Source organism: Fibrobacter sp. UBA4309 (assembly GCF_002395745.1).
Classification (GTDB): Bacteria; Fibrobacterota; Fibrobacteria; order Fibrobacterales; family Fibrobacteraceae; genus Fibrobacter.
In genome coordinates this window covers 76,947-192,289 of record NZ_DGUN01000049.1, presented here as the reverse complement: position 1 = coordinate 192,289, position 115,343 = coordinate 76,947, and the positions used below count along the sequence as shown (strand labels likewise).

Below are 115,343 nucleotides of genomic sequence, written 5' to 3'. Positions count from 1 at the left end.
GACTACGCCCGATGGGCTTCGCTCAGGATGACGAAACCGCGGCTGCAATCAGGGGGAGGCTTCCCCCTTTTATAGACGAAAGAACGGGCCTATGGCCCTATAGACTGTAGACGAAAGAGAAAAAAGCCGTTTTGCATGGAAAAAACTTATAATCTTTCGTCTTTCGTCTACCAGCGAAGCGGTCTTTCGTCTAATTTACTATCTTTCCCCCCGGAAACATTCTAATTAACAGAGGTTCAAAAAATGAATTATTTCAATTCTATCCCTATGCGTCGCCAACTCGAAGAAATTGGCCACTGCCGTTTCATGGAACATTCTGAATTCAGCCGTGGTGTTGAAGCCCTCAAGGGCAAGAAGATCGTGTTCGTCGGTTGCGGTGCCCAGGGTCTCCATCAGGGTCTTGACCTGCGCGATAGCGGCCTCGACGTCTCTTACACGCTCCGCAAGGAAGCCATCGAACAGAAGCGCCAGTCCTGGAAGAACGCTACTGAAAACGGCTTCAAGGTCGGTACCTACGAAGAAATGATTCCGGATGCAGACCTCGTTTGCAACCTCACACCGGACAAGCAGCACCATAACGTGATCCCGGCCATCATGAAGCTCATGAAGAAGGGCGCAGCCCTCTCTTACAGCCACGGCTTCAACATCGTTGAAGAAGGCCAGGAAATCCGTAAGGACATCACCGTGATCATGGTCGCCCCGAAGGGCCCGGGTTCCGAAGTCCGTAGCGAATACGTTCGCGGTTTCGGTATGCCTTGCCTTATCGCTGTGCACCCGGAAAACGACCCCGAAGGTAAGGGTTGGGACTACGCCAAGGCTTACGCCGCTGGCCTCCATGCCGACCGTCCGGGCGTTCTCGAAAGCTCTTTCGTCGCCGAAGTGAAGTCCGACCTCATGGGCGAACAGACCATCCTTTGCGGTATGCTCCAGACCGGCACGATCCTCTGCTACGACAAGATGGTGAAGGATTTCGGCGTTGAACCGGCTTACGCGGTCAAGCTGCTCCAGTACGGCTGGGAAACCATTTCCGAAGCCCTGAAGCACGGCGGCATCACCAACATGATGGACCGTCTCTCCAACCCGGCCAAGATCCGCGCAACGGAACTCGCCGAGAAGATGAAGAAGATCATGAAGCCGCTCTACTGCGAACACCAGGACAACATCATCTCTGGCAAGTTCTCCAGCACCATGATGGTGGACTGGGAAGCCGGCGACAAGGATTTGCTCAAGTGGCGTGGCGAAACGGGCGAGCTCGAATTCGAAAAGGTCGAAGCTACCGACAAGGTCATCACCGAACAGGAATACTTCGACCGCGGCGTTCTCATGACCGCCATGATCAAGGCCGGTGTGGAACTCGCATTCGAAACCATGTGCTCCGTGGGCATCAAGCCGATGAGCGCCTACTACGAATCTCTCCACGAAACTCCGCTCATTGCCAACCTCATCGCTCGTAAGAAGTTGTATGAAATGAACCGCGTGATCAGCGACACCGCCGAATACGGTTGCTACCTGTTCGCCAACAAGTGCGTGCCTCTGCTCGCCGACTTCATGAAGAACGAAGTGAAGAAGGACGACATCGGCGCTATCTACGGCGAAGGCAAGACCACCGCTGTGGATAACGAAGAGCTCATCAAGGTGAACAAGAGCATCCGTCAGCATCCGGTGGAAGAAGTCGGTGCTTGGCTGCGTGAACGCATGAGCGGTATGACCAAGGTTGTGTAATCGCACCCTGTCATATTGACGATTTTCAAGAGCCTGTCGGGTACGCGCCCGGCGGGCTTTTTTGTTCTGCGCGCGCCTAAATTTTTTTATTTTTGTGTGGTTGATTTTAAGATTGTCTGAAGGCGAAAAGAAAGATGTTCAAAGTAGGTTTTGATAACGACGCGTACCTGAGGACGCAGTCCGAAAAAATTGCCGAGCGCATTGCGAAGTTCGGCGGAAAGCTTTACCTGGAATTTGGCGGAAAACTGTTCGATGACCATCACGCATCCCGCGTGTTGCCCGGCTTCGCGCCCGACAGCAAGATCCGCATGCTCGAGAAAATCAAGGACAAGGCCGAAGTCATTATCGCCATCAACGCGGGCGATATCGAGAAAAACAAGGTCCGCGGCGACCTCGGCATTACCTATGACCAGGACGTGCTCCGCCTGATTGACGCCTTCCGCGGTTACGGCCTGTACGTGAGCTCCGTGGTGCTGACCCGTTGGCAGGAACAGCCGAGCGCGATTGCCTACCAGAAGAAGCTGGAAGGACTTGGCCTCAAGGTTTACCGCCATTACCCGATTGCGGGTTACCCGAGCAACATTCCTTTGGTTGTAAGCGACGACGGTTACGGCAAGAACGAATTTGTCGAAACTACCCGCGAACTCGTGGTGGTGACCGCTCCGGGCCCGGGCAGTGGAAAGATGGCCGTGTGCCTTTCGCAGATTTACCACGAGAACAAGCGCGGCGTGAAGGCCGGCTACGCCAAGTTCGAGACGTTCCCCATCTGGAACATTCCACTCAAGCATCCGGTGAACCTTGCTTACGAGGCTGCCACCGCCGACTTGAACGACGTGAACATGATCGACCCGTTCCATCTGGAAGCTTACGGACAAACTACCATCAACTATAACCGCGACGTGGAAATTTTCCCGGTGCTGAACGCGCTGTTTACGCGTATTCTTGGTGAGTCCCCGTACAAGAGCCCCACGGATATGGGCGTGAACATGGCCGGCAATTGCATTGTCGATGACGACGCCGTTTGCGAGGCCGCACGCCAGGAAATCATACGCCGCTACTACAACACACTTTGCGACGTGCGCAAGGGCAATGCAGAAAAGGACCAGATTTACAAGCAGGAACTCATCATGGAGCAGGCGCAGATTAGCACTGCCGACCGCCCCGTGATTGCCGCTGCCGTGGAAAAGGCCGAACTGACCGGAGGCCCGGCGGTCGCCATCCAGCTGAACGACGGAGCCATCATCTCGGCGAAGACTTCTTCGCTGCTCGGCGCTTCTTCCGCCATGCTGCTCGACGCGCTCAAGCACCTCGCGAAGATTCCCGACGAAGTGCGCCTGCTTTCGCCGATGGTGATAGAACCGATTCAGAACTTGAAGACCAAGCAATTGGGCCACAAGAATCCGCGCTTGCACATGGACGAGGCCCTTGTGGCGCTCTCCGTCTGTGCCCTCACGGACTACAACGCGAAAATCGCACTAGAAAAGTTGCCGGAACTCCGTCACTGCGAAGTGCATTCCAGCGTCATCCTCTCGCAAGTGGATGTGGGTGTGTTCCGCCGCCTAGGCGTGAACCTCACGATGGAACCGAATTACCAATCCGGCAATCTCTACCACGGGTAAGAACGTTCGCTAATCGGCGTAATACTGCGTTGCTCGCCTCCTTACGTACGCTTTAGTACGCTACGGAGGCTCGCGCCTTGTCTTGCTTGATTATCCAACGTTCTGGATAACGCTTATCCAGTTTTTTAGTAAATAATTACTCGTTTGACATTTTTGCATTGCGGATGATGGGGTAGGAGCCTTCGTCTTCTTCTTTGATAAGGTCGAACTCGTCGCTGATGGTGATAGAAGCCCCTTCCTTCGGGAATTCATCAGGGAACTTGCGTTCCTTGGCAAGTTCGAAAGCTAGCCCCTGCGAGCAGGAGTACGGCAATGAATGCGATTGCAATTTTCTTGAAATGTTTGGACAAATTAGTTGCCGCCGTTTCGTGCAACACCTATCAGGTAGAATAGACCGAAAATTACGATATCCGCAGCCACGATGGTTGAACCCACGGGGGTGCCGGCGAGAATCGCGATGACGATGCCGATAAGCGAGCATAGGACCGATATGGTTGCGGCTGCCACGGTCACGGAGAAGAAACTCTTGAATACGCGCATGGCCGAAAGTGCCGGGAATACGACCAGTGCCGATACCAGGAGGGCGCCCACCAGGTTCATGGCGAGTACGATAATCGTTGCCACGATGACCGCAATCAGCAGGTTGAAGGCGGTGGTGTTGACGCCTGTGGCCCGCGCAAAGTTTTCGTCGAAGGTGATGGAAAAGATTTTGTTGTAAAAGAGGATGAAGGAAAAGAGGACGATTCCCGAAAGGACCACGCACAGGTAGACTTCTTCCTGTTTCAGCGTGAGGATGGACGTGGAGCCGAAAAGCGTGGTACACACGTCGCCAGAGATGTTCGCCGAGGTTGAGAAGATGTTCATCAGCAGGTAGCCGATGGCGAGCGCGCCGACCGATACCATGGCGACCGCGGCATCTCCCTTGATGCGGGAGTCTTTCCCGGTGCAGAGCAGGAGTATCGCTACGGCGATGGTCACGGGCAAGATGAGGAACATGTTGTTCGTGAGCTTCAATACCGATGCGATGGCGAGGGCGCCGAAGGCCACGTGCGAAAGGCCGTCGCCGATGTAGGAATAGCGCTTGAGTACGAGCGTCACGCCCAAAAGCGAAGAACAGAGAGAAACGAGTACGCCGACGATAATCGCATAGCGTACGAAGGGGAATTCCAGGTAGAACGAGAGTTTTTCGATGAGTTCGGGCATGGTTATTTCCCCTTCACAGAAATCTGGTCGAAGTTCATCACGCGGGTGGCATTGTCCAGCGCGGCGTCCACGTCGTGGGTCACCATGACGATGGTCATCCCTTTCTTGTGCAAGTCCTTGAAGGCGCGGTACATCGTTTCCGAAGATTCGGGGTCGAGGCCCGTCACCGGTTCATCGAGGAGCAGTAAGCGTTCGGCGGCGCAGAGGGCCCGGGCCAAAAGCACGCGCTGCTTTTGACCTCCCGAAAGCTCGCGGAAGCACGACTTGCGCAAGCTTTCGGTGCGGGTGAGCGCCATGCATTCCATGGCGCGCTCCCGCCGGGCCCGCCCGTAAAACGGGAGCAGGCGGTGCTTGCCCTGGAATGCAGAAAGAACGATTTCTTCCACCGATGCGGGGAAATCCCTCTGGACCAACGTCATCTGCGGAAGGTAACCGATTTCACTGCGCTTCAGTCCTTCGCAGAGCTCGATATCGCCCGATTTCGGCGAGAGAAGTCCGGAGAGTCCGCGGAGGAACGTCGTTTTTCCGGAGCCGTTGCGTCCGATGATGCAGAGGTAGTCACCCACGTTGACGTCGTAATCCAGGTCACGGACGATGTCCTTGTTCCCGTACCCGAGAGTCAGCTGGCGACATGTTATCAGGGGAATCAGTTCGTTCATACCGCTTACTTCAACCCTTTTTTCAGTGTTATAAGATTTGATTTCATTATGGAAAGGTAATCTATCCCGGATTGTATCTGCTCGTCGGTCACCGACTGCATGGAATTGAGTTCCAGCACCGGCGCATTCTTCGAGTTCTTGCTCGCATTGAGGATAGCCCGTGCGACTTTAGTATGGCTTCCGTCAATCGTGAAGATTACCGGCAGCGAAAGGGAGTCCATCATTCCCGCGAGGAACGCGACCGTCTCGAAACTCGCCTCGCTTTCGGCGGAACAGCCAACAAACGCGGCATAATACTTAATACCATAATCGTCCACCAGATAACGAAACGGGAATCGGTCACCGAATAGGACTGTCTTTTGCGAGGCGTACGAAACCGTGGAATCGTAAGCCCAGTCAAGGTCGTGAAGCTTGGAGGCGTAGAGAATTGCGTTTGCCCTGTACACGGGCGCATTCGCGGTATCGATCTTCGCGACGGATTCAGCGAGGCTCTTTACCAGGATTTGCGCATTTTTCAGCGAGAGCCAGATGTGTTCATCGTTTTCGGGCGCTTCGGCGTGCTCGTGATGCTCATGCTCGTGTTCCTCGGCATGCTCATGGTGCTCTTCTGCGTTTTCTTTCGTCTTTCGTCTTTCGTCTTTCGTCTCTTCCTCTACCTGCATGCCTTCCACGATTTCTTCTTCCTTGACGCGGTCGCCGAGGACATCCATCAGGTTGACCTGGATGCGGCCTGCCTTAGGGGTGGCTTCCAGCGCCTTTTTAATCCAGTCGTCGGATTCTCCGCCCACATATACGACCATGTCGGCTTTCGCGATAGCCGCGATATCCTGCGCCGAAGTCTTGTAGCTGTGCAAGTCCGTTCCGTTCTTGATAAGCAACTTCAGGTCCACCTTGTCGCTGTATTCGCCCAAGATGTTCTTGATCCAGTCGTATTGCGGATAGATGGTCGTTACGATAGACACCTTTCCTGTGGAGGAATCTTTTTTGCCGGATTCCGTTTCACATGCGGTCAGCATAAAGGTCATCAAAAAAATCAATGTCGCATAGAATGAAAACTTTTTCATGAAAGATCCTTGTCAAAAATGATAGACTGCAGTAGAGCCTTAGCCATGACGCATGCGCCTCCGTGAACAGCCGGCACAGCGCCCGAGTAGAACCGATTGCTGCTGGTCCAGTTCAAAGCCCTTGACGCGCATGACCGAGAGCTGGAGCATCTTGAGCGCGGGACCGTCGAGATGGAAAAACTTGCCGCAAATCTTGCAGACGAGGTGCATTTTTGCCTGGCACTTGCTCGGGCCGGTGTAGCGGTACTGGAGTTCCTTGTTCTCTTCGGCTCCTACAATCTGTACGATGCCTGCTTTTTCGAGGCGGGAGAGGTTCCTATAGATGGTACTCAACGAAACGGAGGGCAGATTTTGGGCGATGTCGGACGCCTTGAAAATGCGGTCGGGATTTTCGACCATGTAATCCATGATAATCTGTCGTGTTTGGGTTTTGTATTCCATATTGCCTCTATAATGCCCCGGACCGTCCCTGCCGGAACGAATTTGCAAATCATTCGCAAATTCAAATATAGTAAAAAATGGTAATCCGTCAATGCGAAACACCCGCGAAGCCTTTCGCGGGTGTTGTGTTTTTTTTAGGGGGTAAGATTTGTTTATTTGACGGATGCTGTCAACAACTTGGTAATTGCTGCAACATACTCAGCCGGGTTCGGGAGCGGAGAACCTTCGGCAAGCAATGCCTGACCGTAGAGGGCCTTCGGCCAGTCACCCAAATCTTCCTTGGCTTCGACCTTCTTCTTGAGCATTTCGCAAATCGGGTGCGTCGGGTTGATTTCCAGGATGCGCTTGCTCTTCGGCAAGTTCTTCTGGCCCATCGCCTTCATCATGCGTTCCATCTGGGCGCTCATGGCGTCTTCGCTCGTGACGAGGCAGCAGGGGCTATCCTTCAGGCGGCTAGACACGCGGACTTCCTTGATGTCTTCGTCCAAGACCTTCTGCAGGTTTTCGCAGAGTCCCTTGAAGATGCCCTTGTTGGCTTCTTCGGCCTTCTTTTCGTCTTCGGTCTTTTCGAAGTCCACGTCGCCGCGGGCGATGTCGTGGAACTTCTTGTCGCCGAATTCGGTGAGGCTAGACATCATGAACTCGTCGATGCCGTCGCTCATGAGCAACACCTCGTAGCCCTTGGCCTTGAAAGCTTCGAGCATCGGGTTAGACTTCACGGCATTCTTGTCGCCGATGAGGTAGTAGATTTCCTTCTGGCCTTCCGGCATGCGCTTCACGTATTCGTCGAGGCCCACGAGAGCGTCGCCTTCAGTCTTGGTGCTTTCGAAACGGAGCAACTTCTTGAGTTCGTCAAGATGTTCCCAGTTCATGTAGAAGCCTTCCTTCAGCACCATGCCGAGTTCGCGCCACCAGGCGTTGTACTTCGCGGCATCCTTGTCGGCCATGTTCTGCAAGGTGTCGAGCACCTTCTTGATGACGTGCTTACGAATGTTGGTGATAATCTTGTTGTTCTGCAAGATTTCACGGGACACGTTCAGCGGCAAGTCTTCGCTATCTACCACGCCGCGCACAAAGCGGAGCCAAGGCGGCAGCAGGTCCTTGCAGTCGTCCATGATAAAGACCTTCTTCACGTAGAGCTTGAGGCCGTGCAAAGCGTCGTTGTGCCAGATGTTGAACGGAGCCTTGCTCGGGATGTACACGAGGCTCCAGAATTCCTGGGAACCTTCGGCGTGGCTGTGGCTCCAGGCGGCCGGTTCGTCGGCTTCGTGGCTGATGACGTTGTAGAAGTCCTTGTACTGTTCTTCGGTGACTTCCTTTTCGCTCTGGCGCCACAATGCCTGCTTTTCGTTCAGGCGTTCTTCGGGCTTTTCTTCCAGTTCGCCCTTGTCGTTCTTGATCGGTTCCGGGTGGAAGTAGATGCCGTAGCTCACGAAGCCGCTGTACTTCTGGACGATGTCCTTGATCTTCCATTCGCTCGCGAAATCTTCAGCATCCTCGTCGTCCTTCAGGTACAAAGTGATCTTGGTGCCCACCTTGTCGCGCGGGGCTTCAGAAATTTCAAATTCACCCGTGCCTTCGGAAGACCACAGGTAACCCTGAGTTTCGCCAGCCTTCAAGGTCAACACTTCGACCTTCTTTGCGACCATGAACACGGAGTAGAAGCCCACGCCGAACTGGCCGATGAGATCGACACTGCCCTTGTCGCCTTCCTTCAAATTCTTGATGAAGTTCTTGGTGCCGCTACGGGCGATGGTTCCGAGGCAGTTGATCAAGTCTTCCTTGTTCATGCCGATACCGTTGTCTTCGACAACGATGCGCTTGCCTTCCTTGTTCACCGAGATATCGATGCGGAGCTGTGTGCCCTGCGGAAGCAGGTCGGCGTTAGAAAGCGAAAGGAAACGGCGCTTGTCCAGCGCGTCCGCCGCGTTCGAGACGAGTTCGCGGAGGAAGATTTCCTTGTTGCTGTAAAGGGAGTTGATCATCAAGTTCAGCATGTCGCGAACTTCGGTCTGGAATTCCATCTTCTCTGTTGCCATATAGATCTCCTATTTGGGTCGCACTTCGTGCTTTGAGGTCGCTGCGCTTTGGGGTCGGGGCTTTGCCCCTTTGAGGTTTGGGCAGCTTAAAGCTCTATTCGCGAAGGCTTGATGTTTTATTTTCAAGCAGCAAAGCCGTATGATGTTTCAAAATGAAACAAAAGATGCGTCTCCGCTATGTTTTCGCGGAGTATATCGCAAGAACCGTGCCAACAGGCTCTATTAGAGGAAAATCAGTCCGAGGATGCCGACGGCCCACACGTACCAGGCGAAGTGCTGGAACTTGCCCTTCTGCACGAAGTTCATGAGCCACTTGAGGGCGATGATGCCGAAGATGAAGGCGACAACCATGCCCACCAGGAGTTCCGGTGTGAAGGAACCTGCATCGGCGCACTTGGCCGCCTTCTCGGGGTTTTCCAAGGCCATCTGGGCGACTTTCTCGACGCTCTGGCATTTGGCCCACTTGATGCAGTCGAGGAGTGCGGCGCCGCCCACGGCGGGGATGCTCATGAGGAAACTGAATTCGCCCGCGTACTTGCGGTTCACGCCCATGAACATCATGGCGCTGATGGTAGAGCCGCTGCGGCTGATGCCCGGGATGCAGGCGATGCCCTGTACCGTACCGGTCACGAGGGCGCGCCACCAGTTCATCTTGACGCCTTCATTATCCGGATGCTTGGCTCCGGTAGCGCCCCACTGCGAGGTAAACAGGAGCAAGCCCGTAAAGAGTTCGGCGACGCACACGGCGCGCGGGTTTTCGAAAAGGCCTTCGAGTATATCCTTGAAACCGAGTCCAATCAAAGCCGTCGGAATGCTCGCCAGAATGATGTAGCCCGCTTCGCGGAGCTGGTCGCGGTCGCGGCGAATGCAGCCCACGATGATGTCGGTAATCTTCTTGTGGAACACCACGAAAATGGAAAGCAGTGTCCCGGCGTGGAGCATGATGTCGAAGAACATGCCCGCTTCGTTCATGCCTAAAAGTTCGTGCCCCAGAACGAGGTGTCCGGAGCTGGAGATGGGGAGAAATTCGGCGAGGCCCTGCAACAGGCCCAAGATGATGGATTCAATCATGACGGGAAAGATAGAATTTAGTTGAAAAAAAATAGTTCTTAGATTCCGGCTCGGAGGCCGGAATGACGTCATGGCGGGCTTGACCCGCCATCTAGGCTTTAATTTCTATTACTATATTAATCACATGGCTCGCAAATTCCTCCTCTGTTTTCACGATTTCAGTGTCTGGAACTTCCAGAAGGTGACTCCGGTCATTGAAAATCTCAAGGACCTGGTCGGTGCGCCTTTTAGCGTATTGATCATTCCGGATACGGAACAGGCCTCTCCCGAGGCGGTACAGGAATTCCGCGAAACGCTTGCCCGATTGCAGTCGGAAGGCTTCGAGCTTGCGCTCCACGGCTACAAGCACAAGGCGGAATTCAGCCAGGGTCGTAACTACATGGGGCTCATCGGCATGAACCTCACCCATGGGGAAGCCGAGTTTGCCGGACTCTGCCAGTACGAGTCGAGCCGCCTTCTGCAGCAGGGAATCTCTGCTTGGAAAAACCTGATTGACATCGACCCGGTCGCCTTTGTGCCGCCCACATGGTACAGCAACAAGTTCCTGCCCAGGCAGGTCCGCGCTCAGGGGCTACTCTACGAAGACCGTTTCTCTATCTTGACGGTGCGTGGCAGGCGCTATGCGTCCCCTGTCACGAGCTTTGCCGGTATCCCGGACTTCTTGATGAAACCCGCGTTCAAGTTCGGCGAGTTCATCTTGCAAATACCTTTTGGGCTTCCGCGCATTGCGCTCCATCCGGTCGATTTCCCTAATCGGGAAAAATCCGTACGCAATCTTTTGCGCTCCGCACTCGGGAGCGGGAGAAGGCTTTCCCTTTACAGGGAACTATAAAAGAAAATCACATCCCCGGGATGGTGACGTCGTAGCTGACCTTATGCTTGGCCTCGTCTACGATCTGGATCGTGATGTTCTCTCCGGATTCAGGCAGGTCTTCGCCGTACAGGATGATTTCTCGCGGTTCGGAATCGTATTCGGCGGCAATCCATTTCTTGCCGGCCTTCACGGTAATGGCGTTGCCGTCGGCGACACCGTCGTAGCGGAACATTACCGGAATCTTCAGGACAGGCTGGCTGAGGCCGTTGATGAATGCGTCTGACCAGTAGGGGAATCCGAGCGTGGGGCCTTCTTCGTTATTGATGTTGGCAATGTCGCGGAGCTCGTTCACGCTGGCGCAGCGCTTTTTACCGCCGGTCTGCTTGCTGAAGATGAACCAGTCGCGGCTCGTCTCGCCGAGCCAGTACAGCGGGGCGGGGTTCGCGGGATTCTCGATACATACGTTCCAGTTGCCGAAGAACTGCAGTCCCTTCGGGTGGAATTCAAGGTAGTCCAGGCTGTCGGTGCGGGTGCGCGTGACGGCGAGGACGCGGATAGCGGTGTCGATAGCGACCGGGATACCCGAAATCTTCTGGGAAAATCCGACATCGCCAATCTTGCTGTTCCAGTTGATGCTCTTCTGGTACTTGCCGTACGGGAACACGGCGATGGTTTCATCCACGGCCTTGCCGCTGCCGGTGGCTTCTGCGCTTGCGGAGTACTGGATGGCCCTGAGTTCCGGATAGGTTTCTACGATCTTGGCGAGCAACGTGGCCCTGTGCTTGAACACACTGCAGAGATCTTCGGAAATTTCTTCGTCCTTGGCGCCGAGTGCCTTGAACTTGTAGCCGGACCTGCAGCGGAACAGGTCGAGCATGGGGCGGGAGAGGAACGTGTAGACGGGGGATGTCTGGACCTTGGTCTGCTGTAACGGTTCGTTGCCTTTGCATTTCGGGTGCAGCGTGAACTTCTTGGTGGTCACGTTGCCGGCGAAATCCTCGATTTCGAGCCTATAGGTGGATAGCGGAGCCAGTTTGGCGTTGATATAATGCCAGTCTCCGGCGGTGTCCGCTTCTTCGGCCCACAGGAGCTCGTCGCGGATGTTGAGCATTTTCTTGAAGCTGAGCGTGTCCTGGATCTTGCTGTAGATCTTTTCGTCGTAGCGCCAGAGTTCGATACGGCGGATGGACATCGGATTGTCCTTGGGTTCGCGGCTGTAGTCGGCGATTTTCACGGCCATGTACAGGCCGAATTCGTTCTTTACCGGAGTGACGGCGCAGCCCTTGTTGAATGCGGTGGCGTTTGTGGTGGCAAATTCGTTACCTTGCCAGACGGCGACCCCGAAGACCTGGGGGGCGATGGTGTCGAGGCACATCACGCCTTCCTTGCATGGGTTCACGATACGGTCGTTGTCGAGGCGCACTTCCAGGTGCAGGTGCGGGTTTCCGATTCCCGAAGAGCCGGCGAATGTGAGCGTGTCGCCCTTCTTGTATGCCGTATTCGGTTTCAGGGTGACATCGTTCTTTTTGCTTGCATATTGCTTTTTGATGACCTGTTCGTCAAGCCTTCCGAAGCTGCTCTGGTGGGCGAACACCCATGTCTTGCCGCTGGCTCCCTTGAAGAACATCACCTTCCCGTAGCCGAACGGGCTCGTGCGGATTTCGGTGACGTTCCCGTCTTCAGGAGCGTAGACGACCCAACCTTCTTCCATGTTGGTGGAGTAATCCAGGCCGGCATGGTAGCGGGTGCCGCGGTTTTCGCCGAAGCTGGAGGTAAGGTAGGCATCGCGCTGGAACGGACTGTAAATCTGCTTTCCGGCATCGGGAGCCTGCTCGCTGTTCCCTTTGGCCGCCCGTTGTTCGGCAAGGCAGTCTTCGTACGCGAAAGCGTCCATCGTCTTTTCATTGCATTCTTCTGCAGAGGCGGGAATGGCAAGCCCTAGCAGGCAGGGCAAAAGGACTTTACCGGCAACGCGGGTTAACTTGGATGTAATTTTTTTCATGGCCCAAAAGATACAAAAATACTACGGCGCTGTAAAACTGGGGGATTGCCGGGGCATAGAAAAAGACCCGCTTTTTAGCGGGTCTTTTTTCGTGGAGCTAAGGAGAGTCGAACTCCTGACCTCCTGCATGCCATGCAGGCGCTCTACCAACTGAGCTATAACCCCGAAAGGTGAGCCAAATAGAGAAAATTATTTGGCCCTTGTCAAGGGGGCGGGGGACTTTTTTTTCAAAAAAGCGCCGCCGCCGTGAAAATTATGCCTTTTCGATGGTCACGGACTCGATAATCACGTCATCGTAGGGGGCGTCCCTGCGGTCGGTCTTGACGTTTGCGATATCGTCGAGCACGTCGAAGCCTTCGTAGAGCTGGCCGAAAACGGAGTAGCCGTCGGCCGGGCCGGGGCCCACCTGGTCGTGGTCGAGGAAGTGCACGTTGTCGCCGTGGACAATGAAGAACTGGCTGCCGATGGAGTTCGGCATGGCGGTCTTTGCCCAGCTGAGGGCGCCGCGCATGTGGGTGAGGCACGGGTCGTACTTGTCGCCGATCGTGGTGCCCGGGCCCTTGGCGGAATGGCCGCCGGTACCGTTCCTGTTGGTAAAGTCGCCGCCCTGGATCATGAACCCGCTGATAATGCGGTGGAAGGGGGCTCCGTCGTACTTGCCCTGCTTGGCGAGTTCGATGAAGTTTGTGGCGCATTCGTCCACGCGTTCTTCGAACAGGCGGAGCTTCATCGTACCGTGGTTGGTTTTCATGATGGCGATGGTTTCGCCTGCCTGCGGCTTGTCTAACTGATTAAAGGCCATTTAGTTACTCCTTAGGTATGGGGTATATGTGTCTACGCTACGCCTTGGAGGCGTAATAGGTTTTATTGCCTATATATATAAAAAATGGGGGTCATTTATTGTTTTTATAAGGTAAAATGGAGTAAAAAAATCTAATTTCTAGGTATATGAAAGACAACTGCAAACGTATACAGGAATTGCTTTCCGCGCAGGCCATGGAATTCGCCCTTGACGAAATGGCCGCCAAGATCGCGAAAATGCATCCTTCCGCCGAGAATCTGATTGTCCTCGGCATGGCTAGCCGCGGTATCCCGCTGGCGAAAAAATTGACGGAACGTCTCTCCCAGAAGTTTGGCAAGCAAATCGAGATGGGGAGTCTCGACGCGACGTTCTATCGCGACGACTTCCACTACCGCAAGCCTAGCGCTTCCACCGAAATGCGCTTTACCGAAATGCCCGCTTCCGTAGAAGGCAAGACGGTTATCCTTGTGGATGACGTCCTCTACACGGGCCGTTCCGTGCGTGCCGCCATGCAAGCTATTCTCGACCTCGGCCGCCCTGCCGCCATCCGTCTCTGCGTGCTGGTGGACCGCGGCCACCGCGAACTCCCCATCGCTCCCGATTGCGTTGGGCTCACGGTAGAAACTGCGCAGAACCAGGAAGTCCGCGTGATGATTGAACCTATCGACAATGAAAATTCTGTCTACCTTGTAGAAGTGGAGGCCTAGAGTGAGCGCTCTGGAGATTAAGCATTTGTTTGGACTGCGCGGGGTCTCGAAAAACGACATCCGCCTGATCTTGGATAACGCGAAGCAGTTCCGCGAAATCCTGGAAAGACCCGTGAAGAAGGTTCCTAGCCTTCGCGGCATGACGGTGGTGAACCTGTTCTTTGAGAACAGCACCCGCACCCGCACGAGCTTCGAACTCGCCGAGAAGCGCCTCTCCGCCGATACGGTGAACTTCACGAGCTCCAATTCCAGTGTAAAGAAGGGCGAGACCCTTGTCGATACGCTCCGTAACATCGAGGCGATGAAAATCGATATCGTGGTCGTCCGCCACAAGGGAACGGGAGTCCCGAAGTTCCTTGCCGACAACAGCAATGCGATTATCGTGAATGCCGGCGACGGCGCCCACGAACATCCGACGCAGGCTCTTCTCGACATGCTCACTATCGAAGAAAAACTTGGCACGCTCGAAGGAAAGAACGTGACTATCGTGGGCGATATCCGCCATAGCCGCGTGGCCCGCAGTAACCTCTGGGGCATGACGACGATGGGCGCCCACGTGACGCTCTGCGGACCGAGTACCCTGGTTCCCCGCAATACGGACCTCATGGACAAGATAACCCTGGAATCCGATGTCAAGAAGGCTGTCCAGAACGCAGATGCGGTGATTGCGCTCCGCCTGCAGAAAGAACGTATGGATGACGCCCTATTGCCGAGCATGCGCGAATACCGCAACACGTTCGGCATTACGCACGATGTCCTGGAATATGCGAAGGACAACGTGCTTATCATGCATCCGGGGCCGATCAACCGCGGCGTGGAACTCGACAGCGAAATCGCCGATGGCGACAATTCGGTAATTCTGAACCAGGTGACGAACGGCGTAGCCGTCCGTATGGCGGTGCTCTATCTTTTGGCAGGAGGTCGTGCCAATGCGTAATCTTATTGTAGACAACGTTCGTCCGTTTGTGAATGGAAAATTTGAGAAGCAGACAAGAATGTGCCTGGTCGACGGGGTGTGGTCCAAGGACGCTCCCGAAGGAACCGAGACCGTCGATGCGAAAGGAGCGCTTGCGCTCCCGGCACTGTTCGGCCTGGGCCTTGACTTCAAGGAACCTCTGCGTGACGACATCTACACGTTCAAGGACGGTGTAGAGGCGATGCGCCGTGGCGGGTTCTACGGCGGCCTGTATGAAAGCTGCGCCAACGCCATCGATGATTCCCTGAAGCTTGCGGCTATCCAGCAGATTAGTGCGAAGTTCGGGCTTTCGATTGCCTTCCTCGGGGCGTACAGCAACGGGTACCAGTGCAAGGACCTTTCCGAAATGGTTGAACTTGCAAATTCCGGTGTCGCCGGTTTTGGTGACGGCAATCAGGATTGCTCCCGCACGAGGTTCCTGCGCCTTGCCATGGAATACGGTTCCATGACGGGCAAGCGTTTCTTCTTTATGCCGCTCGACGATTCCCTCCGCCATCACGGCCTTGTACACGAAGGTAGCTATGCCGACACGCTTGGCATGAAGGGAATTCCCCGCGTGGCAGAAACGATCGCTGTGTTCAGGATTCTCGAAATGGCCCGCTTCCTGAAGGTCCCGGTACATTTTAAACAAGTTAGTTGCGGCGAGACTCTCCGCCTTATCGAGAACGCCCGCTCCCAGGGAGTGGATGTCACGTGCGACGTGGACATCTACCACTTGCTCTTCGACGACAGCTGCCTGTTCGACCTGAACAGCTTCTACAATGTCCCGATGCCCTTCCGTTCCGCGACTGACCGCGAGGCTTTGTGGCAGGGACTCGAATCCGGTACCGTGAACGCCATTAGTGTGAACCACGATCCGGTGCTTCGTCAAGACAAGGAAGTGAATTTCGAAGACGCAGTGCCGGGAGCGGTTTCCTTGGAAGTCGCCCTGCCGGCAATCTGGAAACCGCTCAGCGAGCGGCTTGGCGCCGCGCGCGCGGTGGAACTCCTTTCCACCGCACCGGCACAGCTGGCCGGAGTTGCCGCGTCGGAACTCGCCATGGGCAAGCCGGCGAACGTCGTCTTCTTGAACGAAGACAAGCCGCTCGATGTAGGTACGTCCTTGTTTGCCGGTCAGGTCTGCAATACGCCGTTCCTGGGCAAGCAGTTGCCTTCGTCCATTTTTGGAACCTATATTGGTGGTATGTGGAAAGAGGTATAGTCCGTGGTTGAACCGATTCAGCTCGTTTGGGTCTTTACGATTTTTGTGATGCTGTTGGTGCTGCTTGCGCTGACAGAAGTTAATCGCAGTAACAAAAGACGCGAAAACGAGGTGATGTTCGATACGGCCGCCTTCGACGAAAAAGTCAAGGAATACAACTTTGCCACAAAGGAAATCCATACGCTGGAGAAACTAGTTCGCGCCTCCAAGTTCGACAACAAGGATGCCGTCATGAATTCTTCGACGTTGTTCGAGACGGCAGTCCTGGATTTCTACGAGGCGCGTGATGTGAATTCCATCCGCGACGAGACGTTGGATTCCGTGGCGCTGCTGCGCGAAAAGCTGAACTTTACGGCCAAGAACCCGCTGGCCAAGATCAAGTCCACGCGCCAGTTCTCCGTCGGTGACCGTGTTGACGTGATTCTGGAAAACGGTTCGAAACTAAAACATTCCGAAATTCTTACAAAGAACGAGAAGGAGTGGTCTGTCCTGTACGATGGCAGCTTCGGCCCGGCGTCTTCCTTTATCGGTAAGCGCATCCGTATCCGCTGGACCAGGCCGGAGGATGCGGTTTATTCCGCCTGGCTGGTTGTCAAGTCCTATACTTCGGGCTCCTTCGTCATTGAACATACCTGTGCCCTGGAGAAGGTGCAGTTGCGCCGCTGGGTTCGTGAAATTGTCGATTTCCCGGTCCATGCGACGTTCGCGGATGGTTCGACCTGCGATGGCCGTCTATACGACCTTTCCGCCGGCGGTATTCTTATCGGGCTCCCCGTAGAGTGCGAAAACGGGAGGCATATCCGCATCCAGTTCGAGCTTCCCAGCTTTGGCGTCCAGGACGTGGAAATCGAGATTTTGCGCAGTTTGGGCCATAAAAACCCCGACTATCCGGAGTTTTTCTCCCTTACCGCATCCTTTACCGGGGCCTTCGGTTGGACCCAGGAAAGCGTGCTCCAGTACATTTTTGAGGTCCATAAGGTGAAAAAGGAACTCGAAAATGCCGATAAATAGCCCTAAGTAGTTAATTTTCAATGAGTTAGGCGCTTTTTTCGCTTGACATTCTGCATTTATAAAGGTAGAATTAGGATAGTATTGTTTCCGATTGGAGATTTATCTTGGCTTTAGGTTTAATCGCTAAAATTCGCGGAGAACGCGAAACTGTCGGTATAGATGTTGGTCATTACAGCATCAAATACGTGAAAGTTTACCATAACAGTCGCGGTGGTAAGGTCGTTGTCGACGCCGACCTTGAACCTGTGCCTGATGGTGCCATCATAAATGGTGAAATCCAACGCCGCGAAGGGGACGCTCCTACAGGCGAGGATGGCAAGAAGGAAAAAGACGGCTATGAAATGCTTAGCGAAGCCATTTCCAAGCTACTCATCAGACATCCGATAGACGATTCCGTCGATGTCGTCGCGTCGGTGAACTGCGGTGCCGGCGCCGGCGGCGTGCTGGTGGATCATCTGAGCGTGAAGGTGCCGAGAAACGGAAACGAAGCCGCAATTATTCTTCAGACCGCGCAGTCCCGTCCGCCCTTCGATGACCAGGATAACGTCATCGACTACGAGGTGGAGTCCCGTGAAGGGGACGAGGTGAAGGCGAACGTCGTGGCGGCGAAGAACGCCCTGCTCGACTCCTGGGCGCAGTTCTTTGCACTGAAGGGACTGAAGCTTTCCGCGATGGACGTGGATATATTCGGACTTGTCAATTCATACATGGCTACGGCCGCCGATGACGATGCCAAGCAGACAGCGGCAATCGTGAATATCGGTGAAAAGAAAATGAGCATTGCGTTTGTTCAAAATGGAAAGTTCCATTCCATGCGTGCCATGACCGGCGGTTCGCTGGACCTGGTGATCGCCAAGCTCGGGACCCATCTGGGAATTGACGCGGCGAAGTGCCATGAGATTTTTGAAAAGGGCGATCTGAGCATCGTGGATGGATTCTCGGAAGCCGAAGTCGAAGAAACCTTGAAGATAGCCTTCGAGGACCTGATGAGCCAAATCGAGTTCGGTATCCGTTACTTCTCTTCTTCCGAAGATTCCCTGGAACTCAATAAAATTTTGCTGGGCGGAGGCGGAGCCTCTATTCCTGGCCTTAAGGCTTATATTGCCGAACGCACTGGCGTAGATACGGATACGGTGAACCCGTTCCGCTATGTGGAGTGCGATGCCAAGGTCTTTGGCGAGGGCGGTATTTCCTTGAGTTTGTCTAACATTTATGCCCCTGCACTGGGACTCGCGATGAGGAAGTTCTAATGGCGGCAAAAAAGACATCTCCTGCAGTAAAGAAGGCTCTGTGCATTTCGATTAACCTGCTCCCGCCGGAATATCGAAAGAAACAGAAGGATTTCTCGTGGATTACCGATAGGCGTATCATTTGGCCGACGGTCGCCTTGATTGCGGCGATAGTTTGTGTGTATATGCTCAACGGTTTTATCAACGAATCCTTGCAAGACCTCCAGAACGAAGTTACTCGAGTCAAGGCCGAAGTGGAGCGCGAACGCCCGTTGCTTTCCAAGATTAGCGACTTGGAACAGAAACAGGGTGTCATCAATACCAAGATTAATGCCCTCAAGAGCATCCAGGTGAGCAAGAAGCGCTGGGTGGTCTTGTTCGAAAACATCTCGTCCGTGTTGCCGCCCAATATGTGGTTGACCAGCATCAACCAGACGGGCGAAGATAACATGGAAATGAAGGGCATGACGTATGATTTTTCTGAAGTTGCCGAATATATGGTCAAGCTTGAAAAACAGGCTAGCGTGGAGAACGTGACGCTTGTGACCATATCGACAACCAAGGTCAGTGGTGAAGAAGCTTACGACTTCACTATCAAGGTCGTCTTGAAGAAAGATCTTGGATCGGAGGGGTAGAATGGGCAATATAGACTTTAAAGACAAAAAGAATATATATGCGATCGCTGTCGTCCTCCTGATCCTCGCCGCAGCCTATTGCGTCTATACCTATATGTGGGATCCGTTTGTGCTGGAACGCGAACAGCTGGAACGCGATCTGCAGTCGGCACAGTCCGAACTCGACAAGATCAATGCGAAAAAGCACCGCATTGCCGAACTGGAACTCCAGTTGGTGCAGGCGGAAAAGGATTTCGAGAAGTTGAAGGAAATGTTCCCGGAAGAAGAAAAGGTGCCGCTGCGCTTGCAGGACCTCTATGCGGTGCTCCGCAGTTCCGGTGTGCAAATCCAGAGGTTCAACCCGGAAGGACGTAGCGAACGCGAACACTACATCGAAAACCGCTATTCCATCGCGGTGAATTCCGGTTACCACATGCTCGGCTACCTTTTCGCCGAGATTGCGAATTTCAATTACCCGACGGCCATCTCGAACTTGAGGCTGAACCGTTATAGCGGCATTACGGCCGAACTGCAGAAGGCCGAAACGCACGGGTGGACTCCGATTACGATGTCGGTGACCTTCAACCTGACAACCTATACATCCAAGAAGGCTCCAAAATGATGAAGAACAAATTAATTCTTTTGTTCCTGTTCGTCGCGGTAGCCGCGAATGCAGCACTGATTAAGGATGTTCGCTTTAATTGCGATTCCAAGAATTGCGCTGTTGCTTTCCAGTTTGCGTCTGACAAGGATTTGCCGACTTTCTTCCAGAAATTCGATGCTGCCAACAAGAAGTTGACCTTGGGATTTTCCGGTACGGATTTCGCCATGGGAGAAGGAACTTACGAAGTGGACGGTTCTTCTGAATGGGTGCGTTCTATGCGCGTGTTCAAGGAACAGTACCGCGGTATGGATTTCTTGAAGATCGAGATGGTCATTGGACCGTCTATCAATTCCGACAAGAACGAGATTGCCTTGAACAAGGCGGATTTCTTGCTGAAGCTCAAGGGAAACAAGGGTAAGGCCTGGACGCTGTCCAAGCTGTATGCCGAAAAGAAGAAGGCCGCCGAAAAGGCCGCCCTCGAAGAAAAGAAGCGCCTTGCCGAAGAGAAGAAGGCCGCCGAAAAGCAGGCCGCTCTGGACAAGAAGGCCGCGGAGAAGGCCGCCCTCGAAGAAAAGAAGCGCCTTGCCGAAGAGAAGAAGGCTGCCGAAAAGCAGGCCGCTCTGGACAAGAAGGCCGCGGAGAAGGCCGCTCTCGAAGAAAAGAAGCGCCTTGCCGAAGAGAAGAAGGCTGCCGAAAAGCAGGCCGCTCTGGACAAGAAGGCCGCGGAGAAGGCCGCTCTCGAAGAAAAGAAGCGTCTCGCCGAAGAGAAAAAGGCGGCCGAGAAGGCCGAACTCGAAGAGAAGAAACGCCTTGCCGAAGAAGAGAAGGCTTTGGAAAAGGCCCTGAAGGACGGCCCCAAGGCTTCTGCGCTGTTGCCGAACTTGAAAGAAATGACAGTGCTTATCGGTTCCGGCATGGAACAGTTCCGCCTGGTCGCCGACAGTCCTATCGAAATCAAGAATGTTTCGTCTATCGACAAGGCGTCGACAATTACGATTGGCCTTGCCGGTCCGAAAAAGTCGCCCGTATTCAAGGTCGGCTCCGGCTCCATTGTCCGTGCCGTCACCTGGGGTGCCAATGGCCTCAAGCTCCAGATCCAGCCTGGCGTGAATCCCATGATGATGGTGCAGGAAGGCGCCTTGATCATGCAGCTTCCCGAAAAGACTATTAAGAAGGACGGATTCCTTTTCTGGACGGCCCGTCCTGATGGAATCTATGTCCGTGACTGGATGAAGGGCAACGACGAAAAGCCGAATTTTGAAACGTTCGTGAACAAGTTCGAGAAGGACAGCAAGAAGATTGTTTCCGGCTCGCAGACTTTCCACCTCCGTCCTGTCGTTCGCGAACTGATTGTCGTGGCCGACGAAATTGAGCTCTTTGCAGCCCCCAACGAGAATTCCCAGGTTATGCAGCGCCTTTCGTTTGGCGACCGTCTGGTGAATATCGACTTGACCGGGCTCTATTACAAGGTGCAGTCCGGCAACCGCGTGGGCTTCGTGAACAAGCGCGCCGTGGGCTACATGGATGAACTTTCTGCTGTGCAGGCGGAACGTCTCAAGCAGGTCGACAAGGAACGCGGCGAACTGACCGAAGGCGAAAACGGACAGGGAAGCCAGTTGGACGGCCTGTACGAAGATCGCGTGACTTACAGTTCCTTCGGCCGTCGTGACCCGTTCGTCGAAATCAAGGGCCTTGTCGAAGAAGGTATCAACATTGACCAGGTCGAACTGGTTGGCATCATCTGGGAATCCGATGTGCCGGTGGCTATTCTCGTAGAATCCAAGAATCCTTCCATTTCGTATACGCTTAGGGAAGGCGACAAGATTCTCAACGGTAAAGTTCTTAAAATTACACAAACCGATGTGCTCTTCTTGATTCAAGAATTCGGGGTGAGCCGTCGTTACTCCATGAGTCTTCCAGATAAATTTGGGGGTCAAAAGTGAAAAAGCTGACAAAAATCCTGACCATACTTCTCTTGGCGGCTAGCTTTGCTACCGTGTGGGCTGCTCCTGCCGAAGGTTCTGTTGCCCCCAACAAGAAACTGTACGACTTCAACTTTGTCAACATGGACTACGATGCCGTGTTCCGTTCCGTGTCGGTCATTGCCGGCGTGGACATTCTTGTCGCTCCCGATGTAAAGGGCAAGATCAGCCTCAAGGTGACAAAGAAGACTTGGCAAGAAACCCTGGACATTATCTGCGAAATCAATGACCTGACCTGGGTTATCCAGGACAAGTACATTACTATCCAGCGCCAGAGCACTTACCAGGCCAAGCAGAAGAAAATTGCTGACGAAGAAAAACAGGTCGAAGAGAGCGCTCCGCTTGTCCGCAAGAACTTCCAGGTTCACCATGCGAAGGCCGAAGAACTTGTCAAGGTCCTCGAAAGCATGAAGAGCAGCCGTGGCCGTATCACTACGGTGGAACGCACCAACTCGATTATCGTGTACGATACCGAGAACAAGATTGAGCAGATGTCCAACGCGTTGACCGAGCTCGACGTGGAAACGCTGCAGATTATGATTACCGCGAAGCTTGTCGTGGTGAACAGCAACCTTGCCCGCGAGCTTGGCGTGGACTGGACCGCTACGATGGGCAATGCGGCTATTACTCCGGGTGTTGCCGGCGCGGCGACGGGTAGCCAGGCCGGTTCTACGAGGACAAGCGCCGCGGTCCGTTCGTTCCCGAACAACGGCGTGAGCCCCGCTGTTAGCGGTGCTTCGACTGCGATTACGGCTAGCGTTCTCGACAACAACCTCCAGATCGCCATTAGCAACCTGATGGGTGACGCTTCTACCGAAGTGCTCGCCAGCCCGCAGGTGTCCACTCTCGACAATACCGAAGCCCAGGTGTTCATGGGTGACAAGGTTTCTATCCGTGTTATCGACGACAGTGGCGAATCTTCGACCCAGCTCGTGGAGACGGGTATCAAGCTGACGGTCACGCCGCACGTTTCTGGCGACAATCGCATTTTGCTCGACCTGCATCCGGAAAACAACTCCTACGATTACGACACCAAGGGTGAAATCGTTATCAGTACGCAGGAAGCCAAGACGAAGGTCGTGGTGGCCGATGGCGAAACGGTCGTGATAGGCGGCCTTACCCGTAACGAAACCCAGGAATCCGAAAGCGGCATCCCGTTCCTCAAGGATATCCCGCTCCTGGGCAACCTCTTCAAGTATTCCCGCAAGGCTGTCATCAAGAAGGACCTCGTGATCTTCGTGACGCCGCGCATTATCCGCAACTATGTGGGTGACGTGCAGCTCTCCGAACCTTCCGAAGAAACTGAAGGCAGCTCCGCTCCGGAAGCTCAGAAGGTCAGTGCCGCTCCCGCTGCTCAGCCTGCCCCGGCCGCTCAGCCGGCTGCTGAACCGGCTCCGGAAGCTCCTGCAGAACCTGCTGTCGCTCCGGAAGCTCCCGCTCCGGAACAGTCTGAAGGCGGTGACTGGAACTAGTCTTTAGGAAAAGAAATTAAAAACGTCCGCTTCAGGCGGACGTTTTTGTTTTGCTCATTGTTTACGGCTCATCGCTATCGTACTACAAGGGTTGCGAGGGCCAGTTCCTGGGCGATGCGGGTGCTGCACAGTCCGCTTTTTATTTCGTAGTCTAGATCGGCTAGGCGGCGGATGACTCGGGCGAGCAGGGGCTTCCCCCAGCGGCGGGCGCATTCGGGAGCCTTGCCCTTCACGTTGAAGATGAAGTCGTTCTTGCCCAGTGCGGCGGCGGCTTCTTTAGCCTGCATTCCCTTGCCGAGAAGTGTCGAGAAGTTCATGAGGTCTACAGCGTAGCGGTAGAGCGAGCCCACGATTTGCACGGCGTTCACGCCGTTGTTGAGCATCTCGTTCAGCAAGCGCGTGTATGTCTTGGCGTCGCGCAGTCCGAATGAATCGTTGATTTCGTAGGCGACCATCTCGCGCTGCGGGACGACCATCTCGCGGACGAGATCGAGGGTGATTTTCTTGCAGTCCGGAGCAAAGAGCAGTACCTTTTCCATTTCTTCGCTGACGAGCTTGGTGTCGTTGCCGAGGGCGTCGGCGAGGTACTGGCAGGCGTCGCGGTCGATGGCCTTGTTGAAGTGGGTCGGTATGGCTGCGGCAATCCATTCGGCCATCTTGTACTGCTTGGGGACATCGTACTTTTCGACTTTGCCGACCTTGCTCAGAGTCTTGTAGAGTTCGCCGCGGGCATCGAGCTTCTCGAATTCCAGGAGGAGCTTGCATTGCGGACCGTGGCTCAGCCACTTGGCGAGGCTCTTGACATCGTCGGCCTTGAGCGCTTCGCCCTTGCGGACTACGACGACCTGTTCCGGCGTGAACATCGATACCGAGTCGCAGGCGGTAATCACCGCGTCGGCGATGGAGGGAATGTTCGTGTCCGTCGCGAAGAGGATCTGCTTCGCGAGAGGGTCGTCGCGCCTGTCACCGAGGGCGTCGCACAGGAACTTCTCTATGCACTTGTCCTTGGTGAAGTTGTCTTCGCCGATGAGGGTGACAATCATGGGAACCGGCTTAGTTGAAGTCGATGACCTGGAACTTGTTCACGCCCTTCGGGGTGGTCACTTCGATAGTGTCGCCCTTCTTTTTGCCCATGAGGGCGGCGCCGATGGGGCTCTTGAAGCTGATCTTGCCGTTGAGGGCGTCGGCTTCTTCGGGGCTCACCAGCTGGTAAACGACGTTCTTCTTGGTCTTCGCGTTCACGAGGGAGACCTTGGCGCCAAAACGGATGGAGTCGCAGTTCGGGTCGAACGCGACGACTTCGGCGCGGGCGAGCTGGTCTTGCAGCTTGGGCAGTTCGATGTTGTCGATGGAGGAAAGGCGTTCCTTCGCGGCATGGTATTCGGCGTTTTCACTCAAATCGCCCTGTGCACGGGCATCAACCAATTCCTGCAATACGCGCGGACGTTCCACATTTTTTAAATTTTCAAGGTCTTTGACGAGCTTGTCGTAAGCTTCTTGTGTAAACTTGATCTTTTCCATGCTCTACAAAGTACAAATTTTAACGAGGCTTCGCGGGCCCGTAATCGCGAAAGAACATCTTTTTAGGAGATAGTATGTACAATCTGCTGGATAAGGGCGGCGTATGTTCCCCCAAGGGGTTCACCGCTTCTGGAATTTGCGCTGGCATCAAGGCTAGCGGCAATGCCGACATGGCGCTCCTCAGGAGCGAGAAGGCTGCACGCTGCTTCGCCGTTTTTACCACCAACAAGGTGAAGGCCGCCCCGGTATTGTACGACAAGGCTGCGCTTGAACACGCCCACTTTGCGACTGCGGTCGTGGTGAATAGCGGTAACGCTAACGCCTGCACCGGCGAACAGGGCTACAAGGACGCCGAACGCATGGCTGTGATGACCGAAGAGGCTCTGGGCCTTGCCCCGAAGAGCGTGCTTGTTTGCAGCACGGGCGTGATTGGCCACCTGATGCCGATGGACAAGATCGAGGCCGGCATCCCGAAACTCGTCGAGAAACTTCACGCCGACGCTTCCGAGGAATTCGGCCGCGCCATCCTCACCACAGACCTTGCCCTCAAGAGCCATGCCGTCGAAATCCAGACCGAGAAGGGCGTGGTGACCATCGGTGGCGCCTGCAAGGGCTCGGGCATGATCCACCCGAACATGGCGACGATGCTTGCCTTCATCACGACGGACATCGCGCTCCCCATCGACTTCTTCGCCGAATTCCGTGCCGACATCGCCGACTCGTTCAACGCGATTACGGTGGACGGCGACACCAGCACGAACGACACGTGCATCTTGCTTGCGAACGGCATGAGCGGACTCCGTTACGAAGACCTGAGCCTGAGCGAACAGGGCGAGTTCCGTGCGGCACTCATGCTTATTATGCAGAGCCTCGCGAAAGACATCGTGCGTGACGGCGAAGGCGCTACCAAGCTTATCGAACTGCGCATCGAGAAGGCCGAAAGCCACGAGGAAGCGCTCCGCATGGCCCGCTTCATCGGTACGTCCAACCTCGCGAAGTGCGCCATGTTCGGCGAAGACCCGAACTGGGGACGTATCCTCAGCAGCGCGGGCTCCAGCGGCTGCAATATGGTGGCCGAACATACGGACCTGTACTTCGGCGACGTGAAGGTCCTGGAAGGCGGACGTCCCATCCAGCTCGACGAGGCACAGACTGCGGCCTTGCATGCCGTGGTGCGCCAGCGCGAATACAAGGTGACGCTCGTGCTCAACATCGGCCAGGCATCCGCAAGCGCGTTTACCTGCGACTTGAGCTACGGCTACGTGAAGATCAACGCGGAATACACGACGTAATTTAGACGAAAGAACGCAAGTCTCTGCGAGACTTGCTATAGACGAAAGAAGTTTCTCGTTGAAAAAAAATCGCTCCGGTTCGGCCGGGGCGATTTTTTCCTGTTTACTAACCACTATTTACTAATCCTTTAGGCAGCGCAAACTTGCGCCGAATTCAGGATTGAATTTCTCGAACTTGGCGGTGTTCTTGTCGGTGACGAACACGAGGACTTCGCCTTCGCTTGTCCAGAAGTAGGCCTTCTGGCCGGCTTCTTCGAGCTTGCGTTCCTTGAGCGGCACGTCGCTCTTGGCAAAGTGTGCACCGCCGGCCTTGGCACCGAATCCGAATTCATCCTTGCCGTTGCCGCGTTCGGCCTTGCCCTTGATGGGGTCCCAGCCGTAGCCGGCCTTGAGCTTCATGCCGGGTTCCTTGCCCGCAAAGTCGAGCAGCACCTGCCATTCTGCCTTGCTCGGCATGTGGAAACCGTCGAGGCATGCCTTCTGGGCGTTCTCGAAGTCGTACAGGCGGCCCCAATGATTGCACTGGTAGCAGAGCGAGCCCGCTGCAGTCGCGAAGTTGATGTTCTCGGCTGTCCAGACCTGTGTGCCGATGCGAACCCATTCGTAGGCGTAGCCGTCGCGCGGGTCCTTGTAACTGCCGCTGGAAGCCGGTTCACCGCTTTCGTCGAAGTATTCGCCGAATGCGATTTGCTTGTTCTGCTTGAACGGGGCCTTCGATGCGACCTTGCCGTTCTTGTGGTAACGCACGACATCGCCTTCGATGTAACCGTCTGCGTAGGGAATTTCGCTTTGGACGGATCCGTCCTCGTAGTACTCCTTGGTCAGGCCTTCGCGGCGGTCGTTCTTGTAGGTGGTTTCGCGCTTGAGAGTCCCGTCCTGGTAGTATTCCTTTTCGAGTCCCTCTTTCTTGTCCTTGACGTAAGTCGTCTCGAAACGCGTGTTGCCGTTCGGGTATTTCTCGATACGGACGTCTTCACAGGCCGTGAGCGCAATCGCAGCTGCTACGGCCAACCCAATGTATGCTTGTTTATAATGCATATATCCCTCCGTTATATGTAAAATAACATTTTGCCTAGAATTCGATCTTGCCTGCCGTGGCCAATAGGCCGATGATGTAGAGCATGCCGTCGTAGTAGCGCCAGAAGCGGTAGGGGACCGAAAGAGCCGCCAGGTCTTTCACAAAGGCTTTCATCAACGGGTTGTCGCTTTCAAGGACCTGTGTCGCGGCGGCATTCATCGCGATGATTCCCGGGGTGGCGTTCCTCCCTTGACGGGGATAGGGAGAGCCGTCTACGGCGTAGTCGGAAAGGTAGGGCCGGCGTTGTTCGAAGAAGTTGAGCAGGCGGGTGCAGATTTCCTTTTCGCATTCGTGTCCGCGGAACAGGGCGTAATCGACGCTCAGGTTCAGGGCGACACGCCAGGCATCTCCGCTGAAGCAGTTGCTTTCGGGGAACCAGGGCATGGCCTTGGGTGTTCCGTCGTATTCGGAATAGTCTCCGCAGAGTCCCGTTTCCGGATGGGCGGCTTTCTGGATATATTCGAGACTTCTGTCCAGTACCTGCAGCCATCTCTGGTCGCCTGTCGCCTCGGCGTAGGCACGGTAGAAGGCGAAGGTATGGTAGCTCGGGTCGGTAAAGTCGTTGCCCAACACGGGAGAGAACTTGATCAGCATGCGCTCGTGGTCGATCATCGGGCCTACCAGCTCATTGACGGGCTTGTCCATCATGCAGTTGATGAGCTCGATGGCCTCTTGCTTGTAGTCGTCGCGGTCGAATTTCTTTGCGGCTATAAGGAGGGCTGCCGCAATGTATTCTTCGCCGTCCGGGGCGGCCCCGGGGTCCATCATGGAAAAGTCGGTCGTGGAAACCTGCCAGGAGAAAAATCCCTTGTGGGGGCCGTCGTTGTTGCGCAGGAATTTCTTGGCGAAATTCCAAAGCTTTTGGAAAAGCTTGTCGTGCCCAGTCAAGGCGGCAATGAACATGCCGTAACTCATGCCTTCGGAGCGGATGTCGTCGTGCCCGATATCGACAATATACGCCATGTCGTCGGAGGCGTCGAAACAGACCCGTTCATCGATAGGATCCCCTTCAAAAAGCTTACTGAATGCGTTCTGAATGAGCTGGTCGGCAAAGTTGGGACCATAACCGACTTCAACAAAAAGATCTCTTGGCTTGAATTGCTGCATAGTTCAAAATCCTGTCAAGTTGACTCGTTAAAATAAATTAAATAATTTTATATCTACTGTAAGAGGTTTTTATGGCAGATATGCTTATTATCGGATATGGCCCGGCCGGAGTGTCGGCCAGCTTGTACGCACTGAGGTCCGGATTGGACGTCTTGATGGTTGGCAAGGATCCCGGGGCGCTCGAAAAGGCCCATATGATAGAAAATTATTACGGTCTGGAGAAACCGTTGTCCGGTACCGACCTCTTTGCCGTCGGAAAACGCCAGGCGGAAACCCTCGGTGCAAAGATTGTCGACGACGAGGTGACGGACCTGTTCTTTGACGGCAAGGAATTCGTGGCGACCGGACTCCAGGGCGAGTACCGCGGCCGTGCGTGCATCATGGCGACGGGTTCTGCCCGCAAGAAACAGCCGCTTCCGAGAATGGCGGAACTGGAAGGCCATGGCGTAAGCTACTGCGCTATTTGCGATGCGTTCTTTTATCGCGGCAAGGATGTCGCGGTGCTCGGTTCCGGTGAATACGCGCTGCACGAATGCAACGAACTGGTGAACGTGGTGGGGAGCGTGACGCTCCTTACGAACGGTGCCGAACCGACGGCGGCATTCCCCGAGAGCGTGAAGATTGACAAGCGTCCGCTCAAGGCTTTGCTTGGCGAAGGGCAGCTTACCGGTGTGGTATTCATGGACGAGTCGGAAGTAAAACTCGATGGCCTTTTTGTCGCGCTTGGCAGCGCCAGTGCCATGGACTTGGCCCGCAAGGCCGGTGCTGCATTCGATGGTGGTAACGTCGTTCTCGACAAGGGTTTCATGACGACGGTGCCTGGGCTGTTTGCCGCGGGTGACTGCACGGGCGGAACCTTGCAGGTGGCGGTTGCCGTGGGCGAGGGCGCGATTGCGGGCCTTGCCGCTATAAAGTACTTGCGGGAGACGCGGGCCTAGGGGAATGAAACGCCTCACGCTGCTCACGAATCCTGACCGGTGCAATCTGCGTTGCCCGCTGTGTTTCTTGAATCAGCGGAAACGTCCGTTCGGCATGGGCGAGATGCCTATCGAAGTGGCGCGTGCGGCCATTGAACGGTTCGCGGGTGCCGAAATTCCGGTACAGGAGAGGCTTCGCGAGGTCATCCCGAGTACGATGGGAGAACCCTTACTTTATACGTACTTTGACGAGTTGTTGGAATTTTGCCGCATGCGCCGTTTGCCGTTAAACTTGACGACGAACGGGACGTTCCCCGGTAAGTGGGGGACGGAGCAGGGCATGATGCGCCTGCTCGATGCCTGTAGCGACATCAAGGTGAGCTGCATGGCTTTTGATAGTGAAATCTTTGACGAAATGATGCCGGGATTTTCCTTTGAGCGATGGCGTGACAATGTTTGCCGGCTGGCCGGGCATGGCCGCGGTTCCGTGACGCTCCAGGTGACCTTGCACAAGAATCTCGTTGCGAAGGTGCCCGAGATTCTGGCGTGGGCGGAGTCCATCGGCATTGCCCGCATCAAGTGGAACTTGCCGGTGTTCATTACGGGCGGGCAGGCGTTGCGCGCACGCTATGGCGTTGACGCTACGACGGTACGGGAGCTGCGCGAATTTCTATTGCCGCGGGGGCGGTGCGAAGGGAGCCTGTTCTTCGATGGTTTTGGGGGAACTTCCTGTGAGTTCTTCAAGGACGAAATCTGGATTCTGCCCGATGGTTCGGAAGAACCTTGCCCGAATCCGGAAAGGCGATTCGGCAACAGGAATGCCGCGGGAGCCACGTGCGGCGCATGCGTGCTCCTGAAGCCTTTCGCTTGATTCTATATTGTATCCCATGAAGATTGTATTTATGGGAACGCCGGAATTTGCGGCTTGTTTTTTGAAGCATCTCAAGGAATCTGATTTTGCGGACGTGGTGGCTGTTGTGACGCAGCCCGACCGGCCCGCAGGGCGCGGGCGCGTGCTCACGCCCCCGCCAGTTAAGCAACTGGCGCTCGAATTCGGGCTCCCGGTGCTGCAACCTACGGATTTGAAGTCGCCCGAATTCGAGAGCGCCCTGCGCGCCTTTGACGCCGACCTCTTCGTGGTCGTAGCCTACTCGATTTTGCCGAAGAACATCCTCGCGGTCGCGAAGTTCGGCGCGGTGAACGTTCACGGGAGCCTCTTGCCCAAGTACCGCGGTGCCGCCCCAGTACAGCGTGCGATTGCCGACGGGCTCAAGGAAACGGGCGTGACGGTGTTCCGCCTTGACGAGAAGATGGACCATGGCCCGATTCTGGCGCAGAAGGTTGTCGCGATCGACCATCAGGATACGACGGCATCGCTCTTGGAAAAGATGGTGGCGCCCGGTTGCGAGGCGCTTGACGAAGCGATTAAGCAGCTGATGGAAGGCCGCGAGAAGGACCTGACGCAGGACCATGCGCAGGCGAGTGGAGCCCCGAAGCTGAAAAAGGAAGAAGGGCTGATTGACTTTAACCTTCCCGCACATGTGATTCACGACCGCATCCGCGCCTTCAATCCGTGGCCGGGCGGTTACGGAAAGCTTGGCGGCCGCATGGTGTACCTGCGCAAGACGGATACGCCCGAGGTCGGCCCGAAGCTTGTCCCGGGCGCGGTGGAATTCAAGGACAACCGCCTATACGTAGGGACGGGCGAGGGCGTGCTTGAAATTATCGAGATTCAGGCCGAAGGCAAGAAACCGATGCCTGTCGCCGACTTTATGCGCGGAATCCAGAAGCGCGAAGGACTTTGCTTTTGCTAGATGATTCCCTGAAAGAGCGCATGGATGCGTACCGCGTTTTGCTGCTGTGGCAACAAGACGGTTCGTTCATCAAGGAAAGCGGGCTTTCGCCTTTCGCGATGGAGCTTGCGCTCGGCGTGTGCCGCCGGCATCTCTACTTGCTGTATTTTATCAAGAGCCTCGTGAAGAAAAAGCCGTCGGTAGAAGTTTTGACGATTCTTGAAATCGGGCTTTTCCAGATGTTCTTTACCGAGGTGCCGGACCATGCCGCCGTCGCAACCTCGGTGGATTTGGCGAAGGCGGCGAACCTTCACGAAGGTTCCGCGCGGCTGGTGAACGCCGTGCTGCATGCCGCGCGCAGGTCCGGCCCGCCGGTGCTCCCGCCACAGCGCTTGCGCCGCGTGTCCATCGAGAACTCGGTGCCCGAGTGGCTGGTACGCCGCTGGTTCGACGTCTATGGCGGCGACCGCGCCGAGGCGCTCGCGAAGGCAACGCTCGAACGCCCCGTGGAATGGCTCCGCGTGAACCTGCAGAAGACTTCAATAGAAGAACTTGCCAAAAAATTAGGACTGGATTCTTCGATTCCGTCACTTCGTGACTCATCTCAGAATGACGAAAAAAATCTTTCGTCTCTCGTCCCTTCGGCAGGCTCAGGGCAGGCTTCTCGTCTTTCGTCTAAATATGACCGCTTTATCCAGGTTCCTGCCGATGCAAAGCTCAAGCCGATTCTAGAGTCGGATTCTTTCGCGAACGGCGAGTTCAGCCTGCAGAACCCCTCGGCGTACGAGGTGGTCAAGCTGCTGGAACTGAAGCCCGGCTTGAATGTGTGGGATGCCTGCGCCGCGCCGGGCGGGAAGTCCGCGCTGATGGCCGAGATGGAACCGTCGCTCGACATCCTTGCAAGCGATGTCTCGGAATTCCGCGTGCAGAAGATGCACGATGTCGTTGACCGCCTTGGCCTCAAGAATGTTCACCTCGAATGCATCGATGTTCTTGCCTGCAACGGGGACGTTGGGACTTTCGACAGAATCTTGCTCGACGTGCCGTGCAGCAACATGGGCGTCATCGCGAGGCGCCCGGAATCGGTGTACCGCCTCACTCCGGAATCCATCAAGGAACTTTCGGAGTTGCAGTACAAGTTGCTTGAATCCGCCGCGACAAGGCTTGCCGTGGGCGGCATTATCGTGTATGCCACGTGCAGTCCCGATCCGACCGAGACGACGCAGGTGGTGAACAGGTTCGTGAAGGAACATCCTGAGTTCGCAAGGCGCGGCGATGCCGTGTTGCCGGGCAATCTGGATGCGCGATTCGACGGCTTTTTTGCCCAGGCGCTGGAGTACAGAAAATGAAAAGATGGTTGCTGGCATTAGTCCTTTGCCTTTCGCCGGTGTTCGCGCAACATCCGGCCGATTCGGCGTTCTCGCACATTTACGTCTCCATCGAGGGCGGCGAACAATACCCCTTCGGTGACCTCATCGATGCGGTGGAGAATTCGTTCTACGGCGGTGTCGGCTTCAGGTATGCGTACCTGGAAAATATCGACGGGTTTATTTTGTTCGACTATTCGTACTTCAAGCCCGTTCCCGAGGGTGTCAAGATTTACGGGGCGCACCAGTTCAGCGGCAAGCTCGGTTTAGATTTCAAGTGGAAGGCGATTGCTCCGCTCGCCATTGGCGCCGGCTTCGTGTGCGACTGGGTGCGTGGCGATTACGACGAAGACAAACTTGACGAAATCAGTTTCAGCAACGATCTGGGCGGGACGCTTACGGACAACGAGACGGAATTCGGGTGGTTCGCACGCCTGAACTTGCCGCTGATTCGCAAGGAAACGTACAAGGTCGGCTTCAACGCCCTGTGGAAGGAACTCTGGACCTTACCCAAACGCTCGGAGACGCTCTCGGTGGGCGTCTACGTTGAAAGGAGGATTTGGTAATGAAGTCCTTCGGAAAGATTGTGAAGTCCCTTGTGGCGTTCTGCAGCCTTGCCTCGGTGGGCGCCTTTGCCGCGGTGGATGCCGAGATGGAAGGCATGGAGGTGGACCAGCGCGACGACGGTACCTTCTTGGTGGGTAGCCCGACGTTCTTCTACGACCGCATTCTCGGTGCAGGAGGCCTGCACTCCGAAAGCGAGATGTGGAGCCCCGAAAAATTGAGGCAGCGCATGTTGCTCGACCGCATGTCCATATTGCCGAGCTGGGATGTCATGGAACCTTCGGTGTGGATAAAGTCCGGCAACGAACTCGGCGATATGATTTACCGGGATTTCATTACGGCAGAAAACCGCCCTACGAACAGGACTCCCATTCTGGAAGGCGGTTTCCGTACGCCTTCGTTCAAGGGTTTCTGGGTGACGGGCCGCGCATTCCAGGACGACCATTTCACAACGTCGAATTTTTCGTACCGCAAGAGTTTCGTGGATGACGAATTTGCAATTTTTGGCGAAAACTATCCCATGTTCAGCACCATGTATGCGGGATTCGGTTACAGCGCGAATTCGATTGACGCTTCGTTCCTCGCGGGCGAGGAGTACATCTGGATTTTCTCGGAGAGTTCGCGCTGGATTCCAATCCATTACAAGCCCAGGCTGGAAGCGCGCATAGACGCTAGCAATATCGAAGCGACGGTGGCCTACGAAGACGCCGAATACCAGGACAAGCGGAAAAAGGAAAAGGGCGCGAGGAAGGAACTGAACGGCTCGGTGTACTACCGTTGTGGCGAAGCTTGCCGCAGGGGAATGCTCCAGCTGTCTGCGGGCCTTGCCTTCAGGGCGGTGGACGACTCCGGTATGGTCTATACGCACCTCGAAGAAGACCGCGCTTTCTTACCCTTCGTGAACCTGCGTTTCGAGCCTTTTAACAATCTTGCGATGGAAGCGATGTTCGCGGTCAACGAACGCGACTGGCTCGTGCAGGACAGCCTGGAATTCAGGCCTCCTGTGCCCAGGTACACGGGAGTTGTCGTCGGTGTCAAGAATATTTCGGGTACGCGCCTGAATCCGCTGGCCGACGGCGAGGAATACTTTGACGGCGATACCATTTCGCTCAAGGCCGACGGCCAGATGAACCTTGTGCAGGGATACACGGCCTTCTCGGATACCATGGGCAACGTGGGTATGGGCGGCAGGGTAAGTTTTTGGGCGGAACACGGGGCGGAAACATTCGACGTGGACCGCTACGTGGAAGACGACCAGATGGTGTACCGCCACGGCGATGTCGAACGCATCAACTCGTGGATTCGCGGCGTGACGGGCGAACTCTGGATTAGTGCCTGGTACCGCGAGATGTTCTCGTTCAAGGCGCTGGGCGGGTTCGAACGTGTTGACGGCAACAGCAGCCGCTTCGAGGTGACTCCTGTCGAGTTCTTCACGTCGTTTACGGCGGATTGGTTGCTACGCAAGAGTTTCCGCATTTCGCAGTCGTTGCGTTACAGGAGCGATGCGCAGTGGAACCTGCGTAGTGTCGACCCGCTCGTGGTCAAGGGCGACTGGTATTGGGACGCGACGTTCGAACAGCAGTTTCCCGCGCACGGGCTCTACCTGACGGGTACGCTGCTGCATATTATCGGTTCCGAGACCATCGAAACTCCGAATGCTGCGGAAAACCGCCTGCGCTTTATTTGCACCGTAAAGAAGACGTTCTAGGAAAGTGCCTGTTCCAACGCCTTGAGGCAGAAACTGCTTGCGAAGAATTCCGTGGCGCGTGAGCGCTCGACCCAGCGGGAATCCGCCCGTTCGCGCTTGGGGGCCTTTGTGCGGAGCTTTACGTAAAGCACGTCGCATTCCATCTTGTGCACGGTGATGCCGTGCCGGAACTTGCCTGCGATTTCAACGGATTGTACCGCGTCGGCGTCGACGTATTTCTCGGCCTGTGCGGGTAGACCCGCCGTCGCGTTCCGCGGCGATTCGAAATGCGGTAGCGTGAACTGGTTCTTGAAGAATTTCTGCCCGCCGTGGACTGCGAGAATCTTGTGGTCCATGCTTTCGATGACGAGGACGGTACCGTGCCAGTCTTTTTGCACGTGCTTTTTGGCGGGCGGGAATTCGGCGGTGCGGTTTTCCCGTGCGGCGCGGCAAGATGCCAGTAGCGGACAGGAGCCGCATTCGGGATTCCTGACCTTGCATACGGTGCGGCCCAGTTCCATCAGGGCTTCGTTGTGCATGTAGGCCTTGGACGAGTCGGCTATTTCGCGGGCGTAATTCCAATACGTCTCGGCAGCTTCCTTGGAGTCTGTCGGCAAAAATTCGAGTGCATACAGCCTGGAAAAGATTCGCACCAGGTTCCCGTCCAGGATGGCTTCACGCTGGTGGTAGGCGAGGCTCAGGATGGCTCCTGCCGTATAGGCGCCGATGCCTGGCAATGCTTCGAGATCCTTGCGGTTTTCCGGGAATTTCTGTGAGATGTTCCCGGCAACGATTTTAGCGGTCTTCAGGATGTTCCTGGCACGGCTGTAGTAGCCGAGTCCTTGCCAGTACTTGAAGACTTCTTCTTCGCTAGCCTTGGCGAGTGTCGCGACGTCGGGGAATCGCTTCATCCATTTTATGAAGTAGTCGCGTACGGTCGAGACCTGCGTCTGTTGCAGCATGGTCTCGCTGATCCATACCGCGTACGGGTCTCGCGGGGCGTCAAGGTTGCTGGGCCGCCAGGGGAGACTGGCGGCATTTTTCTTGAACCATTCGCGAAGGAGTCTTAATGATTTGGAGTTCATGCGCTACGGATCGTAGGGATCGGGTTCGAAATCGTAGCAGCTCTTGAGTCTTGGGTATTCTATCCAGGTGAATTCGTCTTTCTGTTTAGAATAATCGCAACCAAATATTGTTCCTGTCGATTCGCTATACACGGTGGCTCCGTATTCCGCCTTGTCGCAGATGTAATCATCGACATCCTTGTCGTAATACGTACAGCCTTCGGGTCCCTTGGTCTGGCTGCTACTGGAGTTTTGTGTCGAGGAAGAACTGTAGTTTTGCGGTGAATAATGGTAATCTCTGCAATCCGATATGTCGCGGTGGGCGACCCACAAAGCTACGCCTCCGGAATAGATTTCGCATCCGTAGACGAAACCTTCGTCAAAACTGTACATCGTCTTTCCGAGGTCGTCTATGTCGCACGTCGATATCGCGTACTTTCCGCTGGCCGTATAATCGCAATAGCGGGTATCGGTTTCCCCTTTTTTCCCTGAATGGCCAGTGTCGTCTTCATCGTCGTCAGTGCAAATTCTGGTAAAGCATGCCAATACGGCGGGGTCGTTTTCTTCGGCACAACCGAGGAGCATTGTCGTAGAGCACAAAGCCATAAAGCCGACAGATCCTAACAGGAAAGTTTTCAGATTCATGTATTTCATTTTCTTTCTCCCTTGTTAGAACGCGAAGAATATGCCTATGCGCGGAACAATGTTAAGTCCGGTGACATGGTACAAGATAGGATTGATTTCGTCATCGTGTTCAAGATCCTCTTCGTCATAGTTGCTGTTCCCGTTGTAGGAGCCGTATTGATTTAGATAATCGAGAGCATCGGGAGCTTCGTATTTAGCCATCAGGACTCCGCCGCCGAACATGTTCGAGGAGATGTCTACGCCGGCCAGGAAGCCGAAGTAATCATTGACTTGATAACCCAGGATCAGATCGCCGCCAAGCTGGATATCAAGGACATGTATGGTGTGGTTCAATTTATACGTCATGTCAATGCCGTCAAGGGCGTCATAATCGATGAATGCGTAATCGTCATCGTCAAAGAGCATTTCTTTCATGTCCTTCTTGAATATGGCCTGCTGCATCTTGTAGTCGAAAGCAAAGAACACGTGGAATGCCAAGATGAAATTGTCCATGCTGGGGGCGATACCAAAACCGAATTTCAGGTTGACATCGATACCGCCGTATTTTATGTTCCTGCTTCCGCCGCCATCCAGTTCTGTCGTGACGTGGTTGATTCCGATTCCCACGACAGAAGAGTACAGGCTTTCGTCGAGACGGATGCGGTTCCAGCTTCCGCCGACTCCAAAGTAGCTGGCATCGGCGTCAAAACGGTCTTTCTTGAATTCGTACTGTTCGGATTCGATAGGTATGGAAACGTGGAAGCTGTGCAGTATTTTAGACTTCTTTTCTTTTTCCTGTTCTTCTTCCTCTTCTTCAGGGGCCTGGGCAGTTTTCTTCTTTTTCTTTTTCTTCACCGTAGGCTCGGCATTGGCACTATCGCCATTAGCGCAGGCACATTCCTTGTTTTCGCAAGGGGCGTAGCCATAATACCCGAAAAATCCCTGGGGCGGTTTCCCGTAACCTTGGACGTATGTTTCGCGTGGCGTCTCGTTGGCTTGGACGGGGGCTGGCTTGACCGGGGTCGGTTCGGGGGTGAATACAGGTTTTTCGGCGCTTTGTGTTGCCGCGGTGCTGTCGGCTTGGATTGCCTTTGCCGGTTGAGCGGGTGCTGCCGCAGGTTGTGCGGGCGCTTGCGGCGTTACGGCTGCGGGAGCAGGCTGTTCGGTGGCTTGTGCGGCCGGTGCGGGTTGCACAGGTTGTGCCACGGGTTGTGGGGCCGGTTGAGGCGCGGGTTGTGCAGGCAGCGCTGCGGGTTGTGCCGGCGCGGTCGTCGGAGCCGGTGCCGCTGTGGCCGCCGGAGCGGGTTGAGCAGGAGCTACAGCTGGAGTCGGTTGTACCGGCTGCGCGGACGGGGCTTCTTGCCCAAACGCGAAAACGCCCGTTAACGCAAGGAAGGTTACGGACAAATAAAGGGGAAATTTTCTCATCTTCATAATGACTAATATAAGCAAATTGCGCGATATATACAACAAAAACGCCTTTGGATTTATTCCAAGTTAAAAAACGCTTATTTTAGCGAAAAAAGCGGGAAAAAGGCTTTTTACATCCCGTATGCGTCGCGCTTGAGTTCCCGGAAGTATTCGAACTGCGCCTTGGTGGAGTTCTGCATGGTGTACTTTTGGGTACGTTCATGTGCAGTCTCGCGCATCTTCGCGTAGGTTTCGGGCTCTTCGAGGAACAGCTTGCGGCATTCTTCCATTGCGTTGAGCCAGGCGTCTTCGTCAATGGGGAGGATGCGCCCTGCGGCGTTATCCATCACGATGTCGTGCGGTCCGCCGTAATCGCTCACGAGCGCGGGCGTGCCGGTGGACATGGCTTCTACGACTACGTTCCCGAAGGTGTCTGTGACGCTCGGGAATAGGAAGAAGTCGGAATCGGCATAGAGGCTCGCGAGGGTTTCGCCGCCCTGTTCGCCTGCAAAATGGACGCTGTTGTCGCCTTCGTAGAACTTCTTGATTTCTTCGAGGTACCAGCCGTAACCCACGTACATGAGTTCCACGTCGTCGTGCCTGGCGGCGAACTTTTTCCAGACGCCGTTCAGGAATTCTAGGTTCTTTTCCTTGGAAATGCGGCCGATGAACGAGAAACGTACCTTGCGCGCGGCACCAGTCTGTATCGCTTCGGCGCCGTTGTACTTTTCCCATACGCCCTTGCCGCGCAGGTCGGGCGAGAACTTTTCGAGCGGGAGTCCGCGGGGCAAGATTTTCACCTTGCTTTCGGGAATCTTCAGTTGCGAGGTGAGGATGTCCGCATAGTCCTTGCAGGGGCTCACCACGGGCTTCGTCATGCCGTAGAATATTTTCATGAGCCATAGCACAAAGTGGTACATCCACTTCGCCTTCACGAGCGTGCGCGTGTAGGTGGGCACGTCGGTGCGGTAATGGCTAAAGACCTTGATGCCTGCGACCTTCGCGCAAAAGCACACGAGCCAGGCGCCGGGGCTCGGCGTCTCGAATTCGATGAGGTCGACGGGGTAGCGCTTGAGCAGCCTGAGGACCGGGCCCACGCGCGGAATGGCCAGTTCGCTGTTCGCGTATCCGAGCTGTTCCATGCTGAATAGCCGTGGAAGCAGGATGCAGTAGCTGTTCTCCACTACGCCGCAGGGGCGCGTGTTGAACGCGTTGCCGGCGAGGAATGCCTTCATGCCGTGGGCGCGCATGTACGGGATCACGTTCCTCAGGTTGTTCGCGATGCCGTTGGTCTCGTCCAGGTTGTCGGAATAGAAGAGGATGCGCACGTCGTCGGCGGGGTGCTTGCGGCGTTCCTTCTTCAGGTAGCTGCGGAGCTTCAGGAGCTTGGGCAGGTTCGCGATCAGCGAACCGAAAACGATAGGCGGAATCATGCCCGTGCGCAAGTTTCCCGGGGGCTGGTGCTTGAAACTGGACATCTTCTTGAAGGTGCTCGTGACCTTGCGCCCGAATATGGCGGGGCGCGTGTCCAGTGCGTCGGTAGCCTTAAGCTTTGTTGAACCTGACGCAGTCTTCATACTTCACTCCTTTGCCACCGAAAAGGTCGAGTGCCGATCCGATGGTGAGGTCTATCTTTCCGTTAGAAATTTTCTTGCAGTGTTCGAGGTCCTTGAGCGACTTGGCGCCGCCAGCGTAAGTGCAGGGGATGGGGCTGTACTCAGCGAGGAACATGATGAGCTCGTCGTCCATGCCCTGCTGCTTGCCTTCCACGTCGGCGGCGTGGATCAGGAACTCGTCGCAGTATCGCGAGAGGTCCTCGAGCGTCTCGGCGGTAATCTCGATGTCGATGAGGGTCTGCCAGCGGTTGATGGCGATTTTCCAGCGCGGATTCGTATCTTCGGGGTCGCTTACGCGCTTGCAGCTCAGGTCGAGCACCAGCCGGTTGCGGCCTACGGTCATCGAAAGCCGTTCAAGCCTTTCGCGGTCCAGCTTGCCGTCCGGGAAAATCCAGCTCGTTACAATCACGTGGCTTGCACCTGCATTCAGGTATTCGAGGGCGTTGTCCGCGGTAATGCCGCCGCCTACCTGGAGTCCGCCGGGGTATGCCGCGAGCGCTGCCTTCGCCGCGTCTACGTTGCCCTTGCCGAGCATGATCACGTGCCCGCCGCGGATTCCGTCTTTCTTGTAGAGTTCCGCGAACCAGGCGGGGGAGCGGTCCGTCTCGAAATTCGTCTTGAGGCCCGTGCCGCTATCGGAGAGCGAACTCCCTACGATTTGCTTTACGCGACCGTCGTGCAGGTCTATGCAGGGGCGGAACTTGGTCATCAGTCCTTGACTCCCGTGATGGCCCAGTCAATCTTTTTGCCGTTGTTGCCGTCGCTGCGGCCGCGGTAGAATAGAACTTCGCCGCCGGCAGCAATCTTCATGGCCTTCTTTGCGAACCAGCCGTCCACCTTGTCGAGCAGGGAGGCCTTTTGCAGGGGCTTGTTCGCGGCGAAACTCAGGGCGGGGATTCCGCCGTTGAATTCAAAACTGAGCGAGCCCTTGGGGAATGTCTTGCCGCTGTAGCCGGAATCGCCGTCCTTGACCTGCGTGGGCAAGGCGACCTTGGTGGCTCCTGCGTTGTTGTAGATAGCGTAGCCGAACGGCTTGCCGTCTTCGGTGAGCGAGACTCTGCCCGCGTACAGGGGTTCCCTCGCATTCGTGCTGAAGTTGACGGTGCGGCTCGCCGTTTCGGTCGCCTGGGCCGTTTGCCAGGTCTGGTCCATGTAGGCGTAGCCCTTCACTGCGATAGTGTCTTCGTTGTAGGCAATCCTGCCCGAGACGCGGCCGTAGGGAATGTGGACGTACTGGCCGAACTTCTGCTTGCCGATGGTCCAGACGCCGTCTCCAGGGACCCTGCCCTGCACGGCGCTTTCGAAGGTGACGTCCAGAAAGAACTTGCCGTCTTTCTCGGTGCTGAACAGTACGCGGTGTCCCTTGCCCGGCTTGTTGCCCAGGATATATTCACCGCTCTTGATGACAATCGTAGATTTCGCCTTGTCCGTTTCCATGCGTTCGGGCGGGTACTGGCGGCCTATGGTATGCGTCTTTCCCTTGAAGTTCCAGAATCCGAGATCGCAACCGAGCTTTTTGCCGGAACCGGGGATGTAGAGCGTCGAGAAGTTGATGAAGGCGCGGGTGCCGTTGTCGAATACGAACTGGTAGCTCCAGGTTTCGTTGAATTCCTTGGTGGTGTTCGCGTGCGGCATGAAATCGCTTGTAGTAAGGGCCCTTTCGGCACCCTTCGGGGGAACGACGTCGACAGCGAAGGCTGAGCCGACGAGCATGCCGATTGCGATTGCGACGATTACCGATATCCTATCCCTCAACATCATATCTAAAAGATAAAAAAACAGCCCGCTAGCGGGCTGTATCTTATCGCTGAAATTGTCCTATAGTCGCAAATCTTTACCCATGCCGTTCATCAGCTCGGTGCGGCGGCGAACGACCATTTCGTTGAAGAGGTCCGTAAGGCAGTCCTCGATGGTAATCATGGGCTTCCAGCCGATGCCCGTAATCTTTGTCGGGTCGCCAATCAGCAGGGGAATGTCGTTGCTGCGTTCGTATGCCGGGTCGAAACGGAAATCGACGCTCATGCCGGCGATATCGACGAGCATTTCGACGAGCTCGCGGAAGGTGTACGACTTGCCGCAACAGATGTTGTATACTTCTCCGGACGGCGCCGTATTCAAGATCTGTATCATGCCGCGGGCGACATCGCGTACATCTACGACATCGCGGCTCACGTCGAGGCTGCCGGAATAGATGACCGGTTCGGCTCCGTAGTACTTGATTTTTACGAGCTGATGCGTGATGGAGGGAATCACGAAACGGCGGCTGTGATGCGGGCCGGTAAAGTGGAACGGACGTGCAAAGACGATGTGGAGGCCGTGTGCATTCCGGAACTGGTTGCCGAGCAGCTCCATGCAGGCCTTTGACGTCGCATAGGGCGTCAGCGGGTTCGGCAAGTCCGTCTCTTTGTGCAGATAAGTTAATTTCTGGTCGGTGCGTCCGTAAATTTCGCTACTGCTCAAAAGCAGGATCTTTGCCTTCGGGCAGACCTGCCTGGCCGCTTCCAGTATCGTCTGGGTGCCGAGCAGGTTGATGTTCAATGTCTCGTAGGGCTTCTTGTAGCTCAGGCCGACAGAAGACTGGCTTGCCAGATGGTAGATTTGCGAAGGCTGGACTTTCTGGAGCATTTCATAGACATCCTTGAAGTTCAACAGGTTCCCGTTGAGGTATTCGACACCTTCGTTCTTTTGCCAGGGCTGCGGCTGTTCGTCGCTGAAACTGAAAAGCTCGTGATTCGTTCCCCGGAGATTTGCCAGGAGATGAAAACCGAGTGCTCCTGTACCGCCTGTAACCAATACGCTCATTTACGCCTCTTTTGCCTGGATGGCGCTCCAGGACTTGGCAATGATGTCCTTATCGACATTCACAACTTTCTGTACTTCGCCAATCTTCGTAGGTAAAATATAGACACGGGAACCTTTTTCCGCCTTCTTGTCGATGGCCATGGCGTTCCATGCGGCTTCCGTGTTGACATTGAAACTCTTCGGGAAACCCAGTGCGTCCAGAAGGGCGTTCTGGCGCTTTTCTGCAGATTCGTCCAGCATGCCGAGCGATACGGCCACCCTAGCCGCGACACGCATGCCGAGCGATACGGCGATGCCATGGCTGAACATCTCGTAGTTGGTGAGCTTCTCGATGGCGTGTCCGAAGGTGTGCCCGTAGTTGAGGATGGCGCGGAGTCCGGATTCCTTCTCGTCGATGCTCACGACTTCGGCCTTGATTTGGCAGCTGCGGAAAATCAGGTGGCGGAGTATGTCGTTTTTCTTCTGCTTGATATCTTCTACGTGCTGTTCTATGTAGCTGAAGAATTCCTCGTCGTAGATGACTCCGTACTTGACGACTTCGGCAAGGCCGGCAAGATATTCGTTCCACGGGAGCGTCTTGAGTACGCTCAGGTCGCAGACTACCGCCTGGGGCTGGTAGAATGCGCCGATCATATTCTTGCCTTCGGGATGGTTCACGGCGACCTTGCCGCCCACGGAGCTGTCGACCATGGAAAGGAGGGTGGTCGGGAACTGGATGAACGGGATTCCGCGCTGGTAGGTGGCCGCACCGAAGCCTGCCATGTCGCCCACGACGCCGCCGCTGAACTGCAACAGGCAGCTCTTGCGCGTGTATCCGCGGTGAAGCATGAAACTGAAAAGCTGGTTTAGGTTGTGGAGCGTCTTGTTGCGTTCACCGGCCTGGAACTTGAAAATCGGACAACGACCTGCCTGACCGCGGAGCTGGTGGAGCGCCTCGTTCTGTACCTTTGCGATGGTTGTATCGGTGCAGACGAGAAAATCGTATTTCGGCGAAAGACAGAGCCCTTCCAGCAGACAGGATGTTTCGGGAATGATATTCTTGCCGATGAAAATCGGGTACCTTCCGCCGCTGCTCGGCAGCACGTCGAGTGCATGGCTTTTCCAGAATTTCAGCAGGTGCAATAGCCTTTCTATGACATGGGATTCATTGGCGTCGTTGGTGCTCTCGATGCTGAAATCAGCCTGCGCATAGATTGGTTCGCGTTCCTTGAGCATCGTCTTTATCTTGGCGAGGCGCTCTTCGTCCGAAAGGTTTGCCAGGAGCGGGCGGGTGTTTTTGCGGCCGATGCGTTCCGAAAGGATTTCGGGCTTTGCCCAAAGGCGGACGATTGTCCCGGAATTGCGGATAATCTTGAGGTTTTCCGGCTGGTTCAGCGCACCGCCGCCCAGCGAGATGACCTGCGGGGTTTCGTTCTTTGTGATTTCTTCGATGACGTCGTGTTCCATCTGGCGGAAAACGGCTTCACCGTCCTGTGCAAAGATGTCGGTAATGCTCTTGCCTGCGCGGTTGACGATTTCTGCGTCTGTATCGATGAACGGGTATCCTAGACGTTCGGCCAGGGCTCTGCCGGTGCGGCTCTTGCCGCTTGCCATGAATCCGGTAAAAAAGATATGTTGCTTCATATTAGCCCTGCATTCCTTTGCGCATGATCGCAGTCAATTCTTCGTTTGTTCGTCCGGAGGTTTCGGCCGGGAACCATTTCTTGAAACTTTCGAGCCCCTGGTGGACGAGCATGCCTTCGCCCGTGACAATCTTGCAGCCCTTGGCCTTGGCCATCTGTAGGAGCTTTGTCATGGGCGGCGTGTAGACGATGTCGCATACGGCCTGGTCCTGGTGCAGGCAGTTTCCGCCTATGGGGCTTTCGTCCGTATGTGGAGTCATGCCGACGGAGGTTGCGTTGATGATGATGTCGAAATCGGCGGAAATGTCGGGGAACTGTTCGAAGGTCGTGACCTGGACCTTGTCGGCCTTCTGCGTTTTCGCGAAGTGGTCGTTCAGGCTATCTGCGAGAGCCAGGCCCTTTTCTGCAGTCCTGCAGACGATGGTAAGCGCGTTCCCCTGTTCCACGAGCGTAAAGGAGATTGCCTTGGCCGCACCGCCGTTCCCGAGCAGGGCGATCTTCTTGCCGCTTACGGACACGCCGTGTTCTTCCAGGTTGCGGATGCATCCGTAGGGGTCGGTCGTGGTGCCGCAGAGCGAGCCGCCGACTACGCCGTCTTTCCAGTAGAGCGTGTTGACGCTGCCGGTGAACTTGCTGATGTCGCTGAGCTCGTCAAGCAGGCGGGGAGTCCCGTCGCCTTCCATGAATTCGGTCTTGTACGGGATGGTTACGTTTGCCCCGCGGAAGTTCATGGAACGGAAACCGCGTACGGCATTGTCGAAGTTTTCCGGTTCGGGGGCGAAGGGTAGATAGCGGGCGTTGATTCCTAGCGCTTCAAATAGGGCGTTGTGCATGGCGGGCGACTTGCTGTGCGCCACGGGATGCCCAAAGATACAGAGTGTCTCTGTTTTTCCGTCGATACGGTTCAATTTTTCCTCGTTTGTCCGCCCACCTGGGGCTGAACTCTAAAATATCCACTAAAAAAGATATAAAACTTCGGCGGTTCAAAATTCTCTTCGAGCCTGTCTAATATATCCTTGAATAAATATATGTGCGTGAATTGGTGCGCGCAAGTAAAAAATCCGTATTATTTCATATATTTTCGGGAGGAGCGATTATGAAAAATTTTGTTGCCTTATGTATTTGCGCGTTTACTCTGCTTGCCTGTGAATCGGATGAGCCGCAGAAGGTCGCAGAAAAGGCCGCCCCGGAACAGGTCAAGGCCCAGCAAGCGGCAGCCCAGCTCCAGAACGATGCCGCAAGTGCGATGACGGATGCGCAAGTATTTGCTTACATCCTGGGCTCGGTCTACGGGCTGCCGTCGTACATGAATACGCCCCAGCGGGTTGGCGCGATGGTCGAACTCGATGCAATGATTCAGGGGATTGTCGATAACGAGAGGGCCCTGAAGGACTCGACCTGGAAACTCCAGCTTTCGGAGAAAGAGCAGAAGGATATCAACGAGCATTACGAGAAGGTGGCTACAGAACGTAAGGGAGCAGGGGAAAAGGCTTCGGAGATTGCCCTTGCGGGGCCGATCACGGGCCAGAAGGTTGTCATCACGGATACCACATCCATGATTGTCAAGTATTCCTACACGCAGGGCGTGATGATCGATGTTCTCTTTGATGGAATGAGGAAGAGTTTCGGTGAGGATTTCGAGGGCAAGTTCTTTGTTCAGGGCGTGCGCGAATCCGTTTACGAAGTGATGGACCCGTCGTTCAGGAAAGCCGTTTCGGGCGAGAGGCTCAAGGCGGTCAACACGAAGTACAAGAACCGCATGGAAGAGATTCGCGAGGAACGGCGCCGCCAGTAGTGAACAAGTACCCGATGGAAGGCTGCGGCGCCCAGATGCCGAAATAAGCCGTTTCTCAAAAAGCAGTTTGTTCAAGGCATTCCCGACCGCGGGAGTGCCTTTTTGTATTGCGTTTTTTTTCTAAATTTTTCCCCGTAATTTTTAAAAGGATACCACAATGGAAATCCCCGAATCTTCGAATTTTGTGCAGGACATCATCGTTAACGACCTCAAGACGGGCAAGCGCACCAACGTGCATACCCGCTTCCCGCCGGAACCGAACGGCTACATCCACATCGGACACGCGAAGTCCATCTGCCTGAACTTCGGCACGGCAAACAAGTACAAGGATTTTGGCGGCATCACGAACTTGCGCTTTGACGATACGAACCCCACTAAGGAAGACGTGGAATACGTGGATTCCATCCGCGAAGACGTGAAGTGGCTCGGTTTTGAATGGAAGGGCGGCGAATACTTCGCCAGCGACTACTACGACCAGATTTACGCCTTCGCCGAAAAGCTTATCGAAATGGGCAAGGCCTACGTGGAAGACCTGACTCGCGACGAGATGCAGGAATACCGCGGCAACGATGCCGGCAAGCCGAGCCGCCCGAGCCCCTACCGCGACCGCAGTGTGGAAGAAAACATGAAGCTCTTCCGCGAGATGCGCGACGGCAAGTACGCCGACGGCGAGAAGTGCCTCCGTGCCAAGGTGGACCTCGCTAGCCCGAACATGAACATGCGTGACCCGGTCATCTACCGCATCAAGCATTGCACGCACCACCGCACCGGCGACAAGTGGTGCATCTATCCGATGTACGACTTTGCACACCCGCTCAGCGACTGGATCGAGGGCATCACGCACTCCATCTGTACGCTGGAATTCGAGGCGCACCGCCCGCTGTACGACTGGTTCCTGATCGAGCTCGGCCTCGACAACCGCCCGCAGCAGATTGAATTTGCACGCCTGAACCTGACCTACACCATGATGAGCAAGCGCAAGCTCCTTGAACTGGTGGAGACGAAGGCCGTGATGGGCTGGAACGACCCGCGTATGCCCACAGTCTGCGGTTACCGTCGCCGTGGTTTCACGCCGAGTTCCATCCGCGAGTTCTGTGACCGCATCGGCGTTTCCAAGGCCGACTCCATGGTCGACGTGAACCTGTTGTACTTCTGCATCCGCGAAGAGCTGAACAAGACGGCGAACCGCGTGATGGCCGTAATCGACCCGGTGAAGCTCGTAATCGACAACTGGGAAGACGGCAAGGTCGAAATGATCAAGGTTGAAAACAACCCGAACGATCCCGCCGCCGGTACCCGCGAAGTCCCGTTCGGCAAGGAACTCTACATCGAGGCTGATGACTTCATGGAAGAACCGCCCAAGAAGTACTTCCGCTTGAAGCCGGATGGAGAAGTCCGCCTGAAGGGCGCCTACTTCGTGACCTGCAAGAGCGTTGAGAAGGATGCGAACGGCAAGGTGACGGTGATTCACTGCGAATACGACCCGCAGAGCCAGGGCGGCGAGACTCCCGATGGCCGCAAGGTCAAGGGCACCATCCACTGGGTTTCTGCCGCTCACGCCGTGGATGCCGAAGTGCGCCTGATTAACAACCTGTTCACGCTCGAAGATCCGGCTGCGGTTCCCGAGGGCGAAGACTGGCACGATTACCTGAACCCGGAATCCATGGTCATCAAGCAGGCGAAGCTCGAACCGAGCCTCGCAAACGCTAAACTCGAGGACCGCTTCCAGTTCATGCGCCAGGGTTACTTCTGCCTTGACAGCGAAGACTCCAAGCCGGGCCACCTTGTCTTTAACAGAACTGTCGATCTTAAGGACAGTTTTGCAAAACAGGTGAACAAGTAATTCGAATTATAACGCATCGCAATACTGCGTTTGATGAAAAATGCGCTCCGATGATTTCGGGGCGTTTTTTTTGTGCGTCTATGCGGAATTTCTTGATTGATAGAAAAATTTGATTAAAATCAAAGAAATTATGTATTTGAATTTATTAATTGGCGTAAATATATTTGGATCGGAAAAGATAGCATGTGCTATCCCCTAATTAAGAGGCTATTCAAAATGAAAATGCTAACGAAAATATCGACAATGGTGGCTTTCGCCTGCGTCTGCTCGGCCATGGCGGCTGTTCAAACTAACGATGCGAAAAAGCTGTCGCGCGACAAGCACGGCTCCTATTCCAGGCTTATGCGCGTCACCATGAAGGATGGCTCGACGGAGGAGTTCCTGATGGAATCCGTCAAGAACCTCACTTTCGCGGCAAATCCCAACGACAGCTCCGATATAGACGAGAAGCCGCCGGTTGAGGATCCCGAGCTGCCCGATGTGCCCGACAGGACGCCGGAAGCCCGTTCGATGAGCTCCTCTGCAACGGAGTCGAGTTCCTCGGATAAGTTCGATCCTGAGGTAAAGTCTTCCGACAGCGAATCTTCGGATAGCAAGTCCTCGGACAGCAAGCAAGCCGATGACAAGTCTTCGAGTTCCGCGAAGTCCTCCGACAGCAAGTCTTCGGACAAGTCTTCCAGTTCCTCTGTGAAGCAGTCCAGCTCCTCGGAAACGACTGACGGAATCCCGATGATTGATTACGCCGGTACGAGAATTATGTGGAGCCCCAAGAAGCAGACGCTGTCGGTTTTCTCGAGGCAGGCCGGGAACGCGAAGTTCTCCCTCTTCGATGCCCAGGGCGTGAATGTGGGTGGCGGCAGTATGTACGTCTCCAGGGGTTCGACATCCCTTTCCCTGGAATACCTGAATTTGCCCAAGGGAACCTTTGTAATCCGGTTTGAAATAGGAAACACCAAACTTCAGCAGAAGATTTCCGTTACGGGAAAGTAGGGAGGTAAACCATGAATTATCGCGTAATTACATCTGCCGTGCTGGCGACCTCGCTTACCGCCTTTGCCGGCCAGGCCTACTTTATCTTCAAGAAGGATTCCACCTACAGTGCAGGGCTTCTGGGACTTGATTCGGTTACTTTCCCCAAGGATAGGCGCGGAACAAGCGATTCCCTCTTTATTGAAGGCTTCGGCCTCAAGGGATTTGACAGGATTCCCCTGCGTAAGACCGAAATATCCTTCAGGACGAACTATTTCGATGCCGAAAAAATGTCGATTGACGTGGACGCCGGTGCCAGGCCGATGGACTACTCTTTCTACTTGAGGGACGTGGAATATATTGATTTCATTGAAATGGACAACAACAAGGATACCGATAAAGACGGAATTTCCGATGTTGACGAAATGTTCAAGATCGGTACGAATCCGCTTTCGGAGGATACGGATGGTGACGGAACCGACGATGGCGCCGAAATGAAGGTGTTCAATCCCAATAATCCGGCTGTATGGAACCCCCATGTGGCGGATTTGCCCAAGCTGGAAGTCACGATGACGATGACCCCGAGTATCGCGCTGCAGCGTACGACAAGTACGGGCTCTTCCAAATCGACGACCATTTCCGAAGGAGAGACGTTGCAGACAGCCGAAAGTGTCAGCAATGCGGAAACGCGTAGTGCCTCCTTGATGAACGGCTGGAATGTCGGAGTTACGGCTGGTATTCAAAAGGATGATCCTACGTTCTTAGTAAATGTGGGCTATCATGGAAGCTTTACGCAGAGTGAAGGTCATACTTTGACCGAAAGCCAATCCAAGACCATTACCAGTAACTATACCAAGGCCGTTGCGGAAGCGATGACCCAGGGCGAAACCATTTCGGGCGGTTCCATCAGCATGCAGGCGAGGGTGACCAATACGGGAAAGGTTGCCTATAGCATAGACAACCTGGTCCTCAATGCCAGTACCTATACGCCTTCTGGTGATATAAAGATCATTGCCGAGCTTGCCGTGGGCGATGGAGCCGGGGAAAACAACTGGACGCAAATCACCCTCGCTCCGGGGGAATCCAGGGAATTGAAGTTCTGGAAGAGCGGCGTGTCGCTGGATGCCTTGAGCAGCCTCATTTACAACCCGGGAGCCATCTTCCTTTCGGCGAGTGCCTACAAGATTACCGCCAAAGAAGATGGGAAAGATACGGACTTTACCGGGGCTTATACGAGGGCTTCGGCTAGCACAGCGCGGATTACTATAGATAAGGGTGTTTACTATTCCAACCATGAAGACCAGGTCAACGAATACCTCGTTGCAACCAATTTCCGCCATAACAGGTCGTACAGGGGCATGGACGATTATTACAAGCCGGTCTCGCTTTCGGATATGCTCAGGGTGCTGAGAATGCCCTTCGAGCAGGATTCCATAGAAGTGGACAATGAAGTCCGCTATGGCCTCAAGAGCGTTGGCGACTTGTCCTTTGCCGCGGCGGACGGGGATACGGCGTGCTGGTTTGTGTCTGTATCGAAGGCCGCGAATCCGAATGTCGCGAAATTGTACTCTGTGCAGATAGGCAGTTTCAATTTGGATTCCGTGACCGTTGCCGCCGGGGACCGTGTCCAGTTCATCTATAACGAGGACCGCGATCATGACCACGTGCCTGCCAGCATGGAAAAGATGCTTGGCATAAGCGACAACAAGGCGGATACGGATGGCGATTCTATCTCGGATTTCGACGAAATCAACGGATGGACCAAGATGGTTTATACCTATGTGCCCCTTGCTGTTCCGACGGCGGTTAATCGCAATTGCAGAAATGACAACTTTATGCACTTGAAATATGACTCGACCCGTTCTTTCTGTTTTGCTCCCGATAAGGATGGCAAGTACAATATTCCTGTCGCCTGTGCCGAACTTGTAACGACTTATGAAAATTACTGCTATAATACGGCGGGCATAGTAAAGATAAAGGAAATTCATCCTGAAGATGTTGCAGGTTACGACACTGTCCAGGTGCCTATAGATTCCGCACTTATTGGGCCGTTCTTCACGAATCCGGCACAGAAGGATACGGATGGTGATGGCATCGATGACTACGAGGATTCTAATCCGAACGTTCGTGTGGCTTCTGACAATTCTGCCCTGGCCAATGTCGTTGTCAATGATGTTGCCGAAATGAAGAACGTTGCCGTGAGCAGGAACTGCATGACGGACGATATGGTCTGTGGGGATACTCTCTTCGTGACGGATACAATCAGGGGCGCAACGGCCGAGGTCACGATTACGACGGTGGCCCCTGTCAATGTCGACGGCGGTGTGAAGGCTTTCCGTGGCAATACGAGAATCTCGGTGACGGTCGAAGGTGCCAAGGAATCCGGTCATGGTATCGAGGCCAAGATGTTCAAGATTTCCGTCGAAAATCTGTCTCCTGCAGATGCCGATACTATCAGGTTCGTCGTGACTTCGGAATCTGGAGATTCTACGGCGTACCATCTGGCTCTCCGCTCCGCCATTACTGCTCCGACCGATATGTCGCTCGGACGAAATAGCGACAGGAATGCCCTGATGTTGAGCTGGAGTCCCAAGAAAACGGACAAGAGGATCCTCGGTTACGTGGTTCTCCGTGCCAAGGGAAACAAGGGCGTGGACAATGCGGATTTGGCCTCGTATGTCATGAAGCCTACGACGACCAAGCCCCAGGACGACTATTCTCTGGATAACGGCATTACCATGGTTAAGGTGCTGGGTCCTAACGACGATTCCTACACAGACAAGGTGGGTGGCGGTTCTCCCTACTATACTTACCGCGTCTATGCCTATGCCAAGTCGGGGAACAAGTATGTGTTCTCTCCGGGTTCCAATGTGCAAACCAAGAGCGTGGGCCGTATCAAGTTCGAGTTCCAGTTGACGGGCCGCGGTTCGGAATACTTGTGGAACTACGGCAAGGCGCGCCGCGAAGACTTTATAACGGATGCCATCTTCTATGAAGGAAGCAATACCGGGGTGCCCCCGCTGCATCAATACACCTACTACTTCCGCGATGCGGGCTCGGTGGGCGCTGGCAACACGGTTGTCTATGAAAATAAGACGGATACCGACATGGATCACGATGACAACAAGGTGTCTGGTGACGATACGCGCTATTCGTTTGAAATCGGCAATGGGGGTATTACGATGCAGCTGAAGGTTGCCGCAAGGTATGGCGATAAGCCGAGCCACAACGTATTCTGGCCGTACGAAAATCTGGCCAGGGTGCTGAATGGATCTACGGATGTCACTGTAGATGCGAAGAATCGCAATGCGCCCAAGTCGAACTGGAGCGAACACAAGTTCAATTACGGCATGAGCGGAATTGAATTCGATCCGGGCGATAACGGTTGCGACCGCGATTGCGGCGACGAACCTCACGCCGGATACAAGTTCAAGTTCAACTACTACTGGGTTGACTAGTTAACGGCTGAGCATCTTCCCGTTGAGCGTTGCGATCCAGGCCTGGTCCTTCGCCTTGCGGGGTAGCATAAATGTCTGAATTCCGGAATTCACCCTCTTTTCGAAGAGGGTGTTTCCGTTTAAGCTGACAAGCCTGAACAGACCGCCTTTTTCGCTCTGGACGGTAATCCGGTTCCCCTCGAGCGTGAAATAATTCAGCTTGGTGATTTCCAGGTGCGCGTTCACCTGCCAGGGATTATTATTTTCACTGTCGTCATCGTCGTAGTAGCTCCAGTCGTCGATGATGAGCGCTTCGGTTGCGATGGGGGTAGACGGCTCGCTGAAACTCAGTTGCTGGTCGATCCATGCGAATCTCTGCTTTACGTACTTACGGAGGTGCTCGATTTCGGCGTCCCACGTGGGTTCATTGTAGTAGTTCATTTTCATGCCCATGCAACCCGTATTCCAACCGCCCATGTTCCAACCGCCCTGGTTCCAGCCGTTGTTCCCGCCGTTGTTCCCGCCGTTATTGTTTCCGGATTCCATCGGATCGGCGTCGCAGGTGCCGCTAGACTGCCCCAGGTTTGGCCAGCGCTGGAAATTGCGGTCGGCAGCATTCTTGAGGACTGTCTTGAGGGAGTCTATGAAGTGGTCGATGTTCTTGGTATGCCATACGCCGCTGCGCAGTTCCGCCCAGCGGGCCTTGTACTTCTGCTGGAAGCTGTTGTCTTTCCAGATGTTCTGTATCCACTTGGCGACAAACCATTCGTTCATGCCGAACGCGAAGCCGCCGTCGTTTGCACTCTGGGGAATACGCCAACCATCCGCCTTTTCGCCGCCCACGCGCTGGTAGGCTCCGAAGGCGAGGTTGAAGTCCCACGGGGCACCGAGCTGCAACTTGCCACCCTTGCTGTCCTTGTCCTTGAACATGTAGAAGCTGCAGATGTAGGCGTCGGTATTGTTGGTGATGTCCTCGTGCATGATGTAATCCACTGCGGCATCGATATCGAGAATGTCCAGGCATCCGCTGCTGTTGATGTCGCCGTTGTCGCACTTCTGCTCGATGGAGTTGAAGAAATTCTGGATATACTGCTGCTGTTCCCTGGTGGTGTTTTCCTTTTTCGGGGAACGCATGACGACGGGGGAGCCGTCCTTGCTCTTGAAGCCTTCCTTGTCGAGGCCCTGCGTGGAGTTGTTTTCCACCTTGTCGATGCTGAGCACGTAGCCGCCGGTCACGTCGTCGCCGCTGATATCGTCTTCCTTGAGTTTGGCGATATGTACGCGGGACTTGGCACGCTTGATTTTTTCGAGCAGCAGGTACACGCCCTTGTATTGCCCGTTCAGGTAGAGTTCAAAGAACTTGAAACGTGAACTGTAGCGGCCCGTGCGCTGGTAGAACCAGTAGGCGAGCGCGTTTCGGATGAGCGTCTTGTCTACATAAGGACCATGGAACACCCAGTCGGCGTTCTTCGGCATGCCGAGGACCTTGAGACTCGTGTCGTGACAGGCCGTGTCGGCGACGTTCGTGCAGGCGCGCGCCTTGAGTTCGATGCCGTAGCCCTTTTTCGGGAAGTCGGCGGAGGTCTGCCCGCGAATCTTGATGCCGATATTCATGAGTTCGCCCTTGGAACTGTCGGCGACACTGTTCGTGCCCTTGTCCAGGATGCGCATGGTGCCGGGAATCTTGTCGGCTCCTTTCTCGAGAGTTTTCCCGTTCTGCGTGTTCACGATGATGAGCGGCAGGTCGTATGTCTGTGCATACGAAGAAAGCGTCATGGCCCAAAAAAGGCCACAAAACAGAAATTTAGTCTTGCTGGACATGTTAACTCCTTAACCAAACCATTTTTCTTGTAATCTATATTATCTGCACTAAAAAGACACCTCAACTATGGATTGAGCGTTGTAAGCGACGACAACTGATACGGACGTAAACTTTTTTTAGCGGTTTAGCATTTTTCCGTTGAGAGTGGCTATCCAGTGCTTGTTCATGGCCTTGCGCGGCATCTTCAAGGTGGTGAAGCCCTGTTTGATGCGGGTCTTGAACAATACCGTTCCGTTCAGGTCTATCAGGGCAAAGGTGCCGCCCAGGCTTGTCTGGATTTCGATATTGTTCCCGTTCACGGTAAAGAAGTTTGCCGGGGAGAGCCTGCTGAAATCGTCCTGGAAGGCCAACGGCGGGTCAACTTTTGCGGTGTCCTTCTCCCAATGGGGCCAATGGAGTTCGGTGTCTACAGGACCGGTGACAACGGGAGCTGACGGTTCCTTGAATCCGAGCTGCTGGTCCATCCACTGCATTCTTTCTTTCATCTTCTTGCGGAGGTGTTCCACTTCGCCGTCCCAGGTGTTGGCGTTGTTGCCGCCCATGCCCATCTTCATGCCGGAACTGCCGTTGCCGTTACAGTATTTCATCGGCTGCGGGTCGGTATCGCCCTGGCCGCTGTTTTGGCCCAGGTTCGGCCAGCGCTTGAAGTTTCTGTCGGCGGCGTTCTTCAGGTATGTCTTCATGGAATCCAGGTATGCATCCATGACCTTAGTGTGCCAAACGCCACTGCGGAGTTCCGCCCAGCGCTTCTTGAGCTCGCTCTGGTAATCGCTCCTCTTCCACATCTGAACGAGCCAGTTGGGGGCCTTCAGCGAACTCATGCCGAAGCCAAAACCGCCACCGCCCCATTGGCCGCCATTACCCTGTTGGGGCGCCTTGCTGCTGCTTTCGATCTGCCAGCTGTTGCCGGAGCCTCCGAACATCATGCCGCCATTGCTCATGGCGAGGTTGAAGTCCCACGGCGGGCCAAGGGTTACCTTGCCTTCGGTGTATACGCCTTCCTTGTTGGTCTTGTTCTTGGGCTTGTGCAAGAAGAAACTGCACCAGTAGGAGTCGCCGTTGTTGGTGACTTCCTGGTGTAGCACGTAATCAAGGGCAGAACCGAGATCCACGTATTTTTCATATCCGTCCCCGTTTTTGCCGTTCTTGAATAGCGCTTCAAGATCGTTCAGGTATTTCTTCAGGTATTCTTCCTGCTGGGGTTGAATCTTGTCTTTCTTGGGATAGTGCAGAATGACATTCAGGCCGTCGGAGGTGTTGAAGCCTTCGGCTTCGATTCCGCCTGTTTTTTGGTCGCCTGCGCCGCCTGTATTGGTTCCCGTTTTGTCGAACGCCCAGATGTAGCCGCCGGTCAGGCTGTCTCCGGCGATGTCGTCTTCCTTGAGCTTGCTTACATTCACGCGGTACTTGCCGCGCTTGATTTTTTCAACCATCACGTACACGCCGCGGTATACGCCGTTGATATAGAGGTCGAAGTGCTTGGTGCGCGGGGCGTAGCGGCCCGCCTGCCTAAAGAGCCAGTAGGCGAGCGCATTGCGGAGCATACTCTTGTCCACGTACGGGCCATGGAATACCCAGTCGTCAGCAGGCGGGAGGCCGAACATGCTGACGTCCATGCCTTCGCCCTTTTCGTCGCGAATTTCGACGCTGTAGCCGGGCTTGGGGAACATGGCGGAAGATTGTCCGCGCACCTTGATACCGATGTCGTAGAGGGCGCCCTTGGCACTGTCGGCTACGTTATTTGTCGGTCCGTCCAAAACCCTCATGGTTGCCGGGATTTTGTCGAGAAGGCTATTGTCGAGACACTTTTGCTTGGTGTCGACGAAAATGATGGGCAGATCGTAGGTTTGCGCGAACAGAGGCGAAACCATGGCGAAAATGATGCCGTAGAAGATCTGTTTAGATGTGTAGGGCATGTGATTCACTCCTTAACCAAAATACCTAATATAAATTTACATGTTTTTTCCTCTAATAGATGTTAATTGTTGTTTACTCGTTGTAATGCACAACAACTAGAAAGCGGCGAAATTTTGCAAAATTCGCCAATAGTGTGTAAGAATTGTTGGCGAATTTGCGTTTTTGAAGGGCAAAACCGTTCTTCCATGAAAAAAAATTGTATCTTGTGCTTTGGAGGAGCGTTTCTGTGAAGCGATTGTTCTTTTTGCTGGCTCTAGTCACTATGCTCATTCCGGGATACGGAATGGCCCAGTCGAATTTTACTCCGTCGGAACTCGATACGCTGGTATCGAACATTGCGCTTTATCCGGACCCCCTTCTTGTCCATGTCCTGACGGCGTCTACCTATGGGGAGCAGATTCCCGCGGCCAATGCATGGGCGCAAGGGCACAAGAACCTGAAGGGCGAATCCCTTGCCGCGGCCATGGCGAATTCGGACATCAAGTACGATCCGAGTGTCCAGGCGCTTTTGCCTTTCCCGACGGTGCTCGAGATGATGAACAAGTACGAAGCCTGGTGTGACCAGCTCGGCGATGCCGTCACGAACCAGAAGGACGACGTGATGGAGGCAATCCAGCGCATGCGCCAGGCGGCTTACGATCACGGACACCTCCGTTCCAACGAGAATGTCTCTGTCGCCGAAAAATCCGGCAATATCGTCATTACCCCGGTCAAGACGGAAATTGTGTATGTCCCTGTCTACAATCCACGGGTAGTCTATTACGTGTATGCCGACGGGTATACGAGAATTTCTTATGGTACCGGTGTCTGGATGGGCTCCTGGTATGGCGAGTGGGGATGGGGCAACTGCTGGTTTGACTGGGGGCCGAGAGTCATCTATGTGCGCAATACGCATTGGCGCCCGCATAGGCACTACCCGCGCCATCCGAGGGGGTACAGGCCTCCGCCTCCGCGCCACGAACCGCGCTATTTCCCGCATAACAACCCGCCCCGTGGAGAAAGGGTTGTTGTCCGTCCGGCTCCATCCGTTCCGGTCCACGCGGCTCCGGTCCATGCCGCTCCGGCGCGTGCAACAGCCGCTACTACGAGACCCGTCGTAAGGGAGGTCCCGCAGGGGTCGCGTCCGTCGACTCCCGTGTACAGGGACGACCGGGACGACGATAATTCGTCGACTTACGGGAGCAGGGGCGGATCTTCCAGGAATTCGGAAGGCCGTTCTGCGAACCGTGTGGCGAATCCGGGTGGCTTCGGGAAGATTATCCGCCGTTAGGCTTCTGCAGGTTTTTCTTGGTACAGGTCATGGAAATATTCCGTGACCTGTTTGTTATTTTCGGGATACGTCCCGGTTTCAAGGTAGTATACGCCGTAGAACAGTGTGTCGCCGTGCGCCTGGACTCCTTCGAGAGCCCTGGAGATTTCTGCCAGGCTGTAGAAGCGGGCGAACTCGAGGTTCTCCCTGCGGGCGCGCTTCTCGTAGGCGCGAATCTTGGCAACCTGTTCGGGAGAGTTGTCCTTGAGTATAAAGCTTATGGTCCAGGGCGATGCGAGCGCATCGAATCCTTCCATGAGGCACTTGCCGGAGAGGAACGCCGTGACGAGGTTGTCGCCGAGGGTGTTCCTGAATATTCCTGGCCAATCCGAATTTTCAATCTCGCTTACGCACAGTAGCTTTTTCATGTTGTCGAAGAATCCGAACCGCCTTCCTTTGCGCCCGATGAATACGAGCAGGCCGAAAACGACGACAATGAAAATCCAGCCTTGAACGGTCATGGGCGTTTCTTCGGGGATGAACGGCTTGATTTCTAGGGATGTTCCTTTTTGTTGGGCGATTTCGTTTGAAATGGCGTAGGCGAGGGCGAGTATCCCTTCGCCGTATTTGTCCTTGCGGAATGCGGGTACGAGCAGTTCCTGCTGCAGACGCTCGGCGCGTACTTTCGTCAGCAGTGGTTCTGCCCCTGTGCCGATTTCTACGGCCCTGCTCCGCTGTTTCAGTGCCGACAGGATTAGTATTGCGTTGCCGGAAGTCCCGCCGATTTCCCATTTTTCGGCAGTGCGGGAAGCGTAGGTATGGATGTTCACGCTTTCGATGTCATCGACCAGTGCCGCGGCAATGGAAACTCCCGTCTTGCGGAAAAGCTCGTTGGCGAGTTCGTTGAAGTAGTCTATCTGCTGGGCGCTCATCAGCCTGTCTTCGTCATAGACAAGGCTGTTTGGGGGCTTGTCCGGCAACTGGAACGCAAAGGCGTCGATAGAAACCGCGATGACGAAGGAAATGAGCCCGGAAAATTTCATGGATTGCTATTTGCAGTAGGTCTTCAGCTGCTTCTGCAGGCTGGAAAAATCCATTTTCTGGACGGCCTTGATTGTCGCGTCCAGTTCGTTCTTGCCGACGCCCTTGATTTCGTTGTGGAAAGAAACTTTTTCTCCCTTGGCGTCTACGGCGATGTCGTAGGACTTGAGCGTGCTGCCTCCGACATCGAGCGTGTTGCGTTCGAGGGCCGAGAAGCTCACGGAAAGTTTCGGGGCGGTCTTGGCGCTTGTGGTAAAGATGGATTTCTTGTTCAGGGAACTTTCCAGCGCGCTGCAAAGGTTGGCTATCTGGTTGCATTCCATCTGGACTTCGCAGCGTTCGAGTTTCACTTTGTAAGTAATCTCGATGCCCTGGTCCAGGCCGGAAGCCTTCATGATTCCCGCCGGCAGGTTGGGCAAGACGGTTAACGAGTATGGTCCGCTTTCGAAGTTTACCTTGCGTAGCAGGAATGTGGCGTTGCCGTTTTCGCCGGTACGCTTTTCCGAAAGGACCTGGCGTCCCTGGCGCACGGTCAGCGGAAATCCGGGGAGGAGTCCCTGTTCGTCGCTTACGGTGACGCTCCATTCGGGCATTTCGGACTTGGTCAGCACGAATGTTTCGGCAGGGCCGCGAAGCTTGATTCCCGAGAGCTTGCCGAGGAGGATGGTTTCGACTTCCGGAAGGTTGTGTACGAGCCTGTGCGAATCGTTCAGCGGGTAGATCTTGCTCAGCTGCCATAGCAGGCGTTCGTGTTCCGGCAACATGTCCTGCGCGGATTGCAGGTTGTTGGCGGCCTGGCCGTAAAGGCGTTTCTTGATGGCGTCGCGGGCGCCGGCTTCCAGTTTCTGGACATCGGCCTTGATGCGGTTCATCCGGAACTGGATGTCGGCGGTAAATTCGTCGATATCGAGCGAAGCTTTGGCCATGAAGCCTTTCTCGGCCTTGAGCGTTTCGAGCGTGACACCTTTCAGCTTGATGTTGCTCTTGACGCTGTTGCTCGAGAAGAACGTCTCGTCCAGCTTGCTCTGGCCGTTCTTGCCGGACTCCTTCTTGACCATCGTCTGCTTGGAGTCCACCTGCGATACTATTTGCTTGGCGATACCCGCCATAGCCGCGTTGTTCGCGTCTTCTTGCGAGACGGCGGACGACGCGGTATACGTAATGACCCTGCCGGCGAATGCGGGCAGTGCCATTACGAATGCAAGTAGTATCGCGGCGCGTTTCATTAGAGAATTTCCATTAAGATGAGTTTCTTCGTGATGTTGATTTTCTTCGTTTCGGCATGCGTCTTGAGCAGGCTGCGAATCTGGCTATAGACTTCTTGGGAATCGGCAAACCGTGCGGGGTCGGCGTGGATGGTGACGTCGATGGTCTTGGAGGTCATCACGTTCACGGTAATGGCGTTGAAGGTACGCTTCATTGCCTTGATGAGGGCTTCCTGGAGTTCTTCGACCTGGGCGTCCGAGAAGTCCTTGTTCAGGTTCATCACGACCTTGTACTGCAGGCCCTTGGCGATGTCCGCTTTCCAGTAGCTGAGGATTTTCTTTTCGAGGTTGGGCATGGCCTTGCGTGCGGCCGACTGGGCGTTGGCGCGCAGGTTGGTCTCGTTCGTGTGCCCGTTGTTCTTGACTTCGGCGGTCTGGCTGCCGAGCAGGCGGGCAGTGGAGGTCTCATAGGCGCTTATTTCGACAACGACGTTGTCCGCCTGCGAGGAGCCGGAGAACTTGATGTAGATGTCGGCGCCGAGCGCGAGGCTGGCGAGGTACGACATGTCGTCTTCGGTATTGGCGATGTCGTTCTGCATCCTGATGAGGTCGTCGAGCTGGGCCTGGCCTTCCATCGACTTCACCTCGAAGTTCTTCTTGGTGAGGTAGCCGTTGATGGCTTCCATCATGGCGTGGGACATTGGATTATTGGTCTTGTTGGCGGGCATGACCATGATGGTGGGGGTAGATACGGTTTCCGATGTGGCGTTCTGGCCGGGCAGTTGCGATTTGCGGTCAAGATCCCCTTTGCGGACGTCGCGCTGGTTGACATGCGGCGTTCCCGTTTCTTCGTCCATCTCGGAATACGCCTTATGGGCCTTGTTCTTGGTCAAGGTCGGGTCCGGGGCGTATTTCGGACTAGATGAACAGGCTGTCCCCATGAGAAGGGCTACAGCTATGAGAGGTAAAGTAAATTTCATATTCAGTGTAAAGTTATTTTAATCTTACGGCAAAGTCAAGCGAAAAATGCGATAAAATGCATGTTCCAATCTAAAATGTGTTTTTTTTTATTTATAGTGCATTTTTTTGAAAAGGCTATATATCTTTCAAGTAGGTAAATACCAAAACGATGGTTGAAAAAGAACTGGAGCATTAAGTTGTATGAGTGAAAAGTGGATTTGGCTGCCCGATTGGGCTTCTGATTTAGCTTTGTGGGAAGACGACCTGACCGACGTCGATTCTTCCGCTCGTCATACTTTTGTCCCGTACGAAAAAATGGTGCCGAATCTGGGGGACCTGTATAAGCTCCCGGGACTGTCGGCGGCAAGTACCGTCGTGGGCTGGGGCATGGGTGCCCTGGCGTTGCTGAAGAATGCCTCTGGCCGCAAGCCCGGACAGAAGTGGATTCTCCTTTCGCCGTTTGCCGACTTCTGCGACGATGACGGTGACTGGACCGAACAGAACCTGACGTTCATGGCGCGCCAGATGCGCTCGACGATAGAACCGGCGCTCAAGTCGTTCATGGAACAGTTCAGCGACGAATTCGGGGAATGGCAAGACGACTGGTTCCGCGCCGCCAAGAAGATGGATCCGGCGCTCCTTGCCGAAGGTATTACCTATCTAGCTACAAATAAAGTAACTGAACCGTTGGCCAATGGCGAAGACATCCAGGTCTACTATGGCCGCATGGACCAGGCTATTCCGCCTTTGCAGACTCTAAAGCTCAAGGAGTTCCTGCCCGGGGCCACCTTCAAGGAACGCCCCAAGGCCGGCCACTGGCCGCCGATGCTGTTACTGTAGTGTCCTGAATTTTTTCCAGAGCAGGATTATTGCCAAGAGGTAAATGGCGAAGAACCAGAGGAGGATGGTTTCGACCGTGTCTCCGATATGCTGGTATACCGTATCGCGCGTCTTGAGCTGCATCTTGCGCACGACGACGCGGTCGGTGAAGATTTCCGTCTTGTCGGATATGTGGCCGTACTGGTCGATGAAAGCGGTAATGCCGCTGTTGGCGAGTCTTGCGGTGGGCATGCCGTTTTCGATGGCGCGGTAGCGGACCAGGTTCAGGTGCTGGTAGGGGGCGGTACTGCGCCCGAACCAGCCGTCGTTCGTGATGTTTACCATCAGGCGGGAGCCTTTGTTGATGGCCTCGCGCACGAGGTCGCCGAAAATGGCATCGTAGCAGATGAACGGCGTCCACTTGAACGGACCGTAAACGGGGGTCTCCTTGCCGGGCACGAAGTCGCCTTCGCCCAGGTCCACGTAGTTCAAGATGGGGAAGATGTCGTCGAACGGGATGCGTTCGCTGAACGGGACGAGGTGCTTCTTGATGTAGCGCTTGAAATGGTCGGGATCGTCGGGGGTGAACAGGAACGAGGCGTTGTAGATGTCGAAACGGCGCAGGCTTCCCGCCGGGTTCCTCTTGTAGTCGAGCGCCCCGGTCATGACGCTGGCCTGGTGCCTGGTGGCCAGTCCGTGCAGCTGGCGGATTGTTTTGGGCTGGCGGCGGATGTGGTCGGGGATAGCAGTCTCCGCCAGGATGATGATGTCCGTGTTCTCGGGGACGCTGTCATTCACCATTCCGAACGTCTTGGTGATAATCCTGTCGTAGCGTTCCTTGCTCCATTTTTCGCCCTGCTGGATGCTGGGCTGAATAAGCGCAATCTGTGGGGCCTCCTGGGAATCGCTGCCATAGAACGGCTGCGCGTCTGCCCTGGAAAGTACGATGTTGCCGTGGACGAGCAGGACTAGGAGGATGACCAGCGGAGTCAGTACGGGCCATTTGGCGCGTATGCCCGGCCGCTCGATTCCCTTGGCGACAATCATGTTCGATGCGATAATCAGGAATGTGTAGCCGAAAATGCCGATGACGGAAAGCATCTGCAGCACTTCGAGGTTACTGCCGAAAGTGTATCCCAGGTGGCTCCACGGAAAAGCGAAATCCCCGCGGGTTCGCGTCATTTCGAGCCCGGCAAAGAACAGGGGGTAGAGAATGAGCAGCCACCTGTGCCCTCCAATCTTGATTTCGCGGACCACGGTGTAAATGAATGCCGCAAAAACAGCGTAGGCGCTGAAGAACGCGATAAGCAGGAGGACGCCGAAACAGATGAGTCCGGAGGGTGCCGTCTCGACGTTCATCACGTTGTAGATCCAGTAGTAGTTGATGGTGTTGTAGACCATGCCCGACCAGAACGTCGCGAAAATCGCCTCGCTGCGGCTATAGCGGTTCAGGACGATAAACCAGGGGACGAGAATCAGCAGTGTGGCCGGGCCGAGAGGGAATGGCGGGAAGGCGAACCCGAAAAGAGTCCAGGCGATGGTGCTCAGCAGGAGCGCCCTGCGCGACGTGGCGCTGCGGACATGCCTGGCGTTCCAGATGGCGAAGAGGACCAGCCAGTAAATGAATACGGGAATGCTCGTGAGCGCTATTTGGACAAGCCCGGCATGGCTTTGGCTCAGGTAGTCAATGGCGAGGAACAGGAACTGCAAGATGCTGTAGGTGTACAGGGAACGCCTGAAGTTTTGGCGGATAGAGCGCGCGATGAAGAAGGGGACGAATGCGGCCAGCGGGAGGTACTGGTAATTCAGTATGTACAGGCCGGGTTCGTCGGGACGCAGGGCGAACGCGATAACCTCGGCAACCAGGATTGTCGCAAAACAAATCCAGTAAATCTTCGGGAGCGCTTTAAGTTGCATTATAATTTTAAACAGAAAATCTCTCATTCCACATCCCACATTAATTAAAGTCCGCTCTTGTTTTGCGGGTTGAAAATCAGTACGAATTCGCCCTTGGGCGGATGCGCCTTGAAATGGGCGGCGATTTCGGCCGGCGTCCCTACGAGGTGTTCTTCGAATTTCTTGGTCAGTTCCCGCATGACGGCAATTTTCGTCTCGCCGAAAACCTGGCCAATCTCGTCGACGAACTTGTCGATGTTGTGCGGGCTGGCGTAAAAAATCTGCGTGGCTTCTTCGTCTTTCAGCTTTTCGAGCAGGTGGATGCGCTGGGCGCTCTTCTTGGGCGAAAAATACTGGAAGGTGAAGTGGTCGGTCGGCATCCCGGAACTGACGAGGGCGGTAATCATGGCGCAGCAGCCGGGAACGGCGCGGACATCGATTCCTTCGCGTACGCATTCACGGACCAGGTTGAAAGCGGGGTCGGCGATTCCGGGCGTGCCTGCGTCGCTGATGAGCGCGATGTCCCCTTCGTTTTTCAGGAACTCCACATACTTGGGCGTCACCTTTTCCTTGTTGAAGTCGTGGTATGCTTCCATGGGTGTCGTAATCCCGTAGGCGTCGAAAAGGATTCGGCTATGGCGGGTGTCCTCGGCCAGCACGAGCGGGACTTCCTTGAGGATGCGGACAGCACGGTAGGTGATGTCTTCCATGTTGCCGATAGGGGTTGCGACTATGTATAGTGTATGCATTTTGGCGGGTTCTTGGAACTGGGTGTTAAACGCTTGTCAGTAATCCTGCGCGGAGTTGAGGTCGGCGGCGCGTCCCAGGCCTGTCTCGAACCGGATGCGTTCCATGAGCTTGCGGTGCATCTCTTGCGAGGCTTCGTTTACGAGGTCGGCGCGCATCTTGCCGTACCAGAAGGCGTCGACGTGTTCGCTTTCTTCGAAGGTGGCCTTGAACGTGAGGGTCCCGTTGCAGAAAATGCGGACGTCCATGCTGTAGTGCCAGGTCTCCTTTACGGGAAGTGCCGGCCAGAAGGGGACAAATGCCGCCCCAATGTTCCAGGAGTCCGGCGATTCGTCCTGGATGGCGCTTGCCTGGATGCTGGCGACTCCGCGGCAGGTCTCCATCGGGTAGCTCGTCGTGTCGACGGCAAACGAGTAGGCTCTCTGTAGGTTCACATCCAGGGGAACCGTGTTGCCGGCGTAGGTAATGGTGATGGGTTCGAAGAACGGGATGGTCTTCGGGAATTCTTGCAGGTCGTATTTCGCAAGGTTCATGGAGCACCCGGCGAAGAACAGAATTCCCCCAAGAAGTCCAAGTAAACCAATGTGTGTACGATAACTCATTGTTTTAAAGATAGTTATTAGTTAGTTATTACTATCTTATTCACGATGACTTTGCCCGCTTATTTTCTCAGTGACGCCCATTTGGGCATTGACCCTCCGGGCTGCGTGCCCGACAGGGAAACGAAGCTTGTCCGCCTTCTGGAATCCTGGAAGGGCAAGGCCAGCCATGTGGTCATTGTGGGCGATTTGTTCGAATTCTGGTACGAGTACCGCTATTACGTTTCTTCTGGACACATGCAGCTGTTCCGCGCCTTGGCTGAACTGGTGTCTTCGGGCGTGCAGGTGCATCTGCTCAAGGGAAATCACGACTTTGCCTACGGACCTTTTTTCCCGGAGCAGCTCGGGGTGCGGGTCCATAGGGAGCTGGTCCTTGAATTGCAGGGCAAGCGCGTGTATTTCAGGCATGGCGACGGAGTCCCGAAATCGGATTGCGGCTACCGTTTCTTGCGTCGCGTGCTCGATTTGCCGCTGAACCGTTGGCTGTTCCGCCAGATCCATCCGGACATTGGCATGGGGATCGCCCGCTTTGTCGGCCGCAACAGCCGCAAGTACGGCGAATGTCATCCCGTCAAGCTCGAGGAATACCTTGCTTGGGCCAACCGTGCCCTGAAAGCGAAAAACTGTGACATCTGCGTCCACGGGCATCACCATATTGGCGGTGTATGGAACGTGGAAAACGGGGTGGTGGCCTCGCCGGGCGAGTGGATAAAAAATCCCGCCGTTCTCCGGATGGAAAACGGCGGAATCGAATTGCTTAATATCTAAAGATTACTGAACGTCGGCACCGGCGCGCTTTTCGGTCGCCTGCATCATCTTCTTGCTGGAGTTTTCGCCCCAGATAGCGCTGACGAGGTCGAGGCCGGCGAACTTCTGCCAGTAGTTTTCTACCCAGCACCAGTGGTGTTCCTTGCCCTTTTCGTCGGTAACCTTCCAGTTCTTGTGAACGGAGAAGGAAAATTCCTGCGGTTGCGGCTTGTTGTAGGCATCGCCGGTTTCCTCGGGTTCGATGACAATGGTCCAGACCTTGCCTTCGGTGCGGTTGTAGATGAAGACGTTAAACACGATCAGTACGACCGCCACTCCGATGCTCCACTTGTAGTTCTTCTTGGAAAGGAGAAAAATCAAGAGGAGGACGAGCAGGATGGAAAGTGCTGCAAAGTTGTAGTGGGTAGGGTAGAAAACTTTGAAAACTTCAATCATCTTTAGCCTTTAGTTTATTTAGACTTCTTTGTGGCCTTCTGCTCGGCGACGAGCTGGGCTACACTAAAGGTAATAACTTTTCCGTCGATTTTGCAAGCGGTGCGGAAACTCTTCTTCGGAAGTGCTATCCCGTGGGAGGAAAGCGTGCCCATGAAGGAGGCGTTGGCGTGGCTGGCAATGGTACGGACGTTGATGAACCCCTTCTTGCTGAAGGTCAGCTTGAAGGTCTTCTTGGCGGTGTCGTATTCCGCGATCATCGTGTCGTTCTTGGCGGTTTCGACGGCAGTGCAGCTGCGCTTGTCGAAAATGATGGTACCGCGGCTATCGATGGACAGCATCGGGATGCCTGCGGAGTTACGGCAGGCGATGAGTTCCCACGACCCTTTCTTCTTGGCGGGAGCCTTGCCCGTGAAGACGTACCTGCCGCCTTCCTTGGTCATGGTGTAGGCTCCGGTAGCGACCTTGAAACCTACGGCGTTCATGGCACCCTTGAAGTACAGAAGGTAGCCGGTACCGTTGGGCATGAACCTGAAAGACGTCGTTTTGATGGTCTTGCAGGGCGTCACGGCGATGCGCTTGCCTTCCTTGTCGATTTCGATATCCGCGAACGGATTCTTGTCGAGCTTCAATTCTTTGGCAACTTCCTCGTTGAAGCGGATGAAGCCGCGGATGTCCATCTTGATTGTGAATTTTTCCATATACACCTCGGATTATTTGTTTGTTTGATGTTTTGGAAATAAAGTAACAAATAAAAAAACAAATTGCAACTTTGTAAGAAAAAAAATGTTTACAGCATCACAACGCCCAACTCTCTTGTTTGAATCTCTATTTTACACATAAATTAACTACCTTATCTTGTCTAGGGCTTGATTTTATTGGGTTTGCGCTTGGAGGACTATTTTTTCTAGGCTTTCCCGGAGGGTCGAATTGTAACGATTTCGTTTCCAAATGTGCGGAAATTTTACCTCTGCGTTGTGATTTCGGTCACGGGAGCGGAGGCTGTCAAAGAGCAGAAAAACCCCTTTCGGATGGTGGTTTATGGAGCTTTCGGGGATCTTTTCCTTGGCCCGGACGAGGAATTTGGGGTACAAAATCCGGTATTTTTCGGAAATGGCGTCGGCAATGCTCAGAAACGGGTCGATAAGGACCAGGGACTGGTTTTCGCCGTACTGTTCCGCGGCCAGAATGGCGCCTGTCCCGCGTCCTGCGAGGAATTTGGGCTTGTTGCCGTTGAGTTGCCCTGCGCATTCGGCAATCTGGCGGGCGTCCGGTATAAAGTTGTCTGTGGAGGGGGTCCCCTTGTTGTTGCCGCTACCGCGTAAATTGAACGAGACGAGGTCCAGGCCGGGCAGGCCCTGGACTTCGGCGAGGAACTGCGCCGCGTCCTCGTTGGCGTCGGGGTAGTAAAGCAGTACGGGGTCTTCGGCGTTGCCGATGGCCCAGCCTTCCAGGGTGATGCCGTCTTCGAGGGTGCAGGAAAGCGGTTTGGCCTTGCCCTGGATGGCGTCTTGGGCCTCTTTATGGGTAATGGCTCGCGGGTAGGCGTTTTGCCTTTCGGTCAGGGCGAGGTAGAAAACCATGCTCACATAGATGACAAGCAACCCGCCGACAAGGCGCAAAATACGAAAACCGAGATTCTTTACGGATTGCCTAACCTTCATAACCGCCCCCAATATAGAAAATGGAATGGCCAGTTTTTTGTAAAAAAAAGGACTTCCGGTGGAGTACAACCGGAAGTCCAAGGGATGGGATTGGGTGTTCCCTAAAGTTAGACAAAAAAAACGCGAAAGGGTACATTTTTTTTGCTGTTCTTCGTTAAAGTGTTCTCCCGATGTTCCCAAATTCCGCTAAAAATCACACTTACAAAGATTTACCTTAATTTTTCCTTGTTTGGGGGTTGTTCCCAAAAAAAGAAAGAATTATTTTTAAATGCGATGAACGTATACGCATATTACAACTACAGAAAATACCTGCAGGACTATTACGACTACCGTAAGTCTGTCCAACGCTATTTTTCCTACAGGTCCTTTGCGAAGAAGGCGGGGTACTCCTCGTCGGGTTTTTACCTTGACTTGATACGCGGGCGCAAGTCGCTCACTCCGCAGATGTTGCCCAAGTTCATAGCGGCGCTCGGCCTCAATGAACGTGAAGGACGCTACTTCACCTTGATGGTGGACTTTACGCATGCGACCACGGCTGCTTCCAAGCAGCAGATCTTTGACCAAATGTCGGCCCTCCTGCCGAGAACCATCAAGACTATCACCAAGAACCAGCAGGAATACTACAGCAAGTGGTATTACGTGGTGGTGCGCGAAGCTCTGGCCGTCTTGAACATCAATGACAAGAATATCCAGGAACTGGCTTTGTTCCTGAATCCGAAGATAACGCTCCCGCAGGCAAAGCAGGCTATCCAGCTGTTGCTCAGCCTTGGCCTGATCGAACTCGCCGAAGACGGTTTCTACCGCTCGGTGAACAAGGCCATTACGAACGGAAACGAGATTGCTCCGCTGTTTGTCCACCAGTTCCAGAAGCAGATGATGGACTTGGGCAAGGGGGCGCTGGACCACTACAGCACCGAACGCAGGAATGTTTCCTGCATGACGATGAGCGTTTCGGCACAGGGGTTGGAACGTATTATCAGCAAGATAGACCTTTTCCGCAAGGAAATCGTGGATATCGTCCGTTCTGACGAAGGCGAGTCCATGGTCTGCGAGATGAACATCCAGTTCTTCCCGCTGAGCAAGGAAAAGACCAGCTTGCCGGTGGATATGGATAAGGAGGACGACCGATGAATAAGATTTCTAAGGTTCTGGGCGTACCGGCTGTCTTGGCCGTGGCAATCCTTTCCGCTTGCTCCGATTCTTCCGATAACTTTGCCGGTACCGTTACCGATACCGGGAACACGATTGCACTTGCCCGCGAGGTTTCGGGCACTGTCGCCCTTTCCGACGGTAGGTTTGCCTCGGGCGCTACGGTCCGCATGGCCGCTATAGTCGAAGAAGGCGATACCGTACAGGAACCCCAGTTTGTCGAAACCGTGACGGACTCCAAGGGACAGTTCGCTTTCGATAGCGCCCTCGCCGACACGTTCCAGCTTGCCGTCATCGATACCGGCCGTCAGGAAATTTCCTACTTGCCGAAGACGACTGCCGGCTCCGAAAAGATCGAGAAGATCAATCTCGAGAAGGCCGCCGTGTTTACGGGAGTCCTGTACTACGAAGAATCCAGTGAACTGCCGGTGTCGGTTGGCTCCCATTTCAAGGTCCTCATGCCCGGTACTCCGTTCTCCAAGAGCGTCTTTGTGGCGGATTCCTTCTTCATGCTGATTCCTGCCGGAACGTGGGAATTCACGTTCTGCCCGGGCGACCCGCAGATTATCGCGAAGCTCCAGGAGACTGGCGTCGAGGATTCCCTGATTTTCCGTAGCTGGAAGATGAATTCCGCTGTCAAGTCGGGAGATACCTTGGTGGCCGGTCCGTTTATCTGGAGCCCCTATGTCAAGGCGGATTCCCTGATCAAGGAAAAACAGCGCGAAGACGAGAAGGGACGTATTTCTGGCAGGGTCTATTGCAAGTCCGGCAAGGAATGCCAGGGCGTCGAGGTCCAGCTGATTACGGACCTGTACGGATTTGGCTTTGTCCAAGGCGACGAGACGGGCTTTGTGGCCCAGACGGTTACGGACAGCATGGGCTACTGGAATCTGCCGGTTCCGGAAGAAGTGCCTTTCGACAGTTTCCGCGTCGAGTTCCGCCGTTTGAACAAGGATTCTACCGTTTCCGAGGCGGGTCTCAGCCGCTACGTGAAGGCTTCCGAGGTCATGAAGGTCAAGGACACCCTCAATATCGGCAAGACCACTCTCGCCAGGCCTTCGGGCTTGCTTAGCGGTGTTACCCTGGTCATCGATAAGCGCGATACGAACCAGTCCAACAACTGTGGTGCGAACAGCGTTGTCATCGGTATCAAGGGTACGGCCCACTTTATCCGTGGCCTGACCTGCAATATGCTCGAAATGGAAGAATTGCCGCACGGGACACAGGACATCGTGCTCTATTCTGGCGATACAAAGGTGATTTCGATGCTCCAGGAGGCTGAAACGGACTTGGATGACTACGTGACGATAACCCACGTGCAGCTGCCTGAAGATGAGTCCCTGGACCAGCAGTGGATGACCTATACACCCCCTACAGTGCCGAATTCTTCAAAATAATTCGGGGTTACCCCTTGCACAATTTTGATAGTTTTTCTAAAATTGTGCCCACACTGAGCTATGGTGTAACGGTAGCACAACAGATTCTGACTCTGTTTGTCTAGGTTCGAATCCTGGTAGCTCAACGAAAATCCCCTGTCTATCGGCAGGGGATTTCTAGTTTTGACGGAAAAAAGTGCGATTATGGAATTCTTTGACTATTTCTCCAAGTTGTTCGGCGAACGCTGGCCGGCTTTGCTCGAATCGCTGAAGGGCGATGGCTGCGCGACGGAACTCCGGTTTGGCGAAGTCCAGGAACCCTATTTTCTGGACGAGGCGTCGGTTTTTGCGGCGGAGTCCCTCGGGGTGAGTCCGGGGGATCGCGTGCTCGACATGTGTGCCGCGCCTGGCGGAAAGACCCTGGTGATCGCGTCCAAGCTGAAGGGTGAGGGGTCTCTGCAGAGCAATGACCGTTCCCCGGACCGGAGGCTCCGCTTGCAGCACGTTATCGAGAATTCCCTGCCGGAGCGGTGGCGTTCCGTTATCAACGTGACGGGCTACGACGGCATGAAATTCGGGCTGCACCGCAAGGAGAGCTTCGACAAGATATTGCTGGACGCTCCGTGCTCTTCGGACAGGCACGTGCTGAATTCTCCGTCGCATCTGGAAGTGTGGTCGGCGAAGCGCGTAAAGCGCCTCTCGGTGGAACAGGGCGCGCTCCTGGCGTCTGCGGCAGATGCGCTTGTCCCTGGAGGCACTCTTGTATACAGCACGTGCGCCCTCTCGCCGTTAGAAAACGACGATGTCGTGAAGAAAATCCTCAAGAAACGCCCCGCGATGCGTCTTGACGAAATCACGGAGATTCCCGAGGGCGCCGACCGTACCGAATGCGGCGTACATATCTTGCCGGACCGTGCGGCAGGGCGGGGTCCGATATTCTGCGCCCGTCTCAAGAAATCTGCCGAATAGCTGAATTTTCGCCGCCTTTCCTGGACTGCAGGATGGCGCTTTCTGCTAACCCTATCGGCATTTTTTATATATCTTTATAGTATGTCTATGCGAATTTTTCCCTTATTCTTCTCTGTAGTTGTTGCGGGAGTCTGGGCTCAAGACGAGTGGGGCGATGCCCCGGAAACGGTTCCCCAGCAGACTGAACAGGTTCAGTCGGAGCCCGCCCAGGACTCTGCCCAGGTGGCTACTCCGGAATCCAGCTCTTCTGCCGAAGCGGTTGTCGCGGCCAGTTCGTCCAGTTCCGCGCCCAAGTCCCGGGAAGTCCCCGTGCGTTACTGGGTCGAAGGGGACTCCGTGGAACTGGAAGCGATTTTTGTGAAAATCGAGAAGGATACGGTGTACCTGAAGGCTCCGAACGAAGCCGAACAGAAACTGTTCGAAAAGCTCCAGGAAAAGGCGAATAATGCACTGCAGGCCAGTAACGGCCAGGAAGTCGAAGAAGAGGAAGACGAAGAAGAAGTCGAAATCAAGAAGGATACTGCCGAAATCATCATGACCGATGCCGTGAAGGAATCCATGGCCGGTGAAAGCGATTCCGCCAGGGCAGCCCGTGAAGCGGCCGAACAGCTGGCGGAGGACGCTGCCGATGACTTCGAGACGGCCCTTGAAAAAGAAGATGTCCGCTTGAAGCATGCCGAAATCGCGAAGGTCGAAGAAGAAATCCGTCAGCGTGAAATCCAGGATAGTATCGAGGCGGCGAACGCGAATCCGTTTATCAAGATCTACCGACTGAATCTGAAAAGGCTGTTCAATCTCGAAGACAACGTGATGATCGACCTTTCGCTGTCTAACTACGTCGTTCCGGTGATTGTCAAGGAAGAAAAGAAGATGGATTTGTATCCTCCCGGAAAGGCCAACCTGCTCGTTGTTTCGAATCCGGCGGCATGTTCCCTCTTTGTCAATGGAGTTCCGCTGAAACAGCTCGCCCCGGATACCATCAAGAATATCCGCCCGGGCAAGTACACCATTGCGGTGATGCAGGTCTTGAAGGACGTTGAATGGTGGGGTTCTGCCGTAGTGAAAATCAATGCGGACAGTCTCAACAAGGTCGAAATCCCGGTACAGCGTCCGTCTACGAGACTTACGCTCAATACGGACCCGGAAGCCGTAGAAGTGTTTATCGACGAGCAGCCTACCGAGAATATTTTCCCGCACTACATGACGGACGTGGTCGTCGATAACATCAAGCCGAAACCGAGCGTGAACCTGTATTTCCGCAAGGTCGGTTACCGCGATACGACTATTACGACAGAAATCAAGGCGTACATGCCGAATATTGTCAACGTCGAGATGACCCCGGTTCTGGATGACCTTGAATTCATCGAACAGCAGAACGCCTTCAACAAGGAACGTAGCCAGCGGCGTATAGGTAGAGGGCTTCTGTGGGGCTCTATAGTGCCTTTCGTGGCCGGCGGTGTCATGTGGTTCCTTGCCGAACGCAACTGGAGCGATGCTGCCGACAAGAAAAAGGCTTACGAAAAGAGTGCCTTTGCTAGCGAAGATACCAAAAAGATGGTTCGGGACAATCACGACCTGAACAAGAAAGGCGATGTCAAGGGAATTGTTGCGGCGGGCCTAGGCGCACTGGGCGTGGGCCTCCTTACTGCCGGCATTATATTGGCGTTTTAAAAATATTGAGGTTATGATATGATTGGTTGCAGAATTAGTCTTGTAAGGGGCGTGCTGTACACTCCGTTGTTTGTCGCGCTTCTTTGTTCTTGCGGAGACGATTCCTCGTCGGGCTTCGATGCCGAAACCGAGGCGTATTGCCGCGTCAAGCATACTTCGTCGACTGCGGAGCTGAACATGCTTGCTCCGGATGAAATCAAGGCGAAAATCAAGGTGGATTACGACGGGGAAAAAGTTTATGCGACGTTGACCGAAACTTTTTATAAGAATTATAAGCTGGATGTAGATTCCATTTGTGATAATGCCGCCGAAAGGGATTACGACTACGAGCCGGGATCGTTCTCGTGCGACAAGACGGGATTGACTTATACATTGGTGTCGGATGCCAAGGGCGCTTCGAACGTTATGGATGCCATCTTGGAAGACTTGAACGAACAGTGCGAGAAATTCAACAAATACCAGAACATGAAGGGATATCCGGCATTCGGGGCGAAATCGTCTTCTTCCGGAAAATCGTCTTCTGGAATGTCGTCTTCTTCGGCGAAATCTTCGTCTTCGGTGAAAATTTCGTCTTCTAAGTTTACGGATTCGCGCGATGGCAACGTGTACCGCGTTGTGCAGGTGGGCGCCCAGGTATGGATGCTCGACAATCTAGCCTTTGTGGGCAATAAGGATTATCCCCTGGCCGGAGAAACGTTCTGCAAGGACGACTGCGATGGACTGCAGGGTGTCTTGTACACGTATGCCGCGGCGATGAACAATGACAAGTGTGCAAACCAACGGTGCAACTCGAGGGACTCGCTTGTCCAGGGCGCCTGTCCTGAGGGCTGGGCCCTGCCGACAACCCGTGAATGGAACTACCTGAAAGAACACCTGAAGGACACCTCGGCCTTTTTCGCGAACCCGACTGGAGAATGGGGGCGTGACTGGAAAGACGATGACATCAGCCGTTTCTGGACGTCTACGGAGGCGAATGCCGACGGTGCATACGAGTTTTATTACAACTATGTCATCAGTAACCAGCCGTACAGCAAGTCGATGGGATATGGAGTCCGCTGTGTTTTGCTGGAAAGCGTGATTGAGAGTGCTACAGTAAAGTCGAGTTCTTCTGTGGCGTCGAGTTCTTCCGTGACGGCGAGTTCGTCTTCCGAAATATCGTCCTCGTCGTATTCTTCGTCGTCAATGCGGTCTTCGTCTTCTGTCGAATCGTCGTCATCCATGATGCCGAGTTCTTCGTCAGAGGAAATGTATTCGGTGGAGGGCATAAAGGATTTGCCCGTGACAAAGATTATCGAGAACGGCGACAACAATGCCGTTACCGACAAGCGTGACGGCAAGGCGTATCGCGTGGTTCAGATAGGGGACCATGTATGGATGCTCGACAACCTCGGTTTTGTCGGCAATGAGGAATACCCGTTGGCCGTTGAAGCGTTCTGCAAGAATGGTTGCGACAGCTTGCAGGGCGCCCTGTACAGCTATGCTGCGGCAATGAACGATGCCGTCTGTGCGGATCATATCTGCAATCCGAACGATTTGATTGTCCAGGGAGCCTGCCCGGAAGGATGGGGCTTGCCGAGGGGGCGTGACTGGAGCAACCTGAAAAACACCATAGAAGGGGTCTCGGCATTTTTCCCGAATCCGACGGGTGAGTGGATGGGATTCTGGAGTTACGATGCAATCAGCCGTTTCTGGACGTCGACAGAGCAAAATGCCAAAGGCGCTTACGAGTATTATTACAGGTATCAGTCCATCGAAAGTCAGACTTACGCCAAGTCGTCGGGATATGGCGTCCGCTGCGTTGCCTTGAAGGACGTGACCCCGGATACTGTCGTGGGAAAGGGCTCTTCCGTGGAATCGAGCACTTCTGTTGAATCAAGTTCCTCTTTTATGGAACCGGTCTCGTCTCCTGCAACGCCCTAAAAAAAAGAGTTTTTTTCCGTAAAAACGCCTGCTTTCTGTGTTTTTCCGCATAGGGAGCTTTTTTGTTGTTGCGAAAACGGGCCTGACGATGTAAATTGAAGGTATGCGTAAGATTTTACTTTCTTTGCTGGTCCTCTGTTTGTCGGCCATGGCTCAGGAAAAGCCTGTGCAGAACGAATCGTCAAAAAAGAGTGGCGGACTTTTGGAAACCCTTTATCCTGTTTCTCCGGACGAGGCTATTGCGAAGAGGAGGATATTTGGCGGAGCTACGCTTTCGCTGATTCAGGGGACTACGGATGGGGATGCCCTCAATATCCTCATCGGCGATATATACGAGGGAGAGGGTTACACTTTTACCGCGGAGATTTTTGGTGGTTACTTTATACGGGATGCCATGGCCCTGGGTATGCACACCGGTTATTCCCGGACCTGGTTCGACATAGAGTTTTCGTTGTTGGAAGACTTGATGGACCATTCGGAACACCGCAAGTACGTGAGTAACGGCTTTTTTGTTCGCCCGTTCCTCAAGAACTATCTGAAGGTGTTCGATACGCGGACCATATATTTCTTTAACGAGACGTCCATCGGGGTAGAGTATTCCTACGGCATTTCGCAGTCGGACGATGGCGAAGATATGGACAAGACCCGGAACCGGAAATGGTCTATCGATGTGGGCCTCAATCCCGGTCTGTGCATCATGGTGCTGAACCGCTTTGCGTTTGAAACATCGGTCGGCCTGCTCGGCTTAAGTACGAGTATCATGGAAGTGGAAGAGAATGGCGAAACCCATAGTGAATTTATGTACAATATCGTGAACTTCACGATAAATCTCTTGGCGTTGGACTTTTCCTTGGTCTACTTTTTCTAGGGGGCAGGTATGAAATATCTGAAGCTTTGTTTCGCCTTGACCATTGCCCTTGCCGCCTGTACGGCTGATTACGATACCTTCGGGGAATCGGATTACAACAGCTTGAACGATATCGTGTTTTCGGAGCAGAGCAGTTCCGTGAGCGTCTATTCGGACGAACACCGTATCAAGGTCTCGTTGAAGGAACCTTCCGGTGACAAGTCGTCATGGGAGTTTGTGACCATAGACTCTGTGAATATGAGTCACCTGGCTTCGCTGTACCTGGTCGAGGACGATGTCGACGAATTCCCGACGGATTCCGCCTCTATAGATTCCCTGGCGCACAAGGTGGCGTATTCCAAAAAGGAACTGGAAGAAGGGGACAGAATCCGTATTCCCGAAGACGGTGTCGTGTACGTGGTCGTCGTTTCTGAAAGCGGCGAACCCAGCATCTGGATGGTGGAATTCTCTTCGCCGGCAGTAAAGCCTTCTTCGAAGAGTTCCAGTTCTTCAAAAACGTCGGGCTCCAGCGAGTCGCCCAAATCGAGTTCCGACAAGGCGACATCCAGTTCGTCCGGAAAGACGGAATCCGCTTCTTCCGAAAAGTCCAGTTCCGGCGAGGGCGGCGAAAAAAGCAGTTCGTCCGGTGGCGAGCTCCCTGTATTGAAATCAATTGAAATAGCGGGGGTTGCCGCTGTTCTGGACAGTGTCGAGGATGGAGATGGGTATACTTACCATTTCCATGTGGATTCGCTCGGTTTCCGTGTGGACCTTACGGACCTGGAGGTGACGGACATGGAACTTTCTGATGGGGCGGAATGCGATATCGAAGTCGGGGAACGCTATGACTTTAGCGGCAACAGGAAGGTGACGGTGAAGTCCGGTGGCTCCGAACGCGTCTATACGGTCAAGGCCGGCTATCAGCTCCCTGGGTCCGACTTCGACAGTTGGAAGGGTGACGACATGATGCCCGATTCGATTTGGGACAATGCGAACACGATCCTTACGACGACGAAAAAGTACTCGTCGGGAGGCGTCGTCGGGATAAGAATGGAAACGAACGAGTTGCTGGGCAAGGTGGCAAGTGGCAGCGCCTATACGGCCGTTTTCAATCCCAACGGAGTCGGTACTCTTTCGATGGCGAGTTCGAATACATGGCCCGATGGTAACGAACTTATTGGCTTCGGGAAGCGGTTCGGTGCCCGTCCTGAATATGTGGAGTTCAGATTTTCGTACGAAGGCAAGGGCGACAGCTGCGACTTGTACATTTTGCTCGAGAACCGCACTGGCGATAATAACGTCTCGCGCAAGGCGGCGGACGTGAATACGCTTGTAGCCTCCACCTGGTATCGCTCGACGACCGGCGACAACACGGGCCGCGACAATCCTGATGTCGTCTATGTTTCGGACAAGGATGCCAATGGCATGCGTACGGTCCGCCTGAAATTCGCTTACGGGGCTCCGCTGGAAGGCTCGCCTATCGAGAATTCCTCTGTTTTCGCCACTTCGCTTCGGTCCAGCCAGAAAACCGCTATCGACAATTCCCTGGTAGAAGGGGACGGCTCGGATGCGGTGACGCATATCCGCGTCGTTATGGCCAGCAGCGCTGCGGGCAACTTCTACGAAGGGGTCAAGGGAGCTCTCTTGGTTGTTGATGACATGCGCCTGATTTACTAGATTTGAGCGCACCACACACCAAGGAAACCGTATGTTGAAAAAAAGCATCGTATTTGCATTGGCGATGGCTGCCTTCAGCCTTGCCCAGGATGAAACCTACGCTCCGGCGCCGTCCGAAGAAACCCAGTACGAGGATGTCTCCGAGTACACATCGGGCGCTCCCGCTCCGGAAACGCCTGTCGTGAATATCAACGAAGTGCCGAGCTCCGACCCGATTTTCTTCGTGTCGTTCCATCCTATCAGCATGTTCTTCTGGTGGGCCCTCTTGGACATCCCGACCATCAACCTGACGATTGAAGGCTGCATCGGCCCCATTTTCGCAATCGTTACCCGCCCGACATTGATGTTCTGGAGTACCGACAGGAATTACGGTAACGGTGGAAAGGAAGAGGTTTCCCTGTTCGACATGGGTGTAACGGAAGGCGTTCGCTACTATTTCAGCGCACATCACCAGGGCCTGTATGTTGAACCGCAGTTCATTTTTGAGCATGTCAGCCTGGATTACACGTATAGCGCTGATCCCGACGACGATGTGAAGGTCTCTGCAAATCTTTTCGGTGGCGGCGCGGTTGTCGGCTACAAGATTGTCAGTGGCCATTTTACGATGTCCAGCGATATAGGTTTTGCCTATACCACGATTTCCCTGAAAGGCGAAAATCGTGAGGACGCAGAGGAGGTTACGTCTGTCGGATCGGGCGTGACGGGTAGTTTCTCGATGGGCTACGCCTTCTAAAATTGCTATATTGGACTCTGAAGAGGAGATTTCTATGCCAGCAATTCACTTGACTGCAGAAAATTTTGATAAGGCGATTGGCTCCGGTCAGTTGGTTTTCGTTGACTTCTGGGCAACTTGGTGCCGTCCGTGCATGATGATGGGCCCGATTATCGACGAACTTGCCGATGAATACGAAGGTAAAGCCATCATTGCCAAGATGGACGTGGATGCCGATGGTGCAAAGGATATTTGTGCCCGTTTTGGTATTACGAACATCCCGAACATGAAGCTTTTCAAGAACGGTGTTGAAGTCGGTAACGTGGTGGGTGCCGTACCCAAGGCGACGGTCAAGGCCGTTATCGACCGCAACCTGTAACCTGTAGCGTCATCTTGAACGGCGCAGCGTAGTTGCGTAGTGAAGAATCCAGACCTGTTTTTGTATGTTGACTAAACGTTTGATAGTCTGTCTTGACGTCCGTGACCGCAAGGTCACGAAGGGCGTCAAGTTCAAGGGCAATATCGATATTGGCGACCCTGTGGAAATGGGGGCTCAGTACAGTGCCGACGGTGTCGACGAATTGGTTTTTTATGACATTACTGCCAGTGCCGAAAACCGCCCCTGCGACATGGAAATGATCCGCCAGATAGCGAAGCGGGTGTTTATTCCGTTTGCGGTAGGTGGTGGAATTCGCAATCTTGACGATATGCACGAGGCCCTGTTGGCCGGTGCCGAGAAGGTGAGCGTGAACAGCCTCGCCGTGTTGCATCCCGAAATCATCGCCGACGGTGCGAAGGCTTTTGGACGGCAGTGCGTGGTGCTCGGCATGGATGCGAAGTTTGTCGGCGTTTCCGAAAAGATTCCCAGTGGCTACGAGGTCTTTATTCGTGGCGGCAGACAGGCTATGGGTATCGATGCCGTGGAATGGGCCAAGAAGGCCGAAGACCTGGGAGTCGGTGAAATTTGCCTCAACTCTATCGATACGGATGGCGTAAAGAACGGTTACGAACTTACAATTACCGACATGATTGCGAAGGCGGTGCAGGTGCCCGTAATCGCAAGCGGAGGTGCAGGCACGCCTGCCCATATTGCCGACCTGTTCCGCAAGACATCTGCCGATGCGGCGCTGGTCGCCTCGATGGTGCATTTCGGGGACTATACGGTACCCGGTATCAAGGGTGAAATGCTTGCGGCAGGAATCCCCGTGCGCAAGAAGATGAACGGCGAGGTCTAGGTGAATCAGGATGTTGCCGTAAAGATCTTCGAGGCGGGCCGCAGTGCCGGTGCGGACTTTGTAGAAATCTTTGAAGAAGAAACCCGCAGCTCCTGCTTGGGACTGAAAGACAGGCAGATTGAAATGGCGACTGCGGGGACGGAATACGGCATCGGTGTCCGCCTGCTTTACGGTACCGAGGTCCTTTACGGTTTCACGAGCGACGATAGCGAAGAAGCACTAGTTAAGCTGGTGCGGACGCTCGCCTTCGGGCGTATAGCGGGGGCGTCGAAGAACGCCGCTCCGTTCGAATTCGCTCCCGAGAAGCGTATTTGCGATTTCAATGCGGCTGCCTACAAGGACCCGCGCGTCTTGGGACAGGCTATAAAGCAGGATTTTCTGTTCCGTGCCGACAAGGCCGCCCGCGCGCTTTCCCCGAAGATTGCTCAGGTGGGCGCGAGCGTTACGGACTCCTGTTCTGCGATTACGCTCATGAACAGCGAGGGACTCCATCTGGAAATGACGCGCGGTCGCCTCCGCGTCAACGTGAACGTTACCGCGACGGATGGCTCCGAGCGTCTGACGACACATGAGGCTCCCGGTGCCTTGGGCGGTTATGAATTGCTTTCGAACTATTCGCCCGAAAATCTTGCGACGGAATGCGCCGAACGCGTGTTGCGCATGCTCGATGCAGGATACATTCAGGGCGGCCAGATGCCCGTGGTGATGGGCAACGGCTTTGGTGGCGTGATATTCCATGAAGCCTGCGGGCATCCGCTCGAAACGGAATCCGTACGGCGCGGGGCAAGCCCGTTCTGCGGCAAGATTGGCGAGGCGATTGGCCAGCCCTGCCTTACGGCGATTGACGACGGCACGATGGACGGCGTGTGGGGGAGCCTCAAGTACGATGACGAGGGAATGCCCACGCAGCGCACCGTCTTGATTGAAAATGGCATCTTGAAGACGTATATGAGCGACCGCGTGGGTGCTGCCGAAGTGGGGATTGCCCGTACGGGAAGTGCCCGCCGTGAAAGCTACAAGTACGCCCCCGTGAGCCGTATGCGCAATACCTTTATTGCTCCGGGCAAAGATTCGCTCGATTCCATGATCGCGAGCGTCGATAACGGCCTCTATGCGGCACGCATGGCGGGCGGTTCGGTGAACCCGGCGACGGGCGAATTCAACTTCGCGGTCGATGAAGGTTATGTTATCCGCAACGGCAAGATTTGCGAACCTGTCCGCGGAGCTACGTTGATCGGAAAGGGCCACGAAATTATGCCGCGTATTAGCATGGTTGGCACCGACTTTGAACAGGCTGCAGGTGTCTGCGGTGCCAGTTCGGGCCATATTCCCGTGACGGTTGGCCAGCCGAGCATCAAGGTAGACCAGATATTGGTCGGTGGGCGGTAGCCTCCAATCCATTCACAAAAACAAAAAAAACAACGGCACCCCGCGAGGAGATGCCGTTGTTGGTGTATGGGATGTTTGGATTTGTCTATAAGATAGATTCTAAATATGTACTGCGAGAGTAGTACGGACAATTTCCATTGTAAAGGTTTACAACACTTACAACGGCGCTACTTGCCTAAAAAACACAGAAAATGCCGTTTTTTTGAGGGAAAATGGGCTGCGCAGGAGGCCTTTTACTGCGGATTGTTGAGAAAAGTTTACAATGTGGCGGCGAAGCACGCTCGTGCCCGTGTCTGCGTTTTACCTCTGCTCATAAAGAGCCCCTTTAAGACCTACTTTCTGAATATACCTTTACTTATGCGGAATTAAACACCCGCACGTCTTATTTTGAAAAAATGCCGCTGAAAAATGCGACGTTTTTTGCTGTTGTTGGCGGAAATTGCCGTTTTTACGGTGTTTGGGGCGTTTTTTGCCGAGCGAGGCCCTTGGCACGGGTTTTGCATCTGGAAAGCGGTAAAAATAAAAAAGAGGCAACTATGTCCGATTTCAATAACGATGCAGAAAAAGTTTTGGCGAAGGCGCAGAGCCTGCGCGACCGTTGCTCGCATTCCTACCTGGGTGCGGCGCACTTGGCGGTGGGCCTGGTAGAAGGCCCGGATGCCACCTTGAAGAAACTCTACAAGTCCAAAGGTGCGAAGACGAATGAGCTCCGCGGCAAGCTGGAGCCGTTTGTGCAGAAGATTCCGCGCATGGAGGGCGTGAACCCCGACGTGGAACCCGATAACGACTTGAACCGTATCTTGCGTGCCTCGGTGCAGGCGGCGCGTCAGGTGAACCGCATGGTGACCCCGGGCGATATGCTCGTGGCTTTGATGAAGTTCTCGGGTGACCGTGGCCTTGCGAAGGTTTTTGAAGACGCGCTGGGCAGCGTGGAAGTCGTGGAAACGTGGCTGTCGGACCCGTTTGCGGGTGCCGCCAATGCCGAGGAACAGTCTCCGCTGAAACTCTACGGCCGTGAACTCGTGGAAATGGCTGCCGACGGCAAGCTTTCGCCGGTGATTGGCCGTGAAGAGGAAATCCGCCGTGTCATCTTGATTCTGAGCCGTAAGACGAAAAACAATCCGTGCCTGGTCGGTGAACCTGGCGTGGGTAAGACCGCCATTGTGGAAGGCCTTGCCGAGCGTATTTACCGCGGCGACGTGCCTGACGCTTTGAAGGGCAAGAAGTTGTTCGCACTGGATTTGTCGGCCTTGATGGCGGGCGCAAAGTACCGCGGCGATTTTGAAGAACGTCTGAAAGCGGTGCTGGACGCACTTGAAGAAGACGGCAATACGCTTTTGTTCATCGATGAAATCCACACCATCGTGGGTGCGGGTAAGACCGAGGGCTCCATGGACTTGGGCAACATGCTCAAGCCGAAGCTCGCCCGTGGTGAGCTGCACTGCATCGGTGCGACGACCACGCAGGAATACCGCAAGTACATTGAGAAGGATTCCGCCTTGGAACGCCGTTTCCAGCCTGTGCAGGTTGACGAACCGAGCGAAGAGGAATCTATCTCCATTCTCCGTGGCATCAAGGATGGTTTTGATGCGCACCATGGCGTGCGTCTGCACGACAACGCGCTTGTGGCGGCGGTGAAACTTTCGAACCGCTACATCAGTGACCGTTTCTTGCCGGACAAGGCCATTGACCTGATTGACGAGGCGGCTAGCCTTGTGAAGACGCAGATGGATACCGTGCCGGAAGCGCTCGATACCTTGCAGCGTAAGGAACTCCAGATGAAAATCGAGGAGCAGGCCTTGGCGAAGGAAACCGACGACACTAGCGTAAAGCGCCTGAAAGAACTCCGTGAAGAGCTTGCGACGACGGATGCCGCAGTCAAGCTGATGCAGGACCGTTGGCAGGAGAGGCGCGCGAAGAATGCCGAGTTGCAGGGCCTCAAGAAGTCCTTGCAGCAGGCGAAGGACGAGATGGAGCAGGCGGAAGCCCGCTACGATTTGAACCGCGCCGCCGAACTCAAGTACAACAAGATTGTGAACTTGGAAAAGGAAATCGCCGCGAAGACGGAAGAAATCAAGAAGTCCGCAGGCGACGGCGACTTGAGCGAAGAGGTGACGGAAGAAACCATCGCCCTTGTGGTGAGCCGCTGGACCGGAATTCCGGTGACCAAGCTTTGCGAAGGCGAAAAGGCAAAGTTGTTGCACTTGGACGAACGCCTGCATGCCCGCGTGATTGGTCAGGACGAGGCCGTGGAAGCGGTTTCCGAAGCAATCTTGCGTAACCGTAGTGGTTTAAGCCGCGAGAATGCGCCGATTGGCAGCTTCTTGTTCCTGGGCCCGACGGGTGTGGGCAAGACGGAACTGGCGAAGGCGCTTGCCGTGGAACTGTTTGACGACGAGAACGCGCTGGTGCGTATCGACATGAGTGAATACATGGAAAAGCATAGCGTGAGCCGCTTGATCGGTGCGCCTCCGGGATACGTGGGCTACGAAGAAGGCGGCCAGCTGACCGAAGCCGTGCGTACACATCCGTACTGCGTGATTCTGCTGGACGAAATCGAGAAGGCTCACCCCGACGTATTCAACACGCTGTTGCAGGTGCTTGACGACGGTCGTCTGACCGATGGCAAGGGCCGTACCGTGAACTTCAAGAACACCTTGATTCTCATGACGTCGAACCTGGGTGCCGCTCACTTCCAGAACCGCGCGGGTGATGCAAAGCCCGTGACCCTGAAGGAAATCGAGCCGGAGCTCCGCAGCTTCTTCAGGCCGGAATTCCTGAACCGTCTGGATGAAGTGCTGGTATTCCAGAGCCTCACAAAGCCGCAAATCAGGGACATCGTAAGGCTCAAATTCAAGGGACTCGCCGAACGCGCCGCCCGTCAGGATTTGCAACTGACCCTGACCGACAAGGCGCTCGATGCCATTGCCGACGGCGCTTACCAGCCGGAATTCGGCGCGCGGCCGATCCAGCGTTACCTGGAAAGGAACGTGGAACGCCCGCTGAGCCACGCAATTCTCGCCGGTACCGTGAGTGCCGCAAAGCCCGTGGTCATCGACTACGATGGAACCGCGTTCACAGTGAAGTAATTTCTCCAATCATCCTTCCTCCTAACAAAAAGACCCGCCCCAGCGAAAACTGGAGCGGGCCTTTTTAATGGTAGAAAGGATTGCCGCGTTGCTACGAATTCATGATTTTTGCAACTTCGTCATGAATCAGGCCATTCGAAGCCATACTGGTGTAGCCTTCGTAAATCGGGGCGACCGGCTTGCCGCTTGCATCGAACAGTTCCGTCTTTCCGTCGATGGTACTGAACATGCCGCCCGCCTCCTTGAACAGCAGCGGATACGGTGCGATATCCCACAGGGATACCACGGGGTCGATCATCAGCTCGGCGCGACTGGCAGCCACCAGGTAATAGCCGTAGCAGTCGCCCCAGCCGCGGTGTAGCTTGGCAGCCCGGCGCACGGCCGCATACTTTTCGCCGTAGCCTGCCGATTCCATGGTATTCACGGTTCCCGAAAGCACCAGGGAATCCGAAAGTGTCGCGATCTTGGAACAATTCACCGGCTTGCCGTCGAGAAATGCTCCGCCATCCTTTACCGCCCAGACCGCCGTATTCATTGCGGGAATGCGGATTAGGCTTGCAATCGGTGCACCCTTCTTGTACAAGGCGATGAGCGTGCCGAACAGCGGTACGCCATGGATAAACGCCTTGGTTCCGTCAATCGGATCGATTACCCACTGGTATTCCGCATCGGGGTTCTCGATACCGAATTCTTCGCCAATGACGCCGAAGCCCGGAGTTTCCTTTTCCCAGAAATTGCGGGCGATTTCTTCGGTGCTCTTGTCGGCGATGGTTACAGGCGTATTGTCCTTTTTCCATTCCACGCCGACACTTGCCTGAAAATACTTCATGATATTTTCTTGAGCAAGGTCTGCGGCCTTGAGCGCGATTTTCAACAGTTCGAGATTTTCGCTTGTCGCTGCCATGACACCTCCAGCTGCTAGGCTTCGGCCTTCCACTTTTTAACGAGACTTACCAAGAGTTCGTTTTCTTCGCGCTTGCCGAGCGTCACGCGGATATGTTCCGGAAGACCGAAACTCGTAAGTCCACGGACGATCATGCCGTTCTGTTCAAGGAACAGCACGAGATCCTTTGCCTTGGCGCCTATGTGCACGCAAATGAAGTTCCCCTGGGTCGGAAGCACCTTGAATCCGAGCGATTCAAATTCCGGCGTCAGGTACTTGATGCCTTCGGCGTTGAGTTCGAGCGTACGCTTGACGTGGTCCTTATCGCCGAGAGCTGCGATGGCGGCTACTTGAGCGGCCTGGTTCACGTCGAACGGCGGCTTAATCTTCCACATGGCACGAATGACTTCGGCACTTCCGAAGGCGTAACCAATGCGCAGCCCTGCGAGCCCGTAAATCTTACTGAAGGTGCGGTTGATGAACAAGTTCTTGTACTTGTCCAGCATGTCGATAAGCACGGGGTAGTCGCTCGCGGTTGCAAATTCAGAATAGGCCTGGTCGAGGAATACGAGGACATTGCTCGGAACCTTGTCCAAGAAGTCCACGAGCTCGGCCTTGGTGTAGTAAACGCCTGTAGGGTTGTTCGGGCTACAAATGAATACGACGCGGGTCTTTCCGTTAATCTCCTTCAGAAGTTCCGAAAGTGGAGTCTTTTGGTCGCCGCTTCCGACACCGATAAAGTCGGCCCCGTTCGAAAGCGTGGTAAACTTGTAAACCGAGAATGTGGGCGTAATGCCGACGCAGTTGTCACCCTGGCGGATAAACGCCTTACCCACCATGTCGATGATTTCATCGGAACCATTACCGATAACGATCTGTTCGGTCTTTACGCCATAAAAGGCGGCGATGGTATCGATCAGCTTGGGGGCGTCTCCACGCGGGTACAGATGCAGGATATCCGCGATTTCACGATAGGCTTCAATCGCCTTGGGCGATGCACCAAGCGGGTTTTCGTTCGAAGCAAGCTTGACAACCTTGGAAAGGCCGTATTTCGCACGGATTTCATCCATAGATTTGCCAGGAACGTAATCAGAAAGTTTCGATAGCTCTGGGCGCGGATCAATCATGATATCCTCTTTTGTTACGAGGTAAAATTTAACTATTTTTATAGCGTATGAAAATATCCCGCATCGTTCTTTTCGCCCTTGCATGTGTTTGCGTCCAAAATGCTTTCGCCCTGGACCGCATTTGGAACATGCGTTACACTTTTGGACCTGACGCACGACCCTCGCCCAAGTTTGCCGCCGGTGTAGGCATGCGTTCCGATTTCGGGAGCAACGTCCTGTTTCCGGTCAATATTATGGGCTCCTTGAGCAACGACTTTGATTTGGGCGCCAAGGTGGATATGTATACGTACAACCAGCTGGACAATATGGAGGCTTCTGTTGATTTTGGTGGCCGTTACCGTCTTGGCGGTGGAAGCTTTTTTGAACTTGACGGCTATTTTGGCCTGAACCGCAACAATGGTTCTGCGGTGGTGTTGACATACGGTAAGGAACATTTTGTGGCCAAGAATTTTTCGAACTCCTACGAAGCGCGTGCAGGTTTCTTGGATGGAGTCACTGGTGAAGACGGCTATGTGAAGATTGCCTTGGGCTCTTCACCGACGCTCCATTTCGGAAAGGTTTTCCGTTGCATGATTGAAATCAATGCGAGTGGCTCGGCCGGATATTTGCGCGATGATTTTATGGTGGATATTATCCCCAAGATAGAACTCTCGTTCGGTGCGACCAGGGTCCGTGTTGATTTTGATATCGGCATATTGCAAGAAGACAACAACGACCAAAAGAACATCGGGCTTTACGTGCAGACCGCATTATAGTGCTAACGACGCAGTTAATAGTTACTAGAGATTTTTTTGAAAACAATCTAGTAGCTTAGAACTCAGAACCCACTCTCTAGCATTGTATTTACAAGCATTGTATCGGAACGGAAAACAATATCGATCGTTCCTTTTTCAGCCGTGTTCAAGTAAGGAATCTTAAGGGAATCAAGCCGTTGGATTACCTGCTTGCTCGGGTGCTTAAATCGGTTCTTGCGCCCGCTCGAAATAATGGCGAGTTTTGGAGCGACCGCCTCGAGAAATTGCGGGCTGCTTGATGTCTTGCTTCCGTGGTGGCCGAGTTTCAGGACGTCGCTTTTTAGGAACGCGTCTGTCCGCATGATTTCCTTTTCTCCGGAAATGGTCAAGTCGCCGGTAAATACTGCGGAATGGCCGAGCCCTTTTGCCCGCAACGTGATGCTTCCCTCGTTTGTCTCTCCGCAATAATCTTGCTGCGGATGAACTGCGGTCAGTTCGAAAAGCGTTTCTTTCCAATGGAATCCCCGGTGGATGTCCCGTACGGGAATGCCCCGGTCCAGCGCTTCTTCGAGTGTCTCTTTCCATGCGGGCTTTTCTTCGATTCGCGCACATTCGCTTATCCAGAGTTCCTTGACGGGAAAGAACTTCAGGATGCTCTGTACGCCGCCGAAATGGTCGGCGTCCGGGTGGGTAACGACTAGTGCGTCTAGCCGCAAGGCCCCGATGGCGTGCAGGTAGGGGACGATAATGTCTTTTCCGGAATCCCGCCTGTCGTTTGGCCCGGCATCGATAAGGATTTGCTTGCCGGAGGGGGTGGTTAGCAAGATGCTGTCACCCTGGCCGATATCTATGGCGGTAACGGACCAGGAGGGCGATGCGATGTTGTGGTAATTTTCATAGCAGAAGAAAAGGGAGAAAAGGAGTATGCTGCACAAGCAGTATCCTCTTGCAATCCTGTTTTTCTTGAAAAACGGGAACAGCAAGAACAATCCGCCAGAAACGAGCAGGAATGTGGGGTGGAACGGTCCCACGGTGACCGAAGCCTGACTTGAATCCGAAAGAATCCGCGTGAGAAGTCCGGCGAGCCTCAAGAAAAAACTGGCTGCATAACAGAAATGCTGCGAAAGGAAATCAATAGGCGAGAGCAGTGCGAAAAGTCCGGCCTGCATCCCAAGCGAAATGGACGGTACGACGACGATGTTTCCGAGCCAGGCGACGGGCGATAGAGTCTTGAAGTGATGGACGAGGAACGGTGATGTGGCAAGTGTCGCGCACAGGGTCACATAGGTCGGGTCGACAATGAACTTTTTTAGTTTATTCCAAATGAAGTTTTTGCGGATGGATTCGGGAATAATTTTTAGCGGGTCAAAATCGCCTCCGATCAGGATTCCGACGGTAGCGGCGGCAGAAAGCTGGAATCCGGGATTCCAGATGACGCCTGGCTCGGGAATCAATATGCAGAGAAGGGCGACTCCCAGGCTGTTGAACTTGTTTGCCGGCCTCTGCAGTAGCGCTCCCAGCTGCGGTACGGAAAACATCAGCACCGCCCGCCGCACGGCGGGCGAGCCTCCCGTGACGGGAATGTAGATGAACAGGAGGGCTATAGCGAGAATGCGGACGAACTTGTGCGGAAGTCCGGTGGCCTTGAGAAATACCATCAGCATGCCTGCAAGCAAGACGACATGGAAGCCGCTAATGGCTAGCACGTGGACTAGGCCGGATCTTTGGAAGTCGCTCCGCAAGGCTTCTGGAATGCCGCTGCGGTCCCCGGCGAGCAAACCGAGCAGAAGCCCCGTCTCGGAAGCGTCCAGGTAGTCGTTGAACCTGGACTTGATCCACATCCGGAATCTGAAAAAACTGCGTTCAGGAATCCAGCCCCCTTGACGGCTATCCCAGTGGAGGAACTTCCCGTAAGCGAGCAACCCCTGGCTTTCTAGCCATTTTTTCGTGTCGAATGCCCCCGGGACGGTAGGGGGCGTTATCGGGTACCAGCTCGCCTCGTAACAGATGGAATCTCCCGGCTGCGGCAGGGATGTCAGATTGCGTTTTTCTGTAATCCTTACGCGGGATTGTCGGGAATCCGTGTTTTTTATCAGGAACGCCGTTCCGCTGGGCCGGGGAATGACGGCTTCGACAACGCCGCAGTTGTGCGTCGGAGGCTCCTGTTCGCCATGCCGGACCTGCCTTGCTGCGATTTCGTGGCTGGCGAGCCCGATGGTCATAATCGCTAGAATGGCGATTTGTATGCTTCTGGGGAACATCCTTATGGCAAGGAATGAAAAAGTAAGCAGAAAAACCGCATATTCCGGGCAGTCCAGGCTCGCATAGGTTGCCAGGAGGAATATGGTGCAGGCGAGTGCTGGCTTGCCTGTGAGCGGGGCAATCAATTCTTGGCCGGATTTGAAAAAAATAGACAGGGAATGTTTCTTTTCGATATGCATTTTTATACCTTTGATATGTGGGGATTATATGTCCCGTATCTATAAGACGGATTTTTGGAGAAAAATGAGCCTTTTTGATATCAAAAAAATCTTGCCTGGCCTTTTTTTGTCGGCAATGTTTTTTGCCGCCTGTTCCGAAGATTCCACGGAACCGGAATATACGCTGTATCCGGATAACGACATCTTTTACTCGCTGGCCCCTAACGACATGGCCGCCAATGATTCCATTTCGGCGAATCTTGCGCACGGTGTCAAGCTGGTTGTCCACCCTAATGCTTCTTACGAGCTGTCCTTCGAGAAAGATGCGTCCGTGTCGGATGTCCCGGAACTGCAAATTTTCCATTTGTCCCTGAACAGCGACAGCACGGCGTACTATGCGACAAAGATTATGGCGTTGCAGCCGAAAGAGGTCAATGGACGCTATGTCTATTCATTTGTATGTGAAGAAAAGACGAACGCCTTCTGGGCGACATCGCTCGCTGTCGATGACCATTTTTACCCGGGGACGACCAAGGACGTGAAATTCACCGGGGACGGGGCCTATTCCGATCATTTCTCGCTGAACATGATTGTTGTCGGGAAACATGACTTGACTTCGGATGGCGTCGACGTCGAAGAACTGGCACAAAAGACCTTGGATTCGTTCCGCAAGTACTACACGAGCGTGACTATCGATACCATCTATATCCGCTATGCGCATGAACATCCCACCCTGGGGCACAAGTATCCGGCAAACGAACCCTGGCTTGCCGGTGCCGACTCCTCTATGGACATGTTCCTTTACGAACTGGGCGGCTGGCCCGAGAAGGATGTCTACGACGCTTTGGATATCGTGTACGTGTACCGCATAGAAATCGACAAGACCGTAGGGTACGCGAGCCTGTTCAGTGCGAATCTGGGCGGCGGTGCGTACAGTACTGTCCTTGTCGGCAATTACGTGTTGGCCAAGGACAGCCCCCAAAAGGAATTCCTGCTGTCGTCGGATGAAATTGTCGAAACGGTCCTGCACGAAACCGGGCATTTCTTTGGATTGCGCCATACGACATCGACTATGAACGATTTCCTGTCGTCGCAGGATTACTCCATCATTGAAGACGGCCTGGAAGATACTCCGTACTGCGAGGCTCTCCTCCGTAACGGTCTCATGAAGCGCCCTTCCGTGAAATATTCCCTGTCGACGTTACCTGTCATGCTGGGGCATGCGTATAGGCGCACGTGGTGGAAAAACGAGGAACAGGACTTGCTGAGCAGTTGTCCGGACTCGCACAACTTTATGTTCCCTGCCACGCAGGATGAAACCTTTGAAGGCTTTTCCGAACAGCAGCTCGAAATCATCCGCAAGAATTTGATGCTGTTCCCGCACGGGAAAAAATAATGAAGCCGACGAATTATTCTGAACCAGTTCAGCTGATTGCGTTTGTCTTGCAAAGGGGCGGGGAATGGGACCCGTCTGTCCTCGACCTGCTTGAAAATACCTGGGGAAGACTCCGTTACAAGGGCAAACTTTTCGCTTTCGACAAGACGGACTACTATGAACCGGAGATGGGAGCGGACCTTTACCGTGGCGTAGTTTCTTTTGAAAAGTGTATCCCGCCCGAGACGATTGCCCAGGAGAAGGCGCGGAGCAACCAGCTGGAGCTTTCATCTGCGGCCGGAGCAAGTGATGACGCCCGTCATGTGAATATCGATATCGGCTACATGGACTTGGACAAGGTCGTTCTCCCGAGCTACAAGCGCGGTCCTTTCAAGCTCTATGCCGGGGATGGCGTGTGGCTTGACATGCTTTTGACCTATGCCAAGGGCGTGTTCCATCCGACGCAGTGGGCGTTTGAGGATTTCAAGAGGAATCCTTACCAGCATGACCTTCAACTGATTCGCGAACGCTGGCGCAAAAGCCTTCGCGAAGATTCCCGCGAAAAGGCGAAATAGGGTTTCGTAAAAAGACGGAACAAAAAAAATCCCGGTTCGACGAACCGGGAAATTTCGTTAGAGCGCGATAGCCGGATTACTGCGCTGCGGCAGCCTTGGCGGCTTCGTAAGCTTCGAATTCCTTGTTGGCATCGCCGTATGCCTTGCTGGCACGGAAGCGGGCGACGTCGGCCTGCTTGGCGGCGAGTTCAGCTTCGAAGGCTTCGCGGACAATCTTCGGATCCATGGCCATGATGGCATAGACCTTCACGCCGTTTTCCTTGGCTTCGGTCTTGATCTTGATGATGGTGGCTCCGCGGATCGTCGTAGAAACAACGTTCTTCTTCACTTCTTCGAAGTGCTGGGTCAGTTCGGAACCGACTTCCTCGGCGTAGGCGCGGGTCAGGTTCTGGAGTTTGGATTCAAGTTCGCGGCCAATGTCGGTACGGGCATTGAGGTCGGCCTTGTCGTAAGCGACCTGTTCGTCCTGGGAGTCTCCGATACCGATGCCGGCGACAACGCCTTTTTCGATAAGGGCGGATTTTTCTTTCTGCATATCGGCGAGGGCGCTGGCAGCCTTTTCCTGGGGGGTGCTGGCGCAGCCAACGAACATGGCGGCAACGGCGAGAGCGGCAAACAGTTTTTTCATGAGATTCTCCTTAATGGGGTTTAGTACATGGGTAAAATTATCATAATGCGTATACAAAGTCAAGCGTTTTTTCAAAAAAACGCTTTTTTACTAACAATTCAAATATATATTTGTTACATATGACGTTGCAAATGAGATTTATATCACTAACAATGTTGTCTTTGGCGTTGTTTGCGTGCAAGGACGAACCAAATTCCAAGTCTGCAGTTGAAAAAGGTCCGGCCGAGGTGGAACGTCCTGCCGAAGAGATTCCGGAAAAGACCATTTTTAGGGCGAAGGTCCGCAAATCCCTTGGTGATGCCAACTATACCCGTGGAAAGGTGGAAAAGTGGAAACACGTGAGCGTCGGTCAGAAAATGATTGAAAACGACCGTGTCCGTACCGCCCTCGAATCCGAAGTTGTACTAGGGGTAGAAGATGGCTCCTCTCTTTGGATAACGGAAAATTCGGATGTAACCCTTTCGGCAGAAATGCTCGATGCCGTAGCCAGGAAAATTTCAGTAGTCATCAAGAACGGTAAAGTCCATTTCGATGTACAAAAGCAGAAGACTGGAGACGTTGTCGAATTCAAGACAGGTACGGCCGTGGCCGCTATCCGTGGTACGGCCGGTTTCGTCGGCGATGTCGGTGGAAAAATGGTCGCCTCGTTGAAAGAAGGCCGCGTAGAAGTGACCGACAAGAACGGCAAGAAGGAAACGATTCTTAAGAACCAGACAATCGTGGTCGACGAGAAGAAGGGCGTGATGAAGCTGGACTTGCTTGCATCCGGTTCTCCGGCGCTTTCGAAGGTGTTGGATTCCCTGGTGAAGTCCGCTCCAGAAGAAGAAGTCGCTCGTGAAATTTCCGGGGTCTTGAAAAAGTTCGATGCCGGCTACAAGGTCCGCCTGGCCAAGTTCGAGAAAAGCCTGAAATTCATGGCGTCTGCATTGCCTCCCGAAGTGTATTTCCCGAACGTGACTCTCCAGGCTCGAGTCAATCCGGGAGTAATCGTCAGTGTCCTGGGTGAAACGGATACGGTCGGTGCGAACGGCGTTTACCAACGTGCATTCGAATGGGACGAAAATGCCTTTGGAACCAAGCGCTTCTTTGCGAACTGCAGCGATGGAGACGTGGAAATTCCCTGCTTCATGTGGACTACGGAATACGTAGCGCCTAGTGCCGAACCTGCCGCAGAACCGACTACCGAAGAAAAGCCCGCTGCCGCGGCCCCTAAGGAAGACAAGCCTGCCGCCGAGGCTCCCAAGAACGTGAACCTTTCTGTCAACTTTGCCGGTCAGCAGACCGAAAAAGTCCACAACAAGATGTCTGACGTGTATACGGCACGCTTGAAACTGAACCTGTCGGGAATTGCGGAATCGGATTTGGGGCAGATAGCCTCTATCACCTTGAAGCGTGGCGGCAATGTCGTCAAGACACTGTCTTCTGCTGAAATCCATTCGCTGAGCATCGAGTTCTCCGAGAAAATCGAACTCAACAGGATTGTGCATTTCGAAGCCGAAGTGGCGCTCAAGAACGGCAAGGTGAAAACGGCCCGCAAGACATACGAAGTGTTCTGCAACAAGCGTACGCACGTAGGCGGCGAAGACGCTGTCGGCGAGCAAGAAGAATATGAACAATTAAAGTCCAAGGGAACTCTGAAAGAGGAGTAATGTAAAATGAAAAAGTCCATGATGGTTGCTGTTTCTACGCTGTTCTTTGTGGGTTGCGCGTCAAATCCCCCCGTAGATAATGAACCTGCCCGAGCCCGTGCCCATGCGGCTTACGATGCCGCCGACGAGGAGTTCGGTGAAAGGACTCCGGCTCCGGCAACGGCAAAGAAACAGGAAGAAGGCCCTGCCGTGATTGCCGTTTCGAACGCTGCGTTTAAGTCCCGCCCCACGGTCCTGGTTGCTCCGGCGATGGGGAAGGGTGAAACTCCGAACATCGAGGTCATCCGTAAGAATCCTCTTGCCAAGACGGCCATGGAAGTCATCAACGCCTACCTCACGAGCCGTGACTATAGCGTCATCGGCCTCGAAAGCCAGGCGCAGCTCGATGAAGTCGTCCAGTTGCAGTCCGATATCGCGGGCAATGACGAAGACTTGGCCTACGTGGCCGGCCTTTCCGTAGGTGCCGACATCAATATCACTTTTGCGGGCAGTATCCAGCTGGAAGACCTCGTGATTGACTTGAACGCGACGGAAGCTTCTACGGCGAACCTGCTGGCTAGCGAATCCGTGAGATTCAAGAATGAAGGCGAAAGCCAGCGCGCCTGGGTGCAAAAGGCTGTGCAGACCGCTATTGTCAAGTTGGAAAATAAGGTCCGTGACCGTCTGGCCAAGGATTTGGAGAAGGGCGTGCAGTACAAGGTCGTCGCCCACCTGACGGGAGAATTCTCCGACGAGCAGGCCGAAAACATTTCTAGCATGGTGTCTTCGCAAATCCGTAAGAAGTTCAACAAGATGCAGGTCATCTCGATGAGCCGCAACACTTACGACCTTCTCGTCTATGCGGATCCGGATGTCTACGACGATGCCCAGATGGTGTACGACGTGTTTGTCGAAGGGCTGAACGGACTTGCCAAGGTCCGCAAGCAGAACATCACCAAGAAACTGATTATCTTGGAAATTCAGTAATATGAAAAGAATCGTCCTTGCATTGCTTTTTGCCTTCGTCGCAAATGCCTCGGCAGCCATGCTGAGCTATACGGCGTATTCCAAGAAATCCCAAAAGGATGCCGACCAGTTGGCGTTGGACGGCCTTGCTAAGCAGCTCCGATCCAAGGTGGAATCCGAGTTTGCCGTAACGACGACGGAAGATGCCAAGGGCAATATTTCGGAAACGGTGTCGAGCAAGAAGAAGGTCTCGACAAACATCGTCATCAAGGGTGCGAAACTGACTGCCGGCGCAAAGCAAGACGGAAAGTTCGTATCTACGGCGACGGTCGATACGGAACAGATGGCGTCCAAGATTCGCGTGGACTTGAATACCATCAACGACAAGATGAAGGAACTGGACAAGATTATCCGCTCCGATATCCTGAACGGCGATTACCGCAAGATGACGCTCGATATGATCGACCTGGAAAAGCAGGCTGACGAATACGTCCTGAATCTGGAAAACCTCTCTTGCCTGCAGAAGATTCCGCCGGAACTGAAGCTCGAGACGACTCTCGGCAAGCTGATGGAATTTGTGGTCGGCAACATGGCCGCGCTCAAGATGGAGACGGACCTCACGAGCGAAGCCCTGATGGTGACGATTACCGATGTGGCTGGCCCTGTGGAATACTTCCCGATTGCGCTGACGCAAGACAACAAGGATCTGGCACACGAAAAGACGAATGCGGAAGGTGTTGCCATATTCCCTCTTGCCCAGGTGAAAAAGAAAAAGCCGACAGGCGAGGTGACGGTACATGCCGATTTGAATTTCAAGTATGTCCGCAAGTCCGATTTTATTACGCAGACGGTAAGCTATAGCAGCGAGAAGAGCGCCTGTACGTTCCGCCTGATGTGCGACGGCCCGACGGAAGCCTGTGCCGCGATGCAGAAATACCTGAACGATGCCGGCATCCCGACACTCGACAAGGACGGCTTGCAGCAGATTTCGGTGAAGCTTTCGACGGTCGACAAGATGAACAGCAACAAGAGTCTTTGCACGTCCCGCGTGACTGCGGTGATGCAGGCTGGCAAGGCCCAGCTGACAATCGATGCTCAGGGTGTCGGCCGCGATCGCGATGCGGCCCAGGTGAAGGCCGTAACCAAGTTGAACGCGACAAAGATTTACGAGACCTTCGGCAAGGCCTGCAAATAGAAATCTAGAGGAGCTTTCCGAGGGCGACGATGGCTGCCGTGCGCGCACGGAGCCGTGTATTTCCGAGTTTCAGTAACTCGGTCTTACCTGCCTGGAATTTTTTTGCAAGTTCAATTTCGCGCGGAGAAAATCCGCCTTCGGGGCCAATCAGGAGCGTGACCGGCTTCGTGTCTCCCGAAGCCATGCGGGCTGTGACTGTAGGCAGGGAACTTTCCCCGTCGATATCGCAGAGGACTAGGTTGCCGCTATAGTCGCCTAGCCACTTGTCGAATTCAATTGGCCCCTTGATTTGCGTAAGCCAGGGCTTCTTGGATTGCTTGAGGCTGACGAGGCTCTTGAGTTCGGAACGGCGCACGAGCTTGTGCAGGTCGGAGTTCTTGGGTTCCTGCGAAAAATCGGTACGCAGGAACGTGATGCTGTCGACTTCGGCCTGGGCGGCATGGAATACGACTTCTTCGAGCGCGTCGTCCTTGAGACAGCCGATGGCGATATTCAGCAGCGGACGCGGCATGGGGGCGTTTTCTACGGTATCTACGCGGACAATGCAGGCTTTCGGGTCGGCGGTGACGATTTCGGCATCGGCGTAATGGCCCTTGCCGTCGCATAGCTGCAGCGTGTCCCCGACGGCGGCACGGCAAACGCGGACGGCGTGGCTGCTCTCGGTTTCGTCGAGTTCTATGTTGCCGACGGAAATGAGGGGACAGTAAAAGCGGCTATCGGGAGTCTTCATATTTCAAAAATAAAAAAATATGCTATATTCATTCATGTGAGTTGTCCTGTTAAAGTTGTTGTTTTCGATTTGGACGGTACCCTTTACTTGAGCGGCCGTCCGTATCCGAAGGCCGTAAAAACCGTAAACGAAGTGGCCAAGAGGGTTCCGGTCTACTACCTCAGCAACAACACGAGCAAGTCTCCCGTATTTTACGAGAACCGCCTGAAGGTCATGGGGCTCCCGCTCCGCGACGACGCCATCATTTCGGCGCTTTACCTTTCCCTGGATGCGATTCACGAGAAGGGCTTAAAGAACGTTTACTTCTTTGCGAACCCCGAAGTGTTCGAGTGGTTTGCGGCCCAGGATCCGAGCCTCAACTTGCAGCCTTCCGTGGCCGATACCGAACTCGTTCTCGTGGCCTACCACAATAGCTTTGACTACCGCGAACTTTGCGAACTCAGTTTCCGCGTACAGCGCGGGATTCCGTTCTGGGTGACGCACACGGATTTCGTATGCCCCGACGCAAACGGCCCCGTGCCCGATATCGGGAGTTTTATGGCCTTGCTCAAGACGGCCTACGGTGTGGAACCGGAACGCAGTTTTGGCAAGCCGAATCCGGCCATGCTTTCGAACCTGCTGAAAAAGTACAAGCCCGAAGAAATCCTTTTTGTAGGCGACCGCCTCTACACGGACTTTGAACTGGCGAAGCGCGCCGGCTGCAGGTTCGTGCTGCCGCTGTGCGGCGAGACGAAACGCGAAGATGTTGAAAAACTCGACGTGAAGCCCGAGCTCGTGGTGGAATCAGTTAGCGATATTGATTTTGACGCTTTTTTCAGGGGTGATGTCTGAAAATTGCTATAATGATTTTATAAAATGGAGCTGTAATGACTAAGATGATAAAGTTTTCTATGCCGTTAGCCCTTGTGGCAGCTGGTTTCCTTGTGGCTTGCGGCGATGATAGCAGCAGTGCCGAAGAACCCGTGTCCGAAGTCGTGGATCTGAAGGCCCCCTTCGAAATGATTACGGCCAAGGCCAAGTATTCGTACAATTCGAAGGACTCGACCCTGATTATCAAGGAACCCGTCTGCAAGGAAGGCTCGCTTGGAAACCTGGTGTGGAAGGCGTTCGAAGAAGAACCGGATACCCTGAAAGCTTACATCAACAAGTCGACCATCACGCTCATCGAAGACGACGCTGATCCGACCAAGTTCCAGTACGACGGTTCCAAGTTCCCGGTAGGACTCTGGATGGATCCCGAATACAACAACAAGAGCTTCTTGAACGGCTTGCGCCTGACTTCGGACAATATGATCCAGGAAGTCTTCCGCTTTGACGGCAACTGCTTCCTCAAGGATTTCTATACGGCTGGCTTCCGCAAGGGGAACGAGGCTCTCGAAGAAGCGGATTCCGTGTTGACTGCATTCTACATGCGATTCCGCGCCCCGAGCGATACGCTTGACGAAGCGGAAATGCTCCGCAACATCCGCGTGCCGGATTGCGACGCGATGTACCTTTACGATGACCTGGTGAAGGTCTCTATCGGTGAATTTACACCGCATTCCGGAGACCTCTCTGTTGCCTATGGCGACAAGGTCTGCAAGATCGAATTCAGCTTCCGTTATGCATACAACGAACAAGATTGCAAGGCCGCCTACGCCGACTGGCAAGATGACAAGGGAACAAACTCCGAATTCCGTTTCCACGATTACTGGAGAGACGTGACCTATGATGATTACTGCATCGAGGAACTGATTCTTGCGATGAAGAAGGCCGAAGGCATTCCGCTGAAGAAGGATGCTTCCGAAGCCGACGTGGCAAAGTCTCTGGCCAATATGGTGGTCGACCTGGTTGTCGGCGGTATGAAATAACGCTGCTTCATGAAATTGGAAAAGCCCTCCTTCACGGAGGGCTTTTCTTGTTTAAGGTTTTTGCCGGTTAGGCGGCGCGACGCCTGCGGACGAAGGCGAAGATGCCGATGCCTAAGAGAAGGATCGCTGCGGCGAACGAAACCTTCAGACAGGCATGGAGCGGAGCGCTCCTGTATTCCATGCGGACTTCGGACTTGCCCTTGGGAATCTCGACGGCGCGGAGCGTGCCGAATGCCTTGTAGACCTTCGCGGGAGCGCCGTTGACGGTCGCGGTCCAGTACGGATGGTAGTTGCCCGCGACAACCATGAAGCCGGCGCGGTCGCTTTCGACCTGGAATACCTGCGTGTCCATCTTGGGGCTTTCGACAAGCTTGGCGTATCCGTTGGCCACGCCGCCTTCACCCGGATGCTCCGGTGCTTCGGACAAGATAACCTTTTCGCGGTAGTAGAATGCGTTCGGGTCGTTGACTTCGGCCTTGGACGCCGGGGTGGCTGCGACCGTGGAATCCGTAGCCGTAGCATCAGTAGCCGTGGAATCCGTGGCGAGGGTGTCTGCGACAGGTTCGCTTACGGGTTCTTCCTTGCGGATGGCGGCCTTGTCCCTGAGGGTCTGTATGGCCTGGTCATCGTCCATGACAACGGCTTCACCATAGATATATGCTTCGCCCATGGCCGTCTGGATAGGCATGAAGGTGGTTCCCTGGCGGCTGTCGAAGATGATGGCGCCCACGTTCATCAAGTCGAGGAACGGGTGGGGCGCATCGGCACTCTGCAGGTTCATCATGTAGTTTTCGTTCTGCTGGCCGCCACGGAACTTGCGGTAGCTGGCGAGTTCGTTGTCGTGGATGCCGGCGGCGTTACGCATGTGGTATTGCGGGAAGGTGTTGCCGGAAAGCGCCGGCGATCTTGAAAGGGAAAGTACGCGCGGGAAGTTCGGGGCGTCGGCCTTGTAGGCGTTCTGGATGGCCGCCGTAACGGGATTTTGCGGTTGTATGTAATCCTTTTCTGCAACGTTCTGGATGAAAATGCCGTTGATGAAGAACAGTTCTATGCCGGCAATGGCGGCGAGAATGCCCGCCTTGGCGGCAACGTTCCCCTTCCACTTGAATACCGCCAAGGCGGCAGCCATGATGGCGAGAATCATGAGGAATCCGGGGACAGCCTTGCCGGCGGTGGAATTCATGGTGATTTCATCAAGCGGCTTGAAATAGGGAGCGACAATCGGATCCGTCAAGAAGTTTTGCCCGCTCATCAGGAAAAGTCCGATGAAGGCGAAACCGACGAGGACGCATATCTGGACTCCGCGCGGCGTGCCGGGAAGCTTGTTTTTCAATGCGTCGACAAAGTTCGCCGCGGAGAAAGGCTTGCCCTGGTCGTCGATGCTCATCATGGCAAGGCAGGCGACTGCGAACAGGATCGATACGACAAGGCCGAACGGGCCGATGAAAAGAGTCCAGTTGTAGCGGGCAACGACTGCGAGCAGGAGCATGACGGCGAACATGGCGGAGCCGTGCAGCAAAGCCCGGTGTGTCTTGACTGCTTCGGCGGAATCGTCGGCCAGCGCCTTTATGACAGGGGCAGCCATCATGACCAGGATGAGTGGCAACCAGAACATGGACATGCCCGGTGCGCGGAAACTCTTGGCGCCGGGAAGGATGTTGTACCAGAGCTTGAATAGCGGCGAGTGGACGCCCATGCCGTAACTGAGCGCGACGACGGCTCCGATGGCCCAGAAACAGGCCCAACGGCGCTTGCCCGGGAGGAACAGGCAGAGAAATCCGAGGAACGTGAGGAGTGCTCCCGCGTTGTTGTGGTCCAGCTTGAAGCTGTTGTGACCCCAATAGAACGGGCTGCCCTGAGCGCCGGATTCTTTCATCGCGCGATATTCTTGCATGTCGATGTTGACGAACGAGCTGCTGTTGAGATCGCCGGTCTTTTCGTCTTGCTGGTAGACGTCTACGCCGATAAATCCGGGGAGGACCATTTGCATCAGTTCTTCTTGGTGCAGGCACCAGCTGCTGGCGTGGCCGTAATTGGTGTGGTCGTCTTCGCCGCGCACGGATTGCGTGGTCGTGTAGAGGTAGGGCGGAATGACCTGGAAACAGCTGAGGGCAAGGCCGAAGGCGAGACCTGCCGCCGCAAGGCCGATGCGCTTGCCGCGGGTTTTCAGGGCGTCGCAGTGGAAGGCGACTTCGTAAAGCGTGTAGAATCCGGCTCCCCACAGGAACATGTAGGTCAGCTGCAGGTGGCTACCGAGAATCATCCAGGCGATACTTAACGCCAGGACGACCATGTAGGCGATGCTGGCTTCGCGGACAATCTTGCGGATGGCGAGGATGGCGAGGGGAGCGATGGCGAAAACCATCATCTTGCCGTCGTGTCCGCCGTAGATGTAGGTGAAATATTCGGGCGAGAAGGCGTAAAGGAATCCGAGCAGGGCTGCCCACCAGCGGTTCCCGGTGAGGTTCCAGGCAAGGAGCATGGCGCTCATGAAGGCCACCCAGATAGTCAAGATGAACTTGATGCCCACGGCGCGGGCCGGGTCGGTGATGAACTGCATGGCGACGAGCGGATGGTAGGCGTCGGCAAACAGGGCGTCGATTGTCGGGACACCACCGAGGCGGCTGTCGTCCCATTCGGTCAGCACGACATTTTCGGCACGGAGAATGCGGCTGCCAAGCCCGTTGAGCTGGTCGCTGTTGAGCATCAGCTGGTTGGAATCGAATGCGAATTCGCGGAAGACGACCAGGAGGATCGCCATAAAGAGTATGGCCATGGCCGTAAAGAATACGGATTTCTTGTTGAATAACTTCATGTCTTTAAATATAAAAATACCGCAGCGATACCGCTGTGGTACTGGTTGAAACGGCTTTGAGAACTAGTCGAGAGTGTTTTCGTCGACCTTGTTGTACTTGACCAGGCTATAGATGCCGAAGGCGGAGATGATGCAGACTGCTGCGATTACAACGTACTTGATAAACTTTGCCATTCAATACTCCTTAGATCTTCTACTCTTAAAATATACGATTTTAGCCGAAAAAACAATAGGTTCCGAAAAAAAGATGCGATAAGTCTAGTCTTTCGTGATAATCATGCAGATAACGGGCAGTTTCTTGTCGACAGCGTTTTCGCTGGGGATGATTTCGCTGCTGACGATGCGGCAGTTGAATTCCTTGACGAAAAACTCGAGCTGGTTGCGGTCAAAACCTAGCCAGATATGGCCATGGGTGGTCCGGAAGGACTCTTCCTTGTGCTGGGCGAGATCGAGCAGGGCGAGCATGCCCTTCGGCCTGAGAATGCGCACGGCTTCCTTGATGGCGATTCTCGGATCCGTGGCGTGGTGCAGGACCTGGCTCATCAGGACGAGGTCGGCATAGTTGTTCGGGAGTCCCGTCTTGTTCATGTCGGCCACTTTCGGCGTGATGTTGGTAATGCCCTTTTGTTTCAGGATTTTCTGCATCCCGCTGATGACTTTCGGGTCGCAGTCCAGGGATGTGACGTTCTTGCATCGGTTGGCGAGCATCAGGGAAAGGTCGCCGCCTTCGCCGCAACCGATGTCTACGGCGTTTTCGAACGGAATCATTAGCCGGCTGAACAGGCTTATCTGCGCCTTGAGGCTGCCTCCGGCCTGGTCCAGCTTGTGGATTTGCCCCTTGGTCTTGTCGGTGCGTTCCTGGAGAACCTGTTCGGCACGGCAGCACAGGATATCCTTGTCCTGCAGTTCCCCGTATGCGTCACGGATGACGGAGAGGACGCGGCTGCTCATCAGCAGGTCTTCGCTTAAACGGTAGTAGGCCTTGATGCCGTCCCTGCGGTCCTTCAGGAGTCCGCAGGCAGAAAGCTTGGCCAGGTGTCGGCTCGCGTTGCTCTGGTGGATGTCCAGGATGTCCTTGATTTCGTTGACGGTAAATTCAGCCTGGTCCAGGAGCATGAGTATCTTGAGGCGCATTTCGTCGGAAATGGCGCTGAATAAATCCATGGTAGGAGTAATAGGTTCGCGAGTCATACGATGTTAATATAAATAATTATTTTTTTGTTGTGTTATGTGACGTATCTAAAAGGCTGTTTTGCGCAACGCTGCTCCTTGCCCTGTCCGTATTCCCGGGACTAGCCCTGGCGCAGGAACATGCCGAACGCCATTACGAAGTTACCTGGATCAAGGATATGCCGCTGACATTTGCCTCGGCGTTTTTCAGCGTTTACGGCAATTACCGGTATTCCCAGCTGACCGTGCCCGCCCAAGAAGATGTCCCTGCCGCCTCGAGGCTGCTTCCCTGGGACCGCCCCGTGGCCGGCCGCCATAGTGATGCTGCAGATAAAGTAAGTGACTGGGCCGTGTTGCTCGGCGTGTCGCCAATCGCCTTGTCGGCGTATTCCTGGGCAAAAGGCGATGCCAGCGGCGGTGATTTCGGCTCTTACCTGTTGATATTCGCGCAGGCTCTCGCCCTGCAGAACGGCATGAATATGCTGGTGCGGTGCATGCAACTCTGGCCCAGGCCCTATGTGTACGCCAAGGAAGGCCGCGGTCTGGAAGCTGCGGAAAAGGCGGAAGGCGAAGCCTACGGGAGTTTTTTCAGCGGCCATACCTCGGCCGCCTTTACGATAGCGGTGTTTACCGGGGAATGGTTTAGCGAAGTCTATCCGTCGTCCCCCTACAGGGGAATCGTCTGGGCGGGTTCTCTTTCTGCCGCCGGATTCGTCGGAATATTGCGCATTGCCGCGGGCAAGCATTACCCGACAGATGTCGTAGCCGGAGCCCTGATAGGTACGGGACTCAGCTTCTCGATAATCCGCATGCACAAGGCTTCGTCCAAAAAAGTCTCGCTCTATGCGGGGCCGGATGCTGCCGGCGTGACGCTGCGCTTCTAAGAAAAAACACAGGCCGTTCGGCCTGTGCATGAAACTCTTCGCAAAAAGATTGTTACTTGATGGTGGATGTCAGGCGGAAGGCGAGACCCACGTCAGTCATTTCGTTTTCGCTATAGACACTGAACTGGAGCTTGGAAGGTCCGATATTCTTGACCCAGGCGACAGTCCATGCCCAGTCGTCGTAGGTCTGTTCGGTGACCTGGTACAGGTTGTCACGACGGTTGATGTATTCCCATTCCACCATGAGGTTGCTCATGAGCGTATTGAGAATGCCGGTGCTCGGGGCGAAGTCTGCACCGAGATAGAACGGCTGGTAGTATTCGCCCGGCTTGTAGTACTTGGATTCCGGAACGAGGTAGTTGCTTGCTTCTGTGTTCAACTCGTCGTCTTCCTGGGTGTACACGCAGGCGTATTCACCGTAGACGCGGAATATCGGGACGATGTTATAGCTGCCGTAGGCGGCAATGCGGTGGGTGAGGTAGGCGGAGTGCTGCACGACATCGACGGCGTTGCTGCGGTACGCTACCTTGAGTTCGAGCGGGAACGTGAATTTCATGTCGTCTTCGATACGGACATAGCCCTGGTTGGCGTTGCCGTCCTTCGTGGCGACCATGAGGTTGAGGGTGTTGAGGCCATGGATCCACCCGAGTTCGAGGGCGTTGTGGCTATAATCGCGCATCCAGAGACCGCGCTTGGTCAGGTCCTTGTCGACATAGGTACCGAAATGCGTCGACTGGGACCAGTCCGTCTTCCAGCGACCGATTTTCAGGTTCATCTTGTCCTTGTCACCGAGCCCCCACTTGTAGTTGACCCAGTAGAGGTCTGCGAGAATCTTGTCGTACTTGGTCCCGTCAATGTTGTTGCCGAATTCGGGAGCGAAGATACGGAGCATGATGGTTCCGTCCAGGTTGTCGCTCTTGTACTGGCCGCCCACGTTAGCACGAATCCAGCCGCTGCTGAAGTTGTTGTCTTCATCGGCGATGGACTTGGTCACCTGGGTCTGGACGTTGCCCTTGAGGGCGAAGTCCCCATCGACTGCAAAGGCGGTGCTTGCCATGAATGCAGCGATCAGGGTGCATGCGATCTTTGTGAGTTTCATTTTTTCTCCAGTGCCATGGTCGCTTTTGAGGGGGCGACCTGGGCGATGAGTGGTGTCGATGTAAATAAATTTAAAAAAAAGGGGGCGATTTTGTAGGGAAATGTCATTTTTTTTGGTAGATGAATCTATTTTTGGGCCTATGAAATCGTATATGCTCGCTTTTGTGTTGGTCTTGGCGGCTTTTTCTGCTTTGCAAGCCCGTTCTTTAGCCCCCAACAAGACCCATGCCGTATTGAATGTCGCCTACGTGAACAACGATGATGAACCCCATGCGCACAAGAAACTGGTATTTGTAGGGCAGAACCACCCGAAAAACAAGATTGTCGTCTCTACCGACAGCTATGGTGAAACGAGTTTTATGATTCCGCGCGAAGATTCGTACACGATCCTTTGCGAAAGCTTGACCGGCCCGTTTGAATGCGGGGAGACCCCCTACGTGTCGTTGACCGCCAGTACCGGTGGAATCACGGTCGTGTTCGACGATACCCGTGCCGAACTGAACGGCGTGACATTCAAGGCCGGGAGTGCGGAACTGGAAGAATCCTCGTTCAAGGTCCTGGATGCCGCGGTCATCGGGCTCAAGAAGAACCCCAAGGCCCGTGTCGAGATTGAAGGCCACACCAGCAGCGAAGGCGATGCCATGTTCAACCAGCGCCTGTCTGCGGAGCGCGCATACAGCGTTCGCGAATACATGATCGGCCGGGGCATCCCGGAAGACCGCATTTCGGCGACGGGCTACGGATCCAGCCAGCCCAAGGCGGACAATTCCACCGAGGCCGGCCGCAAAAAAAATCGCCGCATCGAGATCAGGGTCTTGAATGCGGACGAAGTTGAAGTTTCCGAAAAGTAATTCGGTTTCTTAATAGAAATTGACGTTAAGCCAACCTGTCGTGTTGTCGCTATTCGTGGCGAAACCGCATGAGACGGTCTTGTATTTGGTGCTGCTCATGTTCAGGTAGTGGCCGATGTAGGAATAGTCCTCATCCTTGTTCGGGTCCCGTTCCCCGCTTTCGATGAGTTTTTTCTCGTCCCACATCATGTTCAAGTAGTACTTGGCGATTTCGACGGTGTCGGACTTCCATTTGAGGTTGACGTTCGGTCCGGTATTCTGGGCCCATTCGTCGCAGGCTCTGAAGTGGCCGTGTGCGGAATTTTCTTTCAGGTCGTCTGCAGCCTGCTTGTCGGTGCAAGTCTGTTTTTCTTCGGAGGCGAGCGAAAGGGCGGGCTTGCCTTCGGTGGCGCGGTACTCGTTGATGATGTCGAGACAGTCGTCGCGCCAGCTTCTGGCGGTACTGGCCGAACTGCTTGCAGATGACTTGGCTTCGGAAGATTTTGCTTCGGAGGATTTTGCTTCGGAAGAACTGGACTCGTCCACGTCATCGTAGCTCGTATCAACCCAGACGGTAACGGAGTCCTGTGTACTTTCGGATGAATTGTCCTTGGAGGCCGAAGAAACTTCTTCGGATGCGGATGAATCGCCGTCATCGTCGGCGAGTCCGTCGGGAATGGGTACTGAGAATTCCCCGTGGGTGACGCCGCTGCCCGAGCTGTCGTCGGAGCATGCGCCGAGCGACAAGGCCAGAGCGGCCGAGAACGCGATTGCAGAAAGCTTGAAAGAAACCGATTTCATGATTTTCTCCTATTCCAATTCGGTGACGCACCTCACGTAGAGTCCCTTCTGGACGTTTTCGTCAGTGCGGTTGATGCCTTTCGCGGTTTTTCTGAATTCCCATGAACGGCCGGTATTTTTCATGATGGAAGTAGAGGACCAGTAATGGCCAGTAGTCGCTTCATCGCAATATTCGTCCCAGTCCCTGCATCCGCCGACTCCAAGGTTGTCCCAGTTGACGTGCTCCTTCTGGTAATCTCTCCATTCGCCGTCATCGGGAAGGTGCCACCCGGCGGGACAGGCCTTTTTAGCTTCGGTGTGGGTGTAGAAGCGTCCATGTCTCTTGCAGAACAGCGTGTCTTCCAAGAAACACTGCTTGGCGGATTGCAGGCTGAACCTGAGGTTCTGCGTCATCCAAAGACGGTTGCCCCTTTTTTCGACCTTGTATGTCTTGCCGTCGCGCTGGTCGGTCAGGACCATGTCCTTCTCGGAAACGTTCTTTTCGGCAAACAGGTCGCGTTCGCTGACGCAGCGTACTGCGATTAGGGCTGTCGGGGCGAGGCTGACCTGCTTGGCGTTGCCGCGCTTGATGTCGAGCATCATTGCCTGCGGCATGGCTCCGGCGATGGCGAAATAGGCCACGTCCTTGTTCTTGATTTTTTTCTTGCTGTCGTTCTGGTCAAAATAGCCGCGGGTCTTGCCGGCAAAGCTCTTCACGTTGGGAACCTTGCGCGGACCCATGAAGCGGTCTTTCTTGAATTCGTCCCATTCCGCGATTGTCGGAACATGGGAACCTTCCGGACATACTTTCTGCCAGGAGTCGTAGGGATAGTAGCCTGTCCCCTTGTTCATGTGTGCGGAAACGTCCTTGAAACTCAGGTCGTTGGTCGACCAGTTCAGTTTGCCGCTGGGAATAGTCTTGTAGTTATGGTTGTCGCGGGAGTCGACAATGTTGGTAGCAAAAGCAAAACTTGCAAAAATAGAGCAGGCCACAGCCAAACGGCCTAATATACGCATTCACAACCTCAATAAATGTTTAAAACAGTTCTTGTTTCTACTGCAAATATATACCGAAATCGGGAAATGCGAAAAAACTTGTGATATTTTCACAAAAAAATCGCAAAAAAAGATGTTAATGTAAAAAAAAGTTTGTTTTAGCCGGCGGTACGGAAGCCGTCATCCTCGATGACGATTTTCCCTTCGCGGAAAAGCGTGCCGAGAATCTTCTTGAAGGTCTTCTTGGAAATGCCGAATTCCTCGCGGATGGCTTCCGGGTCGGAATGGTCGCCGTAAGGTAGGAACCCGCCGGCTTCTTCCAGCTTTTGAAGGATGGCGTTCGGGCTTTCGCTGTTCATGATGCCCTTGTAGCCGACCGGAGTGAGGTTCAGCGTAATCTTTCCGTCGCCGGTAAACCGCTGGATGTATCCGGGCATGGTATCGCCGATGTAGATACGTCCCATGCCGCGCGTCACCATGAGGCGTCCCGTGTAACGGTAGTCTACCAGGAAGTCGACGTAGTCGGGCGTGACTTCGTAGGCGGCAAGCTCGACGCGCTGGCCTACGTGGAGTTCGGAGGTGTCCGTATCAATGAAACTCTTGATTTTTTCGGTGGCGACAAGTCTGCCGCTCTTTTCGTCTTTCAAGATGTAGACGACGCACTTGTCCCCCCGGCGCAGTTCGCCGAGCTGTTGCTTGTAGGGGAGGAAAAGGTCCTTGTTCAGGCCCCAGTCGAGGAACGCGCCGATGTTGTTGACGTCCTTGACTTCGAGAACGGCAAATTCGTCAACCTGGGCGAACGGCCTGTCCAGCGTGGCGATGGGGCGGTCTTCGGAATCCATGTAGACGAATACGTCGACGATCTCGCCTTCTTGTAACGTGAACTGGTTCTTGTTGCCGGGAAGCAGTATGCGGCCGCCGGTTTCGAGCTCCAGGTAGAAACCCTGGGGCATGACTGCGTCGACGCGTGCGCGGTTAATTTTTCCGATTTCCATTTTTTTAGCCTTTCCGTTCAGGTGTTGGTGTCGCGACCATCCGCGACAGTAAAAATATAGGATTTTACGGGGCTGTGCTCGGGGCAATCTCGGCGAGAGGCAATTCCTTGCAGTGCCGCATGAACTTGAGAGTCTCCTTTTCGCCCTTTTCGGCAAGCATCTGCAACAGGTACAGGAGCTTGCGGTAGGTGGTAGGTGTCATCTTTTCGTTGGCCGTACTCTTTTGGAGGTATTCGAGCGGCGATTTGTCGGTGTAGCCTTGCTTGTTGTACGTCTTGGACGCGGCCACCCTGTCGCAGAACATTTCCTTGATGTAGCGGTCGGGCATGTTCATGGGAACAATCTTTTTGGTGGCCATCTCGTAATCGTACCAGAACTCGAAATGGTGCTTGTTTCTGCCCTTGTGGTGCATCCAGGCGAGGCTCATGCCTGTGTCGCGGCGTTCTCCGTTGTTCGGGGATTCCTTGCCGCTATAGTACTTGGCTCCGGGGATGAATTCCGTAGGCGAATACTTCGACAGGTCGTGGAACAGCCCCTGCAGGCCAATACCCGCCTTGAAGCAGAGACGGATGACTTCGTTCCTGTGGCGAGTGATGGTGATGAAATGTCGAATCGGGTGGAACATCGCTCGAAAAATAAAAAAATTGGATGTGTCAGAAATAGAAAATTATATTTAGGTCATGAACTCTTCTATCGATTTCATAGGCGATGTCCACGGGCACTGCGAGGAGCTGCGCCAGCTTTTGAAGAAGCTGGGCTACGTGGAATCGTGCGGGGCCTTCCGGTATCCGGGGGGTGGCCGCTCCGTCGTCTTTCTGGGCGATTATATCGATAGGGGTGGCGAGGCCCGCGAAACTGTGAACCTGGTGCGCGCCATGCGCGATGCGGGCTCGGCCGTTGCATTGATGGGCAACCATGAATTCAATGCGCTCAGCTTCTGGCAACTGAACGGCTTTGGCGGTGGACATGTCATCCACTCTATCCGTGGAGGTTACCTGCGCGAACACGCTTTCAACAAGGTCGCTATTCACGCGAGGACGGTGGAATGCTATAAGGGCCGCAAGTCCGAATTTCTGGAAATGCTCGATTTCTTGAAGACGCTCCCGTTCTATATCGAGACGGAATCGTTCCGTGCGCAGCACGCCTGTTTCGATACGCGGTGTGCCGAGACGCTGAAGAAGGAGCGTATCCGTTCGTTTGCCGACGGAAACTTCGACGAACTGATTGCCCGTGCCAACGACCAGTATTGCGAATACGGCGATTCGCTTTTCGACCCGATCAACATCTTCTTGAAAGGGCCCGAGATGGACTTGCCCGACGGCATCACCTTCTGTGATGGCGAGGGCGTGGTGCGTAAACGTTGCCGGCTCCGCTGGTGGCTCGACCCGAAAGATGCGACGCTTCGCGAACTGAGTTTCCAGCCGGGCGTAGAATTGCCGGCCCTTGATGTGCCTGCCGACATAAAGGACAGGTCTTTCTATGGTGAAAGCGAACGCCCGGTGTTTTTCGGGCATTATTGGCTGACGGGACTCCCGAAGCTGATTCGCGATAACGTATGCTGCCTTGACTTTAGCGTGGCAGGCTACCGTGGCGATGGCCGGCTTGTCGCCTACCGCTTCGACGGTGAACAGAAACTCGACGAAAGCAAGTTCGTGTGGGTGGAGGCTATCTAGACGATAGTGGAAAGACGAAAGACGAAAGAATGCTTGAAAAAGTTGGCGTCGCTGAAGGTGACTGCTTTTGTCCTTGTTGCCTTTTTGGTGCTCACGTTCTGGGGAACCCTGGCGCAGGCGAATGCCGAGGCTGCGGGTATTCCGGCTTCGGTTGCCATCGAGCGCTTTTTTGACAGTTTCTTTATATGGGTACTGGGCGTTGTTCCGTTGCCCGCCTTCAAGAGCGTCGCGGTTGTTGCGTGTGCTAACCTTGTCGCGAGTATGGTTTTCCGGATGCCCCGCGGTTGGAAAAATGCGGGCCTCTGGCTTATGCATGTTGCCTTGCTCGTGCTGCTCGCGGGTGGCGTTGTCGGGAGCGAAATCAAGCGGGAGTACAACGGGTTCGAGGTGGTTGCCCTGAATTCTGTCGAGCTTGCTGATTCCAGTGCGACCGCGCAGAAGGTGAAGTTCTATGCGGCAGACGATAGCCTGGGTGTAGAGCCCGTGAATCTGGACGAATCCGTGTTGCTCACGGGTTGGCCCTACTACGCGCATTTCAGGGGTGACCTGCCTATGTCGAAGAACAAGGTCATCTCGATGTACAAGGTGTATTACGACCCGTTCCACTTTGTGCCGTACGTGTTTATGGTGCTTTTCTTGCTGGGGGCGGTGTTCCATTACGTGGTGAAAGTGCGCTGTGCGCGGAAGGAGACTGCTAAAGCGCAGGCTTCTTACATGGGAACAAAAATCGTGCCGTTGTTGGCGCTTGTTGCGGGCCTTGTCGTGATGGCGCCCGCCAATTCGCAGGCGTCGGCGCAACCGACGACCATCTGGGAAGGCCTGAAGGCGGATTCCCCTGTGCTGGTAGATTCTGCTATTCGTCCGTTTGATTCCTTTGCCCGCGGATTCCTGGACAATCTGAGCGGTCGCGTGACAATCAAGTTCCGCGGGGAGGTCCCATACTGCGAAAGGCAGGAGGTGCCGAAGCTTTCTGCCGGGGATGTCGTGCGTCTAATCCAGAACCATCCCGAAGGAGCGAAAAATCTTGAGCTATTCAAAGTGTTGCGTAGCGATGCGGCGCAGGCTTTGGATTTGCCCGAAGACCGCCGTTACGTGAGTTATGCGGAACTTTTCCGTTCCCGTGATTTGCTTCAACTTTATGCGAGCCGCGATGATAATCACCCGGCGACTCTCGAAATGCGTCGACTCTATTCGAACGTCCTGGAATACGAGGCGGTCGCGGCACGGACGGCGTTCTCGCCGGTCGGTGATGCAGAGGCGGGTGTGGATCCTGCGCGGATTTCGATGGAGGTGCTCTACCACAAGCTTAATCTGGCGCTATGGGCGTTCGTGGCGGCGTTTATCGCCTGCCTGCTTGCTTCGCTGAACTTGATTTTCAAATCGAGGAAAATGGATGTGGCGGCGAATGTGGCCTGTATCGCGACGGCGGGAATACTTGCGGTTCTGTTTACCTTGCGCACATACGTCGCCGTCCGTGTCCCGCTTTCTAGTCTGTACGAAATCGTGTTGCTCGTGGCTATGCTGTTGATGGCGTTCGAGGCGGGCGCGTTTATATTCTGCAAGCGCCGTACGTTCTCGCTCATGGTTCCCGTGACGTTCATGGCGGCTCTCCTTTTGTTCTTCGCAAAGTTCGTGCTGGAGCCGGGCGATACCTTCCGGCCGATTCCTGCCGTATTGAATTCCTCCGTGTTCCTCACGATACACGTGTTTACGATTGCGCTTGGTTTTGCTGGGATGATCCTTTCTGGAGTCGTGGCGCATGTGGCGCTGTTCCGCGCATCTTCAGAAGAGAACCGCGCGGTATCTTCGGGTGAATCGCCGCGCACCCCGCTCAATTCGCTCCTGTACGGAACGCTCGTCTTTGGCGCGGTCTTTACCATCATTGGCACGCTCCTGGGCGGCGTGTGGGCTGATTTCGCATGGGGTCGCTTCTGGGGGTTCGACCCGAAGGAATGTGGCGCACTGTTCGTAATCCTCTGGGCGATGCTCCTGCTGCATTTGCGTGCGGGGCGCCTGGTTAGCGAGCGGGCCTTTGCCATGCTCAGCTGTTTTAACATGATTGTGACGTTCCTCTGCTGGTTCGGCGTGAACCTGCTCGGGGTAGGGCTGCACAGTTACGGATTCCAGAATGGCACCGCCACCTGGCTCGGTGCGTTCGTCGTCGCCGATACTCTCCTTATTTGCTTTTTTTCGCGCGTACGGCTAGCCTTATGCCGTCGGCGGCGCTCGTGACGATTCCGCCGGAATAGCCCGCGCCCTCGCCGAGCACGAAAAGTCCCTTGGTATTGACGCTTTCGAGCGTATCGTTGTTGCGCGTGATGCGTACTGGCGAACTCGTGCGCGTCTCGGGCGCGACGATTAGCCCCTGCTCGATGAATCCCGGAATCTTGCGGTCAAAATTCTGGAATCCCTCTGCAAGCGAACTGCAAATCTTCTTGTCGAGCCAGTCCCAGATATTGCTTGGTACAAGTCCGCAAGGGTATGTGGATTTGGGTAAGCTCTTGTCGGCATGGTGGGCGAGGAATGCCTTGATGGTCTGTGCGGGGGCCGCGTAATTCTTGCCGCCCACGTCGAATGCATCGCGCTCTGTCTTGCGCTGAAAATCGAGCCCTCCGAACGTGGTGCTGCTCGCATCTACGGGGACGACAATCGCACCGTTCGCGGTGTGGCCGTTACGGCGGCTGTAGCTCATGCCGTTGGTGGCTAGCGTTCCCGGCTCGGATGCGCACGGGACCAGCACGCCACCCGGGCACATGCAAAAACTGTAGGCGCTGCTCGTCTTGTTAAGCGTCGGCGTGGCGAGGAAGTACTCCGCGGAGCCCGTGAGCTTCGTGTCGACATCCTTGCCGAGTTGGCGCAGGTTGATTAGCGCTTGCGGGTGTTCCACGCGGACGCCCATCGCGAACGCCTTGCTTTCGAGGGTGACTCCGCGGGCTGCGAGCAGTTCGTATATGCCGCGGGCGGAATGTCCGGTGGCAAGGACTAGCGCATCGCAGGGCTTCCATTCGTCATTCACCTTGATGGCGCAAACGCATCCGTTCTTGATTTCGATGTCTTCGAGCGCGGTGTAGAAATGGATCTTGCCGCCGAGCCGTGCGATTTCGGCACGGATTTTCCGGAGCATCAGTACGAGCCTGTCGGTGCCGATGTGCGGCTTGGCGAACGTCACGACGCTTTCGTCGACTCCGAATTCCACCATGTCGCGCAAGACAGTCTCCGAGAAAATATTGCGGCTGCGCGTGTTGAGCTTGCCGTCACTGAAGGCGCCGGCCCCGCCTTCGCCGAACAATACGTTGGAATGCTCGTTGAAGACGCGTTCGGCGAAGAACCTGCGGATGTCGCGGAAACGTTCCTCGACGGGTTTGCCCTGCTCGTAAAGGTCGACGGCAAATCCGCGACGCAGCAGGTGGAGGGCTGCCCACAGCCCTGCGGGGCCCGCGCCTATCACGTCTATGTGGCTTGCCATCGGGACGCTTTGCGCTAGCGGGTCGCTGTCGGGCGTCTCGTTTTCCCGCGAGGCTTCCAGGAGTCCCCGCGCTGCATTCTTCCCTGCACGGAGCTGTTGCTGGACGTCGAAAATGACGTTGTAGCTCCAGTGCGGATTTCCCTTTTTACGGCTGTCCAGCGCGAAGCGCTCCACTTCGAGATTGAAAATCTTTTCGGGGTGGATATGCAACTCCCTGGCGAGGGCCGTTCGGACCTCGCCTTTGTGTTGCAATGCTACGGGCAGTTCTCTATAGCGGTATGTGAACATCGGGTGGTGCTAGAATATGTAATTCAGCTGGATGCCACCGAAGATGTCGCGGTACTCGCTGGAAAGGTCGTCGGGACGGTTGTAGAACGATGCCCCAACGTTCCATACGCTATAGAAATGCTTGGTGTGGTTCACGCGGAGGCTGGTGCTTCCGAGAATGTCGCTTTCCGATTCGTCAAAGTCGTCTTCGCCTTCTTCCCAGGTCGTCGACATGTAGCGGAATTCCGCATTCAGGCCGAGGACAAAGAAGCGGTCCTTGAGCGGCATTTCGAATTCGTCGCTGAAGGTGATTTCGGCTTCATCCATGTTGTCGCGCGTGTAATACTTGAATCGCGGTATGACGGCGAAGCGGTTCTGGATGCCCTTGAAAGACGTCGTTGCCGACAAGGGGTAGGTGTGCTCGAAATAATCGGCTCCACCGAAATAGTAACCCAGCTTTGCCCAGGTGGTGTCGTTAAAGTCGAAGTCCTCGACGAGACTATCCCTGAGGAACTGCGAACCGTCGGCACGGATGGTCCAACGGCCGTCGGCCTTGAACGTCGTGTTGAACGCCTTTACGCTGACACCGGCAAAGAAGGTGTGCTTGAAGACTCTTTCCTGGAACCTGCTGGCCAGAACGCTTTCCCCGTAGAGTGAATTGTACTTGGCCCAGCGCAGCGAATCGACGAGAGTTGTGTCGTCTTTGTATATGACTTTCGTAGTGGCCTTGTTCTTGTAACCGCGGAACCATTCGTCCTTGTAGATGCCGTCTTCGAGCATGAAGTCGCCGTGCAGCTGGTACGGACGGTATTGTTTCTGGTACTGGAAGTTGTAACCGGCGGTGAGCGTGACGTTCTTGCCGATATTGAACTTCTGGTCGGTACCCATGTTCTGCGTATACTTGGCGCGGTCGATATCCAGCTCATGCTTGTCGAGCCATTTGCTGCCGGCGCTGTTGAGCATGCCCCAATGGGTGCCTTCGTTCAAGCCGAAGTGGTTCTTCTTGCCACCATTGGCCGCGTTTTCGACATTGAGTTCGTAATGAACGCCGAGAGTCCAGAACTTGAAGATGTCCTGGTCGAGTCGGGCGAGGAACTGGCGGTAGTCCGAAAGCTGGTTATCGGAACCGGCGCTGTAAAAATCTTCGCCGATGTACTTTACCTGGCCGTAGATGTGCGTCTTGTTGATGTTCCAGTTGAGCGATGCGCTGAGGGCGAAATTCTGGCTATCCCAGGTCTCTCCCAGGATACGGTCGTCGTCGCGTTCGTCTTCTTTCTTGTTCTGGACAGTCTTCGCTTCCTTGATAAGCGTACGCAGGGAGTCCTTCATTTCGGAATCGCGGAGGGCGGCGTTGTCGCCAAAGATCTCGACAAGTTCGTCGTGGCTCAAGGCATTGATGCGTTCCGAGTTCTGCAACAGGCTGCGAATCTTGGAGAACGAGCTGACGTTGAGCCCGGCCTTGGAGAATACCGTGTTGATGGCGCGTTCGCGAATGACGTCGGTGGTGTCTGCGCGGCCTACGGCAATCTGTCCATTGAGTTCGATGTCTCCCGGGAAGAAGAGCCAGTTTCCGTCGGCGTACATGGTGAATGCGTCAATCATCGGGTCTACTGTCGTGTACTTGCTTGATGCACCGTCGCGCAGAAGCGGGTCTACGAGCTCGTCGCTGGCGTAAATGGCGCCGACCTTGGCGTCGAAACGGCGCACGGGAGCCCACTTGAACGATCCGCCGTAGGCCAGTCTCTGGGCCTGTGCCGTACCGTCTTCGATATAGTTCTTGTAAATGTAAGGATGCCTGTCTCCGGGAACCATGCTGCGCTTGGCTTCGCCAAAGAATCCGTTGACTTCGAACAGGGGTTCGTCGGCGTTGTTTTTCAGGAGCGAAAGCGTGTAGTCGATACCGAAAAGCGGCAGGTTCGACATGTAGATTTCTCCGCCGGTCTTTTCGTGGTCGCCGAGAATGACACTGTTGTAGTTGTCCTTGTAGCTCAGCGTTACGGGATTGGGGGAGAAGTGGTTCCAGGAATCAACGGTGATGTCGGTATTGAACTCGATAGTCTTGCCGTCGTTGGACTGCATATAGAGATAGGCGGCCAGTTCCCCGCCGAATCCGGGAACCTGGAACGTGTTCTTGAACTTCGAATTGTGGCCGATAGTGTCGTTCCCGATAATCTGTTCCTCGTGCTTGTTCTTGCGGGTCGCCACGTTGTGGTAGTTGCCGCCGAGCATCACGTTGCCGAGGATTGTCCATGTCTTGGAGGTGTCCTTGACGATTTCTTTTTCCTTTTCTTCGCGGGCAAGAACGCTGATCTTGTCGTTCGGGTTGAATGGACGCCTGTCTACGCCGGGGATCTCCGGATTCGCGGGCAACGTCGAAAGCAGCGCGATAGTGGCCGATTCAAAGTTGTTGTCGTTGTCGCTCACGCTGGAGATTACGGACGGGTCCATAATGTCGATACCCGCGGCACCGACCTTGTTGTCGTGCACCGAGGTGTTGTGGAAGCTGAACTGGTTGTTCTCCTTGCCGACGACTGCGAAAGCATTGGCGTGGAAGTCGCTGCCGTGAACGGAGGTGCTCGCCAATTCGGAATTGAGGAGGGCGAAGTTGTTGTTGGTGAAGTTGGTGTTGTCGGCGTTGACCTTGGCATAGTTGCCTGCGTGGAGCGCTACGCCCTTGTTGTCGGAAAATTCGCTGGCGATGATGCTTGCTTCGCCGTCGCGTACGTAAACGCCGCGGGAGGCCGTGTTGCGGATCTTGGCCGACTGCAGGTTCAAGTTGCCCTTTTCGATAGCGATGCCTACTTCGGCATCGGCAATTTCGACACCGTGCAGGTTGAACGTGTTTTCGCCGGTGAGGTAGATACCTTTCCAGCTCCCTTCCTTTGCCGGTTCCGAAGAAGAACGGAGAACGACAGGCGTGGACGGGTTGCCGGCGACGGCAAGCGAACCGTTGTTCACGTAGATTCCGGTACCCGGTTCGAAATAGATCGTTACGCCGGCCTGGATGAACAAGGCCTGGTCGTTGTTGATGGTGATGTCGCCAGTCACGAGGTACGGGGACTTGTCTGCGGTGAGCATGCCGTGTACGTTACCCTTGATCTCGGTGCCGGTGAGCTTCTGGACTATCGGCTCGGCGACTACGGGTTGTTGTGCCGTGGAGTCCGGGGCCTGTGCTGCGGCGGTGGAGTCCTGTGCTACTGCTGCCGGGGCTTGGGCTGCGGCGGTGGAGTCCTGTGCTACTGCTGCCGGGGCCTGTGCTGCGGCGGTGGAGTCCTGTGCTACTGCTGCCGGGGCCTGTGCTGCGGCGGTGGAATCCTGTGCTACTGCTGCCGGGGCCTGTGCTGCGGGAGCGGGTTCCTGGGGTA

Annotated in this window: 97 protein-coding genes and 2 tRNA genes; 51 read left to right on the top strand and 48 right to left on the bottom strand. The window is 54.6% G+C overall.

Annotated features, from left to right (window positions below; all coding sequences use genetic code 11):
- Window positions 1–243: 243 nt before the first annotated feature.
- Both ilvC and B3M32_RS06920 read left to right on the top strand, forming a co-directional pair.
- On the top strand, window positions 244–1,722 hold the full coding sequence (ilvC, locus tag B3M32_RS06925; RefSeq protein WP_173382941.1) for a ketol-acid reductoisomerase: 1,479 nt from the start codon (window positions 244–246) through the stop codon (window positions 1,720–1,722).
- A 134-nt stretch (window positions 1,723–1,856) separates the two neighbouring features.
- A complete protein-coding gene (locus tag B3M32_RS06920) occupies window positions 1,857–3,341 on the top strand; it encodes a DUF1846 domain-containing protein (protein ID WP_290744547.1) in 1,485 nt (494 codons plus the stop codon).
- A gap of 136 nt (window positions 3,342–3,477) precedes the next feature.
- Here B3M32_RS06920 and B3M32_RS06915 read toward each other — a convergent pair whose 3' ends face one another.
- From B3M32_RS06915 to B3M32_RS06885, 7 genes are all read right to left on the bottom strand, one after another.
- Window positions 3,478–3,669 carry a hypothetical protein gene (locus B3M32_RS06915; RefSeq protein WP_290744545.1) on the bottom strand — a complete coding sequence of 64 codons (192 nt, stop codon included), beginning with the start codon at window positions 3,667–3,669 and terminating at the stop codon, window positions 3,478–3,480.
- 23 nt (window positions 3,670–3,692) lie between these two features.
- Entirely contained in the window at window positions 3,693–4,544 is an 852-nt protein-coding gene (locus B3M32_RS06910) for a metal ABC transporter permease (protein ID WP_290744543.1), read from the bottom strand.
- Window positions 4,545–4,546: 2 nt separating this feature from the next.
- Complete coding sequence (locus tag B3M32_RS06905) at window positions 4,547–5,203, bottom strand: metal ABC transporter ATP-binding protein (RefSeq protein WP_290744541.1); 657 nt, start codon at window positions 5,201–5,203, stop codon at window positions 4,547–4,549.
- Window positions 5,204–5,208: 5 nt separating this feature from the next.
- A complete protein-coding gene (locus B3M32_RS06900; protein WP_290744539.1) occupies window positions 5,209–6,267 on the bottom strand; it encodes a metal ABC transporter substrate-binding protein in 1,059 nt (352 codons plus the stop codon).
- Window positions 6,268–6,306: 39 nt separating this feature from the next.
- Window positions 6,307–6,708, bottom strand: a complete 402-nt coding sequence (locus B3M32_RS06895) for a Fur family transcriptional regulator (protein WP_290744537.1) — start codon at window positions 6,706–6,708, stop codon at window positions 6,307–6,309.
- Window positions 6,709–6,860: 152 nt separating this feature from the next.
- Complete coding sequence (gene htpG / locus B3M32_RS06890; protein ID WP_290744535.1) at window positions 6,861–8,747, bottom strand: molecular chaperone HtpG; 1,887 nt, start codon at window positions 8,745–8,747, stop codon at window positions 6,861–6,863.
- 222 nt (window positions 8,748–8,969) lie between these two features.
- The gene (locus B3M32_RS06885) at window positions 8,970–9,818 is read right to left on the bottom strand and encodes an undecaprenyl-diphosphate phosphatase (RefSeq protein ID WP_290744533.1); all 849 of its coding nucleotides are present in this window, start codon (window positions 9,816–9,818) and stop codon (window positions 8,970–8,972) included.
- Between the two features lie 124 nt (window positions 9,819–9,942).
- On the opposite strand from B3M32_RS06885, the gene B3M32_RS06880 reads away from it, so the two are divergent.
- Entirely contained in the window at window positions 9,943–10,650 is a 708-nt protein-coding gene (locus tag B3M32_RS06880) for a polysaccharide deacetylase family protein (RefSeq protein ID WP_290744531.1), read from the top strand.
- A 7-nt stretch (window positions 10,651–10,657) separates the two neighbouring features.
- Here the strand turns inward: B3M32_RS06880 and B3M32_RS06875 are convergent, their stop codons facing one another.
- The 3 genes from B3M32_RS06875 to B3M32_RS06865 all read right to left on the bottom strand — a co-directional run bounded on the left by B3M32_RS06875 (window position 10,658) and on the right by B3M32_RS06865 (window position 13,436).
- Window positions 10,658–12,634, bottom strand: a complete 1,977-nt coding sequence (locus B3M32_RS06875) for a M23 family metallopeptidase (RefSeq protein WP_290744529.1) — start codon at window positions 12,632–12,634, stop codon at window positions 10,658–10,660.
- 92 nt (window positions 12,635–12,726) lie between these two features.
- Window positions 12,727–12,799, bottom strand: a tRNA-Ala gene (locus B3M32_RS06870).
- Between the two features lie 88 nt (window positions 12,800–12,887).
- Complete coding sequence (locus B3M32_RS06865) at window positions 12,888–13,436, bottom strand: peptidylprolyl isomerase (RefSeq protein WP_290744527.1); 549 nt, start codon at window positions 13,434–13,436, stop codon at window positions 12,888–12,890.
- A gap of 146 nt (window positions 13,437–13,582) precedes the next feature.
- Between B3M32_RS06865 and pyrR the strand changes: the two genes are divergently transcribed.
- The 9 genes from pyrR (at window position 13,583) to pilQ (ending at window position 23,232) form a co-directional block, all read left to right on the top strand.
- The gene (gene pyrR, locus B3M32_RS06860) at window positions 13,583–14,143 is read left to right on the top strand and encodes a bifunctional pyr operon transcriptional regulator/uracil phosphoribosyltransferase PyrR (RefSeq protein ID WP_290744525.1); all 561 of its coding nucleotides are present in this window, start codon (window positions 13,583–13,585) and stop codon (window positions 14,141–14,143) included.
- 1 nt (window position 14,144) lies between these two features.
- Entirely contained in the window at window positions 14,145–15,080 is a 936-nt protein-coding gene (locus B3M32_RS06855) for an aspartate carbamoyltransferase catalytic subunit (RefSeq protein ID WP_290744523.1), read from the top strand.
- Entirely contained in the window at window positions 15,073–16,320 is a 1,248-nt protein-coding gene (locus B3M32_RS06850) for a dihydroorotase (RefSeq protein WP_290744521.1), read from the top strand. The genes B3M32_RS06855 and B3M32_RS06850 overlap by 8 nt, the downstream gene beginning before the upstream one ends.
- Before the next feature lie 3 nt (window positions 16,321–16,323).
- Complete coding sequence (locus B3M32_RS06845; RefSeq protein WP_290744519.1) at window positions 16,324–17,331, top strand: PilZ domain-containing protein; 1,008 nt, start codon at window positions 16,324–16,326, stop codon at window positions 17,329–17,331.
- A 104-nt stretch (window positions 17,332–17,435) separates the two neighbouring features.
- The gene (pilM, locus tag B3M32_RS06840; protein WP_290744517.1) at window positions 17,436–18,581 is read left to right on the top strand and encodes a pilus assembly protein PilM; all 1,146 of its coding nucleotides are present in this window, start codon (window positions 17,436–17,438) and stop codon (window positions 18,579–18,581) included.
- A complete protein-coding gene (locus B3M32_RS06835) occupies window positions 18,581–19,195 on the top strand; it encodes a PilN domain-containing protein (RefSeq protein WP_290744515.1) in 615 nt (204 codons plus the stop codon). Before pilM ends, B3M32_RS06835 begins: the two co-directional genes overlap by 1 nt.
- Window position 19,196: 1 nt before the next feature.
- Window positions 19,197–19,796 carry a type 4a pilus biogenesis protein PilO gene (locus B3M32_RS06830; RefSeq protein ID WP_290744513.1) on the top strand — a complete coding sequence of 200 codons (600 nt, stop codon included), beginning with the start codon at window positions 19,197–19,199 and terminating at the stop codon, window positions 19,794–19,796.
- Window positions 19,793–21,721, top strand: coding sequence for a hypothetical protein (locus tag B3M32_RS06825; protein ID WP_290744511.1), 1,929 nt, complete (start codon window positions 19,793–19,795; stop codon window positions 21,719–21,721). Before B3M32_RS06830 ends, B3M32_RS06825 begins: the two co-directional genes overlap by 4 nt.
- The gene (gene pilQ / locus B3M32_RS06820) at window positions 21,718–23,232 is read left to right on the top strand and encodes a type IV pilus secretin PilQ (RefSeq protein WP_290744509.1); all 1,515 of its coding nucleotides are present in this window, start codon (window positions 21,718–21,720) and stop codon (window positions 23,230–23,232) included. The genes B3M32_RS06825 and pilQ overlap by 4 nt, the downstream gene beginning before the upstream one ends.
- A gap of 74 nt (window positions 23,233–23,306) precedes the next feature.
- Here the strand turns inward: pilQ and holA are convergent, their stop codons facing one another.
- Together holA and greA are read right to left on the bottom strand one after the other, a co-directional pair.
- On the bottom strand, window positions 23,307–24,275 hold the full coding sequence (gene holA / locus B3M32_RS06815; protein WP_290744507.1) for a DNA polymerase III subunit delta: 969 nt from the start codon (window positions 24,273–24,275) through the stop codon (window positions 23,307–23,309).
- Window positions 24,276–24,285: 10 nt separating this feature from the next.
- Entirely contained in the window at window positions 24,286–24,753 is a 468-nt protein-coding gene (gene greA, locus B3M32_RS06810; protein ID WP_173341939.1) for a transcription elongation factor GreA, read from the bottom strand.
- A gap of 74 nt (window positions 24,754–24,827) precedes the next feature.
- Here greA and argJ point away from each other — a divergent pair, with 74 nt between their 5' ends.
- Window positions 24,828–26,045 (top strand): bifunctional glutamate N-acetyltransferase/amino-acid acetyltransferase ArgJ, encoded by a 1,218-nt coding sequence (gene argJ, locus B3M32_RS06805; protein ID WP_290744503.1) that lies wholly within the window; start codon window positions 24,828–24,830, stop codon window positions 26,043–26,045.
- A gap of 120 nt (window positions 26,046–26,165) precedes the next feature.
- On the opposite strand, the gene B3M32_RS06800 is transcribed toward argJ, so the two are convergent.
- Both B3M32_RS06800 and B3M32_RS06795 read right to left on the bottom strand, forming a co-directional pair.
- Complete coding sequence (locus B3M32_RS06800) at window positions 26,166–27,083, bottom strand: FISUMP domain-containing protein (RefSeq protein WP_290744501.1); 918 nt, start codon at window positions 27,081–27,083, stop codon at window positions 26,166–26,168.
- 34 nt (window positions 27,084–27,117) lie between these two features.
- On the bottom strand, window positions 27,118–28,230 hold the full coding sequence (locus B3M32_RS06795) for a glycosyl hydrolase family 8 (protein ID WP_290744499.1): 1,113 nt from the start codon (window positions 28,228–28,230) through the stop codon (window positions 27,118–27,120).
- A gap of 71 nt (window positions 28,231–28,301) precedes the next feature.
- On the opposite strand from B3M32_RS06795, the gene B3M32_RS06790 reads away from it, so the two are divergent.
- Genes B3M32_RS06790 through B3M32_RS06765 form a run of 6 tightly spaced genes read left to right on the top strand, consistent with a single transcriptional unit; the run spans window position 28,302 to window position 34,579 of the window.
- On the top strand, window positions 28,302–29,168 hold the full coding sequence (locus B3M32_RS06790) for an NAD(P)/FAD-dependent oxidoreductase (protein WP_290744497.1): 867 nt from the start codon (window positions 28,302–28,304) through the stop codon (window positions 29,166–29,168).
- A gap of 4 nt (window positions 29,169–29,172) precedes the next feature.
- Window positions 29,173–30,018, top strand: a complete 846-nt coding sequence (locus tag B3M32_RS06785) for a radical SAM protein (RefSeq protein WP_290744495.1) — start codon at window positions 29,173–29,175, stop codon at window positions 30,016–30,018.
- A gap of 16 nt (window positions 30,019–30,034) precedes the next feature.
- Window positions 30,035–30,961, top strand: a complete 927-nt coding sequence (gene fmt, locus B3M32_RS06780; RefSeq protein WP_290744493.1) for a methionyl-tRNA formyltransferase — start codon at window positions 30,035–30,037, stop codon at window positions 30,959–30,961.
- Entirely contained in the window at window positions 30,949–32,289 is a 1,341-nt protein-coding gene (locus B3M32_RS06775; RefSeq protein WP_290744491.1) for a transcription antitermination factor NusB, read from the top strand. The genes fmt and B3M32_RS06775 overlap by 13 nt, the downstream gene beginning before the upstream one ends.
- A complete protein-coding gene (locus B3M32_RS06770; RefSeq protein WP_290744489.1) occupies window positions 32,286–32,873 on the top strand; it encodes a hypothetical protein in 588 nt (195 codons plus the stop codon). The genes B3M32_RS06775 and B3M32_RS06770 overlap by 4 nt, the downstream gene beginning before the upstream one ends.
- Window positions 32,873–34,579, top strand: a complete 1,707-nt coding sequence (locus B3M32_RS06765) for a hypothetical protein (protein ID WP_290744487.1) — start codon at window positions 32,873–32,875, stop codon at window positions 34,577–34,579. The genes B3M32_RS06770 and B3M32_RS06765 overlap by 1 nt, the downstream gene beginning before the upstream one ends.
- Here B3M32_RS06765 and B3M32_RS06760 read toward each other — a convergent pair.
- From B3M32_RS06760 to aroE, 9 genes are all read right to left on the bottom strand, one after another.
- The gene (locus tag B3M32_RS06760) at window positions 34,576–35,643 is read right to left on the bottom strand and encodes an A/G-specific adenine glycosylase (protein ID WP_290744485.1); all 1,068 of its coding nucleotides are present in this window, start codon (window positions 35,641–35,643) and stop codon (window positions 34,576–34,578) included. The two genes, B3M32_RS06765 and B3M32_RS06760, sit on opposite strands and share 4 nt — an antisense overlap.
- A 3-nt stretch (window positions 35,644–35,646) precedes the next feature.
- Complete coding sequence (locus tag B3M32_RS06755) at window positions 35,647–36,276, bottom strand: hypothetical protein (RefSeq protein WP_290744483.1); 630 nt, start codon at window positions 36,274–36,276, stop codon at window positions 35,647–35,649.
- 15 nt (window positions 36,277–36,291) lie between these two features.
- Complete coding sequence (locus B3M32_RS06750; protein WP_290744481.1) at window positions 36,292–37,440, bottom strand: hypothetical protein; 1,149 nt, start codon at window positions 37,438–37,440, stop codon at window positions 36,292–36,294.
- Between the two features lie 347 nt (window positions 37,441–37,787).
- The gene (locus B3M32_RS06745; protein ID WP_290744479.1) at window positions 37,788–39,233 is read right to left on the bottom strand and encodes a glycosyltransferase; all 1,446 of its coding nucleotides are present in this window, start codon (window positions 39,231–39,233) and stop codon (window positions 37,788–37,790) included.
- Entirely contained in the window at window positions 39,202–39,981 is a 780-nt protein-coding gene (gene hisA, locus B3M32_RS06740; protein WP_290744477.1) for a phosphoribosylformimino-5-aminoimidazole carboxamide ribotide isomerase, read from the bottom strand. The genes B3M32_RS06745 and hisA overlap by 32 nt, the downstream gene beginning before the upstream one ends.
- Complete coding sequence (locus B3M32_RS06735) at window positions 39,981–41,033, bottom strand: hypothetical protein (RefSeq protein ID WP_290744475.1); 1,053 nt, start codon at window positions 41,031–41,033, stop codon at window positions 39,981–39,983. The genes hisA and B3M32_RS06735 overlap by 1 nt, the downstream gene beginning before the upstream one ends.
- A gap of 57 nt (window positions 41,034–41,090) precedes the next feature.
- Window positions 41,091–42,074 carry a GDP-mannose 4,6-dehydratase gene (locus B3M32_RS06730; protein ID WP_290744473.1) on the bottom strand — a complete coding sequence of 328 codons (984 nt, stop codon included), beginning with the start codon at window positions 42,072–42,074 and terminating at the stop codon, window positions 41,091–41,093.
- On the bottom strand, window positions 42,075–43,697 hold the full coding sequence (aroB, locus tag B3M32_RS06725; protein WP_290744471.1) for a 3-dehydroquinate synthase: 1,623 nt from the start codon (window positions 43,695–43,697) through the stop codon (window positions 42,075–42,077).
- A gap of 1 nt (window position 43,698) precedes the next feature.
- Window positions 43,699–44,604: a shikimate dehydrogenase gene (aroE, locus tag B3M32_RS06720; RefSeq protein ID WP_290744469.1), complete on the bottom strand. Its 906-nt coding sequence runs from the start codon at window positions 44,602–44,604 to the stop codon at window positions 43,699–43,701.
- Window positions 44,605–44,792: 188 nt separating this feature from the next.
- Here aroE and B3M32_RS06715 point away from each other — a divergent pair, with 188 nt between their 5' ends.
- The 4 genes from B3M32_RS06715 (at window position 44,793) to B3M32_RS06700 (ending at window position 51,761) form a co-directional block, all read left to right on the top strand.
- Entirely contained in the window at window positions 44,793–45,491 is a 699-nt protein-coding gene (locus B3M32_RS06715) for a hypothetical protein (RefSeq protein ID WP_290744467.1), read from the top strand.
- 157 nt (window positions 45,492–45,648) lie between these two features.
- On the top strand, window positions 45,649–47,334 hold the full coding sequence (locus tag B3M32_RS06710; RefSeq protein ID WP_290744465.1) for a glutamine--tRNA ligase/YqeY domain fusion protein: 1,686 nt from the start codon (window positions 45,649–45,651) through the stop codon (window positions 47,332–47,334).
- A gap of 216 nt (window positions 47,335–47,550) precedes the next feature.
- Window positions 47,551–48,324: a T9SS type A sorting domain-containing protein gene (locus B3M32_RS06705; protein ID WP_290744463.1), complete on the top strand. Its 774-nt coding sequence runs from the start codon at window positions 47,551–47,553 to the stop codon at window positions 48,322–48,324.
- Between the two features lie 11 nt (window positions 48,325–48,335).
- A complete protein-coding gene (locus B3M32_RS06700) occupies window positions 48,336–51,761 on the top strand; it encodes a hypothetical protein (RefSeq protein ID WP_290744461.1) in 3,426 nt (1,141 codons plus the stop codon).
- Here the strand turns inward: B3M32_RS06700 and B3M32_RS06695 are convergent, their stop codons facing one another.
- Window positions 51,762–53,561, bottom strand: a complete 1,800-nt coding sequence (locus tag B3M32_RS06695; RefSeq protein WP_290744460.1) for a CotH kinase family protein — start codon at window positions 53,559–53,561, stop codon at window positions 51,762–51,764. It lies immediately after the preceding gene.
- Between the two features lie 117 nt (window positions 53,562–53,678).
- Window positions 53,679–55,478 (bottom strand): CotH kinase family protein, encoded by a 1,800-nt coding sequence (locus B3M32_RS06690; protein WP_290744459.1) that lies wholly within the window; start codon window positions 55,476–55,478, stop codon window positions 53,679–53,681.
- A gap of 227 nt (window positions 55,479–55,705) precedes the next feature.
- Between B3M32_RS06690 and B3M32_RS06685 the strand changes: the two genes are divergently transcribed.
- Window positions 55,706–56,749, top strand: coding sequence for a DUF3300 domain-containing protein (locus B3M32_RS06685; RefSeq protein WP_290744458.1), 1,044 nt, complete (start codon window positions 55,706–55,708; stop codon window positions 56,747–56,749).
- Here B3M32_RS06685 and B3M32_RS06680 read toward each other — a convergent pair.
- Genes B3M32_RS06680 through B3M32_RS06670 form a run of 3 tightly spaced genes read right to left on the bottom strand, consistent with a single transcriptional unit; the run spans window position 56,746 to window position 59,954 of the window.
- On the bottom strand, window positions 56,746–57,771 hold the full coding sequence (locus tag B3M32_RS06680) for a TPM domain-containing protein (protein WP_290744457.1): 1,026 nt from the start codon (window positions 57,769–57,771) through the stop codon (window positions 56,746–56,748). The genes B3M32_RS06685 and B3M32_RS06680 overlap by 4 nt on opposite strands.
- A 6-nt stretch (window positions 57,772–57,777) precedes the next feature.
- Window positions 57,778–58,962 (bottom strand): hypothetical protein, encoded by a 1,185-nt coding sequence (locus B3M32_RS06675; RefSeq protein WP_290744456.1) that lies wholly within the window; start codon window positions 58,960–58,962, stop codon window positions 57,778–57,780.
- A 32-nt stretch (window positions 58,963–58,994) separates the two neighbouring features.
- On the bottom strand, window positions 58,995–59,954 hold the full coding sequence (locus B3M32_RS06670) for a hypothetical protein (protein WP_290744455.1): 960 nt from the start codon (window positions 59,952–59,954) through the stop codon (window positions 58,995–58,997).
- A 181-nt stretch (window positions 59,955–60,135) separates the two neighbouring features.
- Here B3M32_RS06670 and B3M32_RS06665 point away from each other — a divergent pair, with 181 nt between their 5' ends.
- Window positions 60,136–60,774: an alpha/beta hydrolase gene (locus tag B3M32_RS06665; RefSeq protein WP_290744454.1), complete on the top strand. Its 639-nt coding sequence runs from the start codon at window positions 60,136–60,138 to the stop codon at window positions 60,772–60,774.
- Here B3M32_RS06665 and lnt read toward each other — a convergent pair.
- The 3 genes from lnt to B3M32_RS06650 are packed head-to-tail and all read right to left on the bottom strand — an operon-like array spanning window position 60,766 to window position 63,998.
- Window positions 60,766–62,670, bottom strand: coding sequence for an apolipoprotein N-acyltransferase (gene lnt / locus B3M32_RS06660; protein ID WP_290744453.1), 1,905 nt, complete (start codon window positions 62,668–62,670; stop codon window positions 60,766–60,768). The genes B3M32_RS06665 and lnt overlap by 9 nt on opposite strands.
- 44 nt (window positions 62,671–62,714) lie before the next feature.
- Window positions 62,715–63,398, bottom strand: a complete 684-nt coding sequence (gene rsmI / locus B3M32_RS06655; protein WP_290744452.1) for a 16S rRNA (cytidine(1402)-2'-O)-methyltransferase — start codon at window positions 63,396–63,398, stop codon at window positions 62,715–62,717.
- Window positions 63,399–63,434: 36 nt separating this feature from the next.
- A complete protein-coding gene (locus B3M32_RS06650; protein WP_290744451.1) occupies window positions 63,435–63,998 on the bottom strand; it encodes a hypothetical protein in 564 nt (187 codons plus the stop codon).
- A 45-nt stretch (window positions 63,999–64,043) separates the two neighbouring features.
- Here B3M32_RS06650 and B3M32_RS06645 point away from each other — a divergent pair, with 45 nt between their 5' ends.
- Window positions 64,044–64,763 carry a UDP-2,3-diacylglucosamine diphosphatase gene (locus B3M32_RS06645; RefSeq protein ID WP_290744450.1) on the top strand — a complete coding sequence of 240 codons (720 nt, stop codon included), beginning with the start codon at window positions 64,044–64,046 and terminating at the stop codon, window positions 64,761–64,763.
- A gap of 3 nt (window positions 64,764–64,766) precedes the next feature.
- Here B3M32_RS06645 and B3M32_RS06640 read toward each other — a convergent pair whose 3' ends face one another.
- The 3 genes from B3M32_RS06640 to B3M32_RS06630 all read right to left on the bottom strand — a co-directional run bounded on the left by B3M32_RS06640 (window position 64,767) and on the right by B3M32_RS06630 (window position 66,859).
- Window positions 64,767–65,198, bottom strand: a complete 432-nt coding sequence (locus B3M32_RS06640) for a hypothetical protein (RefSeq protein WP_290744449.1) — start codon at window positions 65,196–65,198, stop codon at window positions 64,767–64,769.
- 14 nt (window positions 65,199–65,212) lie between these two features.
- Complete coding sequence (locus tag B3M32_RS06635; RefSeq protein WP_290744448.1) at window positions 65,213–65,896, bottom strand: hypothetical protein; 684 nt, start codon at window positions 65,894–65,896, stop codon at window positions 65,213–65,215.
- A 174-nt stretch (window positions 65,897–66,070) separates the two neighbouring features.
- On the bottom strand, window positions 66,071–66,859 hold the full coding sequence (locus B3M32_RS06630; RefSeq protein WP_290744447.1) for an alpha/beta hydrolase: 789 nt from the start codon (window positions 66,857–66,859) through the stop codon (window positions 66,071–66,073).
- Window positions 66,860–67,132: 273 nt separating this feature from the next.
- On the opposite strand from B3M32_RS06630, the gene B3M32_RS06625 reads away from it, so the two are divergent.
- The 13 genes from B3M32_RS06625 to B3M32_RS06565 all read left to right on the top strand — a co-directional run bounded on the left by B3M32_RS06625 (window position 67,133) and on the right by B3M32_RS06565 (window position 82,893).
- Complete coding sequence (locus B3M32_RS06625; RefSeq protein WP_290744446.1) at window positions 67,133–67,990, top strand: TIGR02147 family protein; 858 nt, start codon at window positions 67,133–67,135, stop codon at window positions 67,988–67,990.
- On the top strand, window positions 67,987–69,405 hold the full coding sequence (locus tag B3M32_RS06620; protein ID WP_290744445.1) for a carboxypeptidase regulatory-like domain-containing protein: 1,419 nt from the start codon (window positions 67,987–67,989) through the stop codon (window positions 69,403–69,405). Before B3M32_RS06625 ends, B3M32_RS06620 begins: the two co-directional genes overlap by 4 nt.
- 54 nt (window positions 69,406–69,459) lie before the next feature.
- Window positions 69,460–69,530, top strand: a tRNA-Gln gene (locus tag B3M32_RS06615).
- A gap of 58 nt (window positions 69,531–69,588) precedes the next feature.
- Complete coding sequence (locus B3M32_RS06610; RefSeq protein WP_290744444.1) at window positions 69,589–70,353, top strand: RNA methyltransferase; 765 nt, start codon at window positions 69,589–69,591, stop codon at window positions 70,351–70,353.
- A gap of 81 nt (window positions 70,354–70,434) precedes the next feature.
- The gene (locus tag B3M32_RS06605) at window positions 70,435–72,024 is read left to right on the top strand and encodes a hypothetical protein (RefSeq protein WP_290744442.1); all 1,590 of its coding nucleotides are present in this window, start codon (window positions 70,435–70,437) and stop codon (window positions 72,022–72,024) included.
- Window positions 72,025–72,042: 18 nt separating this feature from the next.
- A complete protein-coding gene (locus B3M32_RS06600) occupies window positions 72,043–73,944 on the top strand; it encodes an FISUMP domain-containing protein (protein ID WP_290744440.1) in 1,902 nt (633 codons plus the stop codon).
- 103 nt (window positions 73,945–74,047) lie between these two features.
- Window positions 74,048–74,812, top strand: coding sequence for a hypothetical protein (locus B3M32_RS06595; RefSeq protein ID WP_290744438.1), 765 nt, complete (start codon window positions 74,048–74,050; stop codon window positions 74,810–74,812).
- Window positions 74,813–74,821: 9 nt separating this feature from the next.
- The gene (locus B3M32_RS06590) at window positions 74,822–76,468 is read left to right on the top strand and encodes a PCMD domain-containing protein (RefSeq protein WP_290744436.1); all 1,647 of its coding nucleotides are present in this window, start codon (window positions 74,822–74,824) and stop codon (window positions 76,466–76,468) included.
- Window positions 76,469–76,499: 31 nt separating this feature from the next.
- Window positions 76,500–77,201, top strand: a complete 702-nt coding sequence (locus B3M32_RS06585) for a hypothetical protein (RefSeq protein WP_290744434.1) — start codon at window positions 76,500–76,502, stop codon at window positions 77,199–77,201.
- Between the two features lie 34 nt (window positions 77,202–77,235).
- Complete coding sequence (gene trxA, locus B3M32_RS06580; RefSeq protein ID WP_290744432.1) at window positions 77,236–77,559, top strand: thioredoxin; 324 nt, start codon at window positions 77,236–77,238, stop codon at window positions 77,557–77,559.
- A 64-nt stretch (window positions 77,560–77,623) separates the two neighbouring features.
- On the top strand, window positions 77,624–78,415 hold the full coding sequence (hisF, locus tag B3M32_RS06575; protein WP_290744430.1) for an imidazole glycerol phosphate synthase subunit HisF: 792 nt from the start codon (window positions 77,624–77,626) through the stop codon (window positions 78,413–78,415).
- Window positions 78,416–79,804 carry a TldD/PmbA family protein gene (locus B3M32_RS06570; RefSeq protein ID WP_290744428.1) on the top strand — a complete coding sequence of 463 codons (1,389 nt, stop codon included), beginning with the start codon at window positions 78,416–78,418 and terminating at the stop codon, window positions 79,802–79,804.
- Between the two features lie 536 nt (window positions 79,805–80,340).
- A complete protein-coding gene (locus tag B3M32_RS06565) occupies window positions 80,341–82,893 on the top strand; it encodes an ATP-dependent Clp protease ATP-binding subunit (protein WP_290744426.1) in 2,553 nt (850 codons plus the stop codon).
- Between the two features lie 91 nt (window positions 82,894–82,984).
- Here B3M32_RS06565 and hisN read toward each other — a convergent pair whose 3' ends face one another.
- The gene (gene hisN / locus B3M32_RS06560) at window positions 82,985–83,797 is read right to left on the bottom strand and encodes a histidinol-phosphatase (RefSeq protein WP_290744424.1); all 813 of its coding nucleotides are present in this window, start codon (window positions 83,795–83,797) and stop codon (window positions 82,985–82,987) included.
- 14 nt (window positions 83,798–83,811) lie between these two features.
- Window positions 83,812–84,903, bottom strand: a complete 1,092-nt coding sequence (gene hisC / locus B3M32_RS06555) for a histidinol-phosphate transaminase (RefSeq protein ID WP_290744422.1) — start codon at window positions 84,901–84,903, stop codon at window positions 83,812–83,814.
- A 47-nt stretch (window positions 84,904–84,950) separates the two neighbouring features.
- Between hisC and B3M32_RS06550 the strand changes: the two genes are divergently transcribed.
- A complete protein-coding gene (locus B3M32_RS06550) occupies window positions 84,951–85,658 on the top strand; it encodes a hypothetical protein (RefSeq protein WP_290744420.1) in 708 nt (235 codons plus the stop codon).
- Window positions 85,659–85,720: 62 nt separating this feature from the next.
- Here B3M32_RS06550 and B3M32_RS06545 read toward each other — a convergent pair whose 3' ends face one another.
- Window positions 85,721–88,078 (bottom strand): DNA internalization-related competence protein ComEC/Rec2, encoded by a 2,358-nt coding sequence (locus B3M32_RS06545; RefSeq protein ID WP_290744418.1) that lies wholly within the window; start codon window positions 88,076–88,078, stop codon window positions 85,721–85,723.
- Window positions 88,079–88,184: 106 nt separating this feature from the next.
- Here B3M32_RS06545 and B3M32_RS06540 point away from each other — a divergent pair, with 106 nt between their 5' ends.
- Together B3M32_RS06540 and B3M32_RS06535 are read left to right on the top strand one after the other, a co-directional pair.
- The gene (locus tag B3M32_RS06540) at window positions 88,185–89,453 is read left to right on the top strand and encodes a hypothetical protein (RefSeq protein WP_290744416.1); all 1,269 of its coding nucleotides are present in this window, start codon (window positions 88,185–88,187) and stop codon (window positions 89,451–89,453) included.
- Window positions 89,453–90,007, top strand: a complete 555-nt coding sequence (locus B3M32_RS06535; RefSeq protein WP_290744414.1) for a DUF4416 family protein — start codon at window positions 89,453–89,455, stop codon at window positions 90,005–90,007. Before B3M32_RS06540 ends, B3M32_RS06535 begins: the two co-directional genes overlap by 1 nt.
- A 76-nt stretch (window positions 90,008–90,083) precedes the next feature.
- Here the strand turns inward: B3M32_RS06535 and B3M32_RS06530 are convergent, their stop codons facing one another.
- A complete protein-coding gene (locus B3M32_RS06530) occupies window positions 90,084–90,635 on the bottom strand; it encodes a hypothetical protein (protein ID WP_290744412.1) in 552 nt (183 codons plus the stop codon).
- 152 nt (window positions 90,636–90,787) lie between these two features.
- On the opposite strand from B3M32_RS06530, the gene B3M32_RS06525 reads away from it, so the two are divergent.
- From B3M32_RS06525 to B3M32_RS06515, 3 genes are read left to right on the top strand one after another with little or no spacing between them, the layout of a single operon-like run.
- Entirely contained in the window at window positions 90,788–92,284 is a 1,497-nt protein-coding gene (locus B3M32_RS06525) for a FecR family protein (protein ID WP_290744410.1), read from the top strand.
- A 6-nt stretch (window positions 92,285–92,290) separates the two neighbouring features.
- Entirely contained in the window at window positions 92,291–93,250 is a 960-nt protein-coding gene (locus B3M32_RS06520; RefSeq protein WP_290744408.1) for a DUF6175 family protein, read from the top strand.
- Between the two features lies 1 nt (window position 93,251).
- Window positions 93,252–94,424 (top strand): hypothetical protein, encoded by a 1,173-nt coding sequence (locus B3M32_RS06515; RefSeq protein ID WP_290744406.1) that lies wholly within the window; start codon window positions 93,252–93,254, stop codon window positions 94,422–94,424.
- A gap of 4 nt (window positions 94,425–94,428) precedes the next feature.
- Here B3M32_RS06515 and B3M32_RS06510 read toward each other — a convergent pair whose 3' ends face one another.
- Complete coding sequence (locus B3M32_RS06510) at window positions 94,429–95,154, bottom strand: RsmE family RNA methyltransferase (protein ID WP_290744404.1); 726 nt, start codon at window positions 95,152–95,154, stop codon at window positions 94,429–94,431.
- 36 nt (window positions 95,155–95,190) lie between these two features.
- Between B3M32_RS06510 and B3M32_RS06505 the strand changes: the two genes are divergently transcribed.
- Together B3M32_RS06505 and B3M32_RS06500 are read left to right on the top strand one after the other, a co-directional pair.
- Window positions 95,191–95,985, top strand: a complete 795-nt coding sequence (locus B3M32_RS06505; protein ID WP_290744401.1) for an HAD-IIA family hydrolase — start codon at window positions 95,191–95,193, stop codon at window positions 95,983–95,985.
- A 35-nt stretch (window positions 95,986–96,020) separates the two neighbouring features.
- The gene (locus B3M32_RS06500) at window positions 96,021–97,004 is read left to right on the top strand and encodes a hypothetical protein (protein WP_290744399.1); all 984 of its coding nucleotides are present in this window, start codon (window positions 96,021–96,023) and stop codon (window positions 97,002–97,004) included.
- 67 nt (window positions 97,005–97,071) lie between these two features.
- Here B3M32_RS06500 and B3M32_RS06495 read toward each other — a convergent pair whose 3' ends face one another.
- Entirely contained in the window at window positions 97,072–99,819 is a 2,748-nt protein-coding gene (locus B3M32_RS06495) for a hypothetical protein (protein WP_290744397.1), read from the bottom strand.
- Window positions 99,820–100,077: 258 nt separating this feature from the next.
- On the bottom strand, window positions 100,078–101,010 hold the full coding sequence (locus tag B3M32_RS06490; RefSeq protein WP_290744395.1) for an ArsR/SmtB family transcription factor: 933 nt from the start codon (window positions 101,008–101,010) through the stop codon (window positions 100,078–100,080).
- Between the two features lie 32 nt (window positions 101,011–101,042).
- On the opposite strand from B3M32_RS06490, the gene B3M32_RS06485 reads away from it, so the two are divergent.
- The gene (locus tag B3M32_RS06485) at window positions 101,043–101,873 is read left to right on the top strand and encodes a phosphatase PAP2 family protein (RefSeq protein ID WP_290744394.1); all 831 of its coding nucleotides are present in this window, start codon (window positions 101,043–101,045) and stop codon (window positions 101,871–101,873) included.
- Between the two features lie 52 nt (window positions 101,874–101,925).
- On the opposite strand, the gene B3M32_RS06480 is transcribed toward B3M32_RS06485, so the two are convergent.
- Complete coding sequence (locus B3M32_RS06480; protein ID WP_290744392.1) at window positions 101,926–102,972, bottom strand: hypothetical protein; 1,047 nt, start codon at window positions 102,970–102,972, stop codon at window positions 101,926–101,928.
- 139 nt (window positions 102,973–103,111) lie between these two features.
- On the opposite strand from B3M32_RS06480, the gene B3M32_RS06475 reads away from it, so the two are divergent.
- Window positions 103,112–103,822 (top strand): OmpA family protein, encoded by a 711-nt coding sequence (locus tag B3M32_RS06475; protein WP_290744390.1) that lies wholly within the window; start codon window positions 103,112–103,114, stop codon window positions 103,820–103,822.
- Between the two features lie 9 nt (window positions 103,823–103,831).
- On the opposite strand, the gene B3M32_RS06470 is transcribed toward B3M32_RS06475, so the two are convergent.
- The 4 genes from B3M32_RS06470 to B3M32_RS06455 all read right to left on the bottom strand — a co-directional run bounded on the left by B3M32_RS06470 (window position 103,832) and on the right by B3M32_RS06455 (window position 107,197).
- Window positions 103,832–104,602, bottom strand: a complete 771-nt coding sequence (locus B3M32_RS06470; RefSeq protein ID WP_290744388.1) for a CAP domain-containing protein — start codon at window positions 104,600–104,602, stop codon at window positions 103,832–103,834.
- Between the two features lie 9 nt (window positions 104,603–104,611).
- Window positions 104,612–105,574 (bottom strand): FISUMP domain-containing protein, encoded by a 963-nt coding sequence (locus tag B3M32_RS06465; protein ID WP_290744386.1) that lies wholly within the window; start codon window positions 105,572–105,574, stop codon window positions 104,612–104,614.
- Between the two features lie 161 nt (window positions 105,575–105,735).
- The gene (locus B3M32_RS06460) at window positions 105,736–106,572 is read right to left on the bottom strand and encodes a CvfB family protein (protein ID WP_290744384.1); all 837 of its coding nucleotides are present in this window, start codon (window positions 106,570–106,572) and stop codon (window positions 105,736–105,738) included.
- Between the two features lie 64 nt (window positions 106,573–106,636).
- The gene (locus tag B3M32_RS06455; RefSeq protein WP_290744382.1) at window positions 106,637–107,197 is read right to left on the bottom strand and encodes a DUF5662 family protein; all 561 of its coding nucleotides are present in this window, start codon (window positions 107,195–107,197) and stop codon (window positions 106,637–106,639) included.
- 55 nt (window positions 107,198–107,252) lie between these two features.
- Between B3M32_RS06455 and B3M32_RS06450 the strand changes: the two genes are divergently transcribed.
- Both B3M32_RS06450 and B3M32_RS06445 read left to right on the top strand, forming a co-directional pair.
- On the top strand, window positions 107,253–108,245 hold the full coding sequence (locus B3M32_RS06450; RefSeq protein ID WP_290744380.1) for a metallophosphoesterase: 993 nt from the start codon (window positions 107,253–107,255) through the stop codon (window positions 108,243–108,245).
- A gap of 6 nt (window positions 108,246–108,251) precedes the next feature.
- A complete protein-coding gene (locus B3M32_RS06445) occupies window positions 108,252–110,477 on the top strand; it encodes a cytochrome c biogenesis protein (RefSeq protein ID WP_290744378.1) in 2,226 nt (741 codons plus the stop codon).
- Here the strand turns inward: B3M32_RS06445 and B3M32_RS06440 are convergent.
- Both B3M32_RS06440 and B3M32_RS06435 read right to left on the bottom strand, forming a co-directional pair.
- A complete protein-coding gene (locus B3M32_RS06440; protein WP_290744376.1) occupies window positions 110,422–111,999 on the bottom strand; it encodes an NAD(P)/FAD-dependent oxidoreductase in 1,578 nt (525 codons plus the stop codon). The two genes, B3M32_RS06445 and B3M32_RS06440, sit on opposite strands and share 56 nt — an antisense overlap.
- A 9-nt stretch (window positions 112,000–112,008) precedes the next feature.
- Window positions 112,009–115,343: right-handed parallel beta-helix repeat-containing protein (locus B3M32_RS06435; protein WP_290744374.1), on the bottom strand; the 3,335-nt coding region annotated here is incomplete at its 5' end.

What these genes read in the sequence shown, in the direction of transcription:
- ilvC (WP_173382941.1), top strand. Translation starts at nt 244, where the DNA reads ATGAATTATTTCAATTCTATCCCTATGCGTCGCCAACTCGAAGAAATT.
- B3M32_RS06920 (WP_290744547.1), top strand. Translation starts at nt 1,857, where the DNA reads ATGTTCAAAGTAGGTTTTGATAACGACGCGTACCTGAGGACGCAGTCC.
- B3M32_RS06910 (WP_290744543.1), bottom strand. Translation starts at nt 4,544, where the DNA reads ATGCCCGAACTCATCGAAAAACTCTCGTTCTACCTGGAATTCCCCTTC.
- B3M32_RS06905 (WP_290744541.1), bottom strand. Translation starts at nt 5,203, where the DNA reads ATGAACGAACTGATTCCCCTGATAACATGTCGCCAGCTGACTCTCGGG.
- B3M32_RS06900 (WP_290744539.1), bottom strand. Translation starts at nt 6,267, where the DNA reads ATGAAAAAGTTTTCATTCTATGCGACATTGATTTTTTTGATGACCTTT.
- B3M32_RS06895 (WP_290744537.1), bottom strand. Translation starts at nt 6,708, where the DNA reads ATGGAATACAAAACCCAAACACGACAGATTATCATGGATTACATGGTC.
- htpG (WP_290744535.1), bottom strand. Translation starts at nt 8,747, where the DNA reads ATGGCAACAGAGAAGATGGAATTCCAGACCGAAGTTCGCGACATGCTG.
- B3M32_RS06885 (WP_290744533.1), bottom strand. Translation starts at nt 9,818, where the DNA reads ATGATTGAATCCATCATCTTGGGCCTGTTGCAGGGCCTCGCCGAATTT.
- B3M32_RS06880 (WP_290744531.1), top strand. Translation starts at nt 9,943, where the DNA reads ATGGCTCGCAAATTCCTCCTCTGTTTTCACGATTTCAGTGTCTGGAAC.
- B3M32_RS06875 (WP_290744529.1), bottom strand. Translation starts at nt 12,634, where the DNA reads ATGAAAAAAATTACATCCAAGTTAACCCGCGTTGCCGGTAAAGTCCTT.
- B3M32_RS06865 (WP_290744527.1), bottom strand. Translation starts at nt 13,436, where the DNA reads ATGGCCTTTAATCAGTTAGACAAGCCGCAGGCAGGCGAAACCATCGCC.
- pyrR (WP_290744525.1), top strand. Translation starts at nt 13,583, where the DNA reads ATGAAAGACAACTGCAAACGTATACAGGAATTGCTTTCCGCGCAGGCC.
- B3M32_RS06850 (WP_290744521.1), top strand. Translation starts at nt 15,073, where the DNA reads ATGCGTAATCTTATTGTAGACAACGTTCGTCCGTTTGTGAATGGAAAA.
- B3M32_RS06835 (WP_290744515.1), top strand. Translation starts at nt 18,581, where the DNA reads ATGGCGGCAAAAAAGACATCTCCTGCAGTAAAGAAGGCTCTGTGCATT.
- B3M32_RS06830 (WP_290744513.1), top strand. Translation starts at nt 19,197, where the DNA reads ATGGGCAATATAGACTTTAAAGACAAAAAGAATATATATGCGATCGCT.
- B3M32_RS06825 (WP_290744511.1), top strand. Translation starts at nt 19,793, where the DNA reads ATGATGAAGAACAAATTAATTCTTTTGTTCCTGTTCGTCGCGGTAGCC.
- holA (WP_290744507.1), bottom strand. Translation starts at nt 24,275, where the DNA reads ATGATTGTCACCCTCATCGGCGAAGACAACTTCACCAAGGACAAGTGC.
- greA (WP_173341939.1), bottom strand. Translation starts at nt 24,753, where the DNA reads ATGGAAAAGATCAAGTTTACACAAGAAGCTTACGACAAGCTCGTCAAA.
- argJ (WP_290744503.1), top strand. Translation starts at nt 24,828, where the DNA reads ATGTACAATCTGCTGGATAAGGGCGGCGTATGTTCCCCCAAGGGGTTC.
- B3M32_RS06800 (WP_290744501.1), bottom strand. Translation starts at nt 27,083, where the DNA reads ATGCATTATAAACAAGCATACATTGGGTTGGCCGTAGCAGCTGCGATT.
- B3M32_RS06795 (WP_290744499.1), bottom strand. Translation starts at nt 28,230, where the DNA reads ATGCAGCAATTCAAGCCAAGAGATCTTTTTGTTGAAGTCGGTTATGGT.
- B3M32_RS06790 (WP_290744497.1), top strand. Translation starts at nt 28,302, where the DNA reads ATGGCAGATATGCTTATTATCGGATATGGCCCGGCCGGAGTGTCGGCC.
- B3M32_RS06785 (WP_290744495.1), top strand. Translation starts at nt 29,173, where the DNA reads ATGAAACGCCTCACGCTGCTCACGAATCCTGACCGGTGCAATCTGCGT.
- fmt (WP_290744493.1), top strand. Translation starts at nt 30,035, where the DNA reads ATGAAGATTGTATTTATGGGAACGCCGGAATTTGCGGCTTGTTTTTTG.
- B3M32_RS06770 (WP_290744489.1), top strand. Translation starts at nt 32,286, where the DNA reads ATGAAAAGATGGTTGCTGGCATTAGTCCTTTGCCTTTCGCCGGTGTTC.
- B3M32_RS06765 (WP_290744487.1), top strand. Translation starts at nt 32,873, where the DNA reads ATGAAGTCCTTCGGAAAGATTGTGAAGTCCCTTGTGGCGTTCTGCAGC.
- B3M32_RS06760 (WP_290744485.1), bottom strand. Translation starts at nt 35,643, where the DNA reads ATGAACTCCAAATCATTAAGACTCCTTCGCGAATGGTTCAAGAAAAAT.
- B3M32_RS06755 (WP_290744483.1), bottom strand. Translation starts at nt 36,276, where the DNA reads ATGAAATACATGAATCTGAAAACTTTCCTGTTAGGATCTGTCGGCTTT.
- B3M32_RS06745 (WP_290744479.1), bottom strand. Translation starts at nt 39,233, where the DNA reads ATGAAGACTGCGTCAGGTTCAACAAAGCTTAAGGCTACCGACGCACTG.
- hisA (WP_290744477.1), bottom strand. Translation starts at nt 39,981, where the DNA reads ATGACCAAGTTCCGCCCCTGCATAGACCTGCACGACGGTCGCGTAAAG.
- B3M32_RS06735 (WP_290744475.1), bottom strand. Translation starts at nt 41,033, where the DNA reads ATGATGTTGAGGGATAGGATATCGGTAATCGTCGCAATCGCAATCGGC.
- B3M32_RS06730 (WP_290744473.1), bottom strand. Translation starts at nt 42,074, where the DNA reads ATGAGCGTATTGGTTACAGGCGGTACAGGAGCACTCGGTTTTCATCTC.
- aroB (WP_290744471.1), bottom strand. Translation starts at nt 43,697, where the DNA reads ATGAAGCAACATATCTTTTTTACCGGATTCATGGCAAGCGGCAAGAGC.
- B3M32_RS06715 (WP_290744467.1), top strand. Translation starts at nt 44,793, where the DNA reads ATGAAAAATTTTGTTGCCTTATGTATTTGCGCGTTTACTCTGCTTGCC.
- B3M32_RS06710 (WP_290744465.1), top strand. Translation starts at nt 45,649, where the DNA reads ATGGAAATCCCCGAATCTTCGAATTTTGTGCAGGACATCATCGTTAAC.
- B3M32_RS06705 (WP_290744463.1), top strand. Translation starts at nt 47,551, where the DNA reads ATGAAAATGCTAACGAAAATATCGACAATGGTGGCTTTCGCCTGCGTC.
- B3M32_RS06700 (WP_290744461.1), top strand. Translation starts at nt 48,336, where the DNA reads ATGAATTATCGCGTAATTACATCTGCCGTGCTGGCGACCTCGCTTACC.
- B3M32_RS06695 (WP_290744460.1), bottom strand. Translation starts at nt 53,561, where the DNA reads ATGTCCAGCAAGACTAAATTTCTGTTTTGTGGCCTTTTTTGGGCCATG.
- B3M32_RS06690 (WP_290744459.1), bottom strand. Translation starts at nt 55,478, where the DNA reads ATGCCCTACACATCTAAACAGATCTTCTACGGCATCATTTTCGCCATG.
- B3M32_RS06680 (WP_290744457.1), bottom strand. Translation starts at nt 57,771, where the DNA reads ATGAAATTTTCCGGGCTCATTTCCTTCGTCATCGCGGTTTCTATCGAC.
- B3M32_RS06675 (WP_290744456.1), bottom strand. Translation starts at nt 58,962, where the DNA reads ATGGCACTGCCCGCATTCGCCGGCAGGGTCATTACGTATACCGCGTCG.
- B3M32_RS06670 (WP_290744455.1), bottom strand. Translation starts at nt 59,954, where the DNA reads ATGAAATTTACTTTACCTCTCATAGCTGTAGCCCTTCTCATGGGGACA.
- B3M32_RS06665 (WP_290744454.1), top strand. Translation starts at nt 60,136, where the DNA reads ATGAGTGAAAAGTGGATTTGGCTGCCCGATTGGGCTTCTGATTTAGCT.
- lnt (WP_290744453.1), bottom strand. Translation starts at nt 62,670, where the DNA reads ATGCAACTTAAAGCGCTCCCGAAGATTTACTGGATTTGTTTTGCGACA.
- rsmI (WP_290744452.1), bottom strand. Translation starts at nt 63,398, where the DNA reads ATGCATACACTATACATAGTCGCAACCCCTATCGGCAACATGGAAGAC.
- B3M32_RS06650 (WP_290744451.1), bottom strand. Translation starts at nt 63,998, where the DNA reads ATGAGTTATCGTACACACATTGGTTTACTTGGACTTCTTGGGGGAATT.
- B3M32_RS06645 (WP_290744450.1), top strand. Translation starts at nt 64,044, where the DNA reads ATGACTTTGCCCGCTTATTTTCTCAGTGACGCCCATTTGGGCATTGAC.
- B3M32_RS06640 (WP_290744449.1), bottom strand. Translation starts at nt 65,198, where the DNA reads ATGATTGAAGTTTTCAAAGTTTTCTACCCTACCCACTACAACTTTGCA.
- B3M32_RS06635 (WP_290744448.1), bottom strand. Translation starts at nt 65,896, where the DNA reads ATGGAAAAATTCACAATCAAGATGGACATCCGCGGCTTCATCCGCTTC.
- B3M32_RS06630 (WP_290744447.1), bottom strand. Translation starts at nt 66,859, where the DNA reads ATGAAGGTTAGGCAATCCGTAAAGAATCTCGGTTTTCGTATTTTGCGC.
- B3M32_RS06625 (WP_290744446.1), top strand. Translation starts at nt 67,133, where the DNA reads ATGAACGTATACGCATATTACAACTACAGAAAATACCTGCAGGACTAT.
- B3M32_RS06620 (WP_290744445.1), top strand. Translation starts at nt 67,987, where the DNA reads ATGAATAAGATTTCTAAGGTTCTGGGCGTACCGGCTGTCTTGGCCGTG.
- B3M32_RS06610 (WP_290744444.1), top strand. Translation starts at nt 69,589, where the DNA reads ATGGAATTCTTTGACTATTTCTCCAAGTTGTTCGGCGAACGCTGGCCG.
- B3M32_RS06605 (WP_290744442.1), top strand. Translation starts at nt 70,435, where the DNA reads ATGTCTATGCGAATTTTTCCCTTATTCTTCTCTGTAGTTGTTGCGGGA.
- B3M32_RS06600 (WP_290744440.1), top strand. Translation starts at nt 72,043, where the DNA reads ATGATTGGTTGCAGAATTAGTCTTGTAAGGGGCGTGCTGTACACTCCG.
- B3M32_RS06595 (WP_290744438.1), top strand. Translation starts at nt 74,048, where the DNA reads ATGCGTAAGATTTTACTTTCTTTGCTGGTCCTCTGTTTGTCGGCCATG.
- B3M32_RS06590 (WP_290744436.1), top strand. Translation starts at nt 74,822, where the DNA reads ATGAAATATCTGAAGCTTTGTTTCGCCTTGACCATTGCCCTTGCCGCC.
- B3M32_RS06585 (WP_290744434.1), top strand. Translation starts at nt 76,500, where the DNA reads ATGTTGAAAAAAAGCATCGTATTTGCATTGGCGATGGCTGCCTTCAGC.
- trxA (WP_290744432.1), top strand. Translation starts at nt 77,236, where the DNA reads ATGCCAGCAATTCACTTGACTGCAGAAAATTTTGATAAGGCGATTGGC.
- hisF (WP_290744430.1), top strand. Translation starts at nt 77,624, where the DNA reads ATGTTGACTAAACGTTTGATAGTCTGTCTTGACGTCCGTGACCGCAAG.
- B3M32_RS06565 (WP_290744426.1), top strand. Translation starts at nt 80,341, where the DNA reads ATGTCCGATTTCAATAACGATGCAGAAAAAGTTTTGGCGAAGGCGCAG.
- hisN (WP_290744424.1), bottom strand. Translation starts at nt 83,797, where the DNA reads ATGGCAGCGACAAGCGAAAATCTCGAACTGTTGAAAATCGCGCTCAAG.
- hisC (WP_290744422.1), bottom strand. Translation starts at nt 84,903, where the DNA reads ATGATTGATCCGCGCCCAGAGCTATCGAAACTTTCTGATTACGTTCCT.
- B3M32_RS06550 (WP_290744420.1), top strand. Translation starts at nt 84,951, where the DNA reads ATGAAAATATCCCGCATCGTTCTTTTCGCCCTTGCATGTGTTTGCGTC.
- B3M32_RS06545 (WP_290744418.1), bottom strand. Translation starts at nt 88,078, where the DNA reads ATGCATATCGAAAAGAAACATTCCCTGTCTATTTTTTTCAAATCCGGC.
- B3M32_RS06535 (WP_290744414.1), top strand. Translation starts at nt 89,453, where the DNA reads ATGAAGCCGACGAATTATTCTGAACCAGTTCAGCTGATTGCGTTTGTC.
- B3M32_RS06530 (WP_290744412.1), bottom strand. Translation starts at nt 90,635, where the DNA reads ATGAAAAAACTGTTTGCCGCTCTCGCCGTTGCCGCCATGTTCGTTGGC.
- B3M32_RS06525 (WP_290744410.1), top strand. Translation starts at nt 90,788, where the DNA reads ATGTTGTCTTTGGCGTTGTTTGCGTGCAAGGACGAACCAAATTCCAAG.
- B3M32_RS06520 (WP_290744408.1), top strand. Translation starts at nt 92,291, where the DNA reads ATGAAAAAGTCCATGATGGTTGCTGTTTCTACGCTGTTCTTTGTGGGT.
- B3M32_RS06515 (WP_290744406.1), top strand. Translation starts at nt 93,252, where the DNA reads ATGAAAAGAATCGTCCTTGCATTGCTTTTTGCCTTCGTCGCAAATGCC.
- B3M32_RS06510 (WP_290744404.1), bottom strand. Translation starts at nt 95,154, where the DNA reads ATGAAGACTCCCGATAGCCGCTTTTACTGTCCCCTCATTTCCGTCGGC.
- B3M32_RS06500 (WP_290744399.1), top strand. Translation starts at nt 96,021, where the DNA reads ATGACTAAGATGATAAAGTTTTCTATGCCGTTAGCCCTTGTGGCAGCT.
- B3M32_RS06495 (WP_290744397.1), bottom strand. Translation starts at nt 99,819, where the DNA reads ATGAAGTTATTCAACAAGAAATCCGTATTCTTTACGGCCATGGCCATA.
- B3M32_RS06490 (WP_290744395.1), bottom strand. Translation starts at nt 101,010, where the DNA reads ATGACTCGCGAACCTATTACTCCTACCATGGATTTATTCAGCGCCATT.
- B3M32_RS06480 (WP_290744392.1), bottom strand. Translation starts at nt 102,972, where the DNA reads ATGAAACTCACAAAGATCGCATGCACCCTGATCGCTGCATTCATGGCA.
- B3M32_RS06475 (WP_290744390.1), top strand. Translation starts at nt 103,112, where the DNA reads ATGAAATCGTATATGCTCGCTTTTGTGTTGGTCTTGGCGGCTTTTTCT.
- B3M32_RS06470 (WP_290744388.1), bottom strand. Translation starts at nt 104,602, where the DNA reads ATGAAATCGGTTTCTTTCAAGCTTTCTGCAATCGCGTTCTCGGCCGCT.
- B3M32_RS06460 (WP_290744384.1), bottom strand. Translation starts at nt 106,572, where the DNA reads ATGGAAATCGGAAAAATTAACCGCGCACGCGTCGACGCAGTCATGCCC.
- B3M32_RS06455 (WP_290744382.1), bottom strand. Translation starts at nt 107,197, where the DNA reads ATGTTCCACCCGATTCGACATTTCATCACCATCACTCGCCACAGGAAC.
- B3M32_RS06450 (WP_290744380.1), top strand. Translation starts at nt 107,253, where the DNA reads ATGAACTCTTCTATCGATTTCATAGGCGATGTCCACGGGCACTGCGAG.
- B3M32_RS06440 (WP_290744376.1), bottom strand. Translation starts at nt 111,999, where the DNA reads ATGTTCACATACCGCTATAGAGAACTGCCCGTAGCATTGCAACACAAA.